Annotated in this window: 103 protein-coding genes and 3 tRNA genes (2 of these 106 running past the window's edge); 58 read left to right on the plus strand and 48 right to left on the minus strand. The window is 71.3% G+C overall.

All coding sequences use genetic code 11. The features are described 5' to 3' along the window. The 6 genes from OG310_RS17470 to OG310_RS17495 all read left to right on the plus strand — a co-directional run. On the plus strand, positions 1-275 hold the 3' portion of the coding sequence (locus tag OG310_RS17470; RefSeq protein WP_443078665.1) for a copper chaperone PCu(A)C. The gene continues 220 nt to the left of window position 1, outside the view; the window shows 275 of its 495 coding nt (coding positions 221-495); its start codon lies off the left edge, out of view; the stop codon is at positions 273-275. A 106-nt stretch (positions 276-381) separates the two neighbouring features. Next, positions 382-2,523 carry a copper resistance CopC/CopD family protein gene (locus OG310_RS17475; RefSeq protein WP_329460226.1) on the plus strand — a complete coding sequence of 714 codons (2,142 nt, stop codon included), beginning with the start codon at positions 382-384 and terminating at the stop codon, positions 2,521-2,523. Positions 2,524-2,527: 4 nt separating this feature from the next. Beyond that, entirely contained in the window at positions 2,528-3,961 is a 1,434-nt protein-coding gene (efeB, locus tag OG310_RS17480) for an iron uptake transporter deferrochelatase/peroxidase subunit (protein WP_329456805.1), read from the plus strand. Positions 3,962-4,041: 80 nt separating this feature from the next. Beyond that, positions 4,042-4,977, plus strand: coding sequence for a prephenate dehydratase (pheA, locus tag OG310_RS17485; RefSeq protein ID WP_329456806.1), 936 nt, complete (start codon positions 4,042-4,044; stop codon positions 4,975-4,977). 896 nt (positions 4,978-5,873) lie between these two features. Beyond that, positions 5,874-7,151 (plus strand): serine--tRNA ligase, encoded by a 1,278-nt coding sequence (gene serS, locus OG310_RS17490; protein ID WP_329456807.1) that lies wholly within the window; start codon positions 5,874-5,876, stop codon positions 7,149-7,151. Beyond that, positions 7,148-8,026, plus strand: coding sequence for an HAD family hydrolase (locus OG310_RS17495; protein ID WP_329456808.1), 879 nt, complete (start codon positions 7,148-7,150; stop codon positions 8,024-8,026). The genes serS and OG310_RS17495 overlap by 4 nt, the downstream gene beginning before the upstream one ends. A 450-nt stretch (positions 8,027-8,476) precedes the next feature. On the opposite strand, the gene OG310_RS17500 is transcribed toward OG310_RS17495, so the two are convergent. Genes OG310_RS17500 through pdhA (OG310_RS17510) form a run of 3 tightly spaced genes read right to left on the minus strand, consistent with a single transcriptional unit; the run spans position 8,477 to position 12,356 of the window. Continuing rightward, the gene (locus tag OG310_RS17500) at positions 8,477-9,958 is read right to left on the minus strand and encodes a dihydrolipoamide acetyltransferase family protein (protein ID WP_329456809.1); all 1,482 of its coding nucleotides are present in this window, start codon (positions 9,956-9,958) and stop codon (positions 8,477-8,479) included. 12 nt (positions 9,959-9,970) lie between these two features. Continuing rightward, positions 9,971-10,951, minus strand: coding sequence for an alpha-ketoacid dehydrogenase subunit beta (locus OG310_RS17505; protein WP_329456810.1), 981 nt, complete (start codon positions 10,949-10,951; stop codon positions 9,971-9,973). Position 10,952: 1 nt separating this feature from the next. After that, a complete protein-coding gene (gene pdhA / locus OG310_RS17510) occupies positions 10,953-12,356 on the minus strand; it encodes a pyruvate dehydrogenase (acetyl-transferring) E1 component subunit alpha (protein WP_329456811.1) in 1,404 nt (467 codons plus the stop codon). Between the two features lie 342 nt (positions 12,357-12,698). On the opposite strand from pdhA (OG310_RS17510), the gene OG310_RS17515 reads away from it, so the two are divergent. From OG310_RS17515 to OG310_RS17525, 3 genes are all read left to right on the plus strand, one after another. After that, on the plus strand, positions 12,699-13,358 hold the full coding sequence (locus OG310_RS17515) for a response regulator transcription factor (protein ID WP_329456812.1): 660 nt from the start codon (positions 12,699-12,701) through the stop codon (positions 13,356-13,358). Positions 13,359-13,644: 286 nt separating this feature from the next. Continuing rightward, complete coding sequence (locus tag OG310_RS17520) at positions 13,645-14,118, plus strand: pyridoxamine 5'-phosphate oxidase family protein (RefSeq protein ID WP_329456813.1); 474 nt, start codon at positions 13,645-13,647, stop codon at positions 14,116-14,118. A gap of 231 nt (positions 14,119-14,349) precedes the next feature. Next, complete coding sequence (locus OG310_RS17525; RefSeq protein WP_329460227.1) at positions 14,350-15,492, plus strand: phosphotransferase; 1,143 nt, start codon at positions 14,350-14,352, stop codon at positions 15,490-15,492. A gap of 256 nt (positions 15,493-15,748) precedes the next feature. Here OG310_RS17525 and OG310_RS17530 read toward each other — a convergent pair whose 3' ends face one another. After that, positions 15,749-17,464 carry a protein kinase domain-containing protein gene (locus tag OG310_RS17530; protein ID WP_329456814.1) on the minus strand — a complete coding sequence of 572 codons (1,716 nt, stop codon included), beginning with the start codon at positions 17,462-17,464 and terminating at the stop codon, positions 15,749-15,751. Between the two features lie 409 nt (positions 17,465-17,873). Here OG310_RS17530 and OG310_RS17535 point away from each other — a divergent pair, with 409 nt between their 5' ends. The 6 genes from OG310_RS17535 to OG310_RS17560 all read left to right on the plus strand — a co-directional run bounded on the left by OG310_RS17535 (position 17,874) and on the right by OG310_RS17560 (position 25,719). Beyond that, positions 17,874-19,511 carry a protein kinase domain-containing protein gene (locus OG310_RS17535; protein ID WP_329456815.1) on the plus strand — a complete coding sequence of 546 codons (1,638 nt, stop codon included), beginning with the start codon at positions 17,874-17,876 and terminating at the stop codon, positions 19,509-19,511. 569 nt (positions 19,512-20,080) lie between these two features. Then, the gene (locus tag OG310_RS17540; RefSeq protein WP_329456816.1) at positions 20,081-20,614 is read left to right on the plus strand and encodes a hypothetical protein; all 534 of its coding nucleotides are present in this window, start codon (positions 20,081-20,083) and stop codon (positions 20,612-20,614) included. 156 nt (positions 20,615-20,770) lie between these two features. Beyond that, on the plus strand, positions 20,771-21,454 hold the full coding sequence (locus OG310_RS17545) for a PadR family transcriptional regulator (RefSeq protein ID WP_329456817.1): 684 nt from the start codon (positions 20,771-20,773) through the stop codon (positions 21,452-21,454). 98 nt (positions 21,455-21,552) lie between these two features. Beyond that, a complete protein-coding gene (locus tag OG310_RS17550) occupies positions 21,553-22,284 on the plus strand; it encodes an ABC transporter ATP-binding protein (protein ID WP_329460228.1) in 732 nt (243 codons plus the stop codon). Next, positions 22,281-25,136 carry an ABC transporter permease gene (locus OG310_RS17555; RefSeq protein ID WP_329456818.1) on the plus strand — a complete coding sequence of 952 codons (2,856 nt, stop codon included), beginning with the start codon at positions 22,281-22,283 and terminating at the stop codon, positions 25,134-25,136. The genes OG310_RS17550 and OG310_RS17555 overlap by 4 nt, the downstream gene beginning before the upstream one ends. A 34-nt stretch (positions 25,137-25,170) precedes the next feature. Then, complete coding sequence (locus tag OG310_RS17560; RefSeq protein ID WP_329456819.1) at positions 25,171-25,719, plus strand: bacterial proteasome activator family protein; 549 nt, start codon at positions 25,171-25,173, stop codon at positions 25,717-25,719. A 342-nt stretch (positions 25,720-26,061) separates the two neighbouring features. Here OG310_RS17560 and OG310_RS17565 read toward each other — a convergent pair whose 3' ends face one another. The 7 genes from OG310_RS17565 to pdhA (OG310_RS17595) form a co-directional block, all read right to left on the minus strand. Further along, positions 26,062-27,039, minus strand: coding sequence for an NAD(P)H-quinone oxidoreductase (locus OG310_RS17565; protein WP_329456820.1), 978 nt, complete (start codon positions 27,037-27,039; stop codon positions 26,062-26,064). A 281-nt stretch (positions 27,040-27,320) separates the two neighbouring features. After that, the gene (locus OG310_RS17570; RefSeq protein WP_329456821.1) at positions 27,321-28,415 is read right to left on the minus strand and encodes a potassium channel family protein; all 1,095 of its coding nucleotides are present in this window, start codon (positions 28,413-28,415) and stop codon (positions 27,321-27,323) included. Continuing rightward, positions 28,412-29,752 carry a molybdopterin molybdotransferase MoeA gene (locus tag OG310_RS17575; protein ID WP_329456822.1) on the minus strand — a complete coding sequence of 447 codons (1,341 nt, stop codon included), beginning with the start codon at positions 29,750-29,752 and terminating at the stop codon, positions 28,412-28,414. The genes OG310_RS17570 and OG310_RS17575 overlap by 4 nt, the downstream gene beginning before the upstream one ends. Continuing rightward, positions 29,749-30,606 carry an NTP transferase domain-containing protein gene (locus OG310_RS17580; RefSeq protein ID WP_329460229.1) on the minus strand — a complete coding sequence of 286 codons (858 nt, stop codon included), beginning with the start codon at positions 30,604-30,606 and terminating at the stop codon, positions 29,749-29,751. Before OG310_RS17580 ends, OG310_RS17575 begins: the two co-directional genes overlap by 4 nt. A gap of 199 nt (positions 30,607-30,805) precedes the next feature. Next, a complete protein-coding gene (locus OG310_RS17585) occupies positions 30,806-32,293 on the minus strand; it encodes a dihydrolipoamide acetyltransferase family protein (protein WP_329456823.1) in 1,488 nt (495 codons plus the stop codon). Beyond that, entirely contained in the window at positions 32,293-33,318 is a 1,026-nt protein-coding gene (locus OG310_RS17590) for an alpha-ketoacid dehydrogenase subunit beta (protein ID WP_329456824.1), read from the minus strand. The genes OG310_RS17585 and OG310_RS17590 overlap by 1 nt, the downstream gene beginning before the upstream one ends. Further along, positions 33,315-34,517, minus strand: a complete 1,203-nt coding sequence (gene pdhA, locus OG310_RS17595) for a pyruvate dehydrogenase (acetyl-transferring) E1 component subunit alpha (RefSeq protein ID WP_329456825.1) — start codon at positions 34,515-34,517, stop codon at positions 33,315-33,317. Before pdhA (OG310_RS17595) ends, OG310_RS17590 begins: the two co-directional genes overlap by 4 nt. Positions 34,518-34,714: 197 nt before the next feature. Between pdhA (OG310_RS17595) and OG310_RS17600 the strand changes: the two genes are divergently transcribed. Then, positions 34,715-35,233, plus strand: a complete 519-nt coding sequence (locus tag OG310_RS17600) for an Lrp/AsnC family transcriptional regulator (protein ID WP_329456826.1) — start codon at positions 34,715-34,717, stop codon at positions 35,231-35,233. 106 nt (positions 35,234-35,339) lie between these two features. Here the strand turns inward: OG310_RS17600 and OG310_RS17605 are convergent, their stop codons facing one another. Both OG310_RS17605 and OG310_RS17610 read right to left on the minus strand, forming a co-directional pair. Then, entirely contained in the window at positions 35,340-35,942 is a 603-nt protein-coding gene (locus OG310_RS17605; protein ID WP_329456827.1) for a TetR/AcrR family transcriptional regulator, read from the minus strand. Further along, positions 35,939-37,492 carry a 3-hydroxyacyl-CoA dehydrogenase gene (locus OG310_RS17610; protein ID WP_329456828.1) on the minus strand — a complete coding sequence of 518 codons (1,554 nt, stop codon included), beginning with the start codon at positions 37,490-37,492 and terminating at the stop codon, positions 35,939-35,941. The genes OG310_RS17605 and OG310_RS17610 overlap by 4 nt, the downstream gene beginning before the upstream one ends. Before the next feature lie 153 nt (positions 37,493-37,645). Between OG310_RS17610 and paaN the strand changes: the two genes are divergently transcribed. Next, positions 37,646-39,340, plus strand: a complete 1,695-nt coding sequence (paaN, locus tag OG310_RS17615) for a phenylacetic acid degradation protein PaaN (protein ID WP_329456829.1) — start codon at positions 37,646-37,648, stop codon at positions 39,338-39,340. A 24-nt stretch (positions 39,341-39,364) separates the two neighbouring features. Here paaN and OG310_RS17620 read toward each other — a convergent pair whose 3' ends face one another. Genes OG310_RS17620 through OG310_RS17630 form a run of 3 tightly spaced genes read right to left on the minus strand, consistent with a single transcriptional unit; the run spans position 39,365 to position 42,314 of the window. After that, positions 39,365-40,162, minus strand: a complete 798-nt coding sequence (locus OG310_RS17620) for a TrmH family RNA methyltransferase (RefSeq protein ID WP_329456830.1) — start codon at positions 40,160-40,162, stop codon at positions 39,365-39,367. Then, positions 40,159-41,454, minus strand: coding sequence for an HTTM domain-containing protein (locus tag OG310_RS17625; RefSeq protein WP_329460230.1), 1,296 nt, complete (start codon positions 41,452-41,454; stop codon positions 40,159-40,161). Before OG310_RS17625 ends, OG310_RS17620 begins: the two co-directional genes overlap by 4 nt. A gap of 2 nt (positions 41,455-41,456) precedes the next feature. Beyond that, positions 41,457-42,314, minus strand: coding sequence for a DUF5819 family protein (locus OG310_RS17630; RefSeq protein ID WP_329456831.1), 858 nt, complete (start codon positions 42,312-42,314; stop codon positions 41,457-41,459). 242 nt (positions 42,315-42,556) lie between these two features. Between OG310_RS17630 and paaA the strand changes: the two genes are divergently transcribed. Genes paaA through OG310_RS17655 form a run of 5 tightly spaced genes read left to right on the plus strand, consistent with a single transcriptional unit; the run spans position 42,557 to position 46,165 of the window. Then, positions 42,557-43,597 (plus strand): 1,2-phenylacetyl-CoA epoxidase subunit PaaA, encoded by a 1,041-nt coding sequence (gene paaA / locus OG310_RS17635; protein ID WP_329456832.1) that lies wholly within the window; start codon positions 42,557-42,559, stop codon positions 43,595-43,597. Beyond that, entirely contained in the window at positions 43,594-43,884 is a 291-nt protein-coding gene (gene paaB / locus OG310_RS17640) for a 1,2-phenylacetyl-CoA epoxidase subunit PaaB (RefSeq protein WP_329456833.1), read from the plus strand. The genes paaA and paaB overlap by 4 nt, the downstream gene beginning before the upstream one ends. After that, positions 43,881-44,582, plus strand: coding sequence for a 1,2-phenylacetyl-CoA epoxidase subunit PaaC (gene paaC / locus OG310_RS17645; RefSeq protein WP_329456834.1), 702 nt, complete (start codon positions 43,881-43,883; stop codon positions 44,580-44,582). Before paaB ends, paaC begins: the two co-directional genes overlap by 4 nt. Further along, positions 44,576-45,094 carry a 1,2-phenylacetyl-CoA epoxidase subunit PaaD gene (gene paaD, locus OG310_RS17650; RefSeq protein WP_329456835.1) on the plus strand — a complete coding sequence of 173 codons (519 nt, stop codon included), beginning with the start codon at positions 44,576-44,578 and terminating at the stop codon, positions 45,092-45,094. The genes paaC and paaD overlap by 7 nt, the downstream gene beginning before the upstream one ends. Beyond that, complete coding sequence (locus tag OG310_RS17655) at positions 45,095-46,165, plus strand: 2Fe-2S iron-sulfur cluster-binding protein (protein ID WP_329456836.1); 1,071 nt, start codon at positions 45,095-45,097, stop codon at positions 46,163-46,165. A gap of 475 nt (positions 46,166-46,640) precedes the next feature. Here the strand turns inward: OG310_RS17655 and OG310_RS17660 are convergent, their stop codons facing one another. The 4 genes from OG310_RS17660 to OG310_RS17675 form a co-directional block, all read right to left on the minus strand. Next, positions 46,641-46,982, minus strand: coding sequence for a rhodanese-like domain-containing protein (locus tag OG310_RS17660; RefSeq protein WP_329456837.1), 342 nt, complete (start codon positions 46,980-46,982; stop codon positions 46,641-46,643). A gap of 63 nt (positions 46,983-47,045) precedes the next feature. After that, complete coding sequence (locus OG310_RS17665; RefSeq protein ID WP_329456838.1) at positions 47,046-47,840, minus strand: hypothetical protein; 795 nt, start codon at positions 47,838-47,840, stop codon at positions 47,046-47,048. A gap of 519 nt (positions 47,841-48,359) precedes the next feature. Beyond that, a complete protein-coding gene (locus tag OG310_RS17670) occupies positions 48,360-49,883 on the minus strand; it encodes a DUF2252 domain-containing protein (RefSeq protein WP_329456839.1) in 1,524 nt (507 codons plus the stop codon). A 104-nt stretch (positions 49,884-49,987) separates the two neighbouring features. Beyond that, positions 49,988-50,335, minus strand: coding sequence for a winged helix-turn-helix transcriptional regulator (locus OG310_RS17675; RefSeq protein WP_329456840.1), 348 nt, complete (start codon positions 50,333-50,335; stop codon positions 49,988-49,990). A gap of 139 nt (positions 50,336-50,474) precedes the next feature. On the opposite strand from OG310_RS17675, the gene OG310_RS17680 reads away from it, so the two are divergent. Next, complete coding sequence (locus tag OG310_RS17680; protein WP_329456841.1) at positions 50,475-51,089, plus strand: FMN-dependent NADH-azoreductase; 615 nt, start codon at positions 50,475-50,477, stop codon at positions 51,087-51,089. A gap of 434 nt (positions 51,090-51,523) precedes the next feature. Here OG310_RS17680 and OG310_RS17685 read toward each other — a convergent pair. Further along, positions 51,524-51,607, minus strand: a tRNA-Leu gene (locus tag OG310_RS17685). Positions 51,608-51,916: 309 nt separating this feature from the next. Between OG310_RS17685 and OG310_RS17690 the strand changes: the two genes are divergently transcribed. From OG310_RS17690 to pknB, 7 genes are all read left to right on the plus strand, one after another. Then, positions 51,917-52,153, plus strand: a complete 237-nt coding sequence (locus OG310_RS17690; RefSeq protein WP_329456842.1) for a hypothetical protein — start codon at positions 51,917-51,919, stop codon at positions 52,151-52,153. After that, positions 52,141-52,995 (plus strand): DUF3662 and FHA domain-containing protein, encoded by an 855-nt coding sequence (locus OG310_RS17695; protein ID WP_329456843.1) that lies wholly within the window; start codon positions 52,141-52,143, stop codon positions 52,993-52,995. Before OG310_RS17690 ends, OG310_RS17695 begins: the two co-directional genes overlap by 13 nt. A gap of 10 nt (positions 52,996-53,005) precedes the next feature. Then, entirely contained in the window at positions 53,006-53,536 is a 531-nt protein-coding gene (locus tag OG310_RS17700; RefSeq protein ID WP_329456844.1) for an FHA domain-containing protein FhaB/FipA, read from the plus strand. A 142-nt stretch (positions 53,537-53,678) separates the two neighbouring features. Beyond that, positions 53,679-55,256: a PP2C family protein-serine/threonine phosphatase gene (locus OG310_RS17705; RefSeq protein WP_329456845.1), complete on the plus strand. Its 1,578-nt coding sequence runs from the start codon at positions 53,679-53,681 to the stop codon at positions 55,254-55,256. A 25-nt stretch (positions 55,257-55,281) separates the two neighbouring features. Then, on the plus strand, positions 55,282-56,700 hold the full coding sequence (locus tag OG310_RS17710) for an FtsW/RodA/SpoVE family cell cycle protein (protein ID WP_329456846.1): 1,419 nt from the start codon (positions 55,282-55,284) through the stop codon (positions 56,698-56,700). Next, a complete protein-coding gene (locus OG310_RS17715; protein ID WP_329456847.1) occupies positions 56,697-58,157 on the plus strand; it encodes a peptidoglycan D,D-transpeptidase FtsI family protein in 1,461 nt (486 codons plus the stop codon). The genes OG310_RS17710 and OG310_RS17715 overlap by 4 nt, the downstream gene beginning before the upstream one ends. Before the next feature lie 201 nt (positions 58,158-58,358). After that, a complete protein-coding gene (gene pknB / locus OG310_RS17720) occupies positions 58,359-60,368 on the plus strand; it encodes a Stk1 family PASTA domain-containing Ser/Thr kinase (protein WP_329456848.1) in 2,010 nt (669 codons plus the stop codon). Positions 60,369-60,482: 114 nt separating this feature from the next. Here pknB and OG310_RS17725 read toward each other — a convergent pair whose 3' ends face one another. From OG310_RS17725 to OG310_RS17745, 5 genes are all read right to left on the minus strand, one after another. Next, positions 60,483-61,229: a class E sortase gene (locus OG310_RS17725; RefSeq protein WP_329456849.1), complete on the minus strand. Its 747-nt coding sequence runs from the start codon at positions 61,227-61,229 to the stop codon at positions 60,483-60,485. A 54-nt stretch (positions 61,230-61,283) separates the two neighbouring features. Then, positions 61,284-62,681, minus strand: a complete 1,398-nt coding sequence (locus OG310_RS17730) for a class E sortase (RefSeq protein WP_443078861.1) — start codon at positions 62,679-62,681, stop codon at positions 61,284-61,286. Positions 62,682-63,415: 734 nt separating this feature from the next. Beyond that, the gene (locus OG310_RS17735; RefSeq protein ID WP_329456850.1) at positions 63,416-64,057 is read right to left on the minus strand and encodes an aminodeoxychorismate/anthranilate synthase component II; all 642 of its coding nucleotides are present in this window, start codon (positions 64,055-64,057) and stop codon (positions 63,416-63,418) included. Then, on the minus strand, positions 64,054-64,233 hold the full coding sequence (locus OG310_RS17740; RefSeq protein WP_329460232.1) for a hypothetical protein: 180 nt from the start codon (positions 64,231-64,233) through the stop codon (positions 64,054-64,056). Before OG310_RS17740 ends, OG310_RS17735 begins: the two co-directional genes overlap by 4 nt. A gap of 174 nt (positions 64,234-64,407) precedes the next feature. Further along, entirely contained in the window at positions 64,408-65,196 is a 789-nt protein-coding gene (locus OG310_RS17745) for a DUF881 domain-containing protein (RefSeq protein ID WP_443078669.1), read from the minus strand. Between the two features lie 141 nt (positions 65,197-65,337). On the opposite strand from OG310_RS17745, the gene crgA reads away from it, so the two are divergent. Continuing rightward, complete coding sequence (crgA, locus tag OG310_RS17750; protein WP_329456851.1) at positions 65,338-65,595, plus strand: cell division protein CrgA; 258 nt, start codon at positions 65,338-65,340, stop codon at positions 65,593-65,595. Positions 65,596-66,113: 518 nt separating this feature from the next. Here the strand turns inward: crgA and OG310_RS17755 are convergent. Both OG310_RS17755 and OG310_RS17760 read right to left on the minus strand, forming a co-directional pair. Next, positions 66,114-67,043 (minus strand): rhomboid family intramembrane serine protease, encoded by a 930-nt coding sequence (locus OG310_RS17755; protein WP_329456852.1) that lies wholly within the window; start codon positions 67,041-67,043, stop codon positions 66,114-66,116. Between the two features lie 209 nt (positions 67,044-67,252). Beyond that, complete coding sequence (locus tag OG310_RS17760; protein WP_329456853.1) at positions 67,253-67,780, minus strand: peptidylprolyl isomerase; 528 nt, start codon at positions 67,778-67,780, stop codon at positions 67,253-67,255. A 287-nt stretch (positions 67,781-68,067) separates the two neighbouring features. Between OG310_RS17760 and OG310_RS17765 the strand changes: the two genes are divergently transcribed. After that, positions 68,068-68,745 (plus strand): DUF5324 family protein, encoded by a 678-nt coding sequence (locus tag OG310_RS17765; RefSeq protein ID WP_329456854.1) that lies wholly within the window; start codon positions 68,068-68,070, stop codon positions 68,743-68,745. 535 nt (positions 68,746-69,280) lie between these two features. Here OG310_RS17765 and OG310_RS17770 read toward each other — a convergent pair. Continuing rightward, positions 69,281-69,712: a DUF6344 domain-containing protein gene (locus OG310_RS17770; RefSeq protein ID WP_329456855.1), complete on the minus strand. Its 432-nt coding sequence runs from the start codon at positions 69,710-69,712 to the stop codon at positions 69,281-69,283. A 952-nt stretch (positions 69,713-70,664) separates the two neighbouring features. After that, positions 70,665-70,737 (minus strand) — tRNA-Ala (locus tag OG310_RS17775). 144 nt (positions 70,738-70,881) lie between these two features. On the opposite strand from OG310_RS17775, the gene OG310_RS17780 reads away from it, so the two are divergent. Continuing rightward, positions 70,882-71,427, plus strand: a complete 546-nt coding sequence (locus tag OG310_RS17780; RefSeq protein ID WP_329456856.1) for a helix-turn-helix domain-containing protein — start codon at positions 70,882-70,884, stop codon at positions 71,425-71,427. Between the two features lie 28 nt (positions 71,428-71,455). Continuing rightward, positions 71,456-73,072: a serine/threonine-protein kinase gene (locus tag OG310_RS17785; RefSeq protein WP_329456857.1), complete on the plus strand. Its 1,617-nt coding sequence runs from the start codon at positions 71,456-71,458 to the stop codon at positions 73,070-73,072. On the opposite strand, the gene OG310_RS17790 is transcribed toward OG310_RS17785, so the two are convergent. Then, complete coding sequence (locus OG310_RS17790) at positions 73,059-74,324, minus strand: hypothetical protein (protein WP_329456858.1); 1,266 nt, start codon at positions 74,322-74,324, stop codon at positions 73,059-73,061. The two genes, OG310_RS17785 and OG310_RS17790, sit on opposite strands and share 14 nt — an antisense overlap. A 332-nt stretch (positions 74,325-74,656) precedes the next feature. After that, on the minus strand, positions 74,657-74,794 hold the full coding sequence (locus OG310_RS17795; RefSeq protein WP_225018557.1) for a DLW-39 family protein: 138 nt from the start codon (positions 74,792-74,794) through the stop codon (positions 74,657-74,659). Between the two features lie 494 nt (positions 74,795-75,288). On the opposite strand from OG310_RS17795, the gene OG310_RS17800 reads away from it, so the two are divergent. The 12 genes from OG310_RS17800 to cutA all read left to right on the plus strand — a co-directional run bounded on the left by OG310_RS17800 (position 75,289) and on the right by cutA (position 82,811). Beyond that, positions 75,289-75,597 (plus strand): gas vesicle protein GvpO, encoded by a 309-nt coding sequence (locus OG310_RS17800; RefSeq protein ID WP_329456859.1) that lies wholly within the window; start codon positions 75,289-75,291, stop codon positions 75,595-75,597. Positions 75,598-75,737: 140 nt separating this feature from the next. Beyond that, a complete protein-coding gene (locus tag OG310_RS17805) occupies positions 75,738-76,175 on the plus strand; it encodes a gas vesicle structural protein GvpA (protein ID WP_329456860.1) in 438 nt (145 codons plus the stop codon). 3 nt (positions 76,176-76,178) lie between these two features. Continuing rightward, positions 76,179-76,892, plus strand: coding sequence for a GvpL/GvpF family gas vesicle protein (locus OG310_RS17810; protein WP_329456861.1), 714 nt, complete (start codon positions 76,179-76,181; stop codon positions 76,890-76,892). 239 nt (positions 76,893-77,131) lie between these two features. After that, the gene (locus tag OG310_RS17815; RefSeq protein WP_329456862.1) at positions 77,132-77,389 is read left to right on the plus strand and encodes a gas vesicle protein GvpG; all 258 of its coding nucleotides are present in this window, start codon (positions 77,132-77,134) and stop codon (positions 77,387-77,389) included. Between the two features lie 109 nt (positions 77,390-77,498). After that, entirely contained in the window at positions 77,499-78,251 is a 753-nt protein-coding gene (locus tag OG310_RS17820; RefSeq protein WP_329456863.1) for a hypothetical protein, read from the plus strand. Beyond that, positions 78,244-79,476 carry an SRPBCC family protein gene (locus OG310_RS17825; RefSeq protein ID WP_329456864.1) on the plus strand — a complete coding sequence of 411 codons (1,233 nt, stop codon included), beginning with the start codon at positions 78,244-78,246 and terminating at the stop codon, positions 79,474-79,476. Before OG310_RS17820 ends, OG310_RS17825 begins: the two co-directional genes overlap by 8 nt. Before the next feature lie 65 nt (positions 79,477-79,541). Beyond that, positions 79,542-80,279, plus strand: coding sequence for a gas vesicle protein GvpJ (gene gvpJ / locus OG310_RS38570; protein WP_443078671.1), 738 nt, complete (start codon positions 79,542-79,544; stop codon positions 80,277-80,279). After that, a complete protein-coding gene (locus OG310_RS17835) occupies positions 80,279-81,100 on the plus strand; it encodes a GvpL/GvpF family gas vesicle protein (protein ID WP_329456865.1) in 822 nt (273 codons plus the stop codon). Before gvpJ ends, OG310_RS17835 begins: the two co-directional genes overlap by 1 nt. A 5-nt stretch (positions 81,101-81,105) precedes the next feature. Further along, the gene (locus OG310_RS17840; RefSeq protein WP_329460234.1) at positions 81,106-81,345 is read left to right on the plus strand and encodes a gas vesicle protein; all 240 of its coding nucleotides are present in this window, start codon (positions 81,106-81,108) and stop codon (positions 81,343-81,345) included. Continuing rightward, the gene (locus tag OG310_RS17845) at positions 81,342-81,749 is read left to right on the plus strand and encodes a gas vesicle protein K (protein ID WP_329456866.1); all 408 of its coding nucleotides are present in this window, start codon (positions 81,342-81,344) and stop codon (positions 81,747-81,749) included. Before OG310_RS17840 ends, OG310_RS17845 begins: the two co-directional genes overlap by 4 nt. A gap of 44 nt (positions 81,750-81,793) precedes the next feature. Continuing rightward, positions 81,794-82,261, plus strand: a complete 468-nt coding sequence (locus OG310_RS17850; RefSeq protein ID WP_329456867.1) for a hypothetical protein — start codon at positions 81,794-81,796, stop codon at positions 82,259-82,261. A 223-nt stretch (positions 82,262-82,484) separates the two neighbouring features. Further along, entirely contained in the window at positions 82,485-82,811 is a 327-nt protein-coding gene (gene cutA / locus OG310_RS17855) for a divalent-cation tolerance protein CutA (protein ID WP_329456868.1), read from the plus strand. Here the strand turns inward: cutA and OG310_RS17860 are convergent. Then, positions 82,800-84,116 carry an XRE family transcriptional regulator gene (locus tag OG310_RS17860; RefSeq protein ID WP_329456869.1) on the minus strand — a complete coding sequence of 439 codons (1,317 nt, stop codon included), beginning with the start codon at positions 84,114-84,116 and terminating at the stop codon, positions 82,800-82,802. The genes cutA and OG310_RS17860 overlap by 12 nt on opposite strands. A 596-nt stretch (positions 84,117-84,712) precedes the next feature. Between OG310_RS17860 and OG310_RS17865 the strand changes: the two genes are divergently transcribed. From OG310_RS17865 to OG310_RS17875, 3 genes are all read left to right on the plus strand, one after another. Further along, positions 84,713-84,886: a hypothetical protein gene (locus OG310_RS17865; protein ID WP_329456870.1), complete on the plus strand. Its 174-nt coding sequence runs from the start codon at positions 84,713-84,715 to the stop codon at positions 84,884-84,886. A 136-nt stretch (positions 84,887-85,022) separates the two neighbouring features. Further along, positions 85,023-85,184, plus strand: a complete 162-nt coding sequence (locus OG310_RS17870) for a hypothetical protein (RefSeq protein WP_329456872.1) — start codon at positions 85,023-85,025, stop codon at positions 85,182-85,184. A gap of 2 nt (positions 85,185-85,186) precedes the next feature. After that, complete coding sequence (locus OG310_RS17875; RefSeq protein ID WP_329456873.1) at positions 85,187-86,308, plus strand: methyltransferase domain-containing protein; 1,122 nt, start codon at positions 85,187-85,189, stop codon at positions 86,306-86,308. A gap of 200 nt (positions 86,309-86,508) precedes the next feature. On the opposite strand, the gene OG310_RS17880 is transcribed toward OG310_RS17875, so the two are convergent. The 9 genes from OG310_RS17880 to dnaA all read right to left on the minus strand — a co-directional run bounded on the left by OG310_RS17880 (position 86,509) and on the right by dnaA (position 100,484). After that, a tRNA-Ile gene (locus OG310_RS17880) sits at positions 86,509-86,582 on the minus strand. 58 nt (positions 86,583-86,640) lie between these two features. Further along, positions 86,641-87,219, minus strand: coding sequence for a DUF3566 domain-containing protein (locus tag OG310_RS17885; RefSeq protein ID WP_329456874.1), 579 nt, complete (start codon positions 87,217-87,219; stop codon positions 86,641-86,643). A 90-nt stretch (positions 87,220-87,309) separates the two neighbouring features. Then, positions 87,310-89,943: a DNA gyrase subunit A gene (gene gyrA, locus OG310_RS17890; RefSeq protein WP_329456875.1), complete on the minus strand. Its 2,634-nt coding sequence runs from the start codon at positions 89,941-89,943 to the stop codon at positions 87,310-87,312. A gap of 139 nt (positions 89,944-90,082) precedes the next feature. Further along, complete coding sequence (gene gyrB, locus OG310_RS17895) at positions 90,083-92,164, minus strand: DNA topoisomerase (ATP-hydrolyzing) subunit B (protein WP_329456876.1); 2,082 nt, start codon at positions 92,162-92,164, stop codon at positions 90,083-90,085. Positions 92,165-93,298: 1,134 nt separating this feature from the next. Then, positions 93,299-93,844: a DUF721 domain-containing protein gene (locus tag OG310_RS17900; protein WP_329460235.1), complete on the minus strand. Its 546-nt coding sequence runs from the start codon at positions 93,842-93,844 to the stop codon at positions 93,299-93,301. A gap of 17 nt (positions 93,845-93,861) precedes the next feature. Beyond that, positions 93,862-95,016 carry a DNA replication/repair protein RecF gene (gene recF, locus OG310_RS17905; protein ID WP_329456877.1) on the minus strand — a complete coding sequence of 385 codons (1,155 nt, stop codon included), beginning with the start codon at positions 95,014-95,016 and terminating at the stop codon, positions 93,862-93,864. 61 nt (positions 95,017-95,077) lie between these two features. Further along, positions 95,078-95,998 carry a phosphogluconate dehydrogenase (NAD(+)-dependent, decarboxylating) gene (gnd, locus tag OG310_RS17910; protein WP_329456878.1) on the minus strand — a complete coding sequence of 307 codons (921 nt, stop codon included), beginning with the start codon at positions 95,996-95,998 and terminating at the stop codon, positions 95,078-95,080. A 76-nt stretch (positions 95,999-96,074) separates the two neighbouring features. Further along, positions 96,075-97,205, minus strand: coding sequence for a DNA polymerase III subunit beta (dnaN, locus tag OG310_RS17915; protein WP_329456879.1), 1,131 nt, complete (start codon positions 97,203-97,205; stop codon positions 96,075-96,077). A 1,317-nt stretch (positions 97,206-98,522) separates the two neighbouring features. Then, positions 98,523-100,484: a chromosomal replication initiator protein DnaA gene (gene dnaA, locus OG310_RS17920; RefSeq protein ID WP_329456880.1), complete on the minus strand. Its 1,962-nt coding sequence runs from the start codon at positions 100,482-100,484 to the stop codon at positions 98,523-98,525. A 365-nt stretch (positions 100,485-100,849) separates the two neighbouring features. Here dnaA and rpmH point away from each other — a divergent pair, with 365 nt between their 5' ends. The 9 genes from rpmH to OG310_RS17965 all read left to right on the plus strand — a co-directional run bounded on the left by rpmH (position 100,850) and on the right by OG310_RS17965 (position 107,800). Then, a complete protein-coding gene (gene rpmH, locus OG310_RS17925) occupies positions 100,850-100,987 on the plus strand; it encodes a 50S ribosomal protein L34 (protein WP_030215407.1) in 138 nt (45 codons plus the stop codon). Positions 100,988-101,005: 18 nt separating this feature from the next. Further along, positions 101,006-101,377: a ribonuclease P protein component gene (rnpA, locus tag OG310_RS17930; RefSeq protein ID WP_329456881.1), complete on the plus strand. Its 372-nt coding sequence runs from the start codon at positions 101,006-101,008 to the stop codon at positions 101,375-101,377. Next, the gene (gene yidD / locus OG310_RS17935; protein WP_329456882.1) at positions 101,374-101,736 is read left to right on the plus strand and encodes a membrane protein insertion efficiency factor YidD; all 363 of its coding nucleotides are present in this window, start codon (positions 101,374-101,376) and stop codon (positions 101,734-101,736) included. The genes rnpA and yidD overlap by 4 nt, the downstream gene beginning before the upstream one ends. Continuing rightward, a complete protein-coding gene (gene yidC / locus OG310_RS17940) occupies positions 101,737-103,104 on the plus strand; it encodes a membrane protein insertase YidC (protein ID WP_329456883.1) in 1,368 nt (455 codons plus the stop codon). A gap of 15 nt (positions 103,105-103,119) precedes the next feature. Further along, entirely contained in the window at positions 103,120-103,638 is a 519-nt protein-coding gene (locus tag OG310_RS17945; protein WP_329456884.1) for a Jag family protein, read from the plus strand. A 106-nt stretch (positions 103,639-103,744) separates the two neighbouring features. Continuing rightward, positions 103,745-104,461 carry a 16S rRNA (guanine(527)-N(7))-methyltransferase RsmG gene (gene rsmG, locus OG310_RS17950; protein ID WP_329456885.1) on the plus strand — a complete coding sequence of 239 codons (717 nt, stop codon included), beginning with the start codon at positions 103,745-103,747 and terminating at the stop codon, positions 104,459-104,461. A 382-nt stretch (positions 104,462-104,843) separates the two neighbouring features. Next, positions 104,844-105,923 (plus strand): AAA family ATPase, encoded by a 1,080-nt coding sequence (locus OG310_RS17955; protein WP_329456886.1) that lies wholly within the window; start codon positions 104,844-104,846, stop codon positions 105,921-105,923. After that, entirely contained in the window at positions 105,920-107,026 is a 1,107-nt protein-coding gene (locus OG310_RS17960) for a ParB/RepB/Spo0J family partition protein (protein ID WP_329456887.1), read from the plus strand. Before OG310_RS17955 ends, OG310_RS17960 begins: the two co-directional genes overlap by 4 nt. A gap of 156 nt (positions 107,027-107,182) precedes the next feature. Then, positions 107,183-107,800 carry a GNAT family N-acetyltransferase gene (locus OG310_RS17965; RefSeq protein ID WP_329456888.1) on the plus strand — a complete coding sequence of 206 codons (618 nt, stop codon included), beginning with the start codon at positions 107,183-107,185 and terminating at the stop codon, positions 107,798-107,800. A gap of 287 nt (positions 107,801-108,087) precedes the next feature. On the opposite strand, the gene trxA is transcribed toward OG310_RS17965, so the two are convergent. The 6 genes from trxA to murJ all read right to left on the minus strand — a co-directional run. Further along, positions 108,088-108,420, minus strand: coding sequence for a thioredoxin (gene trxA / locus OG310_RS17970; protein ID WP_225013982.1), 333 nt, complete (start codon positions 108,418-108,420; stop codon positions 108,088-108,090). 46 nt (positions 108,421-108,466) lie between these two features. After that, complete coding sequence (gene trxB, locus OG310_RS17975; RefSeq protein WP_329456889.1) at positions 108,467-109,441, minus strand: thioredoxin-disulfide reductase; 975 nt, start codon at positions 109,439-109,441, stop codon at positions 108,467-108,469. A gap of 128 nt (positions 109,442-109,569) precedes the next feature. Continuing rightward, on the minus strand, positions 109,570-110,619 hold the full coding sequence (locus tag OG310_RS17980) for an anti-sigma factor family protein (protein WP_329456890.1): 1,050 nt from the start codon (positions 110,617-110,619) through the stop codon (positions 109,570-109,572). Further along, positions 110,616-111,320 (minus strand): RNA polymerase sigma factor SigM, encoded by a 705-nt coding sequence (sigM, locus tag OG310_RS17985; RefSeq protein ID WP_329456891.1) that lies wholly within the window; start codon positions 111,318-111,320, stop codon positions 110,616-110,618. The genes OG310_RS17980 and sigM overlap by 4 nt, the downstream gene beginning before the upstream one ends. 24 nt (positions 111,321-111,344) lie before the next feature. Continuing rightward, positions 111,345-113,066, minus strand: coding sequence for a protein kinase family protein (locus OG310_RS17990; RefSeq protein ID WP_329456892.1), 1,722 nt, complete (start codon positions 113,064-113,066; stop codon positions 111,345-111,347). Positions 113,067-113,185: 119 nt separating this feature from the next. Beyond that, on the minus strand, positions 113,186-115,343 hold the 3' portion of the coding sequence (murJ, locus tag OG310_RS17995; protein WP_329456893.1) for a murein biosynthesis integral membrane protein MurJ. The gene runs 38 nt beyond the window's last position; only the last 2,158 of its 2,196 coding nucleotides appear in the window; its start codon lies off the right edge, out of view — the gene reads right to left on this strand; it ends in the stop codon at positions 113,186-113,188.

Here is a 115,343-nt window from a genome sequence, read left to right on the forward strand (position 1 = left end):
ACGAGCTGACCTCGGTCACCAGCCCGCTGTCGGACAGCGTCTCCATCCACAAGACGGTCGACGACCGGATGGTGGAGGTGAAGTCCTTCGACGTCCCGCCGGGCGGCTCGCTCGACCTCGCCCGCGGCGGGAACCACATCATGCTGATGGGGATCAAGCACCCGCCCAAGCAGGGCCAGAGCATCGAACTGGACCTGCATTTCAAGAAGACCGGCGCGATCAAGGTCACCGTTCCCGTCAAGGCGGCCAACTTCCAGCCGCCCGCCACGCCGTGAGTGAGGGACACAAGACGCCATGAGTGCTGCCATCGCCCCGCCCCCCGCCCTGGGCGCCGCACCGGGGTCCGCCCCGTACCGTGCCCGCCCGCGCCGCTCGGGACGGATGTCCGGCGGCCCGCCCGCGACGCCGCTGCTGCGGCTGCTGACCGTCGCCGGGGTGCTCGTTGCCACCCTGCTGACGGTGTTCGCGGGCACCGCGTCGGCGCACGCCGCGCTGACCGGGAGCGACCCGAAGGACGGGGCGGTGGTGGCCACCGCGCCGAAGGCGGTCACGCTGTCGTTCTCCGAGCAGGTATCGCTCGGCAAGAAGGCGATACGGGTGCTCGCGCCGGACAACAAGCGCGTCGACACCGGGAAGATCGCCGATGTCAGCACCGCGTCCCGCGCGAGCTACCGGATCGCGCTGGGCCCGGGCCTCGCGAACGGCACCTACACGGTCGCCTGGCAGGCGGTCTCCGCCGACACCCACCCGGTGGCGGGGGCCTTCACCTTCTCCGTCGGCGCACCGTCGAAGACGACGGCGGACGTCGGCGGCCAGGGGGTGGGCGGTGGTCTCGTCGGCGTGCTCTACGGAGTGGCGCGGTACTTCTCGTACGCGGGGTTCGTGCTGCTCGTCGGCGGGGCCGCCTTCGTCCTGGTGTGCTGGCCGCGCGGCGCCTCGGCGCGGCCGCTGCAACGGCTCGTCGTGCGCGGCTGGGTGACGTTCACCGCGTCGACCCTCGCGCTGCTCCTGCTGCGCTCCCCGTACACCGGGTCGGGGAAGATCGCGGACGTCTTCGACCTGGGCGGACTCCAGGAGGTCCTCGGTACGAAGGAGGGCGCGGCGCTCGTGTCGCGGCTGCTGCTGCTCGGGGCGGCGGCGATCTTCGTGGCGGTGCTGTTCGGGGCGTACGCGCGACGCGGTGAGGAAGGCGCGCAGGAGGAAGCGGAAGCCGCGCGGGAGGAACGGGCCGAGCACGGCGAGCCGGGCCCGACCGGCGGCGGGAGCGGCCCTGGGGCCGAACGCCGGGACCTGGCCTTCGGGCTCGGCGCCGGCGGTGCGGTCGTCGCGGCGGGACTCGCGGCGACCTGGTCGCTGAGCGAGCACGCGTCGACCGGCATCCAGACCGCGCTCGCCATGCCCGTCGACATGGTGCACCTGCTGGCCGTGGCGTGCTGGCTGGGCGGCCTCGCGGCCCTGCTCGTGTCCCTGTACCGGGCGCCGTCGATCGACGCGGCGGCGGTACGGCGGTTCTCCACGCTCGCGTTCTGCAGTGTCGTGGCGCTGGTGGCGAGCGGGCTGTACCAGGCGTGGCGTCAGATCGGCACGTTCTCCGCGCTGACCTCGACGTCGTACGGGCGACTGCTGATGATCAAGGTCGGCCTGGTGGTCGTGGTCGTGGTGATCGCGTACTTCTCCCGTCGCTGGACGGCACGGCTTGCCGCGGCGCCGGTGGCCGCGCTCGCGGGCGCGGACGGCGGGCCGGACGGGGACGCCGTCGGGGACGAGCCGGTGGCCGCTTCCCAGGGCGCGGGACCGGGGACGGGTTCGGCCTCGGGTTCGGCTTCGGCCTCGCGTTCGGCTTCGGCCTCGGGTTCGGGTTCCCGCGGCGGCCCGGGTTCCGGCACGAACGCGGGATCCGGCTCCGGCGGCGGCAAGGGGAACACGGCGACCGACGGGGCGCGCGCGGCGCAACTCGCACGGCAGCGCACGGCGGTCGCGACGGCGAGCAAGAAGCGCGCGCGCGACGCCGACCCGGCCCGGGGCGGCCTGCGCCGGTCCGTCCTCGCGGAGGCGGGGGTCGCCGTCGCCGTACTGGCGCTGGCGACGGTCCTCTCGGACACCGAACCCGGCCGGACGGCGGAGGCCGCGGCGAAGAACCCGACGAGCGCGTCGGCCGCGGCCGTACTGCCGAAGGGCGGCCCGGTGGACCTGAGCATCCCCTTCGACACCGGCGGGCCGAAGGGCAAGGGCGTGGTGGAGTTCTATCTGGACCCGGCGCGCGTGGGTGGCGCGAACCTGGTGCACATCTACCTCAACGGCCCCGACGACCAGCCCCTGGACGTACCCCAGGTCAAGGCGAGCCTGACGCTGAAGGCCCGCGGCATCGGCCCGCTGGCGGTGACTCCGGAGCGCTTCGCGCCGGGCCACTGGGCGGCGGATCACGTCCAGATCCCGATGCCCGGCACCTGGCAGCTCGCCCTGACCGTCAGGACCTCCGACATCGACGAGACCACCGTCTACAAGAACATCACGATCGGCTGAGCCAGTGACCGAGACCTCGAAACACCCATCGAAGAACGGCGCGCGTGCGACCCGGCGGACCACGGCGGGCCCGGCGCCCACCGACGGCCGCACGGCCGGCGGCCCTTCCGCCGCTCCCGCCGGCTCCGGCTCCGGCTCCGACTCCGACTCCGCCGGGAACGGCGGCGGTACCGGCGAGGGCGCCGCGAGCGGCGGCGTCAGCCGGCGCCGCCTCCTCGGCGCGGCCGGAGCCGCCGGAGCCGGCGGGCTGGTCGTCGGCGCGGGCGGGGGCATCGGGGCGTACGCGGCGACGCGGCCCGCGGGGCCCGCGCCGCTGACCGGCCTCGGCTCCCACGCCGTCGCGTTCCACGGGGCCCACCAGGCGGGGATCACCACGCCGCCCCAGGCCGCCGGCCACCTCGCCGCCTTCGACCTGGCACCGGGCGCGGGCCGCGCGGAGGCCGTCGCGCTGATGCGCCGGTGGACGGCCTGCGCGGCCCCGATGGCCGAGGGGCGCCCCGCGCCCGACCACGACACGGGCATCGCTCTCGACGCGGGTCCCGCCGCACTCACCGTCACCTTCGGCTTCGGGCACGGCTTCTTCGACCGTACGGGCCTGACGAAGCAGCGCCCCGTCCAGCTGGATCCGCTGCCGGCTTTCTCCTCCGACCACCTCGACCCGGCCCGCAGCAACGGCGACCTGTGGGTGCAGATCGGCTCCGACGACGCCCTCGTCGCCTTCCACGCCCTGCGCGCCCTGCTGAAGGCCGCCGGAGCGGCGGCGCGGCTCCGCTGGCAGATGAGCGGCTTCAACCGCTCCCCCGGTGCCACCCCGCACCCGATGACCCCGCGCAACCTGATGGGCCAGATCGACGGCACCGGCAACCCGAAGCAGTCGGCGCCCCGCTTCGACGAACAGATCTTCGTGCCGTCGAAGCCGGCGGCCACGGGGAGCCCGCTCGCCGCTCCGGCGTGGATGGCGAACGGTTCGTACGCCGTCGTACGCCGTATCCGGATGCTGCTCGACGACTGGGAGAAGCTGCCGCTCTCCCACCAGGAGAAGGTCATCGGCCGTCGCAAGTCGGACGGCGCGCCGCTGACCGGCGGCACCGAGGACACCGCGATGGCGCTGACGAGGACCGGCCAGGACGGACAGCTCGTCATCCCCGCCGACGCGCACGCGCGCATCGCGCAGCCCGCGGCGAACGGCGGGGCAGCCATGCTGCGCAGGGCGTACTCGTACAACGACGGCGTCGACGCGGACGGCGCTCCGGACGCGGGCCTGCTGTTCGTCGCCTGGCAGGCGGATCCGCTCAAGGGGTTCGTGCCGGTGCAGCGCAAACTCGACCGGGGGGACGCCCTGTCGGCCTTCATCCGGCACGAGGCGAGCGGACTGTTCGCCGTGCCGGGCGGGGCGGCGCCGGGGGAGTACGTGGGCCAGCGGCTGCTGGAGTCGTGACCGGCGGGTCCTCGCGGGGCCCGTCCGCCGGTCGTCGGCACGCGGTACGGCGCCTGCGGGACCCCGCTAGGGTGGGCCGCATGTCGGCCACGCGTTACACGTACCTCGGGCCCGAGGGCACCTTCACCGAAGCCGCCCTGCGCATGCTCCCCGAAGCGGCCACCAGGGAGCTCGCGCCGATGGTGTCCGTACCGGCCGCCTTCGACGCCGTGCGGGCCGGGGAAGCGGCCGGCGCGTTCGCCGCGATCGAGAACTCGGTGGAGGGCGGCGTCACCGCGACCATCGACGAACTCACCGGCGGCGAACCGCTGACGATCTACCGCGAGGTGCTGCTGCCGATCACGTTCGCCCTGCTCGTGCGGCCGGGTACGGACCTCGCCGAGGTGCGCACGGTGACGGGCCACCCGGTGGCGCAGCCCCAGGTGCGCGACTGGCTGCGCGCCCATCTGCCCCAGGCCGCCTGGGAGTCGGCCGCGTCGAACGCGGACGGCGCCCGGCTGGTGCGCGAGGGCAAGTACGACGGCGCCTTCGCGGGCGTGTTCGCGGCGGCGACGTACGGTCTCGAACCGCTGTTCACGGAGATCCACGACGCGGCGAACGCGGTCACCCGGTTCGTCCTCGTCGGACGGCCCGGCCGGCCCGCCGCGCCGACCGGCGCCGACAAGACGTCCCTGGTGATCTGGCTGGGCGAGGACCATCCCGGCGCGCTGCTCGACCTGCTCCAGGAGTTCGCCGTACGCGGCGTCAACCTGATCCAGATCCAGTCCCGGCCGACCGGCGCGGGCATGGGGCAGTACTGCTTCACCGTCGACGCGGAGGGCCACATCGCGGAGCGCCGCGTCGCGGAGGCGCTGATGGGCCTGAAGCGGATCTGCCCGAAGGTGCGTTTCCTCGGCTCGTACCCGCGTGCGGGCGTGGCGCCCTCGGACGTACCGCCGCCGCGGGCCGGCACATCGGACGCCGCGTTCATCGAGGCGGCGGAGTGGCTCGCCCGGAGTCAGGACGGACGCTCCTGAGTCGTCGCGGCCGAGAGCGGCCCGTCGCTTGTCGCGCTCCCGCAGGTTCGGGCTGTGGGGGTTCGGGTCGTGGGGGTTCGGGGTTCGGGGTTCCGGGCCCGGTCCGTGGAGGTTCGCACTCCCGACCGCTCGGCCCGTCGTGGCGCGTCATCAGGGCCTTCCCCGATGACGCGCGACGCGCGCCCGCTGCCCGCGGCCCGGCCCGGCCCACCGCGGCCCGGCCCGGCTTCGGCCCGTAGCCCTGCGTGGGTGGGGCGGGGACGGGGTCCCGGGCGCTCGCCGGGGAGACCCCCGGCTCCTTTGTGCACAGCGACGTCGTTTCTGTGGATAACCCGCCTAGTTATCCACAGGTGTCACTCTCGACCTGAGGACAAGTCGACAAGACGGGTCCGATTCGTCGACAAATCTCCCGAGTCACCCTTTCGCTGTCCACAGGGTGTGGGGATGTGCCAAGCCCTCACTCCGGGTGATCGCCACGAGGGGAGGGGTAATTCCCACTCGAAGGAGTGGTGATTGCGGGTTTGAAAGCGGATTTGTCCGGCGGATGCTCACCACAGAAAATGATCAAGCTCGCTATCCACAGCGATAGCCCGAAGCCTGTGGATAACTAGCGCTGCAATCACCCCTCACTGTGGACAAGGGCCGCCAAGTCCCGCCTCGCGCAAGGGAGGTGAGTCAAGGCGAGAATGCGCGCATACCTCCCCACGGGGAATTCCGGGCACCATCTTGACAAACAACAGCGCACCCTCTGCCACTCGATCGACCATTTCCGACATTCAATCCAATTACGACTAATTACTGACAGAGGGTGAAGAACAGACACGCTATCAAGCCCCGCGTATATCCCGCGGGTATGGGGGTGAGGCGCGAGTGCGGGCACCGGTAGCCTTGGCAAGGTGATTGACCTTCGCCTGCTCCGTGAGGACCCCGACCGTGTCCGTGCCTCCCAGCGCGCCCGTGGAGAGGACGTCGGCCTCGTCGACGCACTGCTCTCCGCCGACGAGCGCCGCAGGTCGTCCGGCGTCCGCTTCGACGAGCTGCGCTCCGAGCAGAAGTCCCTCGGCAAGCTGATCCCCAAGGCAGGCCCCGAGGAGAAGGCGGAGCTGCTCAAGAAGGCCGAGCAGCTGAAGTCCGAGGTGAGGGCCGCCGACACCGCGCAGCACGAGGCGGACGAGCAGGCCCGGAGCCTCCTCCTCCAGCTCGGCAACATCGTCCACGAGGACGTGCCGGTGGGCGGTGAGGAGGACTTCACCGTCCTGGAGACCTACGGCACGATCCGCGACTTCGGCGCGGAGGGCTTCGAGCCGAAGGACCACCTGGAGCTGGGCGAGGCGCTCGGCGCCATCGACATGGAGCGCGGCGCGAAGGTGTCGGGCTCCCGCTTCTACTACCTGACGGGCGTCGGCGCGCTGCTGGAGCTCGCCCTCATCAACGCGGCCATCTCCCAGGCCACCGCCGCCGGGTTCACCCCGATGATCACCCCCGCGCTGGTGCGCCCCGCGGCCATGGAGGGCACCGGCTTCCTCGGCCAGGCCGCCGCCGACGTGTACCACCTGGAGCAGGACGACGCCTATCTCGTCGGGACGTCCGAGGTGCCGCTCGCCGCGTACCACATGGACGAGATCCTCGACGCGGACAAGCTGCCGCTGCGGTACGCGGGCTACTCCTCGTGCTTCCGCCGGGAGGCCGGCACGTACGGCAAGGACACCCGCGGCATCTTCCGCGTCCACCAGTTCGAGAAGGTCGAGATGTTCTCGTACGTGGCGCCCGAGGACGCCCAGGCGGAGCACCTGCGGCTGCTGGAGTGGGAGAAGGAGTGGCTCCTCGGCCTCGGCCTGCCCTTCCAGGTGATCGACGTGGCGTCGGGCGACCTGGGCGCCTCGGCGTCCCGCAAGTACGACTGCGAGGCGTGGATCCCGACGCAGGGCAAGTACCGCGAGCTGACGTCCGCGTCGAACTGCGACAGCTTCCAGGCGCGCCGGCTGTCCGTCAGGATGCGCGACGGCAAGCAGGTCAAGCCGCTGTCCACGCTCAACGGCACGCTCTGCGCGGTGCCCCGCACGATCGTGGCGATCCTGGAGAACCACCAGCAGGCCGACGGCTCGGTCTGGGTGCCCGAGGTCCTGCGGCCCTACCTCGGCGGCCGTGAGCTGCTGGAGGCGGTCGCCAAGTGAGCACCGGCGAGGTGCGCGGCGAAGCCGAATCCGCCGGCGGTGGCGCGGTGTTCCCGTACCGGCTGGTCGCGACCGACCTCGACGGCACGCTGCTGCGCGAGGACGGCTCGGTGTCCGGCCGTTCGCGCGCGGCACTCGCCGCCGTGACGGCGGCCGGCGCCGCGCACATCGTCGTCACCGGCAGGTCCGTGCCGTGGGCGCGCGACGTGCTGGCGGACCTGGGGTACGAGGGCATCGCCGTGTGCGGCCAGGGCTCGCAGGTCTACCACGCGGGCGAGCACAGGCTGCTCACGTCCCTGACGCTGGATCGCCAGGTCGCGCGGCTCGCGATCGAGAAGATCGAGGCGGAACTCGGCCGGCCGGCGCTCGCCGTCAGCCAGGACGGTGTCGAGGGGCTGGTGCTGACCGACGAGCGGTACGTGATCGGCGGACGCAAGGCCGACCGGGACCGGGCCAGGATGGTCCGGGACGCGGCGGACCTCTGGGCGGCGCCGATCAACAAGGTCTACCTCCAGCACCCCACGCTCGACGACGACCAACTGGCGCTCGCCGCCCGCGACATCGTCGGGGGACTGACGGACGTGCTGATGGCGGGCCCGGGCGCGGTGGAGCTGATACCGGTCGGCCTCACGAAGGCGCGGGGGCTCTCGCTCGCGGCACGGCGGCTCGGCGTCACGGCGCAGGAGACGATCGCGTTCGGCGACATGCCCAACGACCTGCCCATGTTCACGTGGGCCGCGTGGGGTGTCGCCATGGCCAACGCGCACCCGGACCTGCTGGCCGTGGCGGACGAGGTCACCGCGACGAACGCCGAGGACGGTGTCGCGATCGTCCTGGAGAAGCTGCTCGCCGACGGGCCGGCCACCGGCGCCTGAGCCCGGACGGCGTCCGGGCCCCCGGCCGGGTGGCGACCGGCACAGGGGAGGGGCGGCCCGCGCGACGCGCGCTCGAAGCGGCCGCCCCCGGACGGTGCGCCGGCGGCACGTCGCGGCGGACGTGTGGGCCCGCCGCGGTGCCGGCACAGCGCCGTCCCGCACGGCACGCCGCGGCTCGGACTCCGGGTCCCCGCGACGCGCCTCTCCCGGTCCTCGCGGACTTGTCGGTCCTCGCGGACTTCTCGATGCGCCCTGCTCGAACAAGTGTGCCGAGCGGCCGTCCGTCATGCCACCGAATATCCGCGTAAGGCACCGGCATGCGACGTCCTGTCCCGCTCTCCCGCCGACACGGCGAAGGCGCCGGTCCCCGCACCCGGCCGCCCCCGCCTCCGCTCCGGACGACGAAAGCGCCGGTCCCCACCCCAGGTGGGAACCGGCGCCGTCCTCGCGTCACGCCCAGGTGATCAGGCGCCTCGGCTGCTCCAGGATCGCGGCGACGTCCGCCAGCACCTTCGAGCCCAGCTCGCCGTCGACGAGGCGGTGGTCGAAGGAGAGCGCCAGCGTGGTGACCTGACGCGGCTTCACCTTGCCCTTGTGCACCCACGGCTGGGGCTTGATCGCACCGACCGCGAGGATCGCGGCCTCACCGGGGTTCAGGATGGGCGTGCCGGAGTCGATGCCGAAGACACCGACGTTGGTGATGGTGACGGTCCCTCCCTGCATGGCGCCCGGTGACGTACGGCCCTCGCGGGCGGTCGCCACCAGGTCGGCGAGGGACTCGGCCAACTGCGGCAGCGTCTTGTCCTGCGCGTCCTTGATGTTCGGCACGATCAGCCCGCGCGGGGTGGCCGCGGCGATGCCCAGGTTCACGTAGTGCTTGCGCACGATCTCCTGGTTGGCCTCGTCCCACGAGGCGTTGATCCCGGGGTTGCGCCGGATCGCGACGATCAGCGCCCGCGCGATGAGGAGCAGCGGGTTGACCCGCAGGCCCGCCATGTCCCGGTCGGCCTTCAGCTCCTCGACCAGCTTCACCGTGCGCGTCACGTCCACCGTGACGAACTCGGTGACGTGCGGCGCGGTGAAGGCGCTGCCGACCATGGCCGCGGCCGTGGCCTTGCGTACGCCCTTGATCGGGGTGCGGGTCTCGCGGGCGCCCGCCGCGACGGCCGGCTCGGCCGTCGGTGCCGCTGCCTGACCGGCCGGCGTGCCGGTCGGGGCCGCCGGCTCCGGCTGCGGAGCCGTCACCCCAGGGGAGGCCGGTGCCTGCTGCCCCGGCGCGGGGGCGGCGGCCGCGTGGACGTCCTCGCGGGTGATGATCCCGCCGGGACCGCTCGGCAGGACCGACGCGAGATCCACGCCGAGGTCCTTCGCCAGCTTGCGCACGGGCGGCTTGGCCAGCGGCCGCTCCCCGCTCACCGGCTCGGGCACCGGTTCCGGCTCGGCCGCCGACACCGGCTCGGCCGCGACCGGCGGCGCCGGCACGGGCTGCCCCGGTACGCCACCCGCGCCGCGCCGCGGACGGCGCTTCGTGGACGACTCGGCGACGCCGTAGCCGACCAGGACGGGGGTACGGGCCGGCGCGGCGGGTTCGGTGCCGTTCGCGGCCCCCTCGGGTGCACTCTCGTCCCCGCCGGAGCGCGCGGGAGCCTCCTGCGGGGCGATCGCGCCGGCCACCTGGACCGTGATGATCGCGGCACCGACGTCGACCGTCGTGCCCTCCTCGAACCGCAGTTCGTGCACGACACCGTCGTAGGGGATGGGCAGCTCGACGGCGGCCTTCGCCGTCTCCACCTCGCACACCACCTGGCCGTCGGTGACCGTCTCCCCGGGCGTCACGTACCACTTGAGGATCTCCGCCTCGGTGAGACCCTCGCCCACGTCGGGCATCTTGAACTCGCGGAAGTCCGCGGCGGCGGACGTTTCAGTCGTCATCTGCGGCACTCCTCAGTACGCCAGCGAGCGGTCGACGGAGTCGAGCACGCGGTCGAGGCCCGGCAGGTACTCGTCTTCCAGCCGGGCCGGCGGGTACGGGGTGTGGAAGCCGCCGACCCGCAGCACGGGTGCTTCCAGGTGGTAGAAGCAGCGCTCCGTGATCCGGGCGGCGATCTCCGCGCCCGAGCCGTAGAAGACCGGGGCCTCGTGGACGACCACGAGCCGGCGGGTGCGCTCCACGGACGCCTGCAGCGTGTCGAAGTCGATCGGGGACATCGACCGCAGGTCCACGACCTCCAGCGACTTGCCCTCCTCGGCGGCCGCCGCGGCGGCCTCCAGGCACACCTTCACCATCGGCCCGTACGCGGCGAGCGTCAGGTGCTCACCCTCGCGCACGACCTTCGCGCCGTGCAGCGGGCCGGGGATCGCCTCGGCGTCGACCTCGCTCTTGTCCCAGTAGCGCCGCTTCGGCTCGAAGAAGATGACCGGGTCGTCGGTCTGGATGGCCTGCTGCATCATCCAGTACGCGTCCGACGCGTTCGAGGGCGAGACGACCTTCAACCCCGCGACGTGCGCGAACAGCGCCTCGGGGGACTCGCTGTGGTGCTCCACCGCGCCGATGCCGCCGCCGTACGGGATGCGGATGACGATCGGCATCTTGACCTTGCCGAGCGAGCGGGCGTGCATCTTCGCGAGCTGCGTGACGATCTGGTCGTACGCGGGGAAGACGAAGCCGTCGAACTGGATCTCCACGACCGGCCGGTAGCCGCGCAGCGCGAGACCGATCGCCGTGCCGACGATGCCGGACTCGGCCAGCGGGGTGTCGATGACCCGGTCCTCGCCGAAGTCCTTCTGGAGGCCGTCGGTGACGCGGAAGACGCCGCCGAGCTTTCCGACGTCCTCACCCATGATGAGGACCTTGGGGTCGGTCTCCAGGGCCTTGCGCAGGGACTCGTTGATCGCCTTCGCGAGGGGGATCTTCTGGCTGCTCATGTCACTTGCCTCCCTCGGCGCCGGCGCCCGCGGCGGCGGACCCGTCAGGTCCTTCGTCGAAGGACGCCTGGTACGCGGCGAACGCCCTGCGCTCCTCGTCCACCAGCGAACTGCCGTCCGCGTAGGCGTTGTCGAAGATGGCCATCACATCCGGGTCGGGCATGGACCGCACGGCCTCACGCACCCGCCGGCCGAGGGCCTCGCTCTCCTCCTCCAACTGGGCGAAGAAGGCGTCGTCCGCGTACCCCTCCCGCTCCAGGTACCTGCGCAGCCGGAGGATGGGGTCCTTGGCGGTCCACGCCTCGCGCTCCTCGTCGGAGCGGTACTTCGACGGGTCGTCGGACGTGGTGTGCGCGCCCATGCGGTACGTGAACGCCTCGACCAGCATCGGGCCCGCGCCGCCCCGGCTGTGTTCGAGCGCGGCCCGGGTGACGGCCAGGCAGGCCAGCACGTCGTTGCCGTCGACCCGCACGCCGGGGAAGCCGTAGCCGCGGGCGCGCTGGTAGAGCGGCACCCGGGTCTGGCGCTCGGTGGGCTCGGAGATGGCCCACTGGTTGTTCTGGCAGAAGAAGACGACCGGCGCGTTGTAGACGGCCGAGAAGGTGAACGCCTCGGCGACGTCGCCCTGGCTGGACGCGCCGTCGCCGAAGTACGCGATCACGGCGGAGCCCGCGCCGTCCTTGGCGACGCCCATGGCGTAGCCGGTGGCGTGCAGGGTCTGCGAGCCGATGACGATCGTGTACAGGTGGAAGTTGTTACTGTTCGGGTCCCAGCCGCCGTTGTTCACGCCGCGGAACATGCCGAGCAGGTTCACCGGGTCGACGCCCCGGCACCAGGCGACACCGTGCTCGCGGTACGTGGGGAAGACGTAGTCGTCGTCGTTCAGGGCGCGGCCCGAGCCGATCTGCGCGGCCTCCTGGCCGAGCAGGGAGGCCCACAGGCCGAGCTCGCCCTGCCGCTGGAGCTGGGTGGCCTCGCCGTCGAAGCGGCGGGTCAGCACCATGTCGCGGTACAGGTCCCGGAACGATTCGGGCGTCAGGTCGGCGACGTACTCGTCGTAGTCCGGACGGGCCACGCGCTCACCCTCGGGGGTGAGCAGCTGCACGAGCTCGTCGTCGCGCTCGGCGGTCTCCGCGGCGCCGTGCGCGTCGGTCCCCGCGGTGCCGCTGGTGCCCCGGCTGCGGCTGCCCGCCGGTGTCCTGCCGCCCGCGGCCGTCCCCGGCGTCCCGTTGGCCCTGGACGTTCCGGCGCTCTTCGCGGTCTTCGCCGACCTGGCGGTCTTCGCCGTCTTCGCGGTCCCGGCCGGCGTGGCCGCCGCGGCGCGGGTCGTCTTCCTGCCCGCTCCGGCGTCCTGCGCCGCCTCGCCGCTTCGCGGTTTCCGCGCGGTGGTGCTCTCCACGGTCACGTACGTGTCCCTCCGTCTTTCCGGCCACCCGGGATCCGCCGGGTACCAGTGCGGTTCCGCCCGGTTCCTCCGGCCGCACGGGGTGTGTGCGGGAGCGCGAAGGCACCAGGCGTGACAGGTGCCCCGGCGAGCACCCGTGAAAAGGCACGTTACCCAGAGTGCAGCGTGACTGTGAAACCCCGCTTGACCTGCGACTTTCCTTGGATTTCCAAGTAAATCGGCGGAACGGGGGGACAGTGGCTGGTCAGGGCGTCGTGAACAGCCTCGCAGGCCGCCGGGACAACGGCACGTTATCCCGGGCCTTCGGCGGCAGGGAAGGGGTGAATGTGTGACACTGCGATTGTGGAAGAAAAGGACAAAATTACCGTATTCCTCCTGGATGACCATGAGGTCGTCCGACGGGGTGTCTACGAGCTGCTGTCCGTGGAGGATGACATCGAGGTCGTGGGCGAGGCCGGGACGGTCGCCGACGCGCTCGTACGGATTCCGGCCACCCGCCCCGACGTGGCGGTACTGGACGTCCGCCTGCCGGACGGCAGCGGCGTCGAGGTGTGCCGGGAGATCCGCTCCCGCGACGAGGACATCAAGTGCCTGATGCTCACGTCCTTCGCCGACGACGAGGCGCTGTTCGACGCGATCATGGCCGGTGCCTCGGGTTACGTCCTGAAGGCCATCCGCGGCAGCGAGCTGCTGACGGCCGTACGGGACGTGGCCGCGGGCCGGTCCCTGCTCGACCCGGTGGCGACGGCGCGGGTGCTGGAGCGGCTGCGGGGCGGCGACAACCCGCGGACGAACGACAAGCTCGCGAACCTCACCGACCAGGAGCGCAAGATCCTCGACCTGATCGGCGAGGGCCTGACGAACCGGGTGATCGGTGAGCGCCTGCACCTCGCCGAGAAAACGATCAAGAACTATGTGTCGGGCCTGCTGTCCAAGCTCGGCATGGAGCGGCGCTCGCAGGCGGCGGCCTACGTGGCCCGCCTCCAGGCGGAGAAGCGCTGACGGTGCGCGCCGCACGCGCGTCGGCCTGGGGACGCGCCGCACGCGCGTCGGCCTGGGGACGCGCCGCACGCGCGTCGGCCTGGGGACGCGCCGCACGCGCGTCGGCCTGGGTCCACGTGGCGTACGCGAGCGGGGCGCGGGCGCGCCACCGCCCGAGAGGTGGAGCGGGGGCGACGGGGACCGCACGGACGGGCCGACGGGCCGGGGTCCGCACGGGACCTAGGACCCCCCGTCTCGGGGCGGTCTGCCCTGTCGGAACGGCGGCCCGGTGACGCACAGTCGTGATATGCCCACCGAAGTTCCTGACGCGACCGAAGCCTCCGAGGCGACCGCGCTGCTGGCGCGTGTCCCGTACGGAAGGCTCGCGGCGACCCTGCGGGCCCTGCCCTTCGTCGCTCCTGCCCGCCATGTCGTCCTGCCGGACGGCCTTCTGCTGCGCATGCACCGGGGCCTCGGCTATCACCGCGCGTGCAGCGGCACCGTGGTCGCGTACGGGGCCGACAACCTGACGCAGCAGAACGTCGACGCGGCGTCCGGCTCCGTCTGGTCCGTGCAGTGCATCGGCACCGCGACGATCGTCCGGCCCACGGACGAGGAACGCGCCCTCTTCGGCCCGCCGCCCCCGCTGGTGGACGGTGAGCGGTTCGATGCGGTCCACCTGCGGCTCGTGCCGGAGCTGACGACGGTGCACCGGTTGGGCCCCGGTTCCGGGCCGAGCACAGAGCGACAGGGTCATCACGTAGCGTCAACTATCATCTGACGGGTGCCGCGCTCATCTGCCCTCGCCCCTCCCGTCGTCGCCGGCCGGACCGGCGACCCCGTCATCGTTCTGCGGACCGGTGACCCCGTCGTCGTCCCCCCGCTCGCCGAACCGGTCGCCCCACCCGACACCGAACCCCTCCCCGTCCCACCCGCCCGCCGCGCCGGACCCAGGGGACGCGCCGGACCCGTCCGGCCCGCCCGGCCCGTCGAACCCGAACCGGCGCCGCCGATCGGGGCCCTGTTACGGCGCTACCGCGGCGCGGGCGAGCCCCTCTCCTGCGAGCCCGTCACCCAGGGTCTGCTCAACCGCGGGTACCGGCTGGTGACCACACGCGGCTCCTACTTCCTCAAGCACCACCTGGACGGCGACCGGGACGCGATCGTCCGCCAGCACCGCGCCACCCAGCGCCTACAGGAACTGGGCCTGCCCGTCGCGCCGCCCGTCGAGGGCACGGACGGCGGCACGGTCGCCGTGATCGGCGGCCACTGCTACGCCCTGCACCCCTGGATCGACGGCAGGCACCGCGACGGTGCCCAGCTCACCGTCCGGGCCTCCTCGCGCCTCGGCGCCCTGCTGGGGCTCGTGCACACCTGCCTCGACCACGTGATGGACGCTGCTCCGGGTGACGCGGAAGGGGACGCCGGTGCCTCCGGCGACGCGGCAGCGGACAGGGGCGCCCATCCCGCTCGCGGACCGGGATCCCGTACGTTGCCCGCGTCCGACGCCGGGCCCGGCCGCGACCGGCGGCCCGGGGCCGCCTCTGGCACGGCGTCCGGCACCGCGCCATACGCCCGCTACGAGAGCAGGGACCCCGCCCTGACCTACCAGGAGATCTCCCAGCTGCTCGCGCTGGCGCGCGGCCACCGCCCGGGCGACGCGTTCGACGAACTGGCCGCCCACCGCCTCACGGAGCGGCGCGCGCTGCTGGAACGCCACGCCCACCGCAGGCCGCCGCCCGGAGCGGAACCCGCCCCCGGCTGGGTGCACGGTGACTTCCACCCGCTGAACCTGCTCTACCGGGGCGTGGAACCGGCCGCGATCGTCGACTGGGACCGGCTGGCGGTCCAGCCGCGCGCCGAGGAGGCCGTACGGGCCGCCGCCATCTTCTTCGTACGGCCGACGGGCCAGCTGGAGCTGCGGAAGGTACGCGCGTACGCGACGGCGTACCGGCGCGCGGCCGGCGTGGACGCGCGGGAACTCGCCGCCGCCGTGCACCGGGTGTGGTGGGAGCGCCTGAACGACTTCTGGATACTGCGCTGGCGCTACGTGCGCCACGACAGCAGGGCCGACCCGCAGTTCGCCGCCGTATCGGCCCTCGCGGTGTGGTGGACGAAGGAGTACGAGGCGGTGCGCGAGGCCTTCACCGCCTGAGGGCGGACACGCGGAGGCAGGCACTCGACGGCGTGCGCCCGGGCGCGTGCGCCTGAGCGTGTATACCCGGGCGTCCACGCCGGCCCCCGCCCTCCCGGATGCCGGGAAACAACGCGCCGGCCCCGGAAACACGTGGCGATGGCCGCCTTCCCGGAGACACGTGGCGCGGGCGCCCGCCCCGAGGGGTGGACGCCCGCGCCGTGGTCCTTCGCCCGCCGCCCCCGCCGCGCGGGGCCGCGATCCCCCTGGGGGGCGGTCAGTGGCTGGTGGAGAGCGCCCCGTTGATGGTGTTGCCCGCGGTGCCGCCGGCCGAGGTGTCGGTGCCGGTGCTCCCGGTGCCCGTGGTGCCGTTCCCCGCGGTGGTGTCGCCCGTACCGCCGTCGGTCGCGCCGCCGTCGGTCGTGGTCGTGCCGCCGTCGTCCGTCGAGCCGTCACCACCACCGGTCGTCGGGGACGGCTTGTCCGAGGGACCCGTTGCTCCGCCGACCGCGGCTCCGCCGCCCGTGGTGCCGGAGTCCGCCGGCTTGGAGGGCTCGTCCGAGGGCTTCGTGTCCTGCGAGTGCGACGGGTACGACTGGTTGTCGGAGGGCGGGTAGTTGGAGGTGCCCCCGTCCCCGCCGCTCGACGAATCGTCCGACTGCTGGTCGGACTGGGACTGGTCGTCGCTCGGCGTCGGGGGGTCCGTCGTGTGGGAACGCGAGACGGACGGCGCCGGGCTGTTGTCGTCCGGCGACGTGTTGTTCTTGGTCATGGTGTTCACCGCGAAGGCCACGCCGCCGACGATCGCGACCAGCGCCAGGGCGACGAACAGCAGCATCTTGCCGCGCCCGCGACCGCCCGAGCCGCCCGCACCGCTCTCGTCGTAGCCGTTGTAGCCGCCGTCGTTGGGATTCGTGGGCGGCAGCAGCGGGCGCTGCGCCGTCTCCCCGTACGCCCCGTACCCACCGGCGCCGTACCCGGTGCCCTGGCCCATCGCGCTGGTCGCCGCGACGCCGCCGAGCGCCGAAGTGGCGGCCTGGCCGTGCGTGCCGACGGCGCCGGTGTTCCACGTACCGGTGTAGCCGCCCTGCTGCTGGAGCATCTGGAGCCCGTACTGGACGAGCCCGCGCATCTCCTCCGCGCTCTGGAACCGGTCGTCGGGCTCCTTCGCCAGCGACCGCATCACCAGGCCGTCCAGCTCCGGCGGGCTGCCCGCGGAGATCTCCGACGGCGGCACCGGAATGTCCTGGACGTGCTGGTAGACCACGGACAGCGGGGTCTCGCCGACGAACGGCGGGCGCTGCGCCAGCAGTTCGTACAGCAGGCAGCCCGTCGCGTACAGGTCGCTGCGGTGGTCGACCGCCTTGCCGAGCGCCTGCTCGGGCGAGAGGTACTGGGGCGTGCCCATGACCATGCCGGTCTGCGTCATCGTCGACTGCGCGCCGTGCAGGGCGCGGGCGATGCCGAAGTCCATGACCTTGACCGCGCCCGCGTCCGTGATGATCACGTTCGCCGGCTTGATGTCGCGGTGGACGATGCCGTGCTGGTGCGAGTACGCCAGCGCCTCCAGCACGCCGGAGACGATGATCAGCGCCTGCTCCGGCGGCGGGGCGTCCGCGTTGAGCAGCAGGTCGCGGATGGTGCGGCCCTCGACCAGCTCCATCACGATGTAGGGGACGGTCCGGCCGCCCACGGTGTCCTCACCGGAGTCGTAGACCGCGACCACCGCGTGGTGGTTGAGCCCGGCCACCGACTGCGCCTCGCGCGTGAACCGCGCCTTCGCGACAGGGTCCTCGGCCAGATCGGAGCGCAGCAGCTTGACGGCCACGGTGCGGCCGAGCCGTACGTCCTCGGCGGCGAACACCTCCGCCATACCGCCGCGGCCCAGGCGGTGGCTCATGCGGTACCGGCCGTCGCCGACCAGCCCGCCGATGCCCCAGGAGTCCCCAGCATCCGGCGTTCCGCCGCCGCCTGCTTCGGGTTCGGGTGCCATCAGTCCTCGCCGTCGTCTTCTGTCCGCGGGCCGCCACGGGTCGTCCGCCGGGCGCTTCGCGGTCTAATGGAATGTTCCAAGGGGCTGTGCCCGTCACGCTACAGGGTTCATATGACGCGCCGATCCTGGACGGACCGGCCATCAAACCCGTTGCCGCATGCGGGACGCAAATTCCTTGCGCGTCAGGTAACGCTTACGAGACGGTTGCTGTGCGTACGGTCACGGAAGTGGGATCCCTGCTTGACGTGTCTGCGCCCTCCGGCAGACTTGGCGCGTAAAACGGGGATCGGATGGCCGGTTTCCGCGACCACGGTTCCGCGCTACGGCCGCCGCGCCCGCGTTGTCGCAGGACTCATTCTGCACACCGCGGGGTCCAGGGCGGTCCCGCGCCCTAGGGGGAAGCACAGCCATGAGTCAGGACGGCGCGCAGGGCGGGGAAGTGGGTGCCTCCCTCGCGGGTGGCCGGTATCAGCTCCGGAACCTGCTCGGGCAGGGCGGCATGGCGTCCGTGTACCTCGCCTACGACGCGGCGCTCGACCGCCAGGTCGCGATCAAGACGCTCCACTCCGAACTGGGCCGCGAGCAGTCCTTCCGTGAACGTTTCCGGCGCGAGGCACAGGCCGTGGCCAAGCTCTCGCACCCCAACATCGTCTCCGTCTTCGACACCGGCGAGGACGAACTCGCCGGCGCGCTCATGCCGTACATCGTCATGGAGTACGTGGAGGGGGAGCCGCTCGGCTCCGCGCTCCAGTCGGACATCACGCAGTACGGGGCGATGCCGGCCGAGAAGGCCCTGAAGATCACGGCCGACGTACTGGCGGCGCTGGAGACCAGTCACGAGATGGGCCTCGTCCACCGGGACATCAAGCCCGGAAACGTGATGATCAACCGCCGCGGCGTGGTCAAGGTGATGGACTTCGGCATCGCCCGTGCCATGCAGTCGGGCGTCACGTCGATGACGCAGACCGGCATGGTCGTCGGCACCCCCCAGTACCTCTCCCCCGAGCAGGCCCTCGGCCGGGGCGTCGACGCCCGCTCCGACCTGTACTCGGTCGGCATCATGCTGTTCCAGTTGCTCACCGGACGGCTGCCGTTCGACGCCGACTCGCCCCTCGCCATCGCGTACGCGCACGTGCAGGAGGAGCCGCCCAAGCCCTCCGACATCAACCGGTCGGTCACCCGGGGCGCCGACGCGCTGGTCGCGCGGGCCCTGCGGAAGAACCCGAACGAGCGCTTTCCGAGCGCGGCCACGATGCGCGAGGAGTGCCTGCGGGTACTGCCGTCCGCCGGGCAGGCCGCGGCCCCGGTGATCGTGCAGGGCGCGCCGCAGCAGAACAGCGGCTCGGGCGTGGGATCCGCGGTGTTCCCGCCCGTGAACCAGGCGCAGGCGGCGCCGCCCGCGACGGGACCGGGACCGTACGGCGTCCAGACGCCGTACCAGCCGGGCCCCTACGGGGCACCGGCACCCGCCCCGGGGCCCGTCCCCATGCCGCAGCAGGGTTACGGATACCCGCAGGCCCACCCGGCGCAGCAGGGCGGCCTGCCGCCCACCCCGCCCCCGTACACGATCTCCCCGGGGCCCACGGGCAACGGGGCGGGCGGCCCCGGGAGCGGGCGGCGCAAGACCCCCCTCGTCATCGGCGCGGTGGTCGCGCTCGCCGCGATCGGCGGGATCGTCTTCGCCGTCCTGCCCGGGAGCGGCCACAGCACCGACGACAAGGCGACCGGCAAGAAGAGCGGCAGCCCCTCCGCCGCGAGCTACCGGGCACCCGAGCCCGACCGGACCATGAACTCGGACGCCTGCACCGACGCCTACCAGGACTACGACGACGCGAAGAAGGTCGACGCCCCGGACTTCCGCTACAAGGACATCCGGTCGGTCAAGGCCTGCATGAACAAGGTCGGCTGGACGGTCAAGGAACAGGACATCGCCAACGGCGCGTACGCGGACGGCCAGGTGCTGGAGCAGTACCCGGCACCGGGCGACCCGGTCGACCCGAAGAACCAGGTGTTCGACCTGAAGATCTCGACGGGCCGTACGGAGTAGGTTCCGGGCCCGATCGGGCCCGATCGGGGCTGGTCCGGGCCTGATCGGGGCTGGTCCGAGCATGATCGGGGCCTGGTCCGGGCCGTGCCTGGCCTGGCCGGGGGCGGCGGCTGCGGGTCCTGTCCGGGCCGTGCCTGGTCGGGGGGCGGCGGCTGCGAGTCCTGTCCGGGCCGTGCCTGGTCGGGGGGCGGCGGCTGCGAGTCCTGTGGTGCTTACGGGGCTCCGGGACTCCGGGGCTTGTGGGACTGCCGCGTCGCAAGCTCTCGGGCCCGAACCCTCCGTCTCCCAGGCTTTCCGCGTACGGTCCCTCGCCGGGCGCCGGGGCCGCCGACCGCCCGGCCGTACGCCGTATGGTCCTCCCGCCTTGCGGAGTTTTCGGCGGCCCGGGCCGCCGCGCCTGAACCGGGCCATTGGGCGCCGGGGCCGTCCCGCGCCTGGTCACCGTGGGGCCGGAGCGCCCTCCCTCCGCCGCCGTCTTACTCCTGGGCCCGGCACCAGCCCACGCCGTGTCGCGTTTCCCTGCTCATGTTCCGGATGCCGGTCATGTCCATGCATGTGACGCTGGGGCGGTGATTCCGAGGCTGCGCACCTCCTGCGCTCTTGCCGTCGCGTCCCTGCTGCTCGCCGCGCCCGCCGCATGGGCGGACGGGCCCGGCGGGGCCCACGTCGATACGCACCCGGCCCCGCATGCCAGCGCGGGGCTCGCGGGCCGGCAGGCGGGGGAAGGGCGGGACCGGCCTGGCAGGCCGCCGGAGACCGACCCACCCGGCGCGTCGGAGGAGCCCTCGGAGGCGGGGGACCGGACCGCGCGCGACCCTTCCGGCCACGAACCCTCCGCGCACACGTCCCTGGCGCACGAGCCACCCGCGCTCCGGCCCTCCCGCCCGGGGTCAGCGCGCCCGAGTACGACGGAGTCGGAGGGTGTCGCGGCCCGGTCGCCGGGGCCGTCCAGCCAGGACGCGGGGCGGCGGCCCCAGGCCCGGGAGATCGCCTCGACGCCCTCCTCCTCGTCGCCACCGGCCTCCGTGGCGACCCTCGGCGCCGGGATCATGCTGCTCGGCCTCGGCTTCGCCTTCCTGGCCCTGCGCCTTCGCCGGCGATGAACTCCGGCCCCTCGGGGGCCGCGCATGCCCCTCGTAACACCTGCTCCGACCTACTCTGACCTGCGCCTTTATGGCGTCCGTACGACTCAGGGATGACACCCGAGGTCCATCTGAGGTCGCTTGCGGGCCTCAACATACTGGGTATACATACTGAGTATGTCGATTCGCCACGGGCTTCTGGCCCTGCTCGAAGAGGGCCCTCGCTACGGCTCCCAGCTGCGCTCGGACTTCGAGAGCCGCACCGGTGCCACCTGGCCGCTCAACGTCGGGCAGGTCTACACGACCCTCAGCCGCCTCGAACGCGACGGCATGGTCGTCCACGAGGGCGCGGACGACGCCGGGCACACCGTCTACACCATCACGGACCTGGGCCGGGACGAACTCGCGTCCTGGTTCCGTACACCCGTCGACCGCAACAACCCGCCCCGCGACGAACTCGCGATCAAGCTCGCCATGGCCGTGGGCACCCCGGGCGTGGACATCAGGGAGGTCATCCAGGCGCAACGCCACCACACCCTGCAGGCGATGCAGGACTACACGCGGCTCAAGGCCCAGGCGCTCGAACCGCCGCCCCGCGCCCGCGACGAGGTCGCCTGGCTGCTCGTGCTCGAACAGCTCATCTTCCAGACCGAGGCCGAGGCCCGCTGGCTCGACCACTGCGAGGCCCGCCTCGTCCGGCTCTCGCTGCTGCCGAAGGCACCGGCGCAGGACGGGCGGGCCGCCTCGCCGCTCGACGCCCCGTCGTCCCCCACGTCCGCGCACGGGGGACCGGGGACCGGCTCAGCGACCCCGCCGTCCCCTTCCGCCCCGGCCTCACCCCGGGGCACCTCCGCGTCCTGACGCACCCCCGGAACCTGCCCGCTCCAAGGAGACCTCTCTTGTCCAACGCAACCCCCCAGCCCGGCCTGCCGGCACAGCCGCCGCACTCCGGCGCGCGGCTGAGCGCCGACCCCGTCCTGCGTCTGGTGAACCTGACCCGTGTGCACGGCACCGGCGCCACCGAGGTCAACGCCCTGCGCGGTGTGCACCTCGACGTGTTCCCGGGCGAACTGGTCGCCGTGATGGGCCCGTCCGGGTCCGGAAAGTCGACCCTGCTCAGCCTGGCCGGCGGCCTGGACGTGCCCACGTCGGGGCAGGTGATCGTGGAGGGGACCGACATCACCGCGATCACCCGCAAGCAGCTCGCCGCGATGCGCCGCCGCAGCATCGGCTACGTCTTCCAGGACTACAACCTGGTGCCCGCGCTGACGGCCGTCGAGAACATCTCCCTCCCCCGCGAACTGGACGGTGTCTCCGCCCGGAAGGCACGTGTGGAGGCCAAGGCGGCGCTGGAGGAGATGCGGCTCGGCGACCTCGCCGAGCGCTTCCCCGACGAGATGTCCGGCGGCCAGCAGCAGCGTGTGGCCATAGCCCGCGCGCTCGTCGGTGACCGCCGCCTGGTGCTCGCCGACGAACCGACCGGCGCCCTCGACTCCGAGACCGGCGAGTCCGTGCTGGCGCTGCTGCGCACCCGGTGCGACGCCGGAGCCGCGGGCATCCTGGTCACCCACGAGCCGCGGTTCGCCGCCTGGGCGGACCGCGTGGTCTTCCTGCGGGACGGCACCGTCGTGGACCAGACCGTCCGCACCGGGGCCGAGTCCCTGCTGAGCGACCAGGCGGCCGACCGGTGACGACCTGGTACCGCTCCTGGCGCGTGGCGCTGCGCATCGCCCGCCGCGACGCCTGGCGCTATAAGGGACGCAGCTTCCTCGTCCTCGCGATGATCGCCCTGCCCATCCTCGGCGTCAGCGCCGCGGACCTGACGCTGCGCAGCGCGCAGCTGACTCCCGCTCAGTCGCTGTCCCGTCAGATCGGCGCGGCCGACGCGCAGATCAAGGACCCCGACCTCGGCGGGGTCCCGCTGATGCAGGACCCGGGGGACCCCGCCTCGTACACGACGGTCAAGGACTACGGCGACGCCGCCTGGCCGGAGGGCCCCGCCGTCCTCGCCAAGGCGCTGCCCCCGGGGGCCAGGACCCTCTCGGACTCCATCGCCCAGGTCAGCCTGCGCACCACGCACGGCATCCTGGACACCGAGGTGCGCGAACTGGCCTCGAAGGACCCGATGGCCAAGGGCATCCTGCGCCCGGTCACCGGCCATCTGCCGACCTCGTCCGACGAGGTCGCGGCGACCACGCACTTCCTCAAGGTCAGCGGCCTGAAGGTGGGTTCCGAGCTGACCGCGCGCGACCTGGCCACGAAGTACCGCATCGTCGGCTCCTACGAGCTGCCGAACGCACTGGCCGAGGACCAGGTCAACGCGCTGCCCGGCGCCCTGCTCGCGCCGCTCACGAAGGCCCTGGACGCCAAGGGGCTGCCGCCGTTCAGCGCGGACACCTCCCATCTGGTCGGCGTGCCCGGCGGTGCCGGTTTCACGTGGAACATGATGCGGACGGCCAACGCGCACGGCGTCACGGCGCTGTCCCGCGCGGTGACGCTGCACCCGCCGGCCCACGGGGACGTGCCGTACTTCAAGAAGAACAGCCCGATGTCCTCCCGCAGTGACACGACCGTCGTCGGCTCGATCCTCGCGACCATCGTCGGCCTCGCGATGCTGGAGGTCTGCCTGCTGGCCGGGCCCGCCTTCGCGGTCGGTGCCCGGCGCTCCCGCCGCCAGCTCGGCCTGGTCGGCGCCAACGGCGGCGACCGGCGCCACATCCGGGCCATCGTGCTCGGCGGCGGCGTGGTCATCGGCGTGGCCTCGGCCGTCGTGGGCACCGTGGTCGGCCTCGCCCTGACCTTCGCGCTGCGCCCGGTGCTGGAGGACGCCATCGGCAAGCGGTTCGGCGGCTTCACGGCCCGCCCGGCCGAGCTGCTCGGCATCGCCGGGCTGGCCGTACTCACCGGCGTACTGGCCGCGATCATGCCTGCGATCACCGCGTCGCGGCAGACGGTCCTCGCCTCCCTGACCGGCCGCCGCGGTGTCCGCAGGAGCAGCCGCGTCCTGCCGGTGCTCGGCCTGATCGCCGTGGTCATCGGCGCCGTGATCGCCCTGTACGGATCGGCTGTCTCCGACCAGTCGGTCATCGTCGTCGGCGGCAGTGCCATCGCAGAACTGGGCTTCGTGGCGCTGACCCCCGCACTGGTCGGGCTGTTCGGCCGGATCGGCCGCTGGCTGCCCCTGTCGCCGCGCCTCGCGCTGCGCGACTCCGTACGCAACCGGGGCCGTACGGCCCCGGCCGTGGCCGCGGTTCTCGCCGCCGTCGCGGGCACGGTCGCGGTCTCCACGTACAGCGCGAGCAGCGATGCCCAGGCCAGGGCCGCGTACGAGCCGCGCCTCCCCTACGGCGCCGTGTCGGTCCTGACGGGGAGCGACGGCGGCCGGGACGTGACCGCCGCGCGCACGGCCGTGGTCACGTCCCTCCCCGTCCAGGTGCGCGCGAACGTGGCCCGCATCCAGATCGGCAAGAAATCCTGCGACATGTACAGCAGCGACCCGGGCTGCGGGCGGGCCGACATCGAGGTGCCCAAGGCCAACCAGTGCCCGATGTGGACGTACGGCGACACGGTCGACGAGAGGGGTCGGCTCCCGTCCGTGGCCGAGCGGCGCACGATGGCCAAGGACCCGCGCTGCAAGGGCGACGGCAGCGATGTCTCCAGCGGCGTGCTGGTCGGTGACGCCGGCCTCTTCAAGGTCCTGGGAATCCACGACCCGGCCGCCGAGCGGGCGCTCGCCGCGGGCAAGGTCGTCTCGTTCGACAAACGGAACGTGAGCACGGCCGGCGGACACACCACGGTCAGCCTGCGCGTTTACGCCGACACCGCGAAGGAGCAGGAAGCCCTCGGCAAGCACACGATGCCGCAGAGCACCCTCGTCACGCTGCCCGCCCAGGAGGTGGCGGGCGCACCCAAGGCCTATGACGTGCAGCTGCTGATGTCCCCGGCGGCCGCGAGGGCCGCGCACCTGCCCACCGCGCCGTACGGGGCGTACTACTCGACCGGCACCCTGCCCACGAGCGCCCAGGAACAGAAGGCCAACGCGGCCATAGCCAACCTCGGCGGGTTCATCGACCTGCACATCGAGAAGGGCTACACCAGCAAGAACGACATCGTGCTGCTGGCCCTCGGCCTGTTCGCCGGTCTGATCACCATGGGCGCCGCCGGGATCGCCACCGGTCTCGCGCAGACCGACGCGGAGGCCGACCTCAAGACGCTGGCCGCGGTCGGCGCGCCCGACCGGGTACGCAGGACCCTCAGCGGATTCCAGTGCGGGGTGGTGGCCGCGATGGGTGTGATCCTCGGATCGCTCGCCGGTGTGCTGCCGTCGATCGGCCTGCGGCTCAGCGAGCGCCGCAGCGAGCTCACCCAGTACCGGCACAACCTCGCCCAGGGTGCGGTCACCGACGCCCTGCCGCACGTGCCCATCGTCGTGCCGTGGGCAACGCTGGTCGCGCTGCTGATCGCCGTACCGCTCGGGGCCTCGCTGCTGGCCGCCGCGGTTACCAGGTCCCAGCGCTCCCTGTCGAGAAGGGCGGCTGCCTGACCCGGTCCCCACGTGTGTGCGAGACACTGGACTCATGGAGATGCCGAGCAACGAACGGTCGCAGGAGAGCCCCCACATTCTCGTGGTGGGGCAGGACGGAATGGCTCTCGGTGGCGGTGACGCGGGGGACGCACCGCGCGAGAGCCCGGTAACGGAGATGGTCGAACAGCCCGCGAAGGTCATGCGTATCGGCAGCATGATCAAGCAGCTGCTCGAAGAGGTACGCGCGGCTCCTCTGGACGAGGCGAGCCGGGTGCGGCTCAAGGAGATCCACGCCAGCTCCGTCAAGGAACTGGAGGACGGACTCGCACCCGAGCTCGTGGACGAGCTGGAGCGGCTCTCGCTGCCCTTCACCGAGGAGGCAGTGCCGTCCGAGGCGGAACTGCGCATCGCGCAGGCCCAGCTCGTCGGCTGGCTGGAAGGCCTCTTCCACGGCATCCAGACAGCCCTGTTCGCCCAGCAAATGGCGGCCAGGGCCCAGCTGGAGCAGATGCGCAGGGCGCTGCCGCCCGGCGCGGTGCCGGAGGACGAGGCCGAAGCGCAGCAGGGACACGGCGCGATCCGCTCGGGTCCCTACCTGTAACCGGTACGTGCCGGGCACGGTGCACGGCCCCGTTTTCGGGGGCCGTGGCCGGGTACGGCGTGTACCGGGGCGCCGCGGGCGGGCCCGCCATGGACCCCGCCGCCTGTACCGCCCCGCGGACACTCACCGCGCGACGGCTTCGGCCCGCCGCGCAGCCGGGCGGACGGCTCTCGTCCGCCACGCAACGGAAACGGCCCCGGCCGGTTCCCCACGACATCGCGGGGGACCGGCCGGGGCCGTTCCAGGGCCGCATCCGCGTCCTGCGGCCTCGGATCAGCCGGCTTCAGAGGCCTCGGACCTGCAGGAAGCCGGGATCGCAGCGCCTCAGGGGCCTCAGGGGCCTCAGACGATCAGCAGTATCTTGCCGACGTGGCTGCCGGCGTCGAGCGCCCGGTGCGCCTCGGCCGCGTCCGCCATCGCCACGCGCTGGTCGATCACCGGCCGCAGATCTCCCGACGCGACGAGCGGCCACACGTGCTCGCGTACGGCGGCGACGATCGCGGCCTTCTCCTTCGCCGGGCGGGACCGCAGCGATGTCGCGGTGATCGCGCCCCGCTTGGCCATCAGGGCGCCCAGGTTGAGCTCGCCCTTCATCCCGCCCTGCATCCCGATCACGGCGATCCGACCGTTGACGGCGAGCGCGTCCAGGTTCCTCGCGAGGTACTTCGCACCCATGATGTCGAGGATGACGTCCGCGCCCCGGCCGTCCGTCGCCGCCTTGATCTCCTCCACGAAGTCCTGCTCGCGGTAGTTGATCAGGATCTCGGCGCCCAGCTCCTGGCAGCGCGTGAGCTTGTCCGCGCCGCCCGCCGTCACCGCGACCCGCGCGCCGGCCGACTTCGCCAGCTGGATGGCGGCCGTGCCGACGCCGCTGGCGCCGCCGTGTACGAGCAGCGTCTCACCGGGCCTGAGGTGGGCGACCATGAAGACGTTGGACCAGACCGTGCAGACCACCTCGGGCAGCCCGGCCGCGTCCGCCAGTTCCACCCCGTCGGGCACGGGCAGCAGCTGTCCTGCCGGGACCGCCACCTTCTCCGCGTACCCGCCGCCGCTGAGCAGCGCGCACACCTTGTCGCCCACGGCCCACCCGGCGACACCGGGCCCCACGGCCGAGATCCGCCCCGCGCACTCCAGGCCCGGGTACGGCGGAGCGCCGGGCGGCGGGTCGTAGTGGCCCTGCCGCTGGAGCACATCGGCACGGTTGACGGCGCTCGCCACGACATCGACGACCACCTCGCCCTCACCGGGCACGGGATCGGGCACCTGGGACCACACCAGTGCTTCGGGTCCACCGGGTTCCGGAATCGTGATCGCATGCATGGCCGTGAGGCTACCCCCCGCCCCGGCTGCCGCATCCGTTCCGGCACCGCGGTTCGGCCGCGCGTCCACCGCGGGATGCCGGCCCGGGGCGCCCGTCCCCCCGGTGGCCCATGAGACGGCCACCCCTGGGGGATCTTTACGGCTGCGGGAGCGCGATGGACCGTACGGTTCCCGCCCAGGGACCTCGTACGGCTCCCGCCCCGGGACCTCGGAGGGTTTCCATTCAGGGAACTCGGCTTTCCCGCCCAGGTACCGCTACGGCCGCCCCGTGGCCCGTACGGCTACCGTCGGGCGCTGCCGAGGCCCGGCCCCTCCGGGGGCTCCGCGCGTGCGCGGACGATGGCGATCACCCGGTCCGTCGGCTGGAGCGGGCTCGCGGCCGGGTCGTCGTACGCCAGCAGGCGGTGCCCCCGGACCACGCTGACCACCAGGTCGTCCGTCTCCCGCACGCCCCGGCCCGCCTCGGCCTTGGTCACCGGGCGTTCCACCATGTCGAGGCCGCTGCCCTGCTGGATCAGATCGTCCATGACCGACCCCGCCCAGGGGCTCAGGACGGACATGCCGAGCATCCGGCCGGCCGCGCTCGCGCTGGTGATGACCGCGTCGGCGCCCGACTGCCGCAGCAGCGGCGCGTTCTCCTCCTCGCGGACCGCCGTGACGATCTTCGCGTTCTTGTTCAACTGGCGTGCGGTCAGCGTCACAAGCACCGCTGTGTCGTCGCGCTGCGTCGCGATGACGATCTGCCGGGCGCGCTGGACCTCCGCACGCAGCAGCACATCACTGCGCGTCGCGTCACCGATGACGCCCGTGAGCCCCTCGGCGTTGGCCGCCTCGATCACCTTGCCCGACGGATCGACGATGACGAGCTGGTCCTTGCGCAGCCCGGTGGCGCAGAGCGTGTGAGCCGCCGACCTGCCCTTGGTGCCGTAGCCGATGACCACGGTGTGGTCGCGCAAGGTGGACCTCCAGCGGTTCTGCCGCCACTCCTCCCGGGTGCGCTCCGTGAGGACCTCAAGAGTGGTACCGACCAGGATGATCAGGAACAGCACGCGCAGCGGGGTCACCAGCAGCACATTGGTCAGCCGGGCACCGTCGCTGTACGGGACGATGTCGCCGTATCCCGTGGTGGAGAGCGTCACCGTGGAGTAGTAGACGGCGTCCAGGAAGTCCACGGAGCCGTTGGCGTTGTCGTGGTAGCCGCCCCGGTCGGACCAGACGATCAGGACCGTCAGGAAGAGCACGGCGAGGGCCATCGCCAGTCGCCGCAGTACCTGTCGCAGCGGGCCCTTGGTGGTGCGCCGGGGGAGGCTCAGCCGGGCACTGACCAGGTGTTCGTCGGCGTTCCTCGCGATGGCGTCCTGGCCGGGAAGTTTCACGTGAAACACCCGCCCTCGACCGGGGCCGTCCACGGCAGATCGAGGACTTCGAGCAGATCCCCGGGTGCCATGTCGCCGGGCGGCACCACCACCAGCCCGTCGGCGACAGCGATGCCGCGCAGCATCGCGGGTCCGCTGAAGTGCACCGGCTCCAGCGCCTGTGCCCGGTGGACGAACGGCACCAGCCGGGTGTGGTCCGGATGCCCGCGCAGGTCCTCGTCGACCGGCGCGTGGTACGGCATCGGCGCCCTGCGCCCCGCCAGCTCGCGCAGCAGCGGTTCCGCGAGGGTGAGCAGTCCGGAGACGGCCGCCAGCGGATTGCCCGGCAGCCCGACCAGGTGGCGCCCGGCGTCCAGCGCGGCCAGCAGCATCGGGTGCCCCGGGCGTACGGAGACGCCGTCCACCAGCAGCTTCGCTCCCGCCTTGTGCAGAACGGGATGGACATGGTCGACCGGACCCGCGGCCGTACCGCCCGTGGTGACGACGAGGTCGGCCCGGGAGCGGGTGATCGCGCGGTACAGGGCGGCGGCGTCGTCCCGTACCCGGTGGGTGGAGAGCACTTCGCCGCCCAGCGAGCGCAGCCAGGGTCCGATCATCGGCCCCAACGCATCCCGGATCAGGCCGTCGTGGGGCAGACCCTCGGTCAGTAGCTCGTCACCGACCACCAGTACCTCGACGGTCGGGCGCGGCACTGTGTGCAGCGTGTCGTACCCGGCCGCTGCGGCGAGCCCCAGCACCGCGGGGGTGACCGTCGCGCCCGCGGGCAGCAGCTGGTCGCCGGAGCGGCACTCCTGTCCGCGCGGCCGGATGTCCTGCCCCTGGGTGACGCGCCGCAGGGCGTGCAGCCCGCCCGCGTCGTCCGTGCGCGCGTGCTCGCTGCGGATGACGGCTGTGGCCTCGGGCGGGACGCGCGCACCGGTCGCGATCCGCACGGCCGTGCCGTCCGGCAGCCGGCCCGCGTACGCGTGCCCCGCGAGCACGGACTCCGCCGCCACCAGGGTCCAGGGCCCCGGGCCCGAGACCGCCCAGCCGTCCATGGCCGAGGTGTCGAACGACGGCAGGTCGGTGAGGGCGGTCAGCGGCTCCGCGAGCGCCTCACCCAGCGCCCGCTCGCCCGGGACCCGGTGGGCCCGGCCGCCCCGGGTCAGGCGCCCCGCGCGCGCGGCGCGGGCCCGCGCGGCCGGCCAGCCCAAAACCCCGCCCGGCGCGGTGTGCGCGCCCGCCGCGTCGGCCACCGACCGGTCACGGACCAGGGCGAGGGCGTCGTCGACCCCCTCGATCTCCCCGACCGCGCCGAGCTTCCCGGGCGCGCCGAGGTCGCCGTCCCACGTCGTCATCCGGCGTCGGGCCCCGAACCGTCCGCTTCCTCCTCCCAACGACGGGCCAGTGCCGATGCCTTGGCGGCCGCCTCGGCGACCGCCGCTTCGCCCTGGCCTGCCGCTCCGGCCGCCGCGTAGCCGACCAGGAAGGTCGTCAGCGGGGCCGCGGGCCGCGCGACGCCGTGCGCCGCGTCGCTCGCGAGGGCGAGCAGCAAAGTGGTGTCGACGTCCAGCTCGATGCCGAGCTCGTCCTTGACTGCGGTGATCCATTCATCCAGCACGGTCCCATGCTCCCTGATGCGCGTCCGGGCAGCGGCAATGTCGTCCCAGGTGTCGCAGTCGAAGGCCGCGAAGGGGTCGGTATCCACCCGGACAAGGTCCAGTTCGTGCGAGAGCAGGCGCAGTGGCAGGCCCGCGAGGCTCCCGTACTCGGCGGCGAGCAGGCCGAGGGCGCGGCGCAGTGGTTCGGTGCGGTAGGCCGCGACGAGCGGCTGGTCACGGCCGTCCTCGTCGACGAGGAACGCCGCCTCGGCGGTGCCCGCCCCGAGCGCGTCCCGCAGCCGCCGTACCGTCTGCGGGCCCAGGAAGGGCAGGTCGGCGGAGAGTACGAGGACCGTGTCCACGGACACGCACCGCATGCCCGCGTGGAGCGCGGCCACAGGACCGCCGCCCGGCGGCTCCTCACGGGCCCACCGCACGGGCCGTACGGTCGGCCGCCTGCCGCCCACCACGACGGTGCGCCCGGCGTCGGCGCAGGCGGCCAGCACCCGGTCGAGCAGAGCCCGGCCACCGACGCGTACGGCCGGTTTGTCGGCGCCGCCGAGGCGCTTCGCGGCGCCCCCGGCGAGCACCACGGCGTCGTACGCGGCCACCGCGTGCTCGCGCACCGCGGGAGCGTCCTTCGCGGCTGTCATGGCTGAAGTATCGTCCGCGATCGCCCCTGCGAAGCACGCCACAGGACGCGATCTTCCCGCGGACCCCGGCCGTGCCAGCAGGCACGCGGGACGCGGCAGCACCCACGTGGCGCCCCGAACGCGCCCCGAGGTGCCTCGGAACGCGCTCAGGGCCTCCTCACAGGGTGCGCAGCAGCACCGCCGGCCGCTCCACGCAGTCCGCCACGTACCGCAGGAAACCTCCCGCGACACCGCCGTCGCAGACGCGATGGTCGAACGTCAGCGACAGCTGGACCACCTGACGTATCGCCAGTTCACCCTCGTGCACCCAGGGTTTGGGCACGATCCGGCCGACTCCGAGCATCGCGGCCTCGGGGTGGTTGATGATCGGCGTGGAACCGTCGACACCGAACACGCCGTAGTTGTTGAGCGTGAAGGTGCCACCCGTCACGTCGGCAGGCGCCAGCGCCCCCTCCCTGGCCCGCTCGGTGAGGCGCGCGAACTCCTCCGTCAGCGACTCGGCGGAGCGGTGGTGGGCGTCGCGCACGACGGGCACGACGAGGCCCCGGTCGGTCTGCGCGGCGAAGCCGAGATGCACGGCGGGCAGCCGCACGATCTCCCGGGCCGCCGTGTCCACCGTCGCGTTCAGCTCCGGGAACCGGGCGAGCGCGGCCGTGCAGACGCGGGCGAGCAGCGCGAGGACGGAGATCTTCGGTCCGCCCGCCGCGTTCATCGCGGCGCGGGCGGCCATCAGTTCCGTCGCGTCGGCGTCCACCCAGCAGGTCGCCTCGGGGATCTCCTGGCGGCTGCGGGACATCTTGTCCGCGACGGCGCCCCGTACGCCCTTGAGCGGCACCCGGACGGCGCCGTCCGGCGCGGCGGCCGGGGGGGCCGTGGCGGCGGGAACGGCGGCGGGCGTCGCCACCCGCTCGATCGCCCGTTCCACGTCGGTCCGCAGGATCAGCCCCTGCCGTCCGGACCCGGTCAGCTGCCGCAGGTCGAGGCCGTGCTGCCGGGCCAGCCGCCGCACGAGCGGCGACACGACGGGCACCGGTCCGGCTGGGACGCTCGCGCTCCCCGCCGGCACGCCGGCGACCGGACGGTCCACCGCGGAACCGCCCACGGCCGGGCGGTTCGCCGCCTCACCGTTCGCCGACGGACTCTTCACCCGTACGCCGTCGACCCCGCCCGCCGGGCCGGCGGGCGTCGCCGAGCCGTTCACGGGAGCGGTCTCCACAAGCAGGACAGGAGCCACCCGGCGGCGGCGCGCGGAGGGCGCGGCCGTGCCGTAACCGACGAGCACATTGCCCGACGTGTCGCCCTCGGCCGCGCCGGACGCGCCGCCCGCGGACGCGCCGCCCGCGCTCTCGTCCAGGGGTGCCGCACCGGCCACCGGCGCCTCGCCACCACCCGCCGCGTCCCCGCCGACGGCGACCGTCATCAGGGGCGCCCCGACCGGAAGCTCGGTGCCCTCCTCGCCGAAGCGCGCCGTCACCACCCCGCCGTACGGGCAGGGCACCTCCACCCGCGCCTTCGCCGTCTCCACTTCGACCACCGGCTGGTCCACGGCGACCACGTCGCCCACCGCCACCAGCCAGCCCACGATCTCCGCCTCGGTCAGTCCCTCGCCGAGGTCGGGCAGCTTGAACTCCAGCACCTGGGCCATCAGTTCTCCGCCTCCCACTGGAGTCGCGCGACCGCGTCCAGCACCCGGTCCACCCCGGGAAGATGGTGCCTCTCCTGCATCGGCGGCGGATACGGAATATCGAATCCCGCCACCCTCAGCACCGGCGCCTCCAAATGGTGGAAGCACCGCTCGGTGACCCGCGCGGCGATCTCGCCCCCGGGGCCGCCGAAGCCGGTCGACTCGTGCACGACGACCGCGCGGCCCGTGCGCCGCACCGAGCGCACCACCGTCTCGTCGTCGAAGGGCACCAGCGACCTGAGGTCGACCACCTCCAGGTCCCAGCCCTCGGCTCGGGCCGCCTCAGCCGCCTCCAGGCAGACCGGCAGGCTCGGCCCGTACGTGATCAGCGTGGCGCTGGAGCCGGGACGCCGCACCACGGCCCGGCCGACGGGCTCCACCGCGGCGGGGGCCTCGGGTGACCACGGCGACTTCGACCAGTACAGCCGCTTCGGCTCCAGGAAGACCACCGGGTCGTCCGAGGCGATCGAGGCCCGCAGCAGGCCGTAGGCGTCCTCCACGGTCGCCGGGGTCACCACGTGCAACCCCGGCGTGGCCATGTAGTAGGCCTCCGACGAGTCGCTGTGGTGCTCGACGCCGCCGATGCCGCCGCCGTAGGGGATGCGCACCGTCAGCGGCATGGGCATCGCGCCGCCCGTGCGGTTGCGCATCTTCGCGACATGGCTCACGAGCTGTTCGAACGAGGGGTAGGCGAAGGCGTCGAACTGCATCTCCACCACGGGCCGCAGGCCGTACATGGCCATGCCGACGGCCGTGCCGAGGATGCCGGCCTCCGCGAGCGGGGTGTCCGTGCAGCGGTCGTCGCCGAACTCCGCGGCCAGGCCGTCCGTGACCCGGAAGACGCCGCCGAGTGTGCCGACGTCCTCGCCGAGCACGTGGACCGAGGGGTCTTCGGCCATCGCGTCGCGCAGGGCGCGCTGCAGCGCCTGCGCCATCGTCGCGGGCTTGGCGGCCCGCGCCGCCGGTCCTGTCGCGAGCGTGGTCATCGCGCCTCCTCCTGCCCCGGCGCACCGGCCGCCGCGTCCAGTTCCGCACGCAGCCGCGCGGCCTGCTCCTCCAGCTGGCTCGTGCGCTCCGCGTACACCTGGCCGAACAGGTCCATCGGGTCGAGTACCGGCTCCGCGTTCATCCGCTCGCGCAGCCGGGCTGCCATCTCCTCGGCGTCCCGAGCGACGCGGGCCACCTCGTCGTCGTCCAGCAGGCCCCGGCCCCGCAGGGCGCCCTCCAGCAGCCGCACCGGGTCGTACGCGCGCCACGCCGCGACCTCGTCGTCGTCGCGGTACCGCGTCGCGTCGTCCGCGTTCGTATGCGCCTCGACCCGGTAGGTGACGGCCTCCACCAGCGTCGGTCCGCCGCCGCCACGGGCACGGTCCACCGCCTCGGTGAGCACCGTGTGGACGGCCGCGACGTCATTGCCGTCGACCAGCCGGCCCGGCATGCCGTACCCGACGGCCTTGTGCGCCAGGGTCGGCGCGGCACTCTGCTTCGAGAGCGGGACGGAGATCGCGAAGCCGTTGTTCTGCACGAGGAAGACCACGGGTGCCTGCCAGACGGCCGCGAAGTTCATCGCCTCGTGGAAGTCACCCTCGCTCGTGCCCCCGTCGCCGACCAGGGCCAGCGCGACCACGTCGTCGCCCTTGAGCCGGGCCGCGTGCGCGAGGCCCACGGCGTGCGGCAGCTGGGTCGCCAGCGGGGTGGACAGCGGGGCGACGCGGTGCCGGTACGGGTCGTAGCCGGTGTGCCGGTCGCCGCGCAGCAGTGTCAGGGCCTCGACCGGGTCGACGCCGCGCGCGACCACGGCGAGCGAGTCGCGGTAGCTGGGGAACAGCCAGTCCCGCTCGGCGAGAACGGCCGCGGCGGCGACCTCGCACGCCTCCTGACCCGTGCTCGACGGGTAGACCGCGAGCCTGCCCTGCCGGGTCAGGGCCGTCGCCTGCGTGTTGAACCTGCGGCCGCGCACCAGTTCCGCGTAGAGGCGCAGCAGCAGTGCGGGGTCGGCGGCGGCCTCGGCACGCGTGCCCAGCACGCGGAACGGCCGCTCGTCGGGAAGGAGTGGCGTGGGATCCGTACGGACCCGCCAGGCGGGAGCGACGGGGCCGGCAGCGTCGGAGGCGCGGTCGGCGCCCCCCGAAGGGGCCCGGGTCTTCCCTGCGGGGTCCCGGACCGGCGTACTGCTCTTCTTCACGCGTGCCCCTCCTCGTGGAACTCGTGCCCGTACAGGTCACGGCGGCGGACGGCGGAGCGCCGGTGTGTGGCTACTCTCACCTACCGATTGTTCGGTCGTCGGCGCACTTTGGCTACATGTGGCGCCATCCTGTGGACAAACGGTTCAGCAGGATCTGTGATGGAAGCAGGTCGTCCACGCGGTGGAGGCGGGAAGGCATGGGGACTGAACAAATGGCCGACGAGTCCGGCCACCGACCGGAGGAGCACGGTGCGGCCGCCCGGCCGCTCGACACCGTGGACCGCGCGATCCTGCGCATCCTCCAGGCGGACGGCCGCGCGTCGGTCCGCTCCGTGGCCGAACGGGTGCACGTCTCGCGGGCCAACGCCTACGCGCGCATCAACCGGCTGGTCGAGGACGGCGTGATCCGGGGCTTCACGGCCAGCGTCGACCACGAGCGGGCCGGCCAGGGGACCTCCGCCTACATCACCCTGAAGATCGTGCAGAACTCCTGGCGGACGGTGCGGGGCCGGCTGGAGGAGCTGCCGGGGGCCGCGCACATCGCGCTGGTCGGCGGCGACTTCGACGTCCTGCTGCTGGTGCACACGCCGGACAACAGGACGCTGCGGGAGGTGGTGCTGACCCGGCTCCAGGACATCCCCGAGGTGCTCTCGACCCGCACCCTGCTGGTGTTCGAGGAGACCGACCTCAGCCCGCGTACGCCCGAGCCGGAATGACGAACGGGAGCGAAGCCGTCCCCGTGATCCCGCGGTGCACGGGACCTGCGGGCCCGACCGTTCCGGCCGCCGGAGCACCCCTCGTAGCGCCCCTCGTACCCGCGTGTCAGCCCTGGCGTCCCTCGGCGCGCAGGCCGTCGAAGGCGAGCCGGACGACCGCGTCCGCGACCTGCGCGCGGTCGTAGCCGCCCCCGGCCTGCGGCCGGTACCACTCCACGAGCGAGTTCACCATGCCGAACACCAGGCGGGTCGCGAGCCGGGTGTCCACGTCGGCCCGCAGGTCGCCGTCGGCGACCGCCGCCTTCAGCAGTTCGGCGACCCGCTGGTCGAACTCACGGCGCCGCTCCATCGCCCACCGCTCGGTCCGGGTGTTGCCCCTGACCCGCAGCAGCAGCGTCACGTACGGCAGCTCGGCCGTCAGCACCTCGACCATGCGGCGCGTCACGTGCTCGACGCGTGCGAGCGCCGTGCCGCGCGTCGCGCCCGGTTCGTCGAGGATGCCGAACAGTCCGTCGAGCGCCCGACTGACGGCACGCCGCAGCAGCTCCTCCTTGCCGACGACGTGGTGGTAGATCGACGACTTGGAAATGCCGGCCGCCTTGGAGAGGTGCTCCATCGACGTGCCGTCGTAGCCGCGCTCGTTGAAGACGGTGACCGCGACGGACAGCAGCGTCTCGGGCGTGTACGTGTCCCGCCTGGGCGTGCTCATCGGCCGGGCTCCTCGGCGGCGGCGTACCGCGTCAGCGCCCGGGAAGGCGCGTAACGCCCGGCCGGGTACTCCGTGTTCAACTCGTCGAGCACCTGGAACACCCGTGCCCCGCCCACGTGGCGCAGCCATTCGCCGGGTCCCGCCGGGTAGTTCACGCCGAGCTTCATGGCGGTGTCGATGTCGTCGGCGCTCGCGACGCCCCGCGCCCCGGCGTCCAGGGCCAGGTCCACGAGCATGGCGACCGTCCTCGCGACGATCATCCCCGGGATGTCTCCGATGACGGAGACCTTTTTGCCCGCGCCTTGGAAGAGGCCGACCGCGGCGGTCACGTCGGCCGGGTCCGCGTCGGCGGACGGGGCCAGCGCCACGCGCGTACAGGAGCGGTAGTCGAGAGCCAGGTCGAAAGCGATGCTCGGCCCGCTGCGGGCCTCCGAGGGACCGCCGTCCGCGAGTATCAGGCGGGCACCGCCGGGGAGCCCGAAGAAACCCCAGGGCCCGTCGTCCTCACCCTCGGCGCCACCCTCGCCGCGGCCCGCCTCGCCCGGCTCCACGGCCCGCACGCTGACGCCCGCTTCCTCGAAGAGGCCGGGCAGGACGGCCGCGGGCCCCAGGTCCCCGGTGACGGTGATCTCCCCCGGCGCCGCGCACGGCGCCTCGGTGCGCGGCTCCGGCTTCTGCGCGCCCTGCCCGTACGGGAACCAGCCGTGACCCGACTTGCGGCCGAGCCGGCCTGCCTGCACCAGCCGGTGCTGGGCGAGGGACGGAGTGAACTTCGGGTCGCCGAAGAAGGCGTCCCAGACGGACCGGGTCACCGCCTCGTTGACGTCCTGGCCGATCAGGTCGGTCAGTTCGAACGGGCCCATCCGGAAGCCGCCGGACTCGCGCAGCACCGCGTCGATGGTCGCGGGGTCGGCCGCGCGCTCCTCGTACACGCGCAGGGCCTCCGCGTAGAACGGGCGGGCGACGCGGTTCACGATGAAGCCCGGGGTGTCCGCGCAGCGCACCGGCGTCTTGCCCCAGGCGCGCGCGGTCTCGTACGCGAGGTCCGCGGCGGCCCGGTCCGTGGCGAAGCCGCTGACGACCTCGACCAGCGGGAGCAGCGGCGCGGGGTTGAAGAAGTGCAGTCCGACGAAGCGGCCGGGCACGCGCAGCGCACCGGCGATCTCCGTCACGGACAGGGAGGAGGTGTTGGTGGCGAGCAGGCAGTCGTCCGCCACGAGCTTCTCCAGCCCGGCGAACAGCTCCCGCTTGACCGCCACGTCCTCCAGGACCGCCTCCACGACCAGAGCGCTGTCCGCGAGGCCCCCGAGGTCGTCGACCGCCGTGAGCCGGCCGGCCGCCGCGTCCCGCTCCCCCGCGGTCAGCCTGCCCTTCTCCACCAACCGGTCGAGGCGCGCGAGAATCCCGCCGACCGCCTCCCGGGCGCGGCCGGGCGCCGCGTCGTGGAGACGTACGGGGTGGCCACCGACCAGGGCGACCTGGGCTATGCCCTGGCCCATGGTGCCGGTGCCGACGACCCCGACGGGACGGCTGAACGCGAGTGCTGCCATGGACACAATCCTCCCAGGGGTTGTCCACAGATCTTCTCGGCCCTGTTGAACCGACCGATCGTTCGGTTACTGTAACCCTGTCCGTGCACATGTGTCCCGGGCTTCGCGCGGACCGTCCGCCCACCCCGGCTCGATGAGGAGTTGGTCCCCACCATGACCGCGCAGCTCAGCGTCCAGAAGCTTGCCGAGACCCGCAGGGCCACGCTCGACCAGGCGCTCGACGCGATCCGCACCCGCGCCTACTTCTCGCCGCACCCCGAGCACCCGAAGGCGTACGGCGAGACGGGTCCGGCCGACGGACTCGCCGCCTTCGAGGCCCTGCGGGGCAACCGCTTCGCACTCGACCAGCCCGGCAGCGACGGCTGGACGGGCGCGGAGACGTCACCGTACGGTCCGGCGCTCGGCATCGAGTACCCGCATGCCGACATCGACGCGCTGCTGCCCGCCATGCGCGCGGCCATGCCCGCCTGGCGTCTGGCGGGCCCCGAGACGCGGGCGCTGGTGTGCCTGGAGATCCTCGCGCGGATCTCCGCGCGTACGCACGAGTTCGCGCACGCGGTGATGCACACGAGCGGGCAGGCGTTCGTGATGGCGCTCCAGGCGGGCGGGGCCAACGCGCAGGACCGGGGCCTGGAGGCCGTGGCGTACGCGTACGCCGAGCAGACGCGCACCCCGGCCGAGGCCCGGTGGTCCAAGCCGCAGGGCAAGCGGGATCCGCTGGAGATGCGCAAGACGTTCACACCGGTGCCGCGCGGCATCGCTCTGCTGGTCGGCTGCAACACCTTCCCGACGTGGAACGGCTACCCCGGCCTCTTCGCGTCGCTGGCCACCGGCAATCCGGTGCTGGTCAAGCCGCACCCGCGCGCGGTGCTGCCGCTCGCGCTGACCGTGCGCGTCGCGCGCGAGGTGCTGGCCGAGACCGGCTTCGACCCGAACCTGGTGGCGCTCGCGGTGGAGCGGCCCGGCGAGGGAGTGGCCAAGGACCTCGCCGTCCGCCCCGAGATCCGGATCATCGACTACACCGGCTCGACGGCCTTCGGCGACTGGCTGGAGACACACGCGCGGCAGGCGCAGGTCTACACGGAGAAGGCCGGCGTGAACACCGTCGTGATCGACTCCACCGACGACTACCGGGGCATGCTCGGCAACCTCGCCTTCTCCCTGTCGCTGTACAGCGGGCAGATGTGCACCACCCCGCAGAACCTGCTGATCCCGCGCGACGGCATCGACACCGATGCCGGACACCAGTCCTACGACGAGGTCGTGGCGGGCATCGCGGGCGCCGTGGACAAGCTCCTCGGTGACGACGCGCGGGCGAGCGCCCTGCTCGGCGCGCTCGTCAACCCGGACGTGAAGTCCCGTCTGGAGGCGGCGGCGGAGCTGGGCGAGGTCGCGCTCGCCTCGCGCGAGGTGGCGAACCCGGAGTTCCCCGACGCGGTGGTCCGTACGCCGCTGATCGTCAAAGCCGACGGCGCCCGGGCGAGCTGGGAGGGGACGGCCGAGGTGCCGTACCTCGCCGAGTGCTTCGGACCGGTGTCGTTCGCCGTCGCCGTCGACTCGACGCAGGACGCGGTCGAGCTGCTGCGGCGCACGGTCCGCGAGAAGGGGGCGATGACGGTCGGCGCGTACACGACGTCGGCCGACGTCGAGGCGGCCGTCGAGGAGGTCTGCCTGGAGGAGTCGGCGCAGTTGTCGCTGAATCTGACGGGCGGCGTCTTCGTGAACCAGACGGCGGCCTTCTCCGACTTCCACGGATCGGGCGGCAACCCCGCGGCCAACGCGGCCCTGTGCGACGCGGCGTTCGTGGCGAACCGCTTCCGCACGATCGAGGTGCGCCGCCCCGCCTGACGCCCGGGTCCCGGCCCCCGCAGGTCAGGGGGCCGGCGGCGCCGGGATCTCCGCGTGGCGCTGGATCCAGGCGTGCATGGCGATCGCGGCCGCCGCCCCGGCGTTGATGGAGCGCGTCGAGCCGAACTGCGCGATGGAGCAGACCATCTCCGCGTGGTCGCGGGCCTCCTGCGTCAGCCCGGGCCCCTCCTGGCCGAAGAGGAGCACGCAGCGGCGCGGCAGCGCGGTGCGCTCCAGCGGCACGGCGCCGGGCAGGTTGTCGATGCCGATGACCGGCAGGCCCTCGGCCGCCGCCCACGCGGTCAGCTCGGAGGTGTCCGCGTGGTGGCGTACGTGCTGGTAGCGGTCGGTCACCATGGCGCCCCGCCGGTTCCACCTGCGGCGGCCGACGATGTGGATCTCCCGTGCCAGGAAGGCGTTCGCGGTGCGCACGACCGAGCCGATGTTGAAGTCGTGGCTCCAGTTCTCGACGGCCACGTGGAAGTCGTGGCGGCGGGTGTCGAGGTCGGCGACGATGGCCTCGCGCCGCCAGTAGCGGTAGGGGTCGGCCACATTGCGCCGGTCCCCGGCGGCGAGCAGTTCCGGGTCGTAGCGGTCGTCCTCGGGCCAGGGCCCGGGGTACGGCCCGACGCCGATCTCGGGGGCGAACCCCTCGTCGTACTGCGCCGGTTCCCCGGATCCCGTCCCATCGGCCGGTCCGGCGGGGCTTCCGGCCACCGCTTCCGCCGCGTCCCGCGCCGTGGCCGCCTGTCGCGCGGGTCCCGCCGGTGCTGCCACCGCCACGGGTCCTGCCGTCTCCCGTGGCGGGCTCTCGCTGCTCATCCGACGAGGGTACGGGTCTGTTCCGGGGCACCGCTCCGCTGGCCGGGGACGGTGGAAGCCCGCCGTCCGCGCAGCCGCGTGCGGCCCGCCACGACCCGCCCGCCCAGCCACAGCAGGAAGCCCGTCGGCAGGAACACCGCGTCGGCGGTGATCATCGCGAGGGAGAAGAACGGCAGCCCCAGCAGCACGGCGATGCCCGCGTGCTCCAGCATCATCCCCACCAGCAGGAAGTTCTTGACGCGCCGGTTGACCAGCGTGAACGGGAAGGCGACCTGCACCATCACGGTGCCGTAGCTGAACACGAGGACGAACAGGCTGCTGGCGGCGAGCAGGCCGGAGAGCGCCGGCCACGGCGTGAAGTAGTCCAGTTTGAGCGGGTAGAACAGCGCGGTGCCGTCCTCCCAGCGCGAGCCCTGGATCTTGTACCAGCCGGCTGTCGAGTAGATGAGGCAGACCTCCACGGCGATCACGAGGAGGGCCGCGTTGTGCATGAGGTTCGTGAGGACGTCGAGCAGGTTGCGCTCGTCGCTGCCGGGCGCGTAGCGGTTCACCACCCACCACAGGCCCTGCACCAGCCAGGCGCCCCACAGCAGGAGCGCCATCCACAGCTGGAGGTGGCCGGGGCCGGTGGCCGCGCCGACGGCGAGGACGGCGCCCATGGCGACCCAGAGCAGCGGGCCCGTCCGGTCCGTGACCGCACGTACCCGCCCGTCGGCACCGCTGCCGGTCCCGGCACCGCTCGCGCCGTACTCACCGCCTTCCCGTTCCACATCGCGCGCCGCCCTGGCCGCACGGCGCGCGTCGAGCGACCAGACCTGCCCGCAGCGGGTGAAGACCAGGTAGATCGCCATGATGTGGATGACGTTGTCGCCGCCGTCACCGAGGAAGACGGAGCGGTTCTGCAGGGACAGCACGCCGGCCATGAAGACCACGGACAGGGTCCGGGTGCGCCAGCCGAGCATCAGCAGGAGGCTGGAGAGGATCGCGGCCGCGTACACGATCTCGAACCAGACCGCGCTGTTCGACCACATCAGCCCGGAGAACGCGCCGTTGCCCGCGATGAGCTGTTTGGCCAGCCCCCAGCTCCAGGGCGCGTCCGGCCCGTAGAGCTCGCTCCTGTGGGGCAGTTCGCGCAGCAGGAAGAGGAGCCAGGTGCCGGCGAAGCCGATGCGTATGACAGCGCTCTGGTGCGGGCCGAACGAGGTGGCGGTGACGCGCTGGACGGCCCGCGCGATCCCGCCGGTCCGCGGTTGTTGCGACGGGGGCGCCTCGGCGCCGACCGGTCCGGGAATGCTCACTTCGCCGCCTCCGTACCGCTCGCCACGCTGATGCCCGCGCCGGGCCCGCCGTCCTCGCCCGTCCCGGCGCCGGAGCCGCCCCGTGCCGCGACGACCGTCTTCGGCACGCCGCCGGGCACGTCACCGGGGCCCACCGTCCACCAGGGGAAGGTCCGGTAGAAGGTCCGGGTGTCGACGCGTTCCTTGGCGTACGCGGGCGGCGCGACGGCCGTGGTCGCCGAGCGGACCTCGATGCCGGTGAGCCGGCCCGGCAGGTGGTCCTTGCCGAACCTGAGCACGACGATGCGCCGCAGATACGCCTCGGACAGCTTGCCCCGGGAGCCGATCGGGCGCTCCTTCGCGTCGTGCGTCTGCGTGAAGTAGTCCCAGGCCCTGCGCAGTTCGTTCTGCTCCGTGTGGCTGGGCAGCGGGTTGTGCAGGATCGCCGCGCCGTCCTCGCCCGACAGGTCCCGCCAGCCGCTGACACTGCTCCGCCCCGACGCGTCCACGGTGTCGAACCGCGCCTGGACGTGGATGTTCTGCTGGAGGGGGTTGGGCGCGAAAAGCTTCCAGTTCTGCTCGAACTCGGGATTCACCCAGCGGTTGATCAGCTGTGCGTGCTGCTTGGAGACCGCGTTCGCCGGGGCGACGTAGAAGAAGACCATCGCCAGGTGCGTGCAGACGAGGGCCAGTGCGGCGACCAGGCCGACGCCCGCGACGATCCGGTAGCGGCGGGGCAGGCCCGCGATGCCCGGACCGGAGCGTCGCTGTCCCGTGCCGTCGGCTCCGTCCGCCGCCTCCGCGGCTCCTTCGGGTCCCGGGTTTCCTGCGGGCCCCGGAGCTGCCGCGGCGGGAGGTGAAGCGGGGCCGGTCACGCCGTGTCCGTCAGGTGCGCCGAGCGGCCGGGAAGGGCCGGGCGCGGGGGGTTCCGGCCCGTCCGACGTGTCCGGTACGACGGGCTTCCGTGCCCCGCCCGTACCCCGGTCCCCGTACGTATCCATCCCGCCCCGATCCGCCGCGCCACGCCGAGCCAGTTATCCACAGGGTTGACACCCTACGGGCCGTCGACCGACCATTGAAGTCCAGGAACCGAACGATCGGTCGGTAGGGAGTCGCGATGACGACGGTGGCGGGTGGGGCGGCCTCGGCCGGCAGGGGTTCTGCCGGGACGGCCGGGCACCCCGAGGGCGCTCAGGACGGTCAGGAGGCACAGGACGCTTTCCTGGCCGCTTTCGACGCGGCCGTGGCGGCCGAGGAGCGCATCGAGCCGCGCGACTGGATGCCGGACGCCTACCGGGCGACGCTGGTGCGGCAGATGGCACAGCACGCCCACTCGGAGATCATCGGCATGCAGCCGGAGGCGAACTGGATCACCCGCGCTCCCTCGCTGCGCCGCAAGGCGATCCTGATGGCCAAGGTGCAGGACGAGGCCGGGCACGGCCTCTACCTCTACAGCGCGGCCGAGACGCTCGGCACCGGCCGGGACGAGCTGCTCGACAAGCTGCACTCGGGCCGCCAGAAATATTCGTCGATCTTCAATTACCCCACTCTGACCTGGGCCGACGTGGGCGCGATCGGCTGGCTCGTGGACGGCGCGGCGATCACCAACCAGGTGCCGCTGTGCCGCTGCTCCTACGGCCCCTACGCGCGCGCCATGATCCGCATCTGCAAGGAGGAGTCCTTCCACCAGCGCCAGGGCTTCGAGCTGCTGATGTCCCTGAGCAAGGGGACGGCCGCGCAGCACGCGATGGCGCAGGACGCGGTGGACCGCTGGTGGTGGCCGTCGCTGATGATGTTCGGCCCGCCCGACGACGCGTCCGCCCATTCGGCGCAGTCCATGGCCTGGAAGATCAAGCGGTTCTCCAACGACGACCTGCGGCAGCGCTTCGTGGACATCTGCGTCCCGCAGGCCCAGGCCCTCGGTCTGACCCTGCCCGACCCCGACCTCCGGTGGAACGAGGACAAGGGCGGCCATGACTACGGCGCGATCGACTGGTCCGAGTTCCACGCGGTCCTGAAGGGCGACGGCCCGTGCAACGAGGAGCGCGTGGCGCGGCGCCGAGGGGCCCACGAAGAGGGCGCCTGGGTGCGGGACGCGGCCGCGACGTACGCGGCGAAGCAGGCGGCACGCGCGGACGAGAAGGCGGTGGCGGCATGAGCGAGCAGACCGAATGGCCCCTGTGGGAGGTGTTCGTGCGCGCCCGGCGCGGCCTGTCCCACACCCACGCGGGCAGCCTGCACGCGCCCGACGCCGAACTGGCCCTGCGCAACGCCCGCGACCTGTACACGCGCAGGAGCGAGGGCGTGTCGATCTGGGTGGTCCCGTCCGCCGCGGTGACGGCGTCGTCACCGGACGAGAAGGACCCGTTCTTCGCACCGTCCGCGGACAAGCCCTACCGGCACCCGACGTTCTACGAGATCCCGGACGGGGTGAAGCACCTGTGAGCGCCGCACTGGCCCTCGGGGACGACGCGCTGGTGCTGTCACACCGGCTGGGGGAGTGGGCCGGCCACGCACCCGTGCTGGAGGAGGAGGTCGCCCTCGCCAACATCGCGCTGGACCTTCTCGGACAGGCCAGGACACTGCTGTCCCTCGTGGGCGACGAGGACGAGTTGGCCTACCTCCGCGAGGAACGCGCCTTCCGCAACCTCCAGTTGGTCGAGCAGCCGAACGGGGACTTCGCCCACACGATCGCCCGCCAGCTGTACTTCTCCGCCTACCAGCTCCCCCTCTACCGCGAACTCGCCTCCGGGACCAGCGCGTTCGCGCCGCTCGCCGCGAAGGCCGTCAAGGAGGTCGACTACCACCTCGACCACGCGCGGCAGTGGACGCTGCGGCTCGGCGACGGCACCGAGGAGAGCCATGAGCGCATGCAGCGGGCCTGCGGCTCGCTGTGGAAGTTCACCGGCGAGCTCTTCCGGCCCGTGGAGGGGCTGGAGGTGGACCCGGCGGCGCTGGAGGCCGAATGGCTCCATTCGGTGGGGGACGTGCTGGAGCGCGCCACACTGACGGTGCCCGGGACGCCGAGGGCGGGCGGCTGGGCGGCGGGAGCCGGACGCGAGGGCCTGCACACCGAGCCGTTCGGGCGGATGCTCGCCGAGATGCAGCACCTGCACCGCAGCCACCCGGGGGCGACATGGTGACGCGCACCGCCGCCGAGACCGCACTGGAACGCGAGTTGCGCGGCGTCGCCGGAGCGGTGCCCGACCCGGAGCTGCCGGTGGTCTCACTCGCGGAGCTCGGTGTCCTGCGGGACGTACGCGTGTCATACGCACCCGACGGCCACCCCTCGGTCCGCGTCGAGCTGACGCCTACGTACACGGGATGCCCGGCGGTCGAGACGATGTCGGAGGACATCGAGCAGGCACTGCGCAGCCACGGCCAGCGCGATGTCGCCGTGGTCACGGTGCTGGCCCCGCCCTGGTCGACGGACGACATCAGCGAGGAGGGCAGACGCAAACTCGCCGAGGCCGGCATCGCCCCGCCCCGCCCGCGCGGGACGGACGGCGTGGTGGCGCTGTCCCTCACCGTCCGCTGCCCGCACTGCGGCTCCACGGCCACCGAACTGCTCAGCAGGTTCTCCTCCACCGCGTGCAAGGCGCTGCGCCGCTGCACCGCGTGCGGGGAGCCGTTCGACCACTTCAAGGAGTTGTAGATGTTCCATCCGCTCCGGGTCAGCGAGGTCGAACGCCTCACGGACGACGCCGTCGCGCTCACCTTCGAGGTGCCGCCCGAGCTGCGGGACCGCTTCCTGCACACGCCGGGCCAGCACGTCGCGCTGCGCAGGAAGGCCGTCGACGCAGCCGCACCCGGCGGCGAGATACGGCGCACGTACTCGATCTGCGCGCCCGCCGGGACCGAGCCGGTGCTGCGCGTCGGCGTGCGGCTCGTGGAGGGCGGTCAGTTCTCGACATACGCGTTCAAGGAACTCGCGGCGGGCGACACGGTCGAGGTGATGGAGCCGACGGGCCGGTTCGTGCTGGAGCCGCGGCCCGGCTACTTCGCCGCGATCGTGGGCGGCAGCGGGATCACCCCGGTGCTGTCGATCGTCTCGACGCTGCTGGCCCGGGAGCCCGAGGCGCGGTTCTGCCTGGTGCGCAGCGACCGTACGGTCGCCTCGACGATGTTCCTCGACGAGGTGGCCGACCTGAAGGACCGCTACCCCGACCGGTTCCAGCTGGTCACGGTCATCTCTCGGGAGGAGCAGCAGGCCGGGCTGTCCACCGGGCGGCTGGACCGGCAGCGGCTGGCTCAACTGCTGCCCGCGATGCTGCCCGTGGCGGACGTGGACGGCTGGTTCCTGTGCGGGCCCCTCGGCCTGGTGGCCGGCGCGGACCGGGCGCTGCGGGGACTCGGCGTGGACCGCTCCCGCATCCACCAGGAGATCTTCCACGTGGACGACGCTGCGGCCGGGACACCGGCCCTGGCCCCCTCCGCCCCGCCCGTGACGGGCTCCACGCTCACCGCGACGCTCGCCGGCCGCTCCGGCACCTGGCCGGTGAAGGACGGCGAGCCCCTGCTGGAGACGGTGCTCAGGTCGCGCGCGGACGCCCCGTACGCGTGCCGGGGCGGCGTCTGCGGCACGTGCAGGGCGTTCCTGGTCTCCGGCGAGGTCACGATGGACCGCAACTTCGCCCTGGAGCCCGAGGAGACGGACGCCGGCTACGTGCTGGCCTGCCAGTCGCACGCGGCGACGCCGGACGTGGAACTGGACTTCGACCGGTAGGGCCCGTCCGGCCCGCAGACCCGCCGGCCCGCCGGAGGTCCGGCCCGGGCGCCGTGCGACGGCGGGCCGCGCCCCCCATCGCGTGACGCGGCGCTCCCCATGACGTCGCGTCATGCGACAGCACCTCACCCGGCGTCGGATCAGCCTGCCCCGGAAGGGGCGGCCTCCGACGTCAGCGGCGATCCGGTGCCGGCGGTCAGGGGCGAGGCAATCCGGTGAGGCAATCCGGTACGGGGCACTGAGACGCGCGGCTCGCGCCGGGCACCGCTGCGAGGCGCCCCGGCGCGCGCGGCAGCCGCCGGGGCGTGCGGGGACGACCGGTGCCGGGGGCAACGGCGAGGGAGCCGGCGCCGGGGCGACCACGGCACAGCTCGACAGGGACAGGGGCAGGGGCAGGGCGCGCGGCAGTCGGCTGAACCCGAAGGCCGCCGCCTGAACCCGGAGGCCCGCGGCTGAACCCGGAGGTCGCCCGAGGTCAGAGGACGACCGCGGCCGAACCGCTGTCGGCGACCATGGGCCGGCCGACGCCGTCCCAGGCCATCATGCCGCCGTCCACGTTGACCGCGTCCACGCCCTGCTGCACGAGGTACTGCGTGACCTGCGCCGACCTGCCGCCCGCCTTGCACACGACGTAGGCGGTGCGGCCGTCGGCGGCCTCTGACACCTCGCCGAAGCGGCCGACGAACTCGCTCATCGGCACATGCAGGGCGCCCTCGGCGTGGCCGGCGGCCCACTCGTCGTCCTCCCTGACGTCGACGAGGAAGGCGTCGGCGGGCAGGGCGTTGACGTCGACGGAGGGCAGTGCGGCGAAGCTCATGAGTGATGCTCTCTTTCCCGGTTCGGCCCTGTCCTGGTTCCGGTCCGGGCCTCTCCTTCGAACCTACTGCATGAGCTGTTCGAGCTGGCTCTCCCGCTCGGCGACCTGGGTGAGGAGCTGCTCGGCGATCTCCTCAAGCAGCCTGTCCGGGTCGTCGGGCGCCATCCGGAGCATCTCGCCGATGGCGGACTCCTCCAGGTCCTTGGCGAGGAGCGTCAGCAGTTCCTTGCGCTGCGAGAGCCATTCGAGCCGGGCGTACAGCTCCTCGGTCTCGGTCAGCGGCGTCGGCTGGGGCGCGGGGCCCGCCTCCCACTCCGCGACGAGTTCGCGCAGCAGGGCCTCGTCACCACGTCCGTACGCACCGTTGACCCGGGAGATGAACTCCTCGCGGCGGGCCCGCTCCCCGTCCTCCTGGGCGAGGTCGGGGTGCGCCTTGCGGGCGAGCTCGCGGTAGAGCTTGCGGGCCTCGTCGCTGGGGCGCACGCGGCGCGGCGGACGTACGGGCTGCTCGGTGAGCATCGCGGCGGCCTCGGGCGAGAGCCCGTCGGAGTCGAGCCAGTCGTGGAACAGCTCGTCCACGCCCGGCATCGGCTGCACCATCCCGCGCGCCTCCTGCGCCTTGCGCAGGTCCTCGGGGTCTTGGCTGATCCGGGCCCTGGCCTCGGCGATCAGGGCGTCCAGCTCGTCGAGGCGCGTGTACATGGGTCCGAGCCTCTGGTGGTGCAGGCGCGAGAAGTTCTCCACTTCGATACGGAACGTCTCAAGGGCGATCTCGAACTCGATGAGAGCCTGCTCGGCCGCACGCACGGCCCGTTCGAGCCGCGCGCCCTGGAATTCACCTCGTACGTCCTGCGTCACCCGGCCAGCCTAGTGGTCCGTCCCCGCCCCCGGCCGCCGCCGACCGCGCTCCCACCCCGTGGCACCCCGTCGACCTGCCCGAACTCCCCGAATACCCGAAATCGCTCATGCGGGGTCCCGGCCGACCGTACGGGCCCGGCCCGCCCCGGAACACGATCCGCCCGCACCCCACGAACGAACGCACACGCCCCAGGAACGAACGCGCACGCTTCACGCCCGCGAGCACCAACCCGCACGCCTCACGCCCGCGAGCACGCCCCACCAACCAACCCGCACGCCGCACCCCCGCGAGCACGCCCCACCAACCAACCCGCACGCGCCTCACGCCCGGAAGGCACGGCCCGCAGACCCGTCGGCCCCGCCACGCGAACGACCCCCGCCTCAAGCGGACCGGCCTCGCACGCCGCCCGCGCCCAGCAAGGCCTGCTCCCGGGCCCGGGCCCCGGCTTCTCATACCCCGGTTCGGCCGCGAGCCGCCCCGTGCGGATCGCCGTCGTCAGTTCCGCGTGGTCGGCCTCCTCACACCCCCGGTTCGGCCGCGAGCCGCCCCGTGCGGATCGCCGCCGTCAGTTCCGCGTGGTCGGCCTCCGTCCGGTCCGCGTACGCGACCGCGAAGCCCGCGACGGCCTCGTCCAGTTCCTCGTTCTTGCCGCAGTACCCCGCGAGAACCCGGGGGTCGGCGCTGTGTGCGTGCGCACGCGCCAGCAGCGCGCCCGTCATGCGCGCGTAGTCGTCCATCTCGCCCGGGGGCAGCGCCGCCGGGTCCACGCTGCCCTTGCGGTTCCTGAACTGCCGTACCTGGTAGGGCAGATCTCCCACCGTCGTCCACCCCAGCAGGATGTCGCTGACGACCTGCATCCGCTTCTGCCCGAGCACGACCCGGCGCCCCTCGTGCGCCACCTCGGCCACCGCGAAGCCCGCCGCGGGCAGGTGGGGCACCAGCGCTGAGGGCCTGGCCTCCTTCACCTGGAGGACCAGGGGCTCGCCACGGTGGTCGAGCAGCAGTACGACGTACGAGCGGGTGCCGACGCTGCCCGTCCCCACCACCCGGAACGCCACGTCGTGGATGGCGTAGCGCGCGAGGAGCGGCAGCCGGTCCTCGGACAGCGTGCCGAGATACGTGCCGAGCGACGCGGCCACGGCTGCCGCCTCCGCGTCGGGCACGCGCCGCAGCACGGGCGGCGCGTCGACGAACCGGCGTCCGGCACCGCCCCCGGAGGCTTCCTCGTGCTCCTCGGTGGCCTTCGCGGCGAACCGGGCGCTCGTGTTCGCGCGCGCTTTGTCCGAGACCCGCCGCAACGTCCCGACCAGATCCTTCGCGTCCGCGTGGGAGACGAGCCGCTCGTCGGCGATCGCGTTCCAGGCGTCGAGCGCCGGCAGTCTGGCCAGCAGGCGCATGGTGCGCCGGTAGGCGCCGACCGCGTCGCGGGCCGCGTCCCTGCAGCCGTCCTCCGTCACGCCCGCCTCCCGCCCGGCGAGCACCAGCGAGGCGGCGAGCCGCTTCACGTCCCACTCCCAGGGCCCGTGGACGGTCTCGTCGAAGTCGTTGAGGTCGATCACGAGGTGGCCGCGCGCGTCGCCGTAGAGCCCGAAATTGGCCGCGTGCGCGTCGCCGCAGATCTGCGCCCCGATACCGGTGACCGGCGTGCCGGTCAGGTCGTACGCCATGAGCCCGGCGGACCCGCGCAGGAACGCGAACGGACTCGCGGCCATGCGTCCCACCCTGAGGGGAGTGAGGTCGGCCACGCGTCCCCTGCTGGACTCCTCGACCGCTCGGACCGCGTCCGGGCGGCCCGCCGCGAAGACGACGGAGTCGTGCGAGGAGCGCGGCACCCGGCCGCGCAGAGCCTTGCCGTAGGCCTTGGGCGATTCGCCGGCCCCGGGCGCGGACCCGTGCCCGCGTGGCGCGAACCCCGCCACGGCGGGAATCCGCGGTCCTGGCGTCTCGGCCGTCCCGGCCCCGGCCCCGGCCCCGGCCCCGGCCGGCACGAAGGATCCCGCCGGCCCGAACGGCCCGCCCTGTGCGTCCACGATGTCGGCCATGCCGCACCGCCCCCCGTACGTACTCGCGCAACATCAACTTCCGTCGCCCGCACGGTACAGCCGAAGCGGTGCCACGGCACCGGGGCGCGGGGCGGCGATCGCGGCTAGCAACTCCCCTTCGGGGTGCCCATGTGTGATTCCGCCCACTTCATCAGCTCGTTGAGGGCCGGCTCCATGGCCGCGCCGCTCTCGGTGAGCCGGTACGCGACCCGCAGCGGGGGTCCCTCGTCCACTTCCCGCACGACCAGGCCCGCCGAGCCCAGCTCGCTGAGCCGGTCCGAGAGCATCCGCTCGCTGATGCCGGGGATGGCCCTCCTGAGCTCCGCGAAGTGCACAGGGCGCGCGATGAGGACGGAGATGATCGGGCCCGTCCACCGCTTTCCGAGCAGCTCGAAGACACGCGTGATCCCCAGGTCCACCTGTTTGCAGGCGTCTTCGCTGTGCTGCGGCATACCTCACAGGCTACTGGGGCGGCCAGCCTTCCCGAAGGGGGTGAAAAAAAGTAAGTAGCTGTGTTATTCATAGGTACGAAGGGAATCTAAGGACTCCCTTCGGTCCACACCCCGTGTCCTGATCCTTTGGAGAACGCCCATGGCCACGCTTCTGCACATCGACTCCTCCCTCTTCCCCGAGGGCTCGGCGTCGCGTGAGGTCACCGCGAAGTTCGTCGAGGCGTGGACGGAGCAGCACCCGGCCGGCACCGTCATCTACCGCGACCTCGCCGCCCAGCCGCTCCCGCACCTCGACGCCGCCGCGGCCGCCGCGGGCGCCGGCCACCCCCTGCGGGCCGAGCTGGCCGCCGAACTGGAGGCCGCGGACGCCATCCTCATCGGCGCCCCGATGTACAACTTCACGATCCCCTCGACGCTGAAGGCCTGGCTCGACCACGCGATCATCGCGGGCGGCAACGCCGGCCCGGACTCGGCCGTGGGCAAGAAGCCCTTCACGATCGTGGCCAGCCGCGGCGGCTCGTACGCCGCCGGCACCCCGCGCGAGGACTTCGAGTTCGTGCAGAACTACCTCCGCAAGCTCCTGGAGGGCATGTTCGGCGCCACGGACATCCAGTTCATCGTCCCCGAGCTGACCCTGGCCCCGGTCAAGGAGGAGATGGCCGCGCTGCGTCCGCTCTCCGAGCAGTCCCGCACCCAGGCGCACGAGCAGGCCTCGGCGAAGGCCAAGGAACTCGCCGCCCGCCTCGCCGCCTGATCCACCGCACCGACCGCGCACCGTACGAACCGCTCCGCGCACACCGTCCCGTACGAAACGTCCCGTACGAACCGTACGAAACCGTCCCGTACGAACGGACCCGCGGACCGGCACGGGTGCACGGGGCACAGCCACCGACCGCGGCGGGACGCCTCCAACAGGGCGCCCCGCCGCGCGTCTTTTATGACCTATGCCACAAAAACGGACCAATCAGCAGACATGGCAGCGGATCGCGCGAGCCCCGCACCTCGGCACACGGCGCCCGCCGGGACCATCCGGGGCAGGCGCCGGGACCCGTACGCGAACACCGGGAAGCGAACAGCACCGAGCCGCCGCGTAACAAGGAGAGGGCCGGGGTAGGTACGGAACGCGACACGAAACGCCCCAGGGAAACAGAAAAGGACCCCTGCTCAGCAGGAGTCCTTCATCTGTTGTGCGCGAGGGGGGAGTTGAACCCCCACGCCCTTTCGGGCACTGGAACCTGAATCCAGCGCGTCTGCCTATTCCGCCACCCGCGCATTTGGGTGTGTCACCGTGGTTTCAGCTGTTGCGTCCGCCTGGCGACATCTGAAGATTAGCACGCTGAACAGGGTGGGTTCACATCCGTTTCCGCCCGGGCAGCAGGGTGGGGAAGGCGGCCCACGAGGGCCCCGAAGGCCCTGTCCTGACGCTACAGAGGCCGGACAGGGAACGGACAGGGTCGGTACCCGCTCCTCCAGGGAGGGCGTCGGGTGCGGGACACTGTCGGAGTGCCGCCTCTACGATCCGTGTGAGAGGCGACACCCATCGACCGGGCAGACAAGGGGAACCAGCCGATTTCCCGACGCGTGGATACGATCAGTAAGCAGTACGAGAAGCAGTGCGAGCGGCACGCCCCCCGCGGCGGGAACATCCGGTACGGCAGGCGCCGTGCGCTCACCGCGATGGCTGAGCACGGCGGCAAGGGCCCGCGCGGGGCCGGGCACCATCCGCATCACGGCCGCAACGAGAACGAGTACGAGCACACCGTCCAGGACGACGACCAGAGCAACGACTACGGAGGAGGTGCCCCATGGGAGTCCTGAAGAAGTTCGAGCAGCGCCTCGAAGGTTTGGTCAACGGCACCTTCGCGAAGGTGTTCAAGTCCGAGGTCCAGCCCGTCGAGATCGCCGGCGCCCTGCAGCGCGAGTGCGACAACAACGCGACGATCTGGAACCGCGAGCGGACCGTCGTGCCCAACGACTTCATCGTCGAGCTGAGCACGCCGGACCACGAGCGCCTGAGCCCCTACTCGGGGCAGCTGGGCGACGAACTGGCCGGTCTGGTCAGGGACTACGCGAAGCAGCAGCGCTACACGTTCATGGGGCCCATCCAGGTCCACCTGGAGAAGGCGGACGATCTCGACACGGGGCTGTACCGGGTACGCAGCCGCACGCTCGCGTCGAGTACGTCACAGTCCCCCTCGCCGCACCAGCCTCCGCAGTCCCCGCAGGCGCATCAGCAGGGACCGGGCCGGCGGCCCGACGGCTACGGCTACCCGCCGCGTGCCGTGCCGCCCATGCCGGACACCCCGCCGCCGGGCGGACGCGGCGGTTACGGTGGCGCACCCGCGCCGGCGCCGGCCCCGAGTGCGATGCCCCACACCCGGACACGGGCCTGGATCGAGATCAACGGCACCCGCCACCAGATCTCGCACTCCACCCTGGTTCTCGGCCGCAGCACCGACGCCGACGTGCGCATCGACGACCCAGGCGTGTCCCGCAGGCACTGCGAGATCAGGACCGGAACACCCCCGACGATCCAGGATCTCGGGTCCACCAACGGCATCGTGGTGGACGGGCAGCACACCACCCGCGCTACGCTCCGCGACGGCTCGCGGATCGTCGTGGGCAGTACCACCATCGTTTACCGGCAAGCCGAAGGGTGAAGCGGGGGCAATGTCAGAGCTGACCCTGACGGTCATGCGGCTGGGTTTCCTGGCCGTTCTGTGGCTGTTCGTCATCGTGGCCGTCCAGGTCATCCGCAGCGACCTGTTCGGTACGCGTGTCACGCAGCGCGGCGCACGCCGTGGCGCCGCGGGCGACACGCGATCGCAGCAGACCCGCCAGAACGCCGCGCCGCCGCACCAGCGGCAGCAGCAGCCCCAGCAGGGGGCGGGCCGGCAGCGCCGGGGCGCCCCCACGAAGCTGGTGGTCTCCGAGGGCACCCTCACGGGCACCACGGTCGCCCTGCACGGGCAGACCATCACGCTGGGGCGCGCGCACGATTCCACGATCGTGCTGGACGACGACTACGCGTCCAGCAGGCATGCCAGGATCTACCCGGACCGTGACGGCCAGTGGATCGTCGAGGATCTCGGCTCCACCAACGGCACGTACCTCGACCGGACCCGGCTGACGACGCCGACGCCGATCCCGCCGGGTGCTCCGATCCGCATCGGCAAGACCGTCATCGAGCTGCGGAAGTAGTCACGACAATGATCGAGCGGAGCGAGCGAGCCGCCACGGTCCGAGCAGCGGACCGGCAGGTGCTCCCGACCGGAGGGTGGGCAGTGTGGCTCCAGACCGGCTGGCCCCGGATTCAGCGGGCGGCCCGACCGGAGGCATGCGCATGACACTCACGCTGCGCTTCGCCGCCGGGTCGCACAAGGGCATGATCCGCGAGGGCAACGAGGACTCCGGCTACGCGGGGCCCCGGCTGCTCGCCATCGCCGACGGCATGGGCGGCCAGGCGGCGGGCGAGGTCGCGTCCTCCGAGGTCATCTCCGCGCTGGTGCAGCTCGACGACGATGTGCCGGGCTCCGACGTGCTGACGTCGCTCGGCGCCGCCGTCGAGCGCGCCAACGAACAGCTGCGCCTCATGGTCGAGGAGGACCCGCAGCTCGAAGGCATGGGCACGACCCTCACGGCACTGCTGTGGACGGGCCGCAGGCTCGGCCTCGTGCACGTCGGCGACTCCCGCGCGTACCTGCTCCGCGACGGCCTCCTCACGCAGATCACCCAGGACCACACCTGGGTGCAGCGGCTGGTCGACGAGGGCCGGATCACCGAGGAAGAGGCCACCACGCACCCGCAGCGGTCGCTGCTGATGCGCGCGCTGGGCAGCGGCGACCGGGTCGAACCGGACCTGTCGATCCGCGAAGTACGCGCGGGTGACCGGTATTTGATCTGCTCCGACGGCCTGTCCGCGGTCGTCTCGCACCAGACGATCGAAGAGGCGCTCGCCGACTACCAGGGCCCCCAGGAGACCGTCCAGCGGCTGATCGAGCTGGCGCTGCGCGGCGGCGGCCCGGACAACATCACCTGCATCGTCGCCGACGTCCTGGACCAGGACATGGGCGACACCCTCGCGGGCCGGCTCAGCGACACCCCTGTCGTCGTCGGCGCCGTCGCCGAGAACCAGCAGCTCGGCAACCACGACCCCCACCTGATGCAGACCCCGGCGGGCCGTGCCGCGGGCCTCGGCAGGCCCGTGCCCCACCAGCCGGGAGGCGGCGGCTTCGGCCCCCCCGGCAGCGGCGAGGCCGGGTACGCCGGAATGCCGCCCGAGGGCGGCTTCGGCGCGTACGACGACGACTACGGACCTGACGGCGGCGCGCCGCGCAAAAGGCGTACCTGGCTCAAGGCCTCGCTGTACACGGCGCTGGTCGTGATCGTCGTCGCGGGCGGCCTCTACGGCGGCTACCGCTGGACGCAGACCCAGTACTACGTGGGCTCCGAAAAGCAGCACGTGGCGCTCTACCAGGGCATCAGCCAGGACCTCGCCTGGGTCTCGCTGTCGAAGGTGCAGACCGACCACCCCGAGATCGAACTCAAGTACCTCCCCGACTACCAGCGCAAGCAGGTCGAGGGCACCATCACCGAAGGCAGCCTCGGCACCGCCCAGGGCAAGATCAAGGAGCTGGGTACTCAGGCCTCCGCATGCAAGAAGAACGAGGAGCGCAAGCAGGCCGAGCGCAGCTCGGAACAGCAGGCGAGCAAGCCGCCGGCGCCCACGAAGTCCGGTAAGCCGACGGACAGCACGTCACCGGGCACGGGCTCCACGGGTGCCGCGGGGGGAACCACCGGCACCGTCGGCGAGCAGACCGCCTTGCACTCCACCGTCCACCAGCCGAAAACTCCTCCCTCTCCGGGCCCCACCCTCTCGGAGGAGGAGCAGAAGCTGGTCTCGAACTGCGAGCAGCAGTAACGGGCCAGGGGGCCTCTTCACCACCATGAGCATCTCCAACACCACCACCATCGGCGCGATCGACGCGCCCAGCAGGCGCAACACCGAGCTTCTCCTGCTCGTGTTCGCCGTCGCCGTCGCCGTGTTCGCGTACCTCAACGTCGGGCTGGCGCTCGACGGCAAGGTCCCGTCGGGGGTGCTCGGTTACGCGCTCGGCCTCGCGGCCCTCGCGGGCGTCGCGCACCTCGTGGTGCGGAAGTTCGCGCGCTACGCGGACCCGCTGCTGCTCCCGCTCGCCACCCTGCTCAACGGCATCGGGCTCGTCTTCATCTGGCGCCTGGACCAGTCGCCCCGGCTGATCAGCCTGGCCAAGGTCGCGTACGGCACGTTCACGCCGTCGGCACCCAAGCAGATGCTGTACTCGGCGATCGGTGTCGCGATCTTCGTCGTGGTCCTTCTCTTCCTCAAGGACCACCGCGTCCTGCAGCGGTACACGTACGTGTCGATGGTCGTGGCGCTGATCCTCCTGATCGCCCCGATCTTCTTCCCGGCCCAGTTCGGCGCCCGCATCTGGATCCGCATCCCGGGCCTCGGCTCCCTGCAGCCCGGGGAGTTCGCGAAGATCATCATCGCGATTTTCTTCGCCGGCTACCTCATGGTGAAGCGGGACGCCCTGGCGCTCGCCAGCCGCCGCTTCATGGGGCTCTACCTGCCCCGCGGCCGGGACCTCGGCCCGATCCTGGTGATCTGGGCGCTGTCCATCCTGATCCTGGTCTTCGAGACGGACCTCGGCACCTCGCTGCTGTTCTTCGGCCTCTTCGTCGTCATGCTCTACGTGGCGACGGAACGGACGAGCTGGATCGTCTTCGGACTGCTGATGTCGGCGGCCGGCGCCGTGGGCGTCGCCACGTTCGAGCCGCACGTCCAGTCGCGTGTGACCGCCTGGCTCGACCCGTTCTCCTGCTACACCACGGACAAGACCGGCGCCTGCGAGCAGGTCGGCCAGGCCCTGATGTCGTTCGGCTCGGGCGGCACGCTGGGCAGCGGCCTGGGTCAGGGCAACTCCGACCTGATCGGCTTCGCCGCCAACGCCGACTTCATCCTCTCCACCGTGGGCGAGGAACTCGGCCTCGCGGGCACGATGGCGATCCTCCTCGTGTACGGCCTGATCGTGGAGCGCGGCATCCGGACGGCCCTCGCGGCCCGCGACCCGTTCGGCAAGCTCCTCGCGGTCGGCCTCACCGGCGGCTTCGCCATTCAGATCTTCGTGGTCGCCGGCGGTGTGATGGGCCTCATCCCGCTGACCGGTATGACCATGCCGTTCCTCGCGGCCGGCGGTTCCTCCGTCATCGCCAACTGGGCCCTCATCGGCCTGCTCATCAGAATCAGCGACACCGCCCGCCGACCGGCTCCGGCCCCCGCACCCTCAACCGACGCCGAGATGACCCAGGTGGTCCGACCGTGAACAAGCCTCTGCGCCGCATCGCGATCTTCTGCGGCCTCCTCGTCCTCGCCCTGCTCGTCCGCGAGAACTGGCTCGGCTACGTCAAGGCGGACTCGCTCAACACGAACGCGCACAACCAGCGCCCCACCATCGAGCGCTACAGCCACGCGCCGGGCAACATCATCGTCGACGGCAAGCCGGTGACCGGAGCCGTCAAGACAGACGACACGTACTTCAAGTACAAGCAGACCTGGAAGGACGGCCCCATGTGGGCGCCGGTCACCGGGTACGGCTCGCAGGTGTACGGCTCGACGCAGCTGGAGAGCATCGACGACGGCATCCTCAGCGGCACCGACCCGCGCCTCTTCTTCGACCGCACGGTGTCCATGTTCACGGGCAAGAACCAGAAGGGCGGCGACGTCGTCACCACCCTGAACGCGGACGCCCAGAAGGCCGCCTACGACGGGCTCAAGGGCAAGAAGGGGGCGGCCGTCGCGATCGACCCGTCCACCGGCAAGATCCTCGCCATGGCCTCCACGCCGAGCTACGACCCGTCCACCATCGCGGGCCGCACCGACGGCACGGCGTGGTCGAATCTCTTCAACGACAAGAACGACCCCCTGATGAACCGGGCGCTGCGCCAGACGTACCCGCCGGGTTCCACGTTCAAGCTGGTCACCGCCGCCGCCGCACTGCAGAACGGCACGGTGAGCGACCCGGACGCGAAGACCGACTCGCCGCTGCCCTACATCATGCCGGGCACGACCACGCCGCTGAAGAACGAGGGCAACCTGCCCTGCAAGAACGCGACGCTGCGCCTCGCGCTCACGGTCTCCTGCAACAGCGTCTTCGGTCACCTCGGCGTCGAGCTCGGCAAGGACAAGATGCTGGACGAGGCGAAGAAGTTCGGCTTCAACTCCGAGCAGTTCATCCCGGTCCGCGCGGACGCCTCCGAGTTCCCGACCGACATCAACCAGTCGCAGACCGCGCTGTCCTCCATCGGCCAGTTCGACACCCGCGCCACGCCGCTCCAGATGGCCATGGTCGCCTCGGCGATCGCCAACGACGGCAAGCTCATGAAGCCCTACATGGTGGACGAGCTGCGGGCGCCCAACCTGGACGTGATCGACAAGACGCAGCCGGAGCAGATGAGCCAGCCGCTCAGCGCGGGCAACGCGCAGAAGCTCCAGTCGATGATGGAGTCCGTCGTCAACGACCCGATGGGCACCGGTGGCTCGGCGAAGATCAGCGGCGCCACCGTGGGCGGCAAGACGGGTACCGCGCAGAACGGTGTCGACAACAAGGGACTGCCGTACGCCTGGTTCGTCTCGTACGCGAAGGTCGGCAACAGTTCGCCGGTCGCGGTCGCCGTGGTCGTCGAGGACGGCGCGGCCAACCGCGACGACATCTCCGGCGGCGGCCTCGCGGGCCCCATCGCGCACGACGTGATGAAGGCCGTGATCGACAGTGGCAAGTGAGCCGCACGGGATCGCGCACAGGGTGCGGTCACAGCCGCGCGTCCGGATACCGAGGGGGGAAGCCTCCTCCGTACCGGTCGTGTATCAGCTCGTCCGCCCCGGCGAATCCGGCTCGGCGAGCCCGGTAGCCTTTGCGCGGACAGCACACCGCCGGACCACACGCAGGTGCGGTCGGTACTGACGGAGAGGGCCGGAACAGACATGGATGAGCCGCGTCGCCTCGGCGGCCGGTACGAGCTGGGCTCGGTGCTCGGCCGTGGTGGCATGGCCGAGGTCTACCTCGCGCATGACACCAGGCTCGGCCGGACCGTCGCCGTGAAGACGCTTCGCGCGGATCTCGCGCGCGACCCGTCCTTCCAGGCCCGGTTCCGCCGGGAAGCCCAGTCCGCCGCCTCGCTCAACCACCCGGCGATCGTCGCGGTCTACGACACCGGCGAGGACTACGTCGACGGGGTCTCCATCCCGTACATCGTCATGGAGTACGTCGACGGCTCCACGCTGCGTGAACTGCTGCACTCGGGCCGCAAGCTGCTGCCGGAGCGCACGCTGGAGATGACGGTCGGCATCCTCCAGGCGCTGGAGTACTCGCACCGCAGCAACATCGTCCACCGCGACATCAAGCCGGCGAACGTCATGCTGACGCGCACCGGCCAGGTCAAGGTCATGGACTTCGGCATCGCGCGCAACATGGGCGACGTCGGTATGACGATGACGCAGACGGCGGCCGTGATCGGCACCGCGCAGTACCTCTCCCCCGAGCAGGCCAAGGGCGAGAGCGTCGACGCCCGCTCGGACCTGTACTCCACCGGCTGTCTGCTGTACGAGCTGCTCACCGTCCGTCCGCCGTTCGTGGGCGACTCCCCGGTGGCCGTCGCGTACCAGCACGTACGGGAGGAGCCGCAGACTCCCAGCGTCTTCGACCCGGAGATCACGCCCGACATGGACGCGATCGTCCTCAAGGCGCTGGTCAAGGACCCCGACTACCGCTACCAGTCCGCGGACGAGATGCGCGCCGACATCGAGGCGTGCCTCGACGGCCAGCCCGTCGCGGCGGCGGCCGCCCTCGGCGCCGTCGGATACGGCGGCGGCTACGGCGCGCAGGACCAGCCCACGACGGCCCTGCGCCAGCAGGACCCGGGCGGCCATACTTCGATGCTCCCGCCGATGAACCCCGACGACGGGGGTTACTCCGGTCACGCCGGTTACGACGACCGGTCGGGCGGCCGGCGGCGGCAGCAGAAGAAGTCCAACACCGGCACGATCCTCATCGTGATCGCCGCTGTCTGTGTGCTGGTCGGCGCGATCCTCATCGGCAAGTCCATCTTCACCGGCGGGGGCGCGGGCTCCCAGCAGACGGATGTCCCCTCGCTCGTGGGCCAGACGATGGCACAGGCGAGGCAGCTCGCGACCAACGCGGACGTCAAGGTCTCCCAGTCCGGCACCGGCCGCTGCGCGCAGCCCAAGGGCTCCATCTGCAGCCAGACACCCGCGGACGGCCGGATGGACACCGGCGCCACGATCTCCGTGGTCGTCTCGGCGGGCGCGCCGAAGGTCGACGTGCCGGACGAGAAGGGTGAGGACCAGGACTCCGCGACCCAGGACCTGCAGGGCAAGGGCTTCAAGGTCGACGTGAAGACCGTCGAGTCCGAGCAGGACGAGGGCACGGTCATCGACCAGAACCCGGCGGGCGGCTCGCAGGCCGCCAAGGGCGCGACGATCACCTTGAAGGTCGCGAAGGCGGCGAAGGTCAACGTTCCGCCGGTGACGGGCCAGCAGCTCCCGCAGGCCCAGGCGCAGCTGGAGAAGAACGGTTTCGTGGTCGACGTCGAGCAGGTCGACAACGACGCGCCGGCCAACACGGTCGTCACGCAGAGCCCTCAGGCCAACGTGTCGGCGGCCCTGCACAGCCACGTGAAGCTCCAGGTCTCCAAGGGCCCGGCGAAGCCGCAGGTCGCGGTTCCGGCGATCGCCCCAGGGACGAAGCTCGCCGATGCGATCAACGCCCTCAACGGCGCGGGCCTGAAGCCGGCGGTGGCCGACGGCAACCCGTCCGATCCGAACAACTCGTATGTGACCGGCATCACCCCGGCGGCCGGCACCATGGTCGACCAGGGGAGCACCGTCACTGTGAGCACGGTCGGTCCGCCGTCCGGCAACGGCGGCAACCAGAACGGCGGTCTGCCGAACGGCTTCTTCGGCGGGGGCCACTGACCGCCACCACACCGCCGCCACTGCCGAGTACACGTACGGGGAAGCCCCCGCGTCCTGTGCGGACGCGGGGGCTTCCCCGTGCGTGGGACCCGCTCCCGGGCCGTTACGGACGACTCAGCGCAGCTCGGGCGGCGGCGTGCGGTCCTTGTCGACCTTCTGGGTGCGCACCAGCTGGGACCAGACGATGTAGCGGTAGTCCGAGGTGTAGATCGGCGTGCAGGTCGTCAGGGTCAGGTAGCGGCCCGGCTTGCTCTTGCCGGACTCCTTCGGGATCTGCTGGATCGTGTTGACGTTGTACTTCGACGTCGACGCGAGGATCTTGTAGACCTTGTAGACGTACCAGGTGTCACGGGTCTCGATGACGACCGGGTCGCCGACCTTGACCTTGTGGATGTTGTGGAACTTCGCGCCGTGGCCGTCGCGGTGCGCGGCCAGCGTGACGTTGCCCTTCTTGTCCCACGGCAGCGCCGACTTGACGGGGGACGTGTAGTAACCGGCCACCCCCTGGTTGAGCACGCTGACCGCGGTGCCCTTCTTGATGAGCACCTCGCCGTTCTTCATCGACGGCACGTGCAGGAAGCCGATGCCGCTCTTCGTGTCGAACGACGGGGCCTTGCCGTCCTGGCCGGCCGGCGGCGCCGCGGCCCAGTGCTTGCGCACCTGGTCGGCCTGCTGGTCGGCCTGCTTGTCGGCCGTCACGTTCGTCCACCACAGCGAGTAGACGACGAAGAGGCCCAGCAACAGGCCCGCCGTGATGAGCAGTTCCCCGATGACGCCGAACACGGAGGCGACGGGGCCGCGTTTCGCCTTCGGGGGGCTCGGCTGTGACGTCGTCTCCTCGCGCCCGGTCGTGGATGCCACCCCTGTTCGCCCCGTTCCAGTTGTCGATCTCGTCCTGCGTGTGCGCGGCGCCCGTCAGTGGTGCTGGAGGGCGGCGGGAAGCCCCTGGCTGCGCGGCTGTTCGCTGACCATCTTGCCCCAGACGATGAGCCGGTAGGTGCTCGTGAACTCCGGCGTGCACGTGGTCAGCGTGATGTACCGGCCCGGCGTGGTGAACCCGGATCCCTGCGGGATCGGCGAGATCACGCCGACGTTGGAGGGCGAGGTCTGCGGGAGGGTCCGCGTCATCTCGTACGTGTAGTACTCGTCCTGCGTCTCGACGACGACCTTGTCCCCGGGCACGAGCTGGTTGATGTAGCGGAACGGCTCGCCGTGGGTGTTGCGGTGACCGGCGAGCGCGAAGTTGCCGGTCTTGTCCTCGGGCATGGCCGTCTTGAGCCCGCCCTCGGAGTAGTGGCCGACCTCACCGTGGTCGAGGACCTTCTCCTTGCTGACGCCCTGCGCGATCGGCGCGACCACGTCCAGCTTGGGGATGTGGATGATCGCGAAGCCCTGACCAGGCTCGAAGGCCCCCGCGGCGGGGCCCTTGTTGCTCTTCCAGGTGCTCTGGATCTTGCTGGCCTCGTTGTTGGCGAAGTTGTCGGCCCTGACGTTGGTCCACCACAGCTGGTACGTCACGAACAGCAGCATCAGCACGCCGAAGGTGATGAACAGTTCGCCCACGGCCCGGCTGACGACGACCCCCGGGCTGTCCTTGAGGGCGCGCGCCGCCTGGCGCGCCTCGATGCGCGTGAGGGGGCGGCCCGGCGGCCGCTGCTGGGCCGCCGCGGGAGCCGTCGGGGCCTTCTTGCGGCCACGGGTGCCCGCCTTGGCGGCCTTGCGGCGCTCGGCACGGCCCCCGGCCGGGGTGGCGGCCTCGGTGTCGCCGTCGACGGCACGGCGTACGTCGGCGGTCCGCAGGGCCACGGTCTCCTGATCGACCGCGCCGACGCCCGTCGGCACGGCGGCCGTCGGGACGTCCGGTACGGGCGGCGCCTGAGGCTGCGGCTGCTGCCGCGCCTGTTGTCGCGGATGCTGTTTCGGCTGGCGCGGCTCCTGTTGCGCCTGGGGCGGCTGCCGCACGGGACCGGCCGGTGCCGGGGGCCGGTTCCGGGCGGTGCCCCCGGAAGCCCCGAGAGGCAGCGATATGAGCGTCTGCTCGGCGTCGGAGAACGCGGGCGCGGTGGACGCCGGTGCGGGCGGCGTCTTCGGCAGGAAGGCGGTCGCGTCCGCGTCCGGCCTCGTCCCGGGTGCCGGTGCGGGCGGGGTCATGCGGAGATGCGCCGTCGCCTCGGGGCCCGGCGCGGGCGGGACAGGCGGGGAAGCGGCGGGCCCGGGTGCCGGCGGTGTCTTCGGCAGGTATGTCGTCGCCGCATCCCTCGCCGGCGCGGGAGAGGCGGGCGCGGGAGAGGCGGGCGCGGACGCCGCGGGCATGGGCCCCGCGGCACGTGCGGGACGGACCTTCGCCAGATACGTGGTCGCGCCCGCGTCCTGTTCCCGGTCGGCGCTCGGCGCGGCCGGTCCGGAGGTGGCGGCGGGCGGCGGGTCCTGTCTTTCCGGCCGCACGGCGTGCCGGGCAGGGGGTGGTGCCGCCCCGCTGCCGCCCGGCGGCACCACCGGCCGTGTCGGAGGAACGGGGGCGGGGGCGGACGCGGCGGGCTGGCGCGCGTGCTTGCCCACAGGCCGCTCGGAGGGCGCCGGTGACGGGGTCGGCCCGCTCCCCCCGGTCCGCTGCGGGGCGGCGCCGGCACCCGGGGCGGGCACGGGCGCAAGGCCCAGGTCCGGCATCCCGGCGTGATCCTGCGCCCCGGACGGGGGAGTCGCCGACGCCGGTGGCCCGGTCCGGGCGCGGCGACCTGTGCCCGCGTCGCCGGTCCGCTCCCCGGACGCGGTGCTCCGCGCCTCCCGCGGCCGGTCCGCGTCGCGGTTCTGTGCCCGTGCCGTGTCCGCGGCCCGGTCGCCCGCCCGCGTCGGGGCGGGCGGCGGCGGGGCCTCGCCGTCCTCGGGCCGGACCGCGCGTGCGGTGGCGGGGATCGGGTCCGTCAGCGGATCGGCGAGGCCGCCGACGACCGCCTCGAACGCGTCGTCATCGTCGTCGCGTCCCTCGTACGTCCCCTGTGGCTTGTACGAGGCGCCGATCTCGCCTTCGTGCTCGGGGCGGAGTGCGGTCACGCGACGACAGCCTTCCCCACCACCGGCGCCAGCCCGGCCGACCGGGCCACCGCCTCCGGGTCACCGCACTGGGCCAGCCAGTTGGCGAGCATCAGGTGGCCGTGTTCCGTGAGCACCGACTCCGGGTGGAACTGCACGCCCTCCACGGGAAGTTCGCGGTGCCGCAGCCCCATCACGATGCCGTCGGCCGTGGTGGCGGTGACCTCCAGCTCCGGTGGGACCGTCGTGGGTTCGGCGGCGAGCGAGTGGTACCGCGTCGCCGTGAACGGTGACGGCAGCCCCGCGAACACGCCCTGCCCGCCGTGCTGGACCGGCGAGGTCTTGCCGTGCAGCAGTTCGGGGGCGCGGTCGACGACACCGCCGTACGCGACGGCCATCGACTGCATGCCGAGGCAGACGCCGAAGACGGGCACGCCCGTCGCCGCGCAGTGGTGCACCATCTCGACGCAGACGCCCGCCTGTTCGGGGGTGCCGGGGCCCGGTGAGAGCAGGACGCCGTCGAAGCCGTCCTGCGCGTGGGCCGTCGTCACCTCGTCGTTGCGCAGCACCTCGCACTCGGCACCCAGCTGGTAGAGGTACTGGACGAGGTTGAAGACGAAGCTGTCGTAGTTGTCGACGACAAGAATGCGCGCGCTCATCCGGCCGCACCTCCCGATCCGCCGTCGACCGTGACGTCGTTGAAGGGCAACAGCGGCTCCGCCCACGGGAAGACGTACTGGAACAGCAGATACACGACGATCAGTGCGAGAACGATCGAGAGGGCCGCACGCACCCACGTGTTGCCCGGCAGATGCCGCCAGAACCACCCGTACATGCCGCGCTCGCCGCCCCTTCGGTCCCTGCCGCCCCGGGCGTAGCGCCCGCGTTCCGCTCGCACCAGACTAAACGTCGGCGGCGGCGCGTGGGCAGCGCATGGGTGAGCTGCCCGGGGGGTTTGCGTTTGTGCTTCGTCACAATGATCGCAGCGCTGTTCGGGCGCCGCACTCAGTCATTTCACAGGCTTCGCGTAGTGCAGGTCCGTCGTGCCTGCGTAACCGGGCAGCGTGGTCCGCCCGTCGTCGTGGACACGCCAGCCGAGACCGTACGCCTGTACGTACAGCAGGTAGTTCTGGATCGACGGTGCGTCATCGAGCGCCCGGCGCAACTTCTTCGGGTCGCCGATCGCGGTGATCTTGTACGGCGGTGAGTAGACGCGGCCCTGGAGGATGAGCGTGTTGCCGACGCAGCGCACGGCGCTCGTCGCGATCAGCCGCTGGTCCATGACGCGGATACCGCGCGCCCCGCCGCTCCAGAGCGCGTTGACCACGGCCTGGAGGTCCTGCTGGTGGATGACGAGGTCGTTGGCCTGCGGCTGCGGGTAGCCGGGCGCGGCGGTGGCGTCCGGCGGGGCGTCGTCCAGGGTGACGCTGACGGCGTCGCCGTTCAGGGCCAGGGTGCCCGCGCTCCCCTCAAGACCGTGCAGGCGCGCGTCCTCGGCGGCGGTGGACCTGTCGTCGCGGCGGGCGAGCGAGTCGACGTCCTTGCGTACGGCGGCGTCCGACCGGTCGAGGCCCGCGTTCTTCGCGCTGCGCTCCTGGACCAGGTCCGACAGCTTCAGCAGGGAGGCGTCCGTACGGATGTCGGTGCCCTTGGCGGTGTTGAAACTCGTCACGAAGATCAGGCCCGCCAGGGCGAACACGGCGAGGGTGAGCAGGCGTACGGGCCGTGCCCGCCAGACCGGCGCGGGATGCGGAGCGCGCTCGTCCGGGGCTCGGGGGTCCGGTGCGGAATTGCTCAACGTACCCTTATCTCCTTGGGCGCCACGGAAGCACTACGCTAACGGAGCGCCTGGCCGGGTCGCCTCGTCCCCCCGGTCCACGGGCCGCCGGCCGTTCAGTCCCCTGCGCGGTCACGCAGCACATCGACAGGAGAGTTCCTCGTGCCGAAGTCCCGGATCCGCAAGAAGGCAGATTTCACGCCGCCGCCCGCCGCGAAGGCGGCGACGGACATCAGGCTGTCCAATCGCAACTGGGTCGCCCCGGTCATGCTGGCGATGTTCCTGATCGGCCTGGCCTGGATCGTCCTGTACTACGTGACCGGCGGCGATCTGCCGGTCGACGCCTTCGGCAGCTGGAACATCGCGGTGGGCTTCGGCTTCATCGCCGCCGGGTTCGGCTTCTCCACACAGTGGAAGTAACGAATCGCCTCCGGGCGTAACCCGGAGCCGGTCCCGGGAGTTATCCACAGGCGTTTCCACAGCAGGGGAAAAGGTCTGAAGATCTGTGGATAACTTCGCGGGAAGTTGACGCCGGTGTGACCGCGACGGCGGTCACCCGGCCCGCCGGTCACCCGGCCGGTGGCCGCCCCGCGTCCCGCCTTCCCCGTATACCAGCAGGTCAAGCGGTGCTCGCACGGGACTTCCCACCGCACGAGGCCCGGCGGACCCCCCTGCGGGACGGACGCCACGCACAAGACGCACAAGTTCCGGCACATTCTGTGGACAACACTGTGGGCAGAGTCGATCGGAAACGGTCAGGACCGGTACCCTGCACCGCGCCCGACGCTCCCGCCAGGGCTTCCCGCACCGGTCATGGTCAGGCCGGACCGCCCCCGTACCCGGGGCGCCTCCGCCCGGAGCGTCCCGCACAGCCGCGGTCGGCGCCCGGCGGCGCCCGGTCCTCTGGCCGGCATCGACGGCCCTGCCACGACGTGGCCTCAGGTCAGCATCGACGTTCTGACAGCGATCAGGACGACCGTGACCACCAGCACGCCGACGCAGGTCCCCGCCTGGACGAGATCGCGGTGCGCGCGCGGCGCGTGCACCAGTCCGATCGCCATGAGCGCACCCGCGACGAGGCCCCCGATGTGCGCCTGCCAGGCGATGCCCGCCCAGAAGAACGTGATGAACAGGTTGATCGCCAGGAGCGCGATGACCGGCCGCATGTCGTAGCGCAGCTTGCGCACCAGGACGGCCGTCGCGGCGAACAGCCCGAAGATGGCCCCCGAGGCACCGAGTGAGGCCTCGCCGGGGCTCGCGACCACATACGTCAGCGCGCTGCCCGCGAGGCCCGAGATGAGATAGAGCGCCGTGTAGCGCAGCCGGCCGAGCGCCGCCTCCAGCGGGGCGCCGATCCACCACAGGCTCAGCATGTTGAAGCCGATGTGGAAGATCTCCACATGGTCGAAGACCGACGTGAACAGCCGGTACCACTGGCCGTCCGCGACGCCGAAGCCCCACAGCGCGAGGTCGTTCCCCACCGCGCCCTTCAACTGCGCCAGGATGAACACCGCGATGTTGACGCCGATGAGGATCTGCGTGATCAGCCGGGGGTTCTGACCGGGCCGCACCGGCGCGCCCGCGATGGTCCGGGGCCGGTTGTCCGGCCGCCTCGGACCCGCGGGTGCCCTCGGCGAGGAGGCCGCCGCACCCGCCGCGACGGCGGAGACCGCGTGTGCCCCGGCCGGGGCACCGGGGCCCGTACCCCGTACACAGTCCGGGCACTGGAAACCGACCGACGCGCTCACCATGCACTCGGGGCAGATGGGACGCTCACAGCGCGTGCACCGCACGCCCGTACCGCGTCCCTGATGCCGGTAGCAGCTGGGCAGGCCTTCGCCCGCGGCCGACCGCTCTGGCTGGTCCATCGCTCCCACGGTCCTCTTCACCTCGGTGACGACGACGGCTGAGCCGGCGTCCCTGACCCGGAACGACGGCGGAGGGCCCGCCGCCGGTCTCGTCCTCGCGGACCGGACCGGCCGGCATCCGCACCCGCCCCCCACCCGTCCGGGCACAGCCGGTTCTCAGGGCTGTATCCACTACACGGACGGGCGGGGTCGGAAGGTTCCCGCGCGGTTCAGCGCGTTTCGACGGAGACCGTCTCGATCACGACGTCCTGCAGGGGGCGGTCCGTGCGCGGGTTGGTCTTCGAGCCGATGATCGAGTCCACGACCTTCTTGCCGGCCTCGGTGCTGACCTCGCCGAAGATGGTGTGGCGGCGGTTGAGGTGACCCGTCGGGACCGCGGTGACGAAGAACTGCGAGCCGTTGGTGCCCGGGCCCGCGTTGGCCATCGCCAGCAGGTAGGGGCGGTCGAACGAGAGGTCGGGGTGGAACTCGTCGCCGAACTCGTAGCCGGGGCCGCCGGTGCCGTTGCCCAGCGGGTCCCCGCCCTGGATCATGAAGCCCTTGATCACACGGTGGAAGACGGTGCCGTTGTAGAGCGGCTCGCTCGTACGCTCACCGGTCGCCGGGTGCACCCACTCGCGCCCACCAGTGGCGAGGTCGACGAAGTTCTTGACCGTCTTCGGCGCGTGGTCCGGGAAGAGCCGGATCTCGATGTCGCCGTGATTGGTCTTCAGGGTGGCGTAAAGCTGCTCAGCCACGATGTGCCTTCCGTGAGTCTGCTCTGACCTTCCCGATCCTCGCACGGACGGCGGCCCGGATGGGCGCGCGGGCATGCGAGAGCACCCCGGGGCGCATTCGAGGCCTCTGCGGGGGTAGCGGGTAGCGAGGCCCTTCGGGGAACGACACCGGAGCGCCAGGGAAAGAGCGACGACGACGGATTCGTGACACGGATGCCTGTAACGCATGCCGAAGCGGGGTGCGGCAGGCATGATTTCAAAAAGGGTGGACAGGCGACATATCGAACGCCACCGAGGAGGATGATCCTGTGACCCGCATGGACAGCGTGCGTGCCGCTACCGATTCAGCGAGGGAGAGCGTGCAGCACGCCGCGGAAGCGGTGGCGCCGTACGCCGGAACGGCCAAGGACCAGGCCGCGCAGTATGCACACGAGGCACGCGTACGGCTCGCCCCGACGGTGTCGAAGGCCGCGCAGCAGGCGCGTGTTCAGTTCGACGCGCGCGTCGCGCCGCATGTGCCCCCCAAGGTCGACTTCGCGGCGCAGAAGGCCGCCGCGCGGACGCGGATGGCGGCACGCCAGGCGGCCGAGTACACCGGCCCCCGGGTCGAGCAGGCCAGGGCGGCGGCAGGGCCGGTGGCCGAGGAGGCCGCGGCTCGCTCGGCGGCGGCGTTCGCCGCACTGCGCGGGCACGTCACGGTCGCCGAGATCAACAAGTTGGTGGCCAAGCACCAGCGCCGGGCCAAGGCGGGTCGCGTCGTCAAGGGCCTCGCGGTCCTCGGCGTACTGGCCGGCGGTGCCTTCGCCGCGTGGAAGTGGTGGGACAAGCAGGCCAACCCCGAATGGCTCGTGGAGCCGCCGGTTGACGCCGAGGCGTCCGACCGGCCGAACCTGACGTCGGTGGACGGTTCCGCGGGTGCGGACGACACGGGTTCCGGGGCGACGATCGACTCGGAGCACGAGAACCGCAGGAAGCGCTCCTCCTGAGGGTCCTGACGGTCCGTCTCCCGGGAGGAACCGCTCCTGGAAGCCGTGATCCGGTGACCTGTCGTTGAGGAGACCGTGCAGCTGGACGGCGTGATCCCGCAAGCCGTGAACCGGGGAGCCATGGTCCGGACGTCGACGTTCCGGACGGTGGTTCTCCGGGGTGCGGTGCTGCGGGGTGCGGTGCTGCGGGCGCCCGTGTTCCGTGAGGCACTGTCCCAAGGAACTCTGTCCCGAGAGGCAGTGTCCGGAGAGGCAGTGTCCGGAGGGGCGATGTCCGGAGAGGCAGTGGCCGGAGAGGCGATGTCCCGGGAAGCGGTGTTCCGCTCTCCACGGACGGTGCGTTCTCCACGGACGGTGCGCTCCGACCGGGTGGTTCGCCGGCCGCGGGCGGTGCTCGCCGCGCGGACTTCTCCGCGTGCGTGGCGTTCCTGACGGGAGATCCGGTGACGGTCCGTCTCCTGACGGACGCTGCCGTGTCCCACAACGCGGACGGTGTTCTTCGAGGCGCCGGGATTCCCGAACGGGACCCGGCGCCTCATGCTGCCGCGAGCGCGACGTCGCCGAGCCCTTCGAGCATGCCGTCGAGGGGGAGCTGAGCGGGGATGCGGCGGACCGAGGGGGACGAGCCGTGGGCTTCGGCGGTGATGCGCTGCTTGATCGTGGGCGGCAGGGCGCGTTCACGCGGCTCGTGTGCGGCGACAGCCGGTTCCGGCGCGCGCCTCCGTTCGGCGACGCCCGTGCCCCGGGTGGCGGTGGCCCCCGGATCGACCCGTGGCGCCGGTACCTGCGCGGGCACCACCGGCGCCGGGGCGACGGTCTCGGCACCGCGGTCGGCGGGCTGGTCTGCCGGCTGCGCGGCGGAGCCGGCGGCAGCGATGGCGGGGGTGGTGAGGCCAAGCGTGGCGAGTACGGCGAAGAACGCGGTGATGAACGCGGTCCAGAGGTTCCTGACCTTGACGACGGCCATGACTCCTCGCTTTCGGGTGAGGTCCGGTCGCGCACCCGGTTCATTCCGAGTTGCGCGGTTTGAGTACGTTCATCATCATGTGGGCCCGCAGCCGATTCCGTGGGAGATACGCCGCCCCGCGCGCAGTTCGTCTGATGAACACCACCCGTTCAGTCGATCCTCACATGCGAAAAGCAGAAAACCGCCGCTTCCTCCGGGGCCTGGCGACCGTCCCCCAGCGACGTGGCAGAGGTTCCAACTCGCCTGTTCTCAGGCTCATTTGGCGCCCCGTACGGGAGACCACCGACCGCTGCACGGCTCACGGGGACGCGCAACCCGACGGCGTCACTCCGCGCCGCTCGGGCACGTCCACCCACACGCCGGCCCCCTCAGTACACGCGGGCCCGGCACTCCGCCCGCGGGTCGCGGGCCGTCCCCGTCCCCGCGCGGAGGCACGAGGCAGGGGCCGTAGACCGTCCAGGCCTCGTGCGACCGCAGCGCGACCCGCACCGGTGACCCCGCCGCCCGGACCGTTGCGAAGCGACGGGGGGGACGACCGCTCCCGCCGTGAATCCCCCACCGCACCTCCCGGCACCCGGGCAGCCGGTCCGCGGAGACCTTGGTCATCCCTCGTCCGGAAGCGAAAGGCGGCCGGACATGAGGAGATCCGCCGGCCCCACGCGCCGGAGGATGCGGTCGGCACCCTGGAGCGCTTCAGCGGCGGCGACACCCACGACAGCGGGACCTCTGCCCCTCACGTCATCCACGTCATCGCCGCGCTCCGGCCCCGGCGCCCCCGTGGTCCGCCACCCGAAATCCAGGGGATCCGCAGGACGACGAGCTGACGAAGGATGACGTATCAGGCCCGGGGACCACCGGTCGGCGCCACCGCACGGACACCTCAGCGAGCCGACCCGGTACGAGAAGAACCCCTCCGGCCCGCGCTGACGCAGGACGAAGGGGTTCTACGGGGTGGAGCCTAGGGGAGTCGAACCCCTGACATCTGCCATGCAAAGACAGCGCTCTACCAACTGAGCTAAGGCCCCGTGCCGGGAACAGCGTACCGGGTCGGGAGGTGCATCCCGAAAAAGGTTGGGACTCCCCGAGTCCGACCACGCTCCGTAAGATGCCCCACAGGTTCGCAGCAGTGAAGCTGGGGCCGCCGCTTGGGGAAGCGATGGGGAGACGCGATGGACGCCGCACAACAGGAAACGACAGCTCGTGCCAGAGAACTGCAGAGAAGCTGGTACGGGGAGCCGCTGGGGGCGCTCTTTCGCCGGCTCATCGACGATCTGGGGCTGAACCAGGCCCGGCTCGCCCAGGTACTCGGGCTCTCGGCTCCGATGCTCTCACAGCTGATGAGCGGGCAGCGGGCGAAGATCGGCAATCCGGCCGTGGTGCAGCGTGTCCAGTCGCTCCAGGATCTCGCGGGGCAGGTCGCGGACGGCAGCGTGAGCGCCGGGGAGGCGACGGGCCGCATGGAGGAGATCAAGAGGTCGCAGGGCGGTTCCGTGCTGACCACGAGTCAGTCCACGAACACTTCGGGGGCGCCCACCGTGCGGCGCGTGGTGCGGGAGATCCAGTCGCTCCTGCGGTCCGTCGCCGCCGCGGGTGACATCATCGACGCCGCGAACGCGCTGGCGCCGACGCAGCCGGAGCTGGCCGAATTCCTGCGGGTGTACGGCGCGGGGCGCACCGCCGACGCGGTCGCCCACTACGAGGCGCATCAGAGCTGAGGCCTACCGGCCGAGGGGGGCGTGCGGCATGGGCGAGGTGTTCGCGGGGCGGTACGAGCTCGTCGACCCGATCGGGCGGGGCGGCATAGGGGCCGTGTGGCGCGCCTGGGACCACCGGCGCCGCCGGTACGTGGCGGCCAAGGTCCTCCAGCAGAGCGACGCGCACACGCTGCTGCGTTTCGTGCGTGAGCAGGCCGTACGCATCGATCATCCGCATGTCCTCGCGCCGGCGTCCTGGGCCGCCGACGACGACAAGGTCCTGTTCACGATGGACCTCGTCGCCGGCGGCTCGCTCGCGCACCTCATCGGCGACTACGGCCCGCTGCCCCCCGGCTATGTGTGCGTGCTCCTGGACCAGCTGCTCGCCGGACTCGCCGCCGTGCACGCCGAGGGCATCGTGCACCGGGACATCAAGCCCGCGAACGTCCTGCTCGAAGCCACCGGCACGGGCCGCCCCCACCTGCGTGTCTCGGACTTCGGGATCTCCATGCGCAAGGGGGAGCCCCGCCTCACGGAGACCAACTACGTGGTGGGTACGCCCGGTTATTTCGCGCCTGAGCAGCTGCTGGGCGCGGAACCGGACTTTCCCGCCGACCTGTTCGCCACCGGGCTCGTCGCCCTCTACCTGCTCGAAGGGCACAAGCCGGACGCCAAGGCGCTCGTCGAGTACTTCGCCGAGCACGGCACACCGGGCGCCCCGCAGGGGGTGCCGGAACCCTTGTGGCAGGTCCTGGCCGGGCTGCTGCAACCCGATCCGCACGCCCGGTTCCGTACGGCGACGGGCGCGCGCAAGGCGCTCGCCGCCGCGCTGGAGCTGCTGCCCGCCGATCCGGCGGCGGTGTCCGATCCGGTCGAGGTCTTCGACCAGATCGGCCCGCTGCCGGCCGGGTTCGACGCGAAGGGGCCGGGCGGCACGGGCGGGCGGAGTGGTCCCGACGGTACGGGTGGTCAAGGGCGTACGGGCGGGGCGGGCCGCGTTCCCGGCCCCGCGAGCATCGGCGGCGGGCAGGCGACGGGCGGCGGGCCCGCCCCGAGGACCTCGGAGGGAACCCCACCGGTTCCCAGCACCCCACCGGCCCCGACGGCCCCACCGGTACCGGCGTTCGCCCCCACCGTGTCCCCGGTTGCCGCGACGCCCCGGCCGGCGACGCCCACCGGCGACCCCCGCGCACCGGCCCCCACGCCGCCCGACACCGGGCCCGGGCCGCTGCCCCCGGCAGCTCTCACCGCCACGCCGCCTTCGGCGACCCCCGCCACCGCTCCGGCACCGGGCCCCGCCCGGACGCCCGCCACACCGCCCTCGGCGCTCGCCCCGGGCGCCACCGGGCCGGCGTCCCTGTCCGACACCGGCAGCTTCCACCTGCCGCCGCCCGTACCCGTGCCCGCACCGGTACTCGCGCCCGCACCGCCGCACGCGGGACATCCGGCCCCGCTGCCGAACGAGCCGTACGCGCCGTACGAACCGCTCGCGGCGCACCCGTACACCCCGACCCCCCTCGCACCGGAGCGGCCGGCGGCACGGACGGCGGCCCGTTCCCACGCGGCGGCGCGGCGGCCGGGGCCGCCCGCGCGGGTCGCCGTGCCGGTGCTGCTGCTGGCGCTCGCCTGCTTCGCCGTGGGGATCTGGGCGCTCAGCGGTTCCTGACGCCGCGGCGCCGGGCGATCAGCCTCCAGCCGGCGAGCACGGCGACCAGCGCTGTCCCGGTGCCGATGCCCGCGTAACCGACCAGCCGTCTGGCGTCCGGGGCGAACCGCGCGCCGGACGCCGTCCCCAGCGCGCCGGTCACCGGATTCCCGCCCTGGACGCTGAAGGGTCCCGGCGGGCCCGCGTACGCGGGTGCCGGGGCCGGCGAGCCGGTCACGTCGAGCCGCAGCGTGATCCCGTACGGCCCCGCGCCGTACACGGAGGCCAGCTTCGGACTGAGGCTGATCCGCACGTAGTACCAGCCGGCGAAGCGCATGTCGCGCTCGCCGGCGCGGTAGGAGAAGCGGTTCTGGTACGCCACCGGCGGGAGCGGGTCCATCGACGTCGTCTTCTGCCGCCCGTCGTACAGCGGCGCGTTCGCGCTCTGGACGAACCCGAGCGCGGGGTTGAACAGGGAGACCGCGACGGCGCCGTTGACCAGGCCGAGCCCGGCGCTCCCGGTGGCCGACGGCGGCGGTTCCGGCGCGCTCGCGAGGTCCACGCTCGAAAACAGCTGCTGCCCCCAGTCCACCGGTACGCGGTAGAACACCGTCTCCCCGGGCTTGACCATCGCCGTGTATGCGCCGTGCGGCCCCACGCGTGCCGCGTCGGAGAAGCCCGTACCGCCCGCTACCCGCGTGGGAGTGCCGGGGCTCGGCGTCGGGGAGGCGCTGGGCCAGTTCTCCGGCGCCGCGGTCGGGCCGGCCTTCGTCAGACCCGGTTCGCTCAGGTGCCGCAGCTCCAGATCCCACGGGTCGGCCGACGACCCGGGGTCCCCGTCACGCCGTACGACGACGTAGTACGGACCGGCCTCGGCGCAGGTGGCGACGGGCCCGCCCACGGTGCGGTACGCGTACGCCGCCAGTGGTCTGGGGAAGTCGGTCGAGACGCCGAACTCGGACTGGTTCGAGCTGCACTCGTGGCCGTCGCGGTCCTGGAGGCTCACCTCGATCTTGTCGCCGTAGGCGACCTTCGTGCCGGTCTTCGGCACGGCGACGGCGGAGACGTACGTGTTGCTCGTCGCGTCCAGGTCGACGCGGTAGACGAGGGTCCCGGCCGCCTTGATCGTGTCGCGGTAGGTGACACCGGTGGCGAGCACCGCCGCGTCGGCGGTGCTCGTGGCGCCGGTGACGCGCCGGGCAGCGGGGTCGAAGGCGTACGCGCCCGGCGCCCCGGAGGCGGACGCGCGCTGCACGGGCGCCGCGGCCGTCACGGCGCCCAGCAGGGTGAGGACGCAGAGCGCAGCGCCCGCGGCGGACCGTGTCCCGCGCCGGTGGTCCCGCCGTCCGCGCCAACGAAATTGACGACCCGTCACACTGTCCCCCCGCTGCTCGCCGGCGGCCGGTGGGCGCCCGGTACCGGCCGGTGTCCGGTCCATCCTGCCCCGGGGGCCCCTGCTCTGCCAGGGCCCCCGCACACGCGCCCCCGCACACCTGGCCGGACCGGCCGCGCACGAACAGGACCCGCGTCCGGACAGCACGAAGCCCCGGTCGCTTCGCGCGGCCGGGGCTCGTTCTCTTCAGGACTGTGTGCGGATTGCGTGCCTCAGGCGTCGGCTCCGGAGGACGGCACGGAGTCGGTCGCCTCCGTCCACAGATCCTGCTCGGCGCGATCCGCCTGGATCTGGCGGTACACGAGGAACCCGCCGATGGCGGCCAGTGCGACCAGGAGAAGCTTCTTCACCGCGCGACCTCGTCTTTCATTGACGTAGGGGACCTTCTCTCGCCGACTATACACACCGGTCGATACCGATCGGTGACCTGTCGGCGCCTCGGCCACCGGCCCCTTCGTCCCCTTCGCGGGCGTTTTCCCGACCGGCCCGCGCACCGTCCGCGACGCCGCCTTCCGGACGCTCTCGCGCACCCGCTTCCCGTCCGACTTCCCGCTGCCGGGGCCCCCTCGTACAAACGCGTTCCCGGGTTCGCGCGGGCGCGGACGCGCACCCGGAAGCGCGCCCGTCCCCACCGCCTCGACGCAGCGTCCGCACGGGACATCCCCCGCCCGGACACACAACAGGCATAGGTCATCAAGTGCCGGGCACGCGGACCGTACGCAGAAAGCGAGAGCCCGTACCGGTCGGTGCGCCCCACGTATCGCGACCGTCTGTCGCGCCCACGGAGCGCACAGCGCGTGCCGAACCGGCGCGCCCCCTTTTTCACGACGCCACGGAGCGGACCATGACGAATTCCGAGAGCTCAAGCAGCACGAACGGAAGTGACAGCAAGCGGAAACGCATCGCGGCTCCTGAAGCGATGCGCCGCGCCGCCGAACAACTCTCCGGTCTGCTCGGCAGCGAACCGGATTCGGTCTCCGCCATCAAGAAGACCGACGACGGCTGGACGGCCGCGGTCGAGGTGGTCGAGATCGAGCGCATTCCGGACACATCGAGCGTCATGGCGTCCTACCGCGTGGAACTGGACGGCGAGGGCGAATTGGTCGGTTACGAGAGGACCCAACGCTACCCGCGGGGCAAGGTCGACCGATGAGCGGTCGGTGAGCGGTTGACGCCGCCCTTTTTCATCTGCGAACGCGGTGTCACGCGTCCGCACGGTGCGTGCGACGAACCACGGGCGACTGCGGCGGAACGGCATTCCGCTGTGCCCCAGCAAAGAGAGGAAGAAGCAACGTGAGCATAGTGCAGCAGTCCAACGCTCCGGCGAGCGGCGGTGGTTCCGGGAATCTCTACGATGTCCTGGAACTGATCCTGGACCGCGGCCTCGTCATTGACGCCTTTGTCCGGGTGTCCCTGGTCGGCATCGAAATACTCAAGATCGACGTACGCGTCGTGGTCGCGAGTGTGGACACGTATCTGCGGTTCGCGGAGGCCTGCAACAGGCTCGACCTGGAGTCCGGCCGCAACAAGCCCTCGGGCCTGACCGACCTGGTCGGGAACACCGTGGAGAGCGGCGCCAAAGGAAAAAGCAAAGGAGCGCTGACGGGGGCCGTCGAGGCCATCACCGAATCGCTCCAGGGCAGCGGCGACGACGACGGCGAACGCGAGCGCAGCAGTAGCAGCAAGTCGAGTTCGTCCAGCCGCCGTACGACCCGTCGCCGGGAGGAGTAGTCCGTGTCCACGTATGTATACGCGATCACCGCGTCCGACCATCCCATACGCCTCGACGGACTGAACGGGGTCGGCGAGCCCGCCTCGCAGGTCCGCACGGTGAAGACCGAGCAGCTGACGGCGGTCGTCAGCGACGCACCCGAGGGTCTGCGGGCCAAGCGCCGGGACGTCGCAGCGCACCAGGCCGTACTGGAGCGCCTGATGGCGGACGGCGCCGTGCTGCCCATGCGCTTCGGGCTCGTGGGGCCCGACGACGAGCAGGTGGCGGCGGCACTCGACGGCAACGCCGAGGGCTACAAGGAGCGTCTCACCGAGCTCGACGACTGCCTCGAATTCAATCTGAAGGTCTCGCGTGACGAGGACGATCTCCTCAAGGAGATCATCCGCGAGTCGGACGAGGTACGCGGGCTGAACGAGTTCACCCGGGCGAATCCGGACGCCCACAACGAGAAGATGCGCCTCGGCGAACTGATCACCGAAGAGGTCAAGGCCCGCCAGGAACGCGACGCGAGGGAAATGACCGACCGGCTCGCTCCGGCGGCGCTGAACACCGCGGTCGCCGACGCGACGCAGGACACCCTCCTGAATGTGTCGTTCCTCGTCAAGCGCGACAAGGCCGCGGCTTTCTCCCAGGCGGTGCACGAGGAGGCGGGCCTCCACAGCGAGGCCTACACGATTCGGTTGAACGGTCCACTTCCGCCGTACAGCTTCGTCTGACCACCGGCGCCCGCGGCCCCCGCGGCCCGCGCGGAAGTGCACGGGGAGGGCCGGACGCATATGCGGGCGAAACCGTGGCAGACGAGGGAGAAGAGTGAAGACAGTGGACGGGCGGCCGGGCGATTTCGCGGCCCGTGGGCATCGGCCCGATCGGCCCGGCCCCGTCCCCACTCCCGTCGGCCCCTTCACGGACCGGCACGCACCGCGGACCAGGAAGTGACGAGAGGGAAAGGGAAACCATGGGACTCATCACACAGATCCTCACTCTCCCGGTCGCCCCGGTCCGCGGATTCAGCTGGGTACTCGGACACGTGATGACCGCGGCGGAGCAGGAGTACTACGACCCCGCCCCGGTCCGCGGCCAACTGGCAGATCTTGAAAAGGAGCTTCTCGCCGGCCGGATATCGGAAGAGGATTTCGACCGGCGCGAGGACGAACTGCTCGATCAGCTGGAATTCATCCAGCACGAGCGCAGGCGACTCGGTCTCGATTCCTGACGCCGTACGGTGCCGTACCGCCACGACGTCTCACGAACACGGGACGGTGCCATCACGCCCGCACACCGGACAGCGGTCCTCATCACGAGGAGAACGAGGTGCGCAACAGATGACCAATAATAATTCCAAGATAGGCATGGCCCTGGTAGGGGGCTATTTCCTGGGACGTACCAAGAAGGCCAAGATGGCCATCGGGCTGGGCATGTTCCTGGCCGGCAAGAAACTCAATCTCGACCCCAAACAGCTGGGGTCCATGCTCACGAACTCGAACCTGCTCGGCGGCCTGAACGACCAGGTGCGCAAGGAACTCCTCGACACGACCAAGTCGGCGGCGACGGCAGCGCTCACCAAGCGGATCGGCGGCTTCGCCGACTCCCTGCACGAGCGCACGCTGAGTCTCGACGGCCGTGACGAGGACGAGGGCGCCGGCGACCGGGACGACGACCAGGACGACCGTGCCGACGAGCAGGCGGACGAGGACGACGACCGGGCCCCTCGCGACGACCGCGACGACGACGACCGGGCGCCCCGGGACGACAGTGACGACGGTGACGACGACGGACCCGCGCCCGCGGGCAAGCCGAAGACCCGCCGCTCGGCGAGCAGCTCCGAGGGGGACGGGCCGAAGGGCTCCGCGAAGCCCAAGGTCTCGACGCCGCGCAAGACCGCGTCGAGCACCCGTACCCGCGTCTCCGGCAGTGCGAAGAAAACGGCCTCGGGCGGCGCTCACAAGACGGCGTCCTCGGCATCGTCCACCCGCAAGACCACGTCCGGCGCGCGCAAGACCGCGTCGTCGGCCCGTAAGACCACCTCGGGCTCGGCCCGCAAGGCCGGCAACCGGGGAGGCAGCGACAATGGCTGATTCGAAGATCGGCACGCTCGGCAAGGAGATCACGGGCAGCCCCGCGGCCGACCGGCTGAAGGAAGAGCTCCGCAACTACGTGATGGCACGCGCCACCCACACGGTGACGAACCTCGGCCAGCGGCTCGGCGAGGGCGCGGGCAAGCTCGCGGATCCCGGCGGCGCCGCCGGAGGCCTCGCCGGCAGCCTGGCGAAGGGCGGACAGGCCCTCACGGAGGGCAAGTCCCCCGTCGACGCGATGAAGGCCGTCGGCAAGGACCATCTCAAGAACACGGTCAAGGACAAGATCAAGGGCCTGTTCGGCAAGGGCCGCAAGGGCGGCGGCGGCAAGTCCAAGTCGGTCACCATCAGCGAGGACATCGATGTCGGTGTGCCGGTGCGGGAGGCCTACGACCAGTGGACCCAGTTCCAGGAGTTCTCCACGTTCGCCAAGGGCGTGGTGAGCGTGGAGAAGGGCGACGACACCTCCAGCAACTGGAAGGTGAAGGTCGCCAAGTCCACCCGGAGCTGGAAGGCGAACGTCACCGAGCAGGTGCCGGACGAACGCATCACGTGGACGACCGAGGGCGCCAAGGGGACCGTGAAGGGTGTCATCACCTTCCACGCGATCACCGACAACCTCACCCGCGTGCTCATGGTCCTCGAATACTTCCCGAAGGGGCTGTTCGAGAAGACCGGCAACATCTGGCGCGCGCAGGGCAGGCGGGCACGGCTCGACCTGAAGCTGTACCGCAAGTTCATCATGATGCGCGGCGAGGCCACCGACTCCTGGCGCGGTGAGATCCGTGACGGCGAGGTCGTGGTGGACCACGACGAGGCGATGCAGCGCGAGCAGGAGGAAGAGGAGCAGCGGCAGGACGGCGAGCGGGACGACGCCGAGGACGCCGAGGATCCGGAAGCGCTCGACGAGGACGCCGAGGCGGACGACGACGGGTTCGAGGACGAGGACGACGACGACCGCGCGTACGAGGACGAGGACGCCGAAGCCGAGGCGGACGAGGACGAGGACGACGCGGAGAACGCCGACGACCGCGACGACGACCGGTTCGAGGACGAGGACGCCGACGCCGAGGACGACGAGGAATCGTACGACGACGAGGCGGACGAGCCCGAGGCCGAGGCGGACTCGCGCGACGCCGACGCCGACGCCGACGACGTCGAGGACGCCGACGCCGAGGACGCCGAGGACGACCGCGAGTACGCGGGTCACTCGGGCCGACGGTGACACCGGAGCCCCGCCCCGCCCCCGGGGCGGGCCCGGCACCACGAGCGGGACAAGGGTGAACTGACGTGTCCGACTCACTGGCAGGCCGCATGGGCGGCCCCCCGGCCGGAACCGCCTACGGCGCCGCGCCCCAGGGCGGCTCCGCGAACCTGGCGGACATCCTGGAGCGCGTCCTCGACAAGGGCGTGGTGATCGCGGGTGACATCCAGATCAACCTGCTCGACATCGAGCTGCTGACCATCAAGCTGCGGCTGCTCGTCGCCTCCGTCGACAAGGCGAAGGAGATGGGCATCGACTGGTGGGAACACGATCCGTCGCTGTCGTCCCGCGCCCGGGACGACGGCCCGGGCCGGCAGATGTCCGCGGGCCACCAGGGCGGCCGGGCCCAGGGAGCGGTGGCGGACGCGGACGGATCGTCGCAGTCGGACGAGATCGCCCGGCTGCGGGCCGAAGTGGCGGAACTGCGGGCCGCGTCCGCCCGTCCCTCCGCGGCTCTTCCCGAAGGTGACGGCACGCGCGACGGGAACACACGCGACGACACCGCGTCCGAGCGGGAGCCGGAACGCACCGGCCGCCGGCCTGGGACGCGTTCGCAGGACAAGGCGGAAGCCGAGCCCGGGCACAAGCGACCGCGCCGCCGCACCGCCGCCACGTCCGACGACGCCGGCAGCGGCTCCAGGACCGGGCGCTCACGCCCGGCCAGGCGCCGTGAGCGCCCCGACGACGCGGAAACCGGCGCCGACGGCAGCGGGAGCACGGACGACGAGGGCCAGGACGGACCCGGACAGGAAGAGGAGCGCTGATGCCGGACGCCGACACCGTCTCGTACCTGTACGGAGTCTGCCGCGCGGACGCGCCCGCGCCGCCCGCCGTGCCGTCCGCGCCGCCACTGCGGCTCGTGCGCCACGGCGGGCTGGCCGCCGTGGTGGCGTCCGTACCGGCCGACGCGTTCGGCACGGACGGACTTGAGGCCCGCCTGAACGACCTGGAGCAGTTGGAGGTCCTGGCCCGCGCGCACAACGCCGTGGTCGACGCCGTCCACGCGGGTACGACCGTGCTGCCGATGCGACTCGCCACGGTCTATCTGGACGACGAACGCGTCGCCGACGTACTGCGCGCGGGCGCCGAGAACTTCGGCCGGCTGCTCGACTGGCTCGACGGCCAGGAGGAACTGGGCGTCAAGGTGTACGCCATTCCCACGGCCGCACCGGTGACCGCACCGGTGCCGGAGCCGGGCACGGCTCCCGATGCCCCGGCCACGGCCGAAACCGGATCCGAGAGCCCCGGCCGCGCGTACCTCCGCCGCCGCCAGGCCCAGCGCCGCAGCCACCGCGACGCCTACCGCACGGCCGGCGACGTGGCCGCGCGGCTGCCGCAGGCGGTCGCAGGCCTCGCCCGCGCACGCGCCAGGCACCGCCCGCAACAGGGCGAACTCGCCTCGCGGGTGGGCGAGAACATCGCCAACGAGGCGTACCTCGTCGCCCGCTCGGACCTGGCCGGCTTCCGCGCCGCGGTCGCGTCCCTGGCCACGGACGTGCCAGGGGTACGCGTCGAGGTGACGGGCCCCTGGGCGCCCTACTCGTTCACCACGCACCCGGACACGGAGGGGGCGGCCACCCCGTGACGGAGATGGTTCCCCACCTGCCGGCGACGCCCGGCGCGCGGACCGAGGGCTTCGAGGAGGAGTCCCTGGCGGGCCGCGAGATCGCGCTGATCGACCTGCTGGACCGGCTGCTCAGCGGCGGCGCGGTGCTCACCGGCGACCTCGTGCTGTCGATCGCGGACGTCGACCTCGTCCACATCAACCTGCGCGCCGTGATCCGTTCGATCACCGGCGACGAACCAGCCCCCTGGGTGCGTGAACCATGACAGGAAACGACGACTTCGCGGCCGTCGCACAGGCCGCCGCCCGCGCCTTCGACCTCGTACCCGCGGCCCCCGGCGACACCCGGCCGGCCGGTCAGGAACCGGGCGCCCGCGGCACGGACATCGCGCAGCGGCTGCGCACCGACCCGGAGACGGTCGAACGCGACCTGATCAAACTGGTCCTGACCATCGTCGAACTGCTGCGGCAGCTGATGGAACGAACGGCGCTGCACCGCGTCGACCAGGGCGACCTGGACGAGTCCCAGGAGGAACGCATCGGCATGACGCTGATGATCCTGGAGGACCGGATGACCGAACTCTGCGACCGCTACGGCCTGACCATGAACGACCTGAACCTCGACCTCGGACCGCTCGGATCCCTGCTGCCGCACGGCCAGGACGGTTGAGACACTTACCCGCGGTAGGTTCTCCGCCCTGGTTTCCTGCCCACTTGAGCGGCAACACGGACACCATGACGACGGAAGAGAACAACACGGGCAAGGAGACGCGCAACGGCAGCGCCAACGGCACCGCCGCGCGCAAGAAGGTCCAGGGCGCCGCCGAGCGCGCGAAGCAGAACGGGGCGAACTCGGCGCGGCAGGCCAAGGACTCCGCGACCGCCGCAGAGAAGGCCGCCGAGTCGGGCACCACAGCGCTGGGCGCCGCGGCCTCGCACGCCGGACGGTCCGCGGCCGCGGGCCTCGACTCCGGCCGCAAGGTGGCAGCGTCGCTCGGCACCAGCGTCACGTCCGGCGCCACCCTCGCCTGGACGGTCGTCAAGGACCGCAAGAAGATCGCGGCAGGCGCGGGCGCCGGCTTCGTGGGCCTGATGGGCGCGGCGTTCGCCGTCGGCAGGGCCACCGCGAAGACGCACGCGAAGGGCGGCCCCCTGACCCGCTTGACGAGCGGGCGCATCTGAACGTGTCACGGGCCAGGGCTGGGACGCCGGGCACCGTGGCACACAGAAGGCCGGACGGATCCGCGGATCCGTCCGGCCTTCCGACGTGCGGGTGAGGGGACGGCCCGGGGGAGCCTCGGCTGGATCGGACGGCCGTGGGAGTAAGTACGGCTCCGTGCACGGCCGTGCCGCCACCAAAGGGGCCCCTTTTTGCGGTCCGAGTCGGCGGATAGGCTCATGCGCCATGACTGACTTCGTGCAGGTGTCCACGGCCACCGAGACTCGCGAGCAGGCCGTCGAGCTGGCCCAGTCCGTAGTGCGAGACCGCCTTGCGGCAGGGGCACAGATCGTCGGGCCTGTGACCTCCGTGTTCTGGCATCTCGGTGAATTCGGAACCGGCGAGGAGTGGCAGCTTCTCCTGAAGACCCGCGCCGACCGGTACCCGGCCCTGGAGGCGCACCTCTTGGAGCATCACCCCTGGGACAATCCGGAGGTTTCCGCAGTGCCGATCGTCGCGGGCGCGGAGAGGTGCCTCCGCTGGGTCGAAGAGAACACCGCGTCAGGGCGCTGACTGGCCCAACAGCACTGTTACTGCAGGCACGTTGCGGTGCTCACCGAGTCGTCTCAGGACCGTGGACAGTCGTCGGTGTGGGCGTACGGAGGCCACACCGTCCGAAAGGTCCAGGGCGTGTTTGACCACGGCGGCTGACTGTTCGACCTCACCGGCGCTCAGGTAAGCGTCCGCAAGCCATGACAGGTACAGCGCCTTGTCGCGTGCGTGGCTGTCGTCATACTGCGCCAGACCAGCCTCCAGCGCGGGCACAGCGCGGAGGGGGCGGTGCAGTTCCGCCCAACACCGCCCAGTCATGATCTGCAGCTCCGTGGCGTCGACCCACGCCACCCAGTCCGGTTGCGGCTCGGAACCTGTGCCGTCCAGTGCCTCCTTCGCGTCCGCCAGCGCGCGCTCAGTTTCCGAGGCCAGTCCGGCAACGGCGCATGCCCACGCCTTCCGCTCGTAGAGCAGCGCGCGAACGCCAGATGGCGCTTCGGGGCCTACGGTCTCGCAGGAGCGGGACGCTATGTCCACTCCCGCGCGCCTGTCTCCACTCACTGCCTGGTACGAGAGGAAGGCCAGGGCGTTCCCGGCCAGGTCGGCGTCTCCGGCGTCCGTGGCGGCCTTGTAACTCTCCTGGTAGAGCCCCTTGGCGTCCGCTTCCCGGCCGCCGTCGAAAGCGGCCCACCCTGCTTGCTGCGCCTGCTCGGCCAGGACGGACAACATGGCGCGGCCCGTATCCGCCGCGTAGCTCGACTCGCGGAGCAGTCTCGTCGTTTCCTGGTACTCCCCGAGGTACACGCGGTACGTGTCGCCTCCTCCCAACACGTGGTCCAGGCGGCGGAGACGAGCGGCACGTGCGCGAAGTCGCTGAGGGTCCCGGGCCCCCAAACGATTGCCCATGGCCGGGCGAGTGATGCTCGGGAAGCCCACGGCCAGTGTGCCGGTAGTTGCTCGGAGAAAGTTCCTTCGCTGCACGTCGGTCCCGATCTCTTTGGTGCCGGCGTGAGGAGGAGCCGGCGGGGACTCACTTGCTTCCCAGGGGCGGGAGGCAAGGCCCACCAGGGCGCTGGGGATACGGAGCGCATCGGCGATTTCCACGATCTTGCAGAAAGTCGTCACGCTGCCTTGGCCGCGCGCAAGGGTCCCGACGCGTTCAGGTTTGATGTCGCACTCGGCGGCGATCTTCGAGTAGCTGACCCCGGCGTGACGGCGTGCCAGCCGGAACACCGTCCCGAAGTCGTGCGCGGCAAGTGCCTCGCGCATATCGGGACGGTCGAGGATCGCGCGCGGCAGCGCGGTCGGCGGTTCGTATCCGGTCATCAGCGCCCCGTGTGGTGCCTACTCAGTTGAGTGTGCGTCATCGCGTGACCACTAAGCGTACCCATCATGGGTATGCCTGCGCCGGGGAAGCGCTCAGGGGCCACCTGAGGAGAGTGTGGGCGCCACGAGCCCCAGCGACCGTGCGACCGATCCTGGGGCGTGGCCCACGCTGACAAGGAGCGTCGACGTGAAGAACGTAGTCTCAGCGCCCCCGGGTACGCCAGCAGGACAAGCAGCCGATGGCGATGATCCCGCTGTTTTCCCGCACACCCTGCCGCCCTGCGCCGTGACAGTCGGAACGACGGCCGAGCGTCCCACACCGCCTGCACCAGCGGGTGAAGGCGCGGAGTTGAGGAGGTCGCTACCGTGAGCCCGGTGGAGAACGGCAGCATGTTCCCCGCGCCCGCCCCTCCGAAGCCGGCCTCCGGCTGTGACGTCTGCGCCGCCTGTTTCCAGCAATGGCGGGAGGCGTCGGCCGCCGGACACCCTGCTTTCGACCGCTCCCATGCGGTGGACCTGGCCTTGGAGATCAGCCGGCATCCGCACCCCCGGGCGGAGGCCCGCGGTGGCTCGCTCCCGTCACGCGGGCGGTAGCCATGACCCAGTGCTGCAAGGGCGGCCACGACTTCCCCATCGAGGACGAGTACAGCGCGTACTGCCCGGAACACGGAGTCGAGTTGGTCTGGCACAGCCCGCACGATCCCGAACGGCCTCCGCACCCGCTGTACGCGGCCGTGGCCGAGCCGGACGCGCCCTCCCTCACCCCCTGAACCGTTCCGAGCGGCGGCGGTCCCCTCACCGCGCCACCCGGAACGCTGAACCCCCGCCCCGGGCGTCACACCCCGGACAGGGCGAACACCCGGGGCGGTCCTTGCACCACAACGCGAAGAGAGAGGCAGAATCCGCATGAGAACGACAGCAGCAGACGCGGGGAAGCACGGCGGCGAGCCGTCCGACAGGCCGTGGACGCCGTCCACTCCGCCCTCGCCCGACGGCTCGGGCCCCCAGGGCGGCGGCACCGGCAGCGGCGACGCGACCGGCAGCGGCGACAGCGGCGGCCAGAGCTGACCATGCCGACCCCCGACACCACACGGGGCTACGCCGCGCTCGTCGAGTCTCTCGATGAGCGCGGCCTCCTGTCCCCGCAATGGCGCGCCGTGTGGCGCGAACTGCCCCGGCATCTCTTCATCCCGAGCGAGATCTGGCGGCAGGAGCCCGACCGCTGTGTGCCCGTCGAGCCCGACGGGTGGTGGCCGCTCGTCACCTCCGACGAGCCCGTCGTGATCCAGGTGGACGACGGCACGAAGGACGGCCCCGATATCGCCACGTCCTCCAACAGCAAGCCGTCCATGGTCGCGCTCATGCTCGGTCTGCTGGACCTCGATTCCTCGCACCGCGTCCTGGAGATCGGCACGGCCTCCGGGCACGTCGCCGCTCTGCTCGCGCGCCATCTCGGCGACGACGGCCGCGTGCACTCCATCGAACTGGACCCCGTGCTGGCGCGACTCGCGGCGGATCAGCTCGCCCGGGCGGGGCACGCGCCCCGGCTGCGGCAGGGCGACGGTGCCCTCGGCTGGCCGGAGGCCGCCCCGTTCGACCGGATCATCTCCACCTGCGCCGTCCGCCGCGTCCCGCGAGCGTGGGTGGAGCAGGTGCGCCCGTACGGACACATCGTCTTTCCTCTCCATCGCGACTTCTGGAGCGGCGCCGTGGTGCGGCTGACGCGACGGCCGGACGGCACCGCCCGGGGGAGGTTTCACGGCGGTGCCTCGTACATGCTCATGCGTGCACATCGCGCGGGCGATGTCCCGGCCGTCGACACCTCGACGGCCCGCTTCTCCCCGGCCGCACTGGATCCGGCCGGCCTGCTCACCCTGGGGGCCGCTCTGTACATCGGCGAGATGCTGCCGGGGGTGTCCCTCCATCACGCGCGGACCGACGAGGGCGTGCGGGTGTGGGCCCAGGCCCGGGACGGGTCTGCGGCGACGGGGGTGGCCCACGAGGCGATCGCCTACGGACCGCGTGATCTGTGGCACGAGATCGCGGACGCGCACCGGGACTACGTGCACCAGGGCTCGCCCGGCGCTGAGGAGTTCGGTCTGACCGTCGCGGACGGACGGCATCACGTGTGGCTGGACGACCCGCGCAACGTGATCGGCGTCACCGCTCAACCTCCCCGCACGGGACGGTAGGCGTTCGCCGGCCGCCCTGCCGGGGGCGGCTTCGAGAGGGACGGCGTCGCCGAGCCGTCTGTCCGGGGCCCCGGTTTCCCAGCGGGTTCGGGTCGCTCCGCATCCCTGAGGGGGAGGAGCGGGATTGCGAGAACCTCATACGCAGAAGGCCCGGTGGATCGTGAGATCCACCGGGCCTTTGACCTGCATTCAGGTCGCGGTGGGGCTAATAGGATTTGAACCTATGGCCTCATCCTTATCAGGGATGCGCTCTAACCAACTGAGCTATAGCCCCGCGCTGCCCCTGAAGATTAGCGCACTTCAGGGCCAGTCCCAAAATCGGTAAACGTCCCTCACTCGTCCTCGGCGAGAGTGAGCTCGACGCCACCCACGAAGCCCGCCGAGAGGTTGTAGATGAACGCGCCGAGCGTGCCGAGCGCTGTGGCGAGGACCACATCGATGACCGCGATGACGCCCGTGAACAGCAGGACGCGCGGGAGCGAGAGGAACGACTGGAGGTCGAATCCGTTGCTCTCGGTCGAGCCGGTCGCCTCGCTGATCGTCCCGCCGACGGTCGAGAAGACGCCCATGGCGTCCATGACCATCCACAGCACCGCCGCGGCGATCACCGTGCACACGCCGAGCGCGATCGAGAGCAGGAAGCTGACCTTCATCACCGACCACGGGTCGGCCTTCGAGACCCGGAGCCTGGCCTTGCGCGTGCGGGGCGTGGTGCGCGCGCCCGTGCGGGGCCTGCGCACCGCGTTGCCCGCGGCGGGACCATGGCCCGGGTTGCCGCCCTGCGTGCCGCTGTCCCCCGGCTGGGGATATGCCTGCGGCGGGTGGTACGGCTGGGCCGTCTGCTGCTGTTGCGGCTGCGGCTTCGAGCCGTACGCCTCGTACGGGGGCTGCTGCCCCCGGGTGTCCGTCACGGTAACCCCCTGGGAGTCCGTGGCAGAGCCACGGGCGCTGTTAGCTCCTGAAGAAGAGGCCGATCCGGCGCCCGTGGTTCCACTCACGCTCTACTCCTCGTGCTCCCCGGCCGAAGGCTCATTGCCCTCGGCCTTCTCGGCCCCGGCGGCCGCGGTGATCTCGGGGGCCTCGTCCCCTTCGACCTCCTCGGCCTCGCGGCCTGCCTCGGCGTTGCGCGCGATCCCGACCACGGCATCGCGTTTGCCCAGGTTGATCAGCTGGACACCCATGGTGTCACGGCCTGTCTCCCGGACTTCGTTGACTCGCGTGCGAATCACACCGCCGCCCAGGGTGATGGCGAGGATCTCGTCGGTCTCCTCGACCACCAGCGCCCCGACCAGCAAGCCCCGGTCCTCCACGATCTTGGCTGCCTTGATGCCGAGGCCGCCGCGACCCTGAACGCGGTACTCGTCCACATTGGTCCGCTTCGCGTAACCGCCGTCGGTGGCGGTGAACACGAACGTACCGGGCCTGACCACATTCATCGAGAGGAGTTCGTCCCCTTCCCGGAAACTCATCCCCTTCACCCCGGATGTCGCACGGCCCATGGGCCGCAGCGCGTCGTCCGTCGCCGTGAACCGGATCGACTGGGCCTTCCTGCTGATGAGCAGCAGGTCGTCCTCCGCCGACACCAGTTCCGCGCCGATCAGTTCGTCGTCCCGGCCGTCCTCCGTCTCCCGGAGGTTGATCGCGATGACGCCACCCGAACGCGGTGAATCGTAGTCCTTCAGCGAGGTCTTCTTGACCAGGCCGGCCTTCGTGGCCAGAACCAGGTAGGGGGCCGCCTGGTAGTCGCGGATCGCGAGGATCTCGGCGATCTGCTCGTCGGGCTGGAAGGCCAGGAGGTTCGCCACGTGCTGGCCGCGCGCCTCGCGTCCGGCATCGGGCAGTTCGTACGCCTTCGCGCGGTAGACGCGGCCCTTGTTGGTGAAGAACAGCAGCCAGTGGTGGGTCGTCGACACGAAGAAGTGGTCGACGATGTCGTCCTCCTTCAGCTTCGTGCCGCGTACGCCCTTGCCGCCACGCTTCTGCGAGCGGTAGTCGTCCGTCTTCGTGCGCTTCACGTAGCCGCCACGGGTGATCGTGACGACGATGTCCTCTTCGGCGATCAGGTCCTCGATGGACATGTCACCGTCGAAGGGCACGAGCTTGGAGCGCCGGTCGTCGCCGTACTTCTCGACGATGACGGCCAGTTCCTCGCGGACGATGGCGCGCTGCCGCTCCTCGGAGGCCAGGATCGCGTTGTACTCGCGGATCTTGGCTTCGAGTTCGTCGTGCTCGGCGACGATCTTCTGCCGCTCCAGGGCGGCGAGGCGGCGCAGCTGCATCTCCAGGATCGCGTTGGCCTGGATCTCGTCGATCTCCAGCAGGCCCATCAGGCCCGTGCGCGCGACGTCGACCGTCTCACTGCGCCGGATCAGCGCGATGACGTCGTCGATCGCGTCGAGCGCCTTGAGCAGGCCGCGCAGGATGTGCGCCCGCTCCTCCGCCTTGCGCAGACGGAAGCGCGTACGGCGGACGATGACCTCGATCTGGTGCGCCACCCAGTGCCGGATGAACGCGTCGAGCGAAAGGGTGCGCGGCACGCCGTCGACGAGCGCCAGCATGTTGGCGCCGAAGTTCGACTGCAGGTCGGTGTGCTTGTACAGGTTGTTCAGGACGACCTTGGCGACCGCGTCCCGCTTGAGGACGATCACCAGTCGCTGGCCCGTGCGCGAGGACGTCTCGTCACGGACGTCGGCGATGCCGCCGACCCTGCCGTCCTTCACCAGGTCGGCGATCTTCTGCGCGAGGTTGTCCGGGTTGGTCTGGTACGGGAGTTCCGTGACGACCAGGCACTGCCTGTTCTGGATCTCCTCGACCTCGACCACCGCGCGCATCGTGATCGAGCCGCGGCCCGTACGGTACGTCTCCTCGATGCCCTTGCGGCCCACGACCAGCGCGCCGGTCGGGAAGTCCGGGCCCTTGATCCGCTCGATCAGGGCCTCAAGCAGCTCGTCGGGGGTGGCCTCCGGGTGCTCCAGCGCCCACTGGGCGCCGGCCGCGACCTCCCGCAGGTTGTGCGGGGGGATGTTCGTGGCCATCCCGACGGCGATACCGGCGGAGCCGTTGATCAGCAGGTTCGGGAACCGCGCCGGCAGGACCGTCGGCTCCTGGTTGCGGCCGTCGTAGTTGTCCGTGAAGTTGACGGTCTCCTCGTCGATGTCACGGAGCATCTCCATCGACAGCGGCATCATCTTGCACTCGGTGTACCGCATGGCCGCGGCCGGGTCGTTGCCCGGAGAACCGAAGTTGCCGTTGGAGTCGACGAGCGGCATCCGCATCGACCAGGGCTGCGCGAGACGGACCAGGGCGTCGTAGATCGACGAGTCGCCGTGCGGGTGGTACGTACCCATGACGTCGCCGACGACGCGCGCGCACTTGTAGAAGCCGCGCTCCGGCCGGTATCCGCCGTCGTACATCGCGTACAGCACGCGGCGGTGCACGGGCTTGAGCCCGTCCCGTACGTCGGGCAGCGCGCGCGAGACGATGACGGACATCGCGTAGTCGAGGTAGGAGCGCTGCATCTCCGTTTCGAGCCCGATGGGCTCCACGCGCAGCGCCAGGCCTTCCACGGCGGTCCCGTCGGGCAGGACGGGGCCGTCGGCGTTCTCTGGCGTGTCAGGGGTGTTCTCGTCGGCCATTTCTGGTCAGTGTTCCTTTCGGCCTGTACGGATACGAGGGCCTGTACGACGGCCTGTTCGGTGCCGCGGCTCGGGACGCCGCCGGTGACGCCACCCGGGCGCCACCGGAGCCGTCACGGGGACGGAGTCCGCACGCCGCTCAGATGTCGAGGAAGCGGACGTCCTTGGCGTTGCGCTGGATGAAGGAACGGCGTGCCTCGACGTCCTCACCCATCAGCACCGAGAACAGGTCGTCGGCCTGCGCGGCGTCGTCCAGGGTGACCTGGCCGAGCACCCGGTGGTCGATGTCCATCGTGGTGACGCGCAGTTCCTCGGCGTTCATCTCGCCGAGGCCCTTGAAGCGCTGGATCGAGTCCTCGCGGACCCGCTTGCCGTTCTGCCTGCCCAGCTGGATCAGCGCGTCGCGCTCGCGGTCCGAGTACGCGTACTGGATGTCGCCGCGGCCCCAGTCGATCTTGTACAGCGGCGGGCGGGACAGGTAGACGTGGCCCGCCTCGACCAGCGGCCGCATGAAGCGGAACAGGAACGTCAGCAGCAGGGTGGTGATGTGCTGCCCGTCGACGTCGGCGTCCGCCATCAGAATGATCTTGTGATAGCGCAGCTTCTCGATGGTGAAGTCCTCGTGCACACCCGTGCCGAACGCCGAGATCAGCGCCTGCACCTCGGTGTTCTGGAGAATCTTGTCGAGGCGCGCCTTCTCGACGTTCAGGATCTTGCCGCGGATCGGCAGGATCGCCTGGTACATCGGGTCACGGCCGGACTTCGCCGAACCACCGGCGGAGTCACCCTCGACGATGAAGATCTCGCACTTCGTCGGGTCGTTCGACTGGCAGTCGCTGAGCTTGCCGGGCAGCGACGCCGACTCCAGCAGCCCCTTGCGGCGCGTCAGGTCGCGCGCCTTGCGGGCCGCGACGCGCGCGGTGGCCGCCTGGATGGCCTTGCGGATGATGTCCGCGGCCTCGTTGGGGTTGCGGTCGAACCAGTCGGTGAGGTGCTCGTGCACGACCTTCTGCACGAACGTCTTCGCCTCGGTGTTGCCGAGCTTGGTCTTCGTCTGCCCCTCGAACTGGGGCTCGCCCAGCTTGACCGAGATGATCGCCGTCAGACCCTCGCGGATGTCCTCGCCCGCGAGGTTCTCGTCCTTCTCCCGCAGCAGCCTGCGCTCGCGCGCGTACCGGTTGACCAGGCCCGTCAGCGCGGCCCTGAAGCCCTCCTCGTGCGTACCGCCCTCATGCGTGTGGATGGTGTTCGCGAACGAGTACACGCTCTCGCTGTACTGCGCGTTCCACTGCATCGCGATCTCGACCGAGAGCATGCGCTCCTTGTCCTCGGCCTCCACGTCGATCACCGTCGGGTGGATCATCTCTCCCTTGCGGGAGTTGAGGTACTTGACGAAGTCGACGATGCCGCCGTCGTAGCGGTACGACACGGACATCGCCGGCTGCTCGTCCGAGCCGTCCTCGGCGACGTCCCCGCCGGCCTTCTCGGCACCCGCGACGGCCTTCGCCGAGGCGCGCTCATCGGTCAGGTTCAAGGTCAGGCCCTTGTTGAGGAAGGCCATCTCCTGGAAGCGCCGGGACATCGTCTCGAACGAGTAGTCCGTCGTCTCGAAGACGTCGGGGTCCGCCCAGAACGTGACGCTCGTACCCGTCTCCGACGTCGCCTCGCCGCGCGCGAGGGCCGCGGTCGGAACGCCGAGCTTGTAGTCCTGGGTCCAGTGGTAGCCGTCCCGCATGACGTCGACCGACACCTTCGTCGACAGGGCGTTGACCACCGAGACGCCCACACCGTGCAGACCACCGGAGACGGCGTACCCGCCACCGCCGAACTTGCCGCCCGCGTGCAGGACGGTCAGCACGACCTCGATGGCCGGCTTGCCCTCGGAGGGAACGATGTCCACGGGGATGCCGCGACCGTTGTCGATCACGCGCACGCCGCCGTCGGGCAGGATCGTCACGTCGATCGTGTCCGCGTGCCCGGCGAGCGCCTCGTCGACCGAGTTGTCCACGACCTCGGTCACCAGGTGGTGCAGGCCGCGCTCACCGGTCGAGCCGATGTACATGCCCGGGCGCTTGCGGACCGCGTCCAGCCCTTCCAGCACCGTGATGGCGCTGGCGTTGTACGCGTTGGTCACCTCGCCGCTCTCAGTGGCGGCGACGGACGGTGTCTTGTCTTGGGGGTTGCCGGAATCGGCCACGAAGCGCCCTTTCTGGCACAGCACAGGCCGTTCTCCGGCTCGCGGGAGCGGCTGCGTCGTTCGGCTTCTGTCGCGTGTATCGACGGGGTCCCGCAAGCACCGCGGGATTTCCCGCCAGTCTACCGGTAGCGCCGACATGAATGGGGGTTTGCCGGTACCTCAGTCCGCATGTGCCGCCCTCAGGGCGCACCAGCCGACTCCCCATATGTGCGACAGGGCTCCAAGAGGCTCAGAAGGGCACTCAGCGCTTCGGGCTGTCAACCCCTGGCTACCGACGGAAACCCTTCGCGTCCCTCGCCCGTCCTCGCAGGTCAACGCGGTGTTTCCGGCCCCATTGAGCGTCAGGTCCGGGTACCGGCCTCCCGGACGCCACCCGTATGCGCGCCCACCCCGCCTCCCGGCCCGTCCGTGAACGCTCCCGGACCACCGCCGCGGGCCGCCGCGCACGGGACTGCGACATACGCGCCCATGACGCACATCACGTCGAACACCACGCCGCACGGGCGCGCGAAATGCCCGGGGCATGTGCGAGGGGCGTGAGGTGTCCTGGGGCCGCGGGGCCGTCAGCGGGCGAACCGGAGGTGCGCCCGCGCGCGACCCGTCCGCGGGGTCGGGCGGCAGGGGACGGGCGGCAAGGGGCGGGCGGCAAGGGGCGCCGGAGGGGCGGGCCGGAGGGGCGTCATGCCGGGTGACCGACGTCGGCTCCCGTCGCACCCGTCTTGCCCGTCTTGCCCGTCTCGCCCGTCTCGCTGGGGGCGCCGGACGCGTCGCGGCGACGGCAAGCGGGGTGACGCGATCGCCGGGCGCGGCCCCCGGGCATCGCCCGTGCGCCCGTGCGCCCGGGCTGGGGGTCCGGGGCCGGTCCGGGGCCGGGGGTCCGGGGCCGGGGGTCCGGTCCCTGCCGTACGACGGGGGGCGCAGCTCCCGCCGGCCCGTCCTGTCGGGGCGGCGGACGCGTCACGACGGTGGGCAGACAGGGTCGGGTGTCCTCGCCGGGCGGCCGGCAGGAGGCTGCCCGCCACGGGCCCGGTCGGGCGCAGAGGTCTCCCGGCCCGGTCAGCTGCGGATGTCCCCGCGACCGGGTCAGCCGTAGGTGTCTCTGCGGCCCGATCAACCACAGGTGCGGCCCGGTGAGCCGTAGGTGTCCCCGCGGCCCGGTCAGCCGTAGGTGTCGCCAGGGCCCCGGCTGCCGGGCGCGCGCAACCGCCCGTAGCGCTGGGGTGGGCCACTCGGGCCCAGCACCTTGATCAGCCGTACCGTGCCGTGCCCCAGATCCTCGTTCAGCCGGGCCAGCAGCCGCGGTGCCAGCAGTCGCAGCTGGGTCGCCCACGCCGTCGAGTCGCACAGGACCGTCAGCACGCGTTCGTCGTGCCCCTCGTCGAACCGCTCCGGCACGCAGTGCTTCGCCAACTCCTCGCCGACGATCTCGGACCAGCGCCCCATCACTCCGCCGACCGCCGCCGGTGCCTCCCAACCACGTTCCGTGATCAGTCTGTTGATGGCAGCGCCCAGGGGCAGCGGATCGCGTCCGTCGGCCCGCGCACCGGACCTGAGGCCGCCGCGACGGGCCTGCTTGCGGTCCCGAACGGCGTCCCCGCGCGCCCTCGCCTGCTCACGGGCAGCCTTGAGCGCCACCCGCGCCAGGTCGACGCCGGACGGCTCGACGCCCCCCGCGCCGGGAGGCTTGCCCTCCGCAGTGCCGATGTCGCTTCCTTCACCGCTCACAGCCGCTCCACCGCACCGTCCGCCACCGAGAACCGCGTCCCACTGAGCACCCCCGGAACGTCGTCGTCCACCGCCGCCGTCACGAGCACCTGCTCACCGTGTGCCACCAACTCCGCCAGCCGCTCCCGCCGCCGTACATCGAGTTCGGCGAAGACGTCGTCCAGCACCAGCACCGGCTCGTTTCCCTCCGCCCGCAGCAGCTCGTACGAGGCGAGCCGCAGGGCCAGCGCGAACGACCAGGACTCGCCATGGCTCGCGTACCCCTTCGCCGGCAGCTCCCCGAGCTTCAGCACCAGGTCGTCACGGTGCGGCCCGACGAGCGTCACCCCGCGCTCGACCTCCTGCGTCCGCACGGAGGCCAGCGCCGCGAGCAGTTGCTCGTACAGCTGCTCACGGACCGGCGCCGGGGCACTCGTCCCCTCGCCCTCGGCGCCCGCCTCGTTCGCCGCCGAGGACCGGTACTCCAGGACCAGCGGACCGCCGCCCGGCGCCACATCGCTGTACGCCTTGTCCGCCAGCGGCCCGAGGACCGCGACCAGATCAGCCCGCTGCGCCAGCACCTCCGCGCCCACCCGCGCGAGGTGCTGGTCCCACACATCGAGTGTGGAGAGGTCCATTCCGCGTCCGCCGTGCCGCCGGGCCATCGCCGCCGACTTGAGCAGCGTGTTCCGCTGCTTGAGCACCCTGTCGTAGTCCGATCGCACACCCCCCATGCGCGGCACCCGCGCCGTCACCAGCTCGTCCAGGAACCGCCGGCGCTCGCCCGGGTCCCCCTTCACCAGCGCCAGGTCCTCCGGCGCGAACAGCACCGTCCGGACGATCCCCAGCACATCGCGCGGCCGCACCTGCGAGGAGCGGTTGATCCTGGCGCGGTTGGCCCGGCCCGGATTCAGCTCCATCTCCACCAGCTGTGAACGCTCGCCCTGCGTCACCGCCGCCCGGATCACCGCACGCTCCGCGCCGGCCCTGACCAGCGGTGCGTCCGATGACACCCTATGACTACCCAGAGTAGCCAGGTATCCAACCGCCTCGACCAGATTCGTCTTCCCCTGGCCGTTCGCCCCCACGAAAACGGAGACGCCCGGACCGAGAGGCACCTCGATCCGGGCGTACGACCGGAAATCAGCCAGCGACAGATGCGTGACGTGCATGGATGTGCGCCGGCCTCCCGGGAACGACCGCCGTCCGGCCGCTCACCGGGCAGCGGTCCGACTACTTGTCGGACTTCTTGGACTTCTTCATCGCCTTCGCCTCCGCGGCGTTGGCCTCGACGGCGTGGCCGCCGAACTGGTTACGCAGAGCGGCGATCATCTTCATCTGCGGGGAGTCATCCTGCCGCGAGGAGAACCGCGCGAACAGCGACGCCGTGATCGCGGGCAGCGGGACCGCGTGGTCGATCGCCGCCTCCACCGTCCACCGGCCCTCGCCGGAGTCCTCCGCGAAACCCCTCAGCTGCTCCAGGTGCTCGTCGTCGTCGAGCGCGTTGACCGCCAGGTCCAGCAGCCAGGACCGGATGACCGTGCCCTCCTGCCAGGAGCGGTACACCTCGCGCACGTCCGTGACCGAGCCGACCTTCTCCAGCAGCTCCCAGCCCTCGGCGTACGCCTGCATCATGGCGTACTCGATGCCGTTGTGGACCATCTTCGCGAAGTGGCCGGCACCCACCTTGCCCGCGTGCACGGCGCCGAAGTCGCCCTCGGGCTTGAGCGAGTCGAAGATCGGCTGGGCCTTCGCGACGTCATCCGGCGTACCGCCGTACATCAGCGCGTAGCCGTTCTTGAGGCCCCAGACACCGCCGGAGACACCGCAGTCGACGAAACCGATGCCCTTGATGCCGAGCTCGACCGCGTGCCGCTCGTCGTCCGTCCAGCGCGAGTTGCCACCGTCCACGACGACGTCACCGGGGGACATCAGGTCGGCCAGCTCGTCGATCGTGGACTGCGTGGCGGCGCCCGCGGGCACCATCACCCACACGACGCGCGGGCCCTTCAGCGTGTCCACAAGCTCCTTGAGGCTGTGCACATCCGCGATGTCGGGGTTGCGGTCGTACCCGATGACGGTGTGGCCAGCGCCGCGAAGACGCTCGCGCATGTTGCCGCCCATCTTGCCGAGACCGATGAGACCGAGCTCCATCAGGGAATCCTTAACGTCGTGGCGATGCGTACCCGCGGCTGAGCCTACGCCGCAGGGCCCCGGCTCACCTGCGGGGTCAGCCGCTCAGCCGTACGGGCATGATCAGGTACTTGTACGCCTCGTCCGCCTCGGCATCCACGGCCGGTCGGCCACTCAGCAGCGCGGGCTTCGTCGAGGTCGTGAACGACAGCTGCGCGGCCGGCGAGTCGATCGCGCTCAGGCCGTCCAGCAGGAACGTCGGGTTGAAGGCGATCGAGATGTCGTCGCCCTCCAGCTGGGCGTCGACCCTCTCCACAGCCTGTGCGTCGTCGCTGGAACCGGCCTCAAGGATCAGCACGCCCTGCTCGAAGCTCAGCCGCACCGGCGTGTTCCGCTCGGCCACGAGCGCGACGCGCTTGACGGCCTCCACGAACGGCGCCGTCTCGATCACGGCGATCGAGTTGAACTCCGTCGGGAAGAGGGTCCGGTACTTCGGCAGGTCGCCCTCGAGCAGCCGCGTGGTCGTACGCCGTCCCGCGCCCTCGAAACCGATCAGGCCCTCACCGGCGCCCGCGCCGGCCAGCGCGAGAGTCACCGTGTCGCCGCTGGTCAGTGCCTTCGCCGTGTCCAGCAGTGTCTTCGCGGGCACCAGGGCCACCGCGGAGATGTCCGGGGCCTCCGGCTTCCACAGGAACTCGCGGACCGCGAAGCGGTAGCGGTCGGTCGAGGCCAGGGTGACCGTGTCGCCCTCGATCTCGATCCGCACACCCGTGAGCACAGGCAGGGTGTCGTCACGGCCCGCCGCGATGGCCACCTGAGCGGCGGCGGAGGCGAAGACCTCACCGGGGACGGTGCCCGTCGCTGTGGGCATCTGCGGCAGGGCCGGGTACTCCTCCACAGGCAGTGTGTGGAGCGTGAACCGGGAGGAGCCGCAGACGACGGTCGCCCGTACACCGTCTGTGGAGATCTCCACGGGACGGTTGGGCAGCGCGCGGCAGATGTCGGCGAGCAGCCGGCCTGACACCAGGACCGTGCCGTCCTCCTCGACCTCCGCGTCCACCGAGACCCGGGCCGAGACCTCGTAGTCGAAGCTGGAGAAGCTCAGAGCGCCCTCCTCGGCCTTCAGCAGAAGGCCCGCGAGGACGGGCGCCGGCGGACGGGCCGGAAGGCTGCGGGCCACCCAGGCCACCGCCTCCGCCAGAACATCGCGCTCCACCCGGATCTTCACCGTAAGCCGCCTCCTGCTGTCGCTGCGCCCTGCTGGCCTTGTCGGCACGGTTCCCCGGGCCGAGGCCGGGGGACGTTGCCGGGGAACAGTCTGACGCACCGCACTGACAGCTGTTGCTGCTCCTGGTCAAATCGCGGCGAGCGGGTCCGGGGCGAGTTACCCACAGCCCCTACTTCGAAGCGGATTCCCAGCTAACTCTAGGTGGCAGTAGTAGTAGGGGCTGTGGAAACCGTGGATAACGCCATTGGCGCAGGTCAGACACGGTTTTTTGTCCACCGACCCTGTGGGTCCAGCCCGTGGACAACCGGCCTCTTCTGTGGACGGCGGAAAGTTCTGCACACCCCATGCACAGCCGAGGGCCACTTCTCCCCAGGTGCGTCCCCAGGTTTACCCACCTTGCCCACAGCCCAATCCGTGGACTTGATGTGACGCCTTTCACTCGACCTGGTGAGAGGGCGTGTTCCGTTGCCGAACAGTGGATGGCGCTGTGGACGAGCTGTGGGTAACCGGCCCGCGCCTGTGGGCCGCCGGTGGACAAGTCCGACCCCGCTCCCGGGCCGGTTTCTTTGTCCACAGGCTGTGGACAAAGATTGCGCACAATTCCACAGGCGGTTGACCTGCCTTGATCATCCCTCGTCCGCACCGCCTGTGGACACGTTCTGGACAACGAGGAAGTCCCCAGGGTGTGGACACGAGAAAACCCCGAGATCTGTGGAGAAGGGGCTCGCGAGCGCTCCAAGCGGCTCGGATTCGAACAGTTCCGCAGGTGGCGCCCGAGGGCGTGCCCCCTTCTGATGGCCGTCCGGACCCTCCGAAACGGGTCGAGGACCCCTTCCCGGTGGCCACGACGGCGCGGAAAACGGCGGTCCTGACCGCGGGCGTGGGCCGGGCGACGACCCGGCCGGTCCACTTGGCATCGCACCGGTGGGCCCTCACCGGCCGGCTGGACCGCTCCCCCGGACCTGATCCGTCCCGGCGGGCTGGACCGCTCCCCCGGACCTGATCCGTCCCGGCGGGCTGGACCGCTCCCGCCGACGGGGACTGCTCCCACCCGCCGGGCCACCCGCGCCCGGGGGCTGCCCGCTCCGAGCGCGGCGTCGGCGGCGGCGCATGGCACGGCACCGCACGCGAAAAGGCGCCCGGGAGTGTCCCGGGCGCCTTTTCGCCTGTCCGTACTCTCTGTTGCGCCTCGTGACTGTCCCGCGTCGTACTCCGCGCCGTCAGGTGCCGCGTGCGGTGCTGCGTTCGGCAGTACGTCCGGCGGTACGGGGTCGCTCGGCGCCGGGGACGTCCTGCCAGGCGCCCGGATCGGGCCGGTCAGCCGTTCTTGATCCGGTTGGTCAGCTCGGTGACCTGGTTGTAGATGGAGCGCCGCTCCGCCATCAGCGCGCGGATCTTGCGGTCGGCGTGCATCACCGTCGTATGGTCACGGCCGCCGAACTGCGCCCCGATCTTCGGCAGCGACAGGTCGGTCAGCTCCCTGCACAGGTACATGGCGATCTGCCGCGCCGTCACCAGCACCCGGCTCCTGGAGGAGCCGCACAGGTCATCCACCGACAGACCGAAGTAGTCGGCCGTCGCCGCCATGATCGCGGCCGCCGTGATCTCCGGCGCCGCGTCCTCCCCGCCCGGGATCAGGTCCTTGAGGACGATCTCGGTGAGTCCGAGATCCACCGGCTGCCGGTTGAGCGAGGCGAACGCCGTCACCCGGATCAGCGCGCCCTCCAGTTCGCGGATGTTCCGCGAGATCCGGGACGCGATGAACTCGAGGACCTCGGGAGGCGCGTTCAGCTGCTCCTGCACGGCCTTCTTACGGAGGATCGCGATCCTCGTCTCGAGTTCCGGCGGTTGCACGTCCGTGGTCAGGCCCCACTCGAAGCGGTTCCTGAGCCGGTCCTCCAGCGTCATCAGCTGCTTGGGCGGCCGGTCGGAGGAGAGCACGATCTGCTTGTTCGCGTTGTGCAGCGTGTTGAACGTGTGGAAGAACTCCTCCTGCGTCGACTCCTTGCTCGCCAGGAACTGGATGTCGTCGACGAGCAGGATGTCGACGTCCCGGTAGCGCTTGCGGAAGGTGTCGCCCTTGCCGTCGCGGATCGAGTTGATGAACTCGTTGGTGAACTCCTCCGAGCTCACGTACCGCACCCGGGTGCCGGGGAAGAGGCTGCGCGCGTAGTGCCCGATGGCGTGCAGGAGGTGCGTCTTGCCGAGGCCGGACTCGCCGTAGATGAACAGCGGGTTGTACGCCTTGGCCGGCGCCTCCGCCACGGCGACCGCGGCCGCGTGCGCGAAGCGGTTCGACGCGCCGATGACGAACGTGTCGAAGAGGTACTTCGGGTTCAGGCGCGCGTGCGGCTCGCCGGGGCCGGGCGCGGGCGCCGGCTGCGCGCCGAGCGGACCGGGCACGCCGCGGTGCCGGCCACCGGGACCGATGGGGCCGGGCACGCCGTGGGACGGGGCCCCGGCGTGCGAGCCCGATCCGCGGCCGTGCTGCTGCTCGGACAGTCCCCGGTTGTCCGAGCGGGGACCGTCATAGGGGCCGCGGTCGCCTGGCGACGGACGGTAGTCGTTCTCGGGTCCCCGGTAGTCGTTCTCCTGGCGCCGGTAGTCGCTGTCCTGCTGCCGGTAGTCACCGTCCTGCGGGCGGTAGTCGCCGTCCTGGGGGGAGCGGTAGTCCGCGTCGGGCCCCCGGTAGTCCTTCTCCTGCCGCCCGTAGTCGTCGTCGGGCCTGCCGTAGTCGTCCGGCGGCCTGCGGTAGTCGTGCTGCGGCTGCTGGGTTCGCGCACTGCTGTACGGATCGTCCTGGTATCCGCCGAGCCGGGTCTGCTGCCAGGACAGTTCCTCCTGGCTGCGCGGCCACGCCCCGGGCTCGGGACGCTGCTGGTACTCCGGATAGGCAGGACGCACGGACGGGAGCCCGTCGTCGGGCCCGTGATGCGGGTAACCGTCGTCGTACGAGCCGTGCCGCGGCTGAGGCACGGGGGGCTGCGCGGCCGGCGGCGGTTCGGCGGCCGACGGGTCGACCGTGATGGCGATGCGGATGGGTCTGCCGCACTCGCGGCTCAGGGTCTCGCTGATCAGCGGGGCGAGACGGCCCTCCAGCACCCGCTTGCCCCATTCGTTGGGGACGGACAGCAGAGCGGTGTCGGCGACCAGGGCGAGCGGCTGGCAGCGCTCGATCCACTGCTTGTCCTTGCTCTCCACACCCTGCTGGCCTTCCCTGAGGAGTTGCTCCAGCACTCGCGGCCACACTGCGGCAAGATCGGCAGGTACGTCAGCCACGAGGCACGCTCTCTCACAGGTCCCACGAATGTGCGCTTCTCGGGACGGGATGGGAAGACCGGCGGATAAGGAAACCGGAGTTCAGTCACGGTAGTCAGGCCGACCCACGCGGTTCAAGTCGTTGTCCACAGGCTGTGCACAGTGGCGGGGGCGCATACTGCTGGTTTGACCGGATGGCGTAATGCCGCGTACCGTGACCAGGTCGAGTTGTCGATGGCTGCTGCCGCCTGCCTCCGATGGGCAAAGATCACGGATCGTGGTCGTGAAGCGGTGCACTCGGGCGTTGAGCGAGAGCTGCTACTCGTGGGCGCACGGTGACAGCCAGACGATGTCCCGCCACCACCGATCATTTCTGGAGCCCCTGAGTGAGTAAGCGCACCTTCCAGCCGAACAACCGTCGTCGCGCCAAGACCCACGGGTTCAGGCTGCGGATGCGCACCCGTGCCGGCCGCGCGATTCTCGCGTCCCGCCGTGGCAAGGGTCGCACCCGTCTGTCCGCCTGATTTCCTACAGGTCATGACGTGCTGCCTACCGAGCATCGGCTGAGGCGGCGCGAAGAATTCGCGATCGCGGTACGCCGAGGACGCAGGGCTGGACGGCCACTGCTGGTCGTCCACATGCGCAACGGTCAACTTGACCCGCACGCACCGGGGGGGAGTGCCTTCCCGGTGCGTGCGGGTTTCGTCGTGAGCAAAGCGGTCGGGGGCGCGGTCGTCAGGACGCGCGTGAAGCGCCAGCTTCGCCATCTTGTCCGCGAACGCCTGTCCGTACTTCCCCCCGGTAGCCTGGTTGTCGTACGAGCGTTGCCCGGTTCGGGTGAGGCGTCCCATGAACAACTGGCCCGAGACCTTGATGCCGCTCTCGAGCGGCTGACGGGAAGGGGCGTGCGATGAAGTATCCGCTGCTTGCCCTGATCAAGCTGTATCAGTGGACGATCAGTCCTTTGCTGGGACCGGTCTGTCGTTACTACCCGTCGTGCTCGCACTATGGGTACACGGCCATCGACCGACACGGCGCGGTGAAGGGTACGGCGCTTACCGCCTGGCGCATCCTGCGGTGCAATCCGTGGTCGCCGGGTGGTGTGGATCATGTTCCCCCGCGAAAGCGACCGCGGTGGCATGAAGCGTTGCGCGACGCGTGGCGCAGAAAGAGCGGGCACTCCGCGACTGGCGTGCCTTCAGGAGGACCGGGGTCAGACCCGTCGCCCTCCAGTCCGGCCGCAGAGACCTCGCCCCATGCTCAAGGAGCCTGAATGTTCGACTCGATTGCAGGTCTGTTCAGTTTTATCACCTGGCCTGTCTCGTGGGTCATCGTCCAGTTCCACTCGCTGTACGGGGCGATCTTCGGCCCCGACACCGGGTGGGCCTGGGGACTGTCCATCGTGTCCCTGGTGGTGTTGATCCGTATCTGCCTGATCCCGCTGTTCGTCAAGCAGATCAAGTCGACACGCAACATGCAGGTGCTCCAGCCGAAGATGAAGGCGATCCAGGAGCGCTACAAGAACGACAAGGCGCGACAGTCCGAAGAGATGATGAAGCTGTACAAGGAGACGGGTACCAACCCGCTCTCCTCGTGCCTGCCGATCATCGCCCAGTCGCCGTTCTTCTTCGCTCTGTACCACGTGCTCGCGGGCATCGCGAACGGCACCAAGATCGGTGCCATCAACCAGCCTCTGCTCGACAGCGCCCGCCACGCCCATATCTTCGGCGCCCCGCTGGCCGTGAAGTTCCTGGACAGCTCGGACAAGGCGGCAGCCCTCGGCGCCACCCTGACCGACGTGCGCATCGTCGCCGGAATCATGATCATCATGATGTCCGCGTCGCAGTTCTACACGCAGCGCCAGCTCATGACCAAGAACGTCGACGTCACGGTCAAGACGCCGTACATGCAGCAGCAGAAGATGCTGATGTACGTCTTCCCCCTGGTCTTCATGGGTATGGGTGTCAACTTCCCCGTCGGTGTCCTCGTCTACTGGCTGACCACCAACGTGTGGACCATGGGCCAGCAGATGTACGTGATCAACCAGAACCCCACGCCCGGCAGCAAGGCCCAGGACGCCTTCCTCAAGCGACTGCTCAAGACGGCCACCACGCATGAGCAGGTGCGGTCCAACCGCAAGCGGAAGATGATCGCGGCGATCGTCTCCAAGGGGCCGGACCGCAACGACAACGAGCGCAAGTTCATCACCGCGCTCGCCAAGGCCGGCCTTGCCCCCCAGGCCGACGGCTCTCTGGTCAAGAGCGACACGATCGCGGCGGAGAACGGCGCCGGTGGCGCGGTGCGCCGCCAGCAGCCCAAGCGCCAGAGCAAGTCGCAGCGGCAGTCCTCCACCGCAGTGGGCACGCAGACGGTCGAGCCGGCCGACGACGAGCCCGTGACCACCAGCCTGGAGAAGGAGCCGACGCAGTCCACGCCCCAGCCGTCGGGCTCCACGATGCAGGCGGCGGGCTCGACGAAGCAGACCGGCCAGCCCAAGCAGAACGCTCAGGCGAAGTCGGGTCAGCAGGGTCAGTCCACCAGGTCCAAGGCTTCCGGCAAGCCCGCCGCAGCGCGGTCAGGTCAGGCCAAGTCGGGTCAGCGCAAGGGCCAGCAGCGGCCCAAGCACCCCTCCAAGAAGTAACGAAGGAGTCCATCCGTGACGGAAGGAACCGTTGTCGCCACCGAGGATGTCGCTGAGGGCGGTGACACCCTGACTCGCCTGGAGCAGGAGGGCGAGATCGCGGCCGACTACCTCGAGGGTCTGCTCGACATCGCCGATCTCGACGGTGACATCGACATGGACGTCGAGGCGGACCGCGCCGCGGTCTCGATCATCAGCGATTCCGACCGGGATCTGCAGAAGCTGGTCGGGCGTGACGGTGAGGTGCTGGAAGCGCTTCAGGAGCTGACACGGCTCGCCGTGCACCGGGAGACCGGCGACCGCAGCAGGCTGATGCTGGACATCGGCGGTTTCCGGGCGAAGAAGCGCACCGAGCTCGCGGAGCTGGGCGCGAAGGCGGCTGATGAGGTGAAGAGCTCCGGTGAGCCGGTGAAGCTCGATCCGATGACGCCCTTCGAGCGCAAGGTGGTCCATGACGCGGTCGCGGCCGCGGGACTGCGCAGCGAGTCCGAGGGCGAGGAGCCGCAGCGCTTCGTCGTGGTTCTTCCCGCCTGACCGGATCCTTTGTGTGTCGGCCCCGTCTGTTCGCAGGCGGGGCCGCTGTTTGTCAGCCTGACGGATGAGCCGCCGTGCGGTGGCTCCGTATGGAAGGACGGTTCCTGTGACGGAGGCGGCTGAGCTTCCCCCTGCTCCGGAGGAGGCACGGACGGTTTTCGGTGAGTACTTCCCCGAGGCGGTCCGGTATGCGGAGCTGCTTGCGGACGTGGGGGTCAAGCGGGGGCTGATCGGTCCCCGGGAGGTGCCGCGGCTCTGGGAGCGGCATCTGCTGAACTGTGCCGTTCTCTCGGAGGTCGTGCCCGACGGCGTCATGGTGTGCGACGTCGGCTCCGGCGCGGGTCTGCCGGGCATTCCGCTGGCCCTGGTGCGACGGGACCTGAAGATCACTCTCCTGGAACCCCTGCTGCGGCGGACCAACTTTCTCCAGGAAGTCGTGGAACTGCTCGGCCTCGACCATGTGACAGTGGCGCGCGGCCGCGCGGAAGAGGTGCTGGGCAAGGTCCAGCCCGTCCATGTTGTCACCGCGCGTGCGGTGGCCCCACTGGACCGCCTCGCGGGCTGGGGTGTGCCCCTGCTGCGCCCCTACGGCGAGATGCTGGCACTCAAGGGCGAGACGGCGGAGGACGAGCTCAAGAGCGCCAGGGCGGCACTGGGCAAGCTGGGTGTGGTGGACACCTCCATCCTGAAGGTGGGTGAGGGGGTCGTCGAACCGCTCGCGACCGTGGTGCGTGTCGAGGTCGGTGAGAGTCCCGGCGGCGTCAGGTTCGCTGCCAAGCGGGCGAAGGCCGCGCGAACGGGACGGACGCGCCGCCGCCGCTAGCTCCATGGAAGAGGGGTCGACGGGCGCGCCGTCGGGTTCAGTGGTCGCGACGGTTCCGTCGGCTCTCCGAGCCGGCCGACCACACCACGGACGCCGTCTCCGCGTCGGCGCCGCGTTCGAACCCGATATCCGGCGTCTGGGCCTGATGCTCCATAGATGGCGCCGTGCCAGATTCTCCCGGAGTGTCGTGGCGATCTGATCAGTCGACCCGTGCATCGTGTTTCACGTGAAACGTCGCTCACTGCTTCAGGGAATCATCGACCGTGGGCGTGCGGCCGCCGCACCGCGAGCCCGGAAACCCCTCGGACGAGGGACGGAGTTGTCCACAGTGGGGCATTCCTCCACAGAACAACGGGCCTCGCTGGTTCACCGACCCCAAAGCATGACAGGCTCTGTTCATTGCGAGTCTGAAGTCGAGGAGAGTGAATCCTTGCGGTCCGACGCCAACATCGCGGGACCGATGGCCGATCCGGTCCCCGGTCCCCGTACCGAGCCTCTGGGAGACGATGTTTCACGTGAAACACCGCCCCCCATGGACGACACCCCCATCGGTAGAGCTGCCCAGCTCGCGGTGGAGGCAATGGGTCGCGCCGGTGAGGGGCTCCCACGTCCCGAGCAGACGCGCATCATGGTGGTCGCCAACCAGAAGGGTGGCGTAGGGAAGACCACGACCACGGTCAACCTGGCTGCTTCCCTGGCGCTGCACGGCGCACGAGTCCTGGTGGTCGACCTCGACCCGCAGGGCAACGCGTCCACCGCGCTCGGTATCGACCATCACGCGGACGTCCCGTCCATCTACGACGTTCTCGTGGAGAGCAAGCCGCTCTCCGAGGTCGTCCAGCCCGTCTTGGATGTCGAGGGCCTCTTCTGTGCCCCAGCCACTATCGATCTCGCCGGTGCGGAGATCGAGTTGGTGTCGCTGGTCGCGCGGGAGAGTCGGCTCCAGCGGGCGATCGCCGGGTATGAGCAGCCACTGGACTACGTGCTGATCGACTGTCCGCCCTCACTGGGCCTGCTCACGGTCAACGCGCTGGTAGCCGGTGCGGAGGTTCTGATCCCGATTCAGTGCGAGTATTACGCGCTTGAGGGCCTGGGGCAGCTCCTGCGCAATGTGGACCTCGTGCGCGGGCATCTCAACCCCACGCTCCATGTGTCCACGATCCTGCTGACCATGTACGACGGCAGGACTCGGCTGGCATCCCAGGTCGCGGACGAGGTGCGCACGCACTTCGGTGAAGAGGTACTGCGGACGAGCATTCCTCGCTCCGTGCGGATCTCGGAGGCTCCGAGCTACGGCCAGACCGTGTTGACCTACGATCCTGGTTCGAGTGGCTCACTGTCGTACCTGGAAGCGGCGCGCGAGATCGCGCTGCGCGGGGTCGGCATCCGCTACGACGACCGGAACGCCCATCAGGGCAGTCCGAACAACCAGCAGAGCATGTCAGAGGGGATCATCCAGTGAGCGAACGACGCAGGGGGCTGGGACGTGGGCTCGGTGCGCTGATTCCCGCTGCCCCTGCCCCCCAGGAGCAGGCGACGGGCGCCGGGGAGACCGGCCCCCAGAGCACGTCCGTGCTGACGGCGGAGCGTGGTATCTCCGTGGCAAAGGTGACCTCGCTGCCGCAGGCGGCCACCTCGCCGGAGTCCGAGCGTGCTGCGCCGCCGGTGGCCTCCGAGCCGGTGCCGGACGAGCCGGCCGCCGTCGCGGGAGCGCACTTCGCTGAGGTGCCGATCGGCTTCATCACGCCGAACCCGCGTCAGCCTCGTGAGGTTTTCGACGAGGACGCGCTGGCCGAGCTGGTGACCTCCATCAACGAGGTCGGCCTGCTGCAGCCGGTCGTCGTTCGGCAGACCGGGCCGGAGCGCTATGAGCTCATCATGGGTGAGCGCCGTTGGCGGGCGTGCCGCGAGGCGGGCCTGGAGCGTATCCCCGCGATCGTGCGGGCCACGGACGACGAGAAGCTGCTGCTCGATGCGCTGCTGGAAAACCTGCACCGTGCCCAGCTGAACCCCCTCGAAGAAGCGGCGGCGTACGACCAGTTGCTGAAGGACTTCAGCTGCACGCACGACCAGCTGGCGGACCGGATCGGACGTTCACGTCCGCAGGTCTCCAACACGCTGCGTCTGCTGCGCCTGTCTCCCTCCGTGCAGCGCAGGGTGGCGGCCGGGGTCCTGTCCGCAGGCCATGCTCGCGCCCTGCTGTCGGTTGAGGACTCCGAGGAGCAGGACCGGCTGGCCCAGCGCATCGTGGCCGAGGGGCTGTCGGTGCGCACCGTGGAAGAGATCGTCCAGCTGATGGGGGACCGCCCCACGGCGACGCCGAAGGCAAAGGGTCCCCGTGCCGGAGCGCGGCTGTCGCCGGCGCTGTCGGAACTCGCTTCGCGTCTGTCGGACCGCTTCGAGACGCGGGTGAAGGTGGACCTGGGTCAGAAGAAGGGCAAGATCGTCGTTGAGTTCGCCTCGATGGACGATCTGGAGCGCATTCTCGGCACGCTCGCTCCCGGTGAGGGGCGCGTCATGGAGCACGCGGGGTCAGAGGCGTCCGAGGAGGACGTCCAGGGCTGAAACCTCGCACTGCCTTCTGGGCGGGCCGTGTACCGGGAACCTCCGGGTACACGGCCCGCCTTCTTTGCTCGCGCTCCCTGTGTACGGCGTCGAAGCGTGGATACGATGCGACGTGTGTGCTGGGCACACGGGGCGAGGAAGCGAGGAACAGCCTTCATGGGACGTCGGCTCGTACCGCTCACTCTGGACAACCTCCCCGACCTCCCCAAGCGGTGCCGGGCGTGCGTGTTCTGGGAGCTTGACCCCGTCAGCTCGGAAGCGGCGGTCAGCGCCGGCCGGGCGGAGGCAGGGAAAGAGGCCTGGATCTCCTCTGTACTGCTGGAGTGGGGTTCCTGCGGACGTGTGGTCTATGTCGACGACGTACCGGTCGGGTTCGTGCTCTACGCGCCCCCGGCGTATGTCCCCCGCTCCACCGCGTTCCCGACCAGTCCTGTCTCCTCCGACGCCTGCCAGCTGATGACCGCCTGGATCATGCCGGGCTACCAGGGCCAGGGCCTCGGGCGCGTCCTGGTGCAGACCGTGGCGAAGGATCTTCTGCGGCGTGAGTTCAGGGCGATCGAGGCTTTCGGCGACGCGCGCTGGAAGGAACCGGCCTGCGTACTGCCGGCCGATCATCTGTTGGCCGTGGGATTCAAGACGGTCCGCCCGCACCCCACCCATCCTCGGCTGCGGCTGGAGCTGCGCTCCACTCTCTCCTGGAAGGGGGACGTCGAGATGGCCCTGGACCGGCTTCTGGGGGCGGTACAGAAGGAGCCGGCACTGCGACCGCTCTAAGGGTGGGGACGTGGCCCTCAGAGCCGCCAGATGCCTTCCGGACCGTCGGTCCTCGCGCCCGCCGGATGCTCTCCGGACGGCCCCTCGCCGATGGCCGCGTTACTACTCCTGCACCAGCGGCGGGTCTCTTCATGCGGTGACACTCCCCCGCAGTGCCGGATGCCCGGGGACGTTCCGGTGGTAGGGCGCAACGAGGGCGCGACGTGAAAGAGCCCGCCCCCTGGGGGACGGGCTCTGTTTCACGTGAAACTTCGCGATGTGCGTTCATCGGCACATCGCCTGGGCGATCACTCGCCGATGAAGGTCTCCAGGTCGCGTACGAGCGCGGCCTTCGGCTTCGCGCCGACGATGGTCTTGGCGACCTCGCCGTTCTGGTAGACGTTCAGTGTCGGAATGGACATGACGCCGTACTTGGCCGCCGTGGCGGGGTTCTCGTCGATGTTGAGCTTCACGACCTGGATCTTGTCGCCGTGCTCAGCGGCGATGGCCTCCAGGGACGGAGCGATCTGGCGGCACGGTCCGCACCAGGCGGCCCAGAAGTCGACCAGTACGGGCTTGTCGCTCTTGAGCACGTCCTGCTCGAACGTGTCGTCTGTTACATGCTTCAGGTCGCCGGCCACGGCGGACTCCTTCGTTCGTAAGTGTGGGGTGTTGTTGATCGACGGTTCAGACCGTGGCGGTCTTCTCCGGCTCAGGGGTCTGCTCGCTGTCAGCGAGCGCCGCGAGGTACCGCTCGGCGTCCAGCGCCGCGGAGCAACCGGTGCCCGCGGCCGTGATCGCCTGGCGGTAGGTGTGGTCGACCACATCGCCGGCTCCGAAGACGCCGGTGAGGTTCGTCCGGGTCGTCGGAGCGTCGACCTTCAGGTAGCCCTCGCCATCCAGGTCCAGCTGGCCCTTGAACAGTTCGGTCCGCGGGTCGTGGCCGACGGCGATGAACAGGCCCGTGACGGGCAGCTCCGACGTCTCACCGGTCTGGGTGTCGCGCAGGGTCAGTCCGCTGAGCTTGGGGTCGCCATGGATCTCGGCGACCTCCTTGTTCCAGGCGAAGGTGATCTTCGGGTCGGCGAAGGCGCGGTCCTGCATCGCCTTGGAGGCGCGCAGCGTGTCGCGACGGTGGACGATCGTCACGGACTTGGCGAACCGCGACAGGAAGGTGGCTTCCTCCATCGCGGTGTCTCCGCCGCCGACCACGACGATGTCCTGGTCCTTGAAGAAGAAGCCGTCACAGGTGGCACACCACGAGACACCGCGACCGGACAGTTCAGCCTCGCGCGCCAGACCCAGCTTGCGGTAGGCCGAGCCGGTGGCGACGATGACGGCCTTCGCGCGGTGGACCGTACCGGCGGTGTCCGTGACCGTCTTGATGTCGCCCCTGAGGTCGACCTCGATGATGTCGTCAGGGACGAGCTCCGCCCCGAAGCGCTCGGCCTGGGCCCTCATGTTGTCCATGAGGTCCGGGCCCATGATCCCGTCCTGGAAACCAGGGAAGTTCTCCACCTCGGTGGTGTTCATCAGCGCACCACCCGCGGTGACGGCACCCTCGAAGACCAGCGGCTTCAGCGACGCACGCGCCGTGTACAGCGCGGCCGCGTAGCCGGCCGGCCCGGAGCCAATGATGATCACGTTACGGACGTCGCTCACGGGATTCTTCCTCGTCTCTGGGGACTGCCTACTGCCTCAACGGGACCAGTTCAACGACTGACATCCCACCCAACGGATACTACGGGCCGCGCATTCCCCGGCAGGCCGTTGGCGCAAGGCGGCTCTCGTCACCGGCGGGAGTAGAGCTCCGTCTGCAGAATCTTCCCCTTGACGGGGGGCGTCGCACCTACGCAGGTGGCGTCGATGACGTAGACGCGGACCTTGGTTTCGTCCGAGGGGTTCGCCAGGAGGAGCAGATAGGCCGGGGTGCCTCGATAGGTGCCCTGCTGGGCTGCCAGGACGGCCTCCGCACGACCGGTGCCCTGCTGTACGCAGTACGGCACCTGCGGGACGGACTGCATCAGCGGCTGATTGGACGCGGTACCGGAATCCGCGGAATTGCTGCGCTGGTCCGGATTGGAGTGGGGGGTGCTGCCCGGCTTCGCGGCCAGGAGGGTGCCCACCCGTGTCTCCAGCTCCGTGCCGGAGAAGTCGTCCGCGGCGCTCGTGGCTGCGGTGACCCGAGGCGATGGCGCTCGGTCGGCGGATCCGACGCCGGTCTTCGTGTCCGTTCCCTGGAAGAGGAAGACGCCCATGCCGAGGACAGCGACACCGAGGGCTGTCCCGAAGGCGAGGGCACCGCGACGCCTGCGAGCGGTCCGTCCCCGGCCGGGACCCCTGGTTCCACGGTCTGGACCGGTGGATGTACGGCTCGGACCACCGGGAGCCCTGGAGGAGCGCGATGTTTCACGTGAAACATGGGTGCCGTCGACCGAGCGCACCGTCTCGGTGACCTCCGTCGCGGTCTCCGCGTCGTCCCCTTGTTCCTTGTCTTCCTCGTCCCGGCTACGCGCGTCACTGCGCACGCTTGCGGGAGTGGGGAGACACGTCTGGTGCCCGACAGGGGCGTCTGCGGTCGGTGAGGCATCGAGCAGCGCCTCGGCAGCGAGTGCCGCGTCGATGCGCTCGGCCACATCCGCCGGCATGGGGGAGGGCCCTGGCAGCGTCCCGAGGAGGTCTCGGATCTCCATGAGGGACTGATGGACGTCCGCGCAGAGTGCGCAGGCGTCGAGGTGCTGCCGGAGTTCGGCGGTGCGGGACGGCGGCAGCAGTCCCTCGGTGAGGTCGGAGATCTCCTCGACATCCGGGTGCTGGTCCGTGTCGGACGGGGAAGTCACGCGCGCCCACCTCCGCCCTTCACCGCTGCCGGATCGCCTGGTTCCGTCGAGCTTCGTCCCGTTGCCGATGGGACGGATGTCCCGGGGGTCCGGTTCCGTTCCCTGCCCGCCCGGTGAGTGTCGGGCGCGTCACTGCGCAGATGGGCCAGGAGCGGCAGAAGTCTGGTCCGGCCACGGGCACAGCGGCTCTTGACGGTACCGCTCGGAACGCCCAGGATGCGGGCCGCTTCCGCGACGGGGTATCCCTGCATGTCCACCAGGACAAGGGCGGCTCGCTGGTCCACCGGCAGCCTGGCCAGCGCGGCGAACAGCTCGCGGTGGAGGTCCTGGCGTTCCGCCGGGGCCTCGGCGGACTCGTGCGGTTCGAGCAGTTGCTCCATGCGCTCGGTGTCGTCCACCGGGGTGGTCCTGCGGCTCTTGGCCTTCCGGACGCGGTCGAGGCACGCGTTCACGGTGATGCGGTGCAGCCAGGTGGTCACCGCGGACTGGCCGCGGAACGTGTGGGCGGCGCGGAAGGCGGACACCAAGGCGTCCTGCACGGCGTCGGCCGCCTCCTCCCGGTCGCCCAGGGTGCGTATCGCGACGGCCCACAAACGGTCGCGGTGGCGTCGGACGAGCTCACCGAAGGCGTCCGGGTCGCCCGCGACGTGAGCAGCCAGGAGATCCTGGTCGCTGACGTCGGTGAGTGCGGCGTCGTCCAACGGTGAGCCCCTCCCCTGATCCGGTCAGCTCGTGACGTGGATCTCCGAGACCTCGCCCCGGTACCCACCGTCGGCGGCCGCCGGCAGCTTGGTCAGCCAGACCAGAACGTACCGCGCCTTCACCGCCTTGGAAGGCTTCAGCGGTACTTTCTCACCGGTTCCCTGAGCAATCTTCGTGAACCCGTCGACGGTTGTGGGGATCGACGCGGAATCCGGGCTCGCGGCCCTGAGTTCCACTGACGTCGCCCCGTCGAAGTCGACCGTGACCGATCCGATCGTCTGCACCTTCCCGAGGTCAAGGATGAGCCCGACGCCCGGCTTGAGGTTTCCGAAATTCGGCTCGCCGATGTAGCGCTTGGTCTCCCAGGACGTGGACGGGTCGTTGTCGATCGCCTTGGGCACGTCTTCGGGGTTCTCGGAACCGTCGCCGGGCGGGGGATCGAAATCCTTCGCGCTCATGATGGCGATGGGGCCCGGGGCAGCCGGCGCCTTGTCGTCACCGTTCTTGGTGACCTTCGAAGGTGCCGGAGTGCCGTCGCTGCCGTGATGGCTCAGCACCCGATCGGCGATCTGCCAGCTTCCGAGGCCCAGCGCCACGATCACCAGGGCGGAGACGACCCACTTGAGGAGTTTGCCGGGCGGCGTCTGCATCGGGGGCGGCGGTACGACCGGCGAGGCGACGGCCGTGTGCATCGGACCGGTTTGCGCCGTGCCGTAGTTGCCTTGCTGGTACGTCGTGCGCTGGTAGTCCGGCGGTGCCGCGAAGGCGGGCTCCGGCGGCCGGACGCGGGGCATCTCCGCGACGGCCTTGGCGAGTTCGTCAGGCGTGGTGCAGGGCGGCTCCTGCCGCGAGGCGGTCGCACCGTCGTTGGCGAGGGCCCGCATGGCGAGTTCGGACAGGCCGCGGTGGACCCCCGCGCGTACCTGGTCGGGCGCGAGGAGACCCACGCCCTTCGGCAGGCCCGTCATGCCGTAGGCATCGGTCTCGTACGGCCAACGCTGGGTCAGGGACGCGTACAGGAGGGCGCCGATGGCTTCGGTGTCCGCGCGCTGCGGGCGGTCGGTGGTGATGCCGCGCAGTGCGGCGTTCACCGCGAGGCCGCGGATGCGGTACTGCCCGCCGGAGGTCCGCAGTACCGCGCTGGGCGTCAGCCGCAGGTGGGACAGGCCCTCCCGGTGGGCCGCCGCCATGGCTTGGGAGACCTGGCTGACGAGCTGATAGGCGTCGTGCGCCTCCAGCGGTCCCGAGGCGAGCAGCGCGGTCAGTTCCACCGCGTCCGGCAGCCACTCGTGGACGACGTAGACGAGGTCGTTCTCCTCGACAGCGTCGAGGACCTGCACGAAGCGAGGGTCGCCGAGCAGGGCCGCAGAGCGCGCGGCGGCCAGCACGGAGCGGGCTCGCGGATGCTCCGCGGGGAGGAGATGGACGCCCACCGCCCGGCGCAGCTTCTCGTCCACGGCACGCCAGCTGCTGAATCCGTCCAGACGGGTGACGCACTCCTCCAGACGGTAGCGTCTGGCGAGTTTGTGACCGCTGTGCAGCTCCGGTGCTGCGAAGCCCGGCCCGGTGCTCTTGGGCTCGTCAGTCGATTCGGGCGCCTTCTCGGGCGCGGACTGCTCCGCGCTCTCCTGGGCCTCCGCAACCCCGTCGGTCGTGGTCTTCTCCGCCGTGTCCTGCTTGGCGGGCAGTGGCTTGTCGCCACTGTTGTCGTCCACGTCGACGGCAGCCGTGCTACGTTCCGCCACCGTCGCTCCTGCCTCCCCATCCGTTGCGCGCTGTCCAACAGCCAAGCCAATTGTGCCCACAGTCCGGTGCTATGCACGACACACGGAGGCCGACGATGGTTGTGCTCGGCCACCCGTGACTACCGCCCGAGGCGGCCACGCACCATTCCGACCATGCCGTTCAGTTCCTCGATACGCATCTTCTTCGCCGCGATGTAGAAGATGCCGAGCAGCGCCGCTCCTCCGACGATGAGCGCCAGTACGGCCCCGCCGGCTCCCTTGCTCACGACGTTCAGGATCCCGAAACCAAGGACACCACCGACGACGGCCGCCGGGATGGCCGCCAGGCAGAGCCGGGCGTACGTCCGCATGACGCGCTTTCCGTCGAGGTCTCCGTTGATCCGTTTCGCCAGCCTGCGCCAGGCGACGCCCACACCGACCGCGTAGGCGAGTCCGTATGAGGCCGCCATACCTACTACTGCCCAGCGCGCGGGAAGGACCACATAACAGATCGCCGAGGCGGCCGCATTGACCGCCGCCACGATGACCGTGTTGTAAAAGGGTGTCCGGGTGTCCTCGTACGCGTAGAACCCGCGCAGGACGACGTACTGGACGGAGTACGGGATGAGTCCGAGCCCGAACGCCATCAGGATGTAGCCCATCGACCGGGCGGAATCGATGCCGCTCGACGAGAACAGCAGCGTGGAGATCGGCACACCGAGGGCCAGGAACATGAAGGCGATCGGCACGATCGCGACGGCCGAGGTCCTGAGCCCCTGTGAGATGTCGTCCCGCACGGCACCGGAGTCGCCGTCGCTCGCGGCCCGCGAGATGCGGGGCAGCAGGGCCGCCATGACCGACACCGTGATGATGGCCTGCGGCATGCCCCAGATCAGCTGGGCATTGCTGTAGGCCAGGAAGCCCGTGCCGTCGGCGTGGGACGCCTTGCCGGCCGCGGTGGACAGCTGGGTGACGACCACCACGCCCGCCTGATTGGCCAGGACGAACAGCACCGTCCACTTGGCGAGCGCGATGGTCTTGCCGAGACCGTGGCCTCGCCAGTCGAAGCGCAGCCGGAACCTGAAGCCGGCTTCCCTCAGGTAGGGGATCATCGCCAGGGCCTGGACGGTCAGGCCGAGCAGGGTGCCGATGCCGAGCAGGTGGACGCCGTCCGGCGGGATGGTGCGGACCGTCATGTGCGAGTCGGCGGCCGTGCCGTACACGTAGATGAACAGCCCGAACGTGGCGATCATGACGATGTTGTTGAGGACCGGCGTCCACATCATCGCGCCGAACCTGCCGCGGGCGTTCAGGATCTGGCCCATGATCACGTGGATGCCCATGAAGAAGATCGTGGGCAGGCAGTAGCGGGCGAAGGTGATGGCGACGTTGTTGGCGTTCGGGTCCCCGGCGATGGTGGGCGACAGGGCATGGATCAGTTCCGGGGCGCCGACGACCACGATGGTGACGATGACCGCGAGGGGCACCATCGCGAGGGTCAGCAGCCGGTTGGCATACGCCTCACCGCCGTCGTCGTCCTCCTTCATGGCCCGGACGAGCTGGGGAACGAAGACCGAGTTGAGGCCACCGCCGACGGTGAGGATGTAGATCATCGTCGGCAGGGTGTAGGCGATGGTCCAGGAGTCGCCCAGCAGCGTGGCGCCGAAGGCGGCGGTGATGACGAGGCTGCGCACGAAGCCGGTGAGCCGGGACACGAGCGTGCCGGAGGCCATGACGGCGCTCGACTTCAGCAGCCCGCCCGACTTCGCGGGCTTCGCGGCCGGTACCTGCTCTTCGGGTTCCGGCTCTGTCGGCACGACCGGAGCGCCCGCCCGCTGGTCGCGGTAGAGGTGGGCGAAGGCGTCCTGCTGCTGCGGCTCCGTACCCGCGTGGGTGACGAGGTCGTCGACGCCGGTGAACCGCGTGGTCCTGGGGTCGTCACCGTAGGGACCGGGCGGGGGGGTCCCCGCCCAGATCCTGGGGTCGGGCCCGTAGTGCTGGGGCTGCTGCTGCGGAGGCTGCTGCTGGAAGAGCTGCTGCGTCGTGTCCGGGTGCGGGCCGGGCGCCTGCGGCGGGTGGGCGGCGCGATCGTGGAGCGCGTCGGTCACCGGGTCCTGGGACGAGCGTTCCTGCGCCCAGTACGGGTCCTCCTGGTACGCCTCCTGGACGTACGGGTCCCGGGGGTAGGGCGGGTAGGGAGTCTGGGACTGCTGCTGGTTCTGGGCGTACTGGTCCTGGGCGTACGGCTCGCCCTGGGCGGGCGGTGGTGCGGGGGCCTGCCCCGCGGGATCGCTGCCC

The organism is Streptomyces sp. NBC_01497, assembly GCF_036250695.1.
Classification (GTDB): domain Bacteria; phylum Actinomycetota; class Actinomycetes; order Streptomycetales; family Streptomycetaceae; genus Streptomyces.

Bases quoted from the DNA above. Each gene is read 5' to 3' on its own strand.
- OG310_RS17475 (WP_329460226.1), top strand. From the start codon at position 382: ATGTCCGGCGGCCCGCCCGCGACGCCGCTGCTGCGGCTGCTGACCGTC.
- pheA (WP_329456806.1), top strand. From the start codon at position 4,042: ATGTCGGCCACGCGTTACACGTACCTCGGGCCCGAGGGCACCTTCACC.
- OG310_RS17500 (WP_329456809.1), bottom strand. From the start codon at position 9,958: ATGACGACTGAAACGTCCGCCGCCGCGGACTTCCGCGAGTTCAAGATG.
- OG310_RS17505 (WP_329456810.1), bottom strand. From the start codon at position 10,951: ATGAGCAGCCAGAAGATCCCCCTCGCGAAGGCGATCAACGAGTCCCTG.
- OG310_RS17520 (WP_329456813.1), top strand. From the start codon at position 13,645: ATGCCCACCGAAGTTCCTGACGCGACCGAAGCCTCCGAGGCGACCGCG.
- OG310_RS17530 (WP_329456814.1), bottom strand. From the start codon at position 17,464: ATGGCACCCGAACCCGAAGCAGGCGGCGGCGGAACGCCGGATGCTGGG.
- OG310_RS17535 (WP_329456815.1), top strand. From the start codon at position 17,874: ATGAGTCAGGACGGCGCGCAGGGCGGGGAAGTGGGTGCCTCCCTCGCG.
- OG310_RS17545 (WP_329456817.1), top strand. From the start codon at position 20,771: ATGTCGATTCGCCACGGGCTTCTGGCCCTGCTCGAAGAGGGCCCTCGC.
- OG310_RS17560 (WP_329456819.1), top strand. From the start codon at position 25,171: ATGGAGATGCCGAGCAACGAACGGTCGCAGGAGAGCCCCCACATTCTC.
- OG310_RS17565 (WP_329456820.1), bottom strand. From the start codon at position 27,039: ATGCATGCGATCACGATTCCGGAACCCGGTGGACCCGAAGCACTGGTG.
- OG310_RS17575 (WP_329456822.1), bottom strand. From the start codon at position 29,752: ATGACGACGTGGGACGGCGACCTCGGCGCGCCCGGGAAGCTCGGCGCG.
- OG310_RS17585 (WP_329456823.1), bottom strand. From the start codon at position 32,293: ATGGCCCAGGTGCTGGAGTTCAAGCTGCCCGACCTCGGCGAGGGACTG.
- OG310_RS17590 (WP_329456824.1), bottom strand. From the start codon at position 33,318: ATGACCACGCTCGCGACAGGACCGGCGGCGCGGGCCGCCAAGCCCGCG.
- OG310_RS17600 (WP_329456826.1), top strand. From the start codon at position 34,715: ATGGGGACTGAACAAATGGCCGACGAGTCCGGCCACCGACCGGAGGAG.
- OG310_RS17605 (WP_329456827.1), bottom strand. From the start codon at position 35,942: ATGAGCACGCCCAGGCGGGACACGTACACGCCCGAGACGCTGCTGTCC.
- OG310_RS17610 (WP_329456828.1), bottom strand. From the start codon at position 37,492: ATGGCAGCACTCGCGTTCAGCCGTCCCGTCGGGGTCGTCGGCACCGGC.
- paaN (WP_329456829.1), top strand. From the start codon at position 37,646: ATGACCGCGCAGCTCAGCGTCCAGAAGCTTGCCGAGACCCGCAGGGCC.
- OG310_RS17620 (WP_329456830.1), bottom strand. From the start codon at position 40,162: ATGAGCAGCGAGAGCCCGCCACGGGAGACGGCAGGACCCGTGGCGGTG.
- paaA (WP_329456832.1), top strand. From the start codon at position 42,557: ATGACGACGGTGGCGGGTGGGGCGGCCTCGGCCGGCAGGGGTTCTGCC.
- paaB (WP_329456833.1), top strand. From the start codon at position 43,594: ATGAGCGAGCAGACCGAATGGCCCCTGTGGGAGGTGTTCGTGCGCGCC.
- paaD (WP_329456835.1), top strand. From the start codon at position 44,576: ATGGTGACGCGCACCGCCGCCGAGACCGCACTGGAACGCGAGTTGCGC.
- OG310_RS17655 (WP_329456836.1), top strand. From the start codon at position 45,095: ATGTTCCATCCGCTCCGGGTCAGCGAGGTCGAACGCCTCACGGACGAC.
- OG310_RS17660 (WP_329456837.1), bottom strand. From the start codon at position 46,982: ATGAGCTTCGCCGCACTGCCCTCCGTCGACGTCAACGCCCTGCCCGCC.
- OG310_RS17670 (WP_329456839.1), bottom strand. From the start codon at position 49,883: ATGGCCGACATCGTGGACGCACAGGGCGGGCCGTTCGGGCCGGCGGGA.
- OG310_RS17675 (WP_329456840.1), bottom strand. From the start codon at position 50,335: ATGCCGCAGCACAGCGAAGACGCCTGCAAACAGGTGGACCTGGGGATC.
- OG310_RS17680 (WP_329456841.1), top strand. From the start codon at position 50,475: ATGGCCACGCTTCTGCACATCGACTCCTCCCTCTTCCCCGAGGGCTCG.
- OG310_RS17695 (WP_329456843.1), top strand. From the start codon at position 52,141: ATGGGAGTCCTGAAGAAGTTCGAGCAGCGCCTCGAAGGTTTGGTCAAC.
- OG310_RS17700 (WP_329456844.1), top strand. From the start codon at position 53,006: ATGTCAGAGCTGACCCTGACGGTCATGCGGCTGGGTTTCCTGGCCGTT.
- OG310_RS17705 (WP_329456845.1), top strand. From the start codon at position 53,679: ATGACACTCACGCTGCGCTTCGCCGCCGGGTCGCACAAGGGCATGATC.
- OG310_RS17710 (WP_329456846.1), top strand. From the start codon at position 55,282: ATGAGCATCTCCAACACCACCACCATCGGCGCGATCGACGCGCCCAGC.
- pknB (WP_329456848.1), top strand. From the start codon at position 58,359: ATGGATGAGCCGCGTCGCCTCGGCGGCCGGTACGAGCTGGGCTCGGTG.
- OG310_RS17730 (WP_443078861.1), bottom strand. From the start codon at position 62,681: ATGCCCGCGGCGTCCGCGCCCGCCTCTCCCGCGCCCGCCTCTCCCGCG.
- OG310_RS17735 (WP_329456850.1), bottom strand. From the start codon at position 64,057: ATGAGCGCGCGCATTCTTGTCGTCGACAACTACGACAGCTTCGTCTTC.
- OG310_RS17740 (WP_329460232.1), bottom strand. From the start codon at position 64,233: ATGTACGGGTGGTTCTGGCGGCATCTGCCGGGCAACACGTGGGTGCGT.
- OG310_RS17755 (WP_329456852.1), bottom strand. From the start codon at position 67,043: ATGGACCAGCCAGAGCGGTCGGCCGCGGGCGAAGGCCTGCCCAGCTGC.
- OG310_RS17770 (WP_329456855.1), bottom strand. From the start codon at position 69,712: ATGGCCGTCGTCAAGGTCAGGAACCTCTGGACCGCGTTCATCACCGCG.
- OG310_RS17780 (WP_329456856.1), top strand. From the start codon at position 70,882: ATGGACGCCGCACAACAGGAAACGACAGCTCGTGCCAGAGAACTGCAG.
- OG310_RS17785 (WP_329456857.1), top strand. From the start codon at position 71,456: ATGGGCGAGGTGTTCGCGGGGCGGTACGAGCTCGTCGACCCGATCGGG.
- OG310_RS17800 (WP_329456859.1), top strand. From the start codon at position 75,289: ATGACGAATTCCGAGAGCTCAAGCAGCACGAACGGAAGTGACAGCAAG.
- OG310_RS17815 (WP_329456862.1), top strand. From the start codon at position 77,132: ATGGGACTCATCACACAGATCCTCACTCTCCCGGTCGCCCCGGTCCGC.
- OG310_RS17820 (WP_329456863.1), top strand. From the start codon at position 77,499: ATGACCAATAATAATTCCAAGATAGGCATGGCCCTGGTAGGGGGCTAT.
- OG310_RS17825 (WP_329456864.1), top strand. From the start codon at position 78,244: ATGGCTGATTCGAAGATCGGCACGCTCGGCAAGGAGATCACGGGCAGC.
- OG310_RS17835 (WP_329456865.1), top strand. From the start codon at position 80,279: ATGCCGGACGCCGACACCGTCTCGTACCTGTACGGAGTCTGCCGCGCG.
- OG310_RS17840 (WP_329460234.1), top strand. From the start codon at position 81,106: ATGGTTCCCCACCTGCCGGCGACGCCCGGCGCGCGGACCGAGGGCTTC.
- OG310_RS17845 (WP_329456866.1), top strand. From the start codon at position 81,342: ATGACAGGAAACGACGACTTCGCGGCCGTCGCACAGGCCGCCGCCCGC.
- cutA (WP_329456868.1), top strand. From the start codon at position 82,485: ATGACTGACTTCGTGCAGGTGTCCACGGCCACCGAGACTCGCGAGCAG.
- OG310_RS17860 (WP_329456869.1), bottom strand. From the start codon at position 84,116: ATGACCGGATACGAACCGCCGACCGCGCTGCCGCGCGCGATCCTCGAC.
- OG310_RS17865 (WP_329456870.1), top strand. From the start codon at position 84,713: ATGACCCAGTGCTGCAAGGGCGGCCACGACTTCCCCATCGAGGACGAG.
- OG310_RS17870 (WP_329456872.1), top strand. From the start codon at position 85,023: ATGAGAACGACAGCAGCAGACGCGGGGAAGCACGGCGGCGAGCCGTCC.
- OG310_RS17875 (WP_329456873.1), top strand. From the start codon at position 85,187: ATGCCGACCCCCGACACCACACGGGGCTACGCCGCGCTCGTCGAGTCT.
- gyrA (WP_329456875.1), bottom strand. From the start codon at position 89,943: ATGGCCGACGAGAACACCCCTGACACGCCAGAGAACGCCGACGGCCCC.
- recF (WP_329456877.1), bottom strand. From the start codon at position 95,016: ATGCACGTCACGCATCTGTCGCTGGCTGATTTCCGGTCGTACGCCCGG.
- gnd (WP_329456878.1), bottom strand. From the start codon at position 95,998: ATGGAGCTCGGTCTCATCGGTCTCGGCAAGATGGGCGGCAACATGCGC.
- yidD (WP_329456882.1), top strand. From the start codon at position 101,374: ATGAAGTATCCGCTGCTTGCCCTGATCAAGCTGTATCAGTGGACGATC.
- yidC (WP_329456883.1), top strand. From the start codon at position 101,737: ATGTTCGACTCGATTGCAGGTCTGTTCAGTTTTATCACCTGGCCTGTC.
- OG310_RS17955 (WP_329456886.1), top strand. From the start codon at position 104,844: ATGACAGGCTCTGTTCATTGCGAGTCTGAAGTCGAGGAGAGTGAATCC.
- OG310_RS17965 (WP_329456888.1), top strand. From the start codon at position 107,183: ATGGGACGTCGGCTCGTACCGCTCACTCTGGACAACCTCCCCGACCTC.